This is a genomic window from Pseudomonas sp. FW305-3-2-15-E-TSA4 (genome assembly GCF_058787295.1).
Genome location: NZ_JBYSZP010000020.1, coordinates 1 through 101,234 on the forward strand (window position 1 = coordinate 1; position 101,234 = coordinate 101,234).

98 protein-coding genes, 1 tRNA gene, 1 other RNA gene and 2 pseudogenes are annotated in these 101,234 nt (G+C 57.9%); 43 read left to right on the forward strand and 59 right to left on the reverse strand.

Annotated features, from left to right (window positions below; genetic code table 11):
- Window positions 1–121: 121 nt before the first annotated feature.
- The 6 genes from AC3WMV_RS24160 to queA all read right to left on the reverse strand — a co-directional run bounded on the left by AC3WMV_RS24160 (window position 122) and on the right by queA (window position 6,225).
- Window positions 122–670, reverse strand: coding sequence for a glycine zipper 2TM domain-containing protein (locus AC3WMV_RS24160; protein WP_027612139.1), 549 nt, complete (start codon window positions 668–670; stop codon window positions 122–124).
- A gap of 121 nt (window positions 671–791) precedes the next feature.
- Window positions 792–1,706, reverse strand: a complete 915-nt coding sequence (gene secF / locus AC3WMV_RS24165) for a protein translocase subunit SecF (RefSeq protein WP_096795519.1) — start codon at window positions 1,704–1,706, stop codon at window positions 792–794.
- 9 nt (window positions 1,707–1,715) lie between these two features.
- A complete protein-coding gene (secD, locus tag AC3WMV_RS24170; RefSeq protein ID WP_103367340.1) occupies window positions 1,716–3,584 on the reverse strand; it encodes a protein translocase subunit SecD in 1,869 nt (622 codons plus the stop codon).
- A 64-nt stretch (window positions 3,585–3,648) separates the two neighbouring features.
- Window positions 3,649–3,987, reverse strand: a complete 339-nt coding sequence (yajC, locus tag AC3WMV_RS24175; RefSeq protein WP_003227923.1) for a preprotein translocase subunit YajC — start codon at window positions 3,985–3,987, stop codon at window positions 3,649–3,651.
- A 43-nt stretch (window positions 3,988–4,030) separates the two neighbouring features.
- On the reverse strand, window positions 4,031–5,146 hold the full coding sequence (gene tgt / locus AC3WMV_RS24180) for a tRNA guanosine(34) transglycosylase Tgt (protein ID WP_161794909.1): 1,116 nt from the start codon (window positions 5,144–5,146) through the stop codon (window positions 4,031–4,033).
- Window positions 5,147–5,160: 14 nt separating this feature from the next.
- The gene (queA, locus tag AC3WMV_RS24185; protein WP_095136886.1) at window positions 5,161–6,225 is read right to left on the reverse strand and encodes a tRNA preQ1(34) S-adenosylmethionine ribosyltransferase-isomerase QueA; all 1,065 of its coding nucleotides are present in this window, start codon (window positions 6,223–6,225) and stop codon (window positions 5,161–5,163) included.
- A 108-nt stretch (window positions 6,226–6,333) separates the two neighbouring features.
- Between queA and AC3WMV_RS24190 the strand changes: the two genes are divergently transcribed.
- The 4 genes from AC3WMV_RS24190 to AC3WMV_RS24205 all read left to right on the forward strand — a co-directional run bounded on the left by AC3WMV_RS24190 (window position 6,334) and on the right by AC3WMV_RS24205 (window position 10,075).
- Window positions 6,334–6,418: transfer RNA gene (locus tag AC3WMV_RS24190), tRNA-Leu, on the forward strand.
- Between the two features lie 164 nt (window positions 6,419–6,582).
- Window positions 6,583–7,824, forward strand: coding sequence for a tyrosine-type recombinase/integrase (locus AC3WMV_RS24195; protein ID WP_103367339.1), 1,242 nt, complete (start codon window positions 6,583–6,585; stop codon window positions 7,822–7,824).
- Between the two features lie 267 nt (window positions 7,825–8,091).
- Window positions 8,092–8,967 (forward strand): hypothetical protein, encoded by an 876-nt coding sequence (locus AC3WMV_RS24200; RefSeq protein ID WP_103367338.1) that lies wholly within the window; start codon window positions 8,092–8,094, stop codon window positions 8,965–8,967.
- A gap of 49 nt (window positions 8,968–9,016) precedes the next feature.
- Entirely contained in the window at window positions 9,017–10,075 is a 1,059-nt protein-coding gene (locus AC3WMV_RS24205) for a PD-(D/E)XK nuclease domain-containing protein (RefSeq protein WP_256584914.1), read from the forward strand.
- 114 nt (window positions 10,076–10,189) lie between these two features.
- Here the strand turns inward: AC3WMV_RS24205 and AC3WMV_RS24210 are convergent, their stop codons facing one another.
- Window positions 10,190–10,414, reverse strand: a complete 225-nt coding sequence (locus AC3WMV_RS24210) for a DUF2188 domain-containing protein (RefSeq protein WP_103367337.1) — start codon at window positions 10,412–10,414, stop codon at window positions 10,190–10,192.
- Window positions 10,415–10,758: 344 nt separating this feature from the next.
- Here AC3WMV_RS24210 and AC3WMV_RS24215 point away from each other — a divergent pair, with 344 nt between their 5' ends.
- The 7 genes from AC3WMV_RS24215 (at window position 10,759) to AC3WMV_RS24245 (ending at window position 16,490) form a co-directional block, all read left to right on the forward strand.
- A complete protein-coding gene (locus AC3WMV_RS24215) occupies window positions 10,759–11,007 on the forward strand; it encodes a helix-turn-helix domain-containing protein (RefSeq protein WP_103367336.1) in 249 nt (82 codons plus the stop codon).
- Window positions 11,004–11,273 carry a helix-turn-helix transcriptional regulator gene (locus AC3WMV_RS24220; protein ID WP_103367335.1) on the forward strand — a complete coding sequence of 90 codons (270 nt, stop codon included), beginning with the start codon at window positions 11,004–11,006 and terminating at the stop codon, window positions 11,271–11,273. Before AC3WMV_RS24215 ends, AC3WMV_RS24220 begins: the two co-directional genes overlap by 4 nt.
- Complete coding sequence (locus AC3WMV_RS24225; protein WP_103367334.1) at window positions 11,270–11,575, forward strand: hypothetical protein; 306 nt, start codon at window positions 11,270–11,272, stop codon at window positions 11,573–11,575. Before AC3WMV_RS24220 ends, AC3WMV_RS24225 begins: the two co-directional genes overlap by 4 nt.
- A gap of 530 nt (window positions 11,576–12,105) precedes the next feature.
- Window positions 12,106–12,387, forward strand: coding sequence for a hypothetical protein (locus tag AC3WMV_RS24230; protein ID WP_103367333.1), 282 nt, complete (start codon window positions 12,106–12,108; stop codon window positions 12,385–12,387).
- Window positions 12,384–12,656: a DUF3077 domain-containing protein gene (locus tag AC3WMV_RS24235; protein ID WP_103367332.1), complete on the forward strand. Its 273-nt coding sequence runs from the start codon at window positions 12,384–12,386 to the stop codon at window positions 12,654–12,656. The genes AC3WMV_RS24230 and AC3WMV_RS24235 overlap by 4 nt, the downstream gene beginning before the upstream one ends.
- Window positions 12,653–15,538 (forward strand): DUF927 domain-containing protein, encoded by a 2,886-nt coding sequence (locus AC3WMV_RS24240; RefSeq protein ID WP_103367331.1) that lies wholly within the window; start codon window positions 12,653–12,655, stop codon window positions 15,536–15,538. Before AC3WMV_RS24235 ends, AC3WMV_RS24240 begins: the two co-directional genes overlap by 4 nt.
- A 97-nt stretch (window positions 15,539–15,635) precedes the next feature.
- A complete protein-coding gene (locus tag AC3WMV_RS24245) occupies window positions 15,636–16,490 on the forward strand; it encodes a hypothetical protein (protein WP_103367330.1) in 855 nt (284 codons plus the stop codon).
- Window positions 16,491–16,777: 287 nt separating this feature from the next.
- Here AC3WMV_RS24245 and AC3WMV_RS24250 read toward each other — a convergent pair whose 3' ends face one another.
- Window positions 16,778–16,981 carry a hypothetical protein gene (locus AC3WMV_RS24250; protein ID WP_103367329.1) on the reverse strand — a complete coding sequence of 68 codons (204 nt, stop codon included), beginning with the start codon at window positions 16,979–16,981 and terminating at the stop codon, window positions 16,778–16,780.
- A gap of 102 nt (window positions 16,982–17,083) precedes the next feature.
- Window positions 17,084–17,353: a hypothetical protein gene (locus AC3WMV_RS24255; RefSeq protein ID WP_103367328.1), complete on the reverse strand. Its 270-nt coding sequence runs from the start codon at window positions 17,351–17,353 to the stop codon at window positions 17,084–17,086.
- A gap of 357 nt (window positions 17,354–17,710) precedes the next feature.
- Here AC3WMV_RS24255 and AC3WMV_RS24260 point away from each other — a divergent pair, with 357 nt between their 5' ends.
- Genes AC3WMV_RS24260 through AC3WMV_RS24275 form a run of 4 tightly spaced genes read left to right on the forward strand, consistent with a single transcriptional unit; the run spans window position 17,711 to window position 23,681 of the window.
- Window positions 17,711–18,772, forward strand: a complete 1,062-nt coding sequence (locus AC3WMV_RS24260; protein WP_103367327.1) for a ComEC/Rec2 family competence protein — start codon at window positions 17,711–17,713, stop codon at window positions 18,770–18,772.
- Window position 18,773: 1 nt separating this feature from the next.
- The gene (locus tag AC3WMV_RS24265; protein WP_146038484.1) at window positions 18,774–20,060 is read left to right on the forward strand and encodes an ABC-three component system protein; all 1,287 of its coding nucleotides are present in this window, start codon (window positions 18,774–18,776) and stop codon (window positions 20,058–20,060) included.
- Entirely contained in the window at window positions 20,041–20,562 is a 522-nt protein-coding gene (locus AC3WMV_RS24270; protein WP_146038483.1) for an ABC-three component system middle component 1, read from the forward strand. The genes AC3WMV_RS24265 and AC3WMV_RS24270 overlap by 20 nt, the downstream gene beginning before the upstream one ends.
- Window positions 20,559–23,681, forward strand: a complete 3,123-nt coding sequence (locus AC3WMV_RS24275; protein ID WP_178085653.1) for an AAA family ATPase — start codon at window positions 20,559–20,561, stop codon at window positions 23,679–23,681. The genes AC3WMV_RS24270 and AC3WMV_RS24275 overlap by 4 nt, the downstream gene beginning before the upstream one ends.
- Before the next feature lie 525 nt (window positions 23,682–24,206).
- Here AC3WMV_RS24275 and AC3WMV_RS24280 read toward each other — a convergent pair.
- From AC3WMV_RS24280 to AC3WMV_RS24295, 4 genes and pseudogenes are all read right to left on the reverse strand, one after another.
- A pseudogene (locus tag AC3WMV_RS24280) lies at window positions 24,207–24,564 on the reverse strand (DUF7079 family protein).
- A complete protein-coding gene (locus AC3WMV_RS24285) occupies window positions 24,549–24,992 on the reverse strand; it encodes a hypothetical protein (RefSeq protein ID WP_310650478.1) in 444 nt (147 codons plus the stop codon). The pseudogene AC3WMV_RS24280 and the gene AC3WMV_RS24285 overlap by 16 nt, the downstream one beginning before the upstream one ends.
- A gap of 266 nt (window positions 24,993–25,258) precedes the next feature.
- Window positions 25,259–25,852: a hypothetical protein gene (locus AC3WMV_RS24290; RefSeq protein WP_146038514.1), complete on the reverse strand. Its 594-nt coding sequence runs from the start codon at window positions 25,850–25,852 to the stop codon at window positions 25,259–25,261.
- A 757-nt stretch (window positions 25,853–26,609) separates the two neighbouring features.
- The gene (locus AC3WMV_RS24295) at window positions 26,610–26,870 is read right to left on the reverse strand and encodes a DUF6429 family protein (RefSeq protein WP_103369540.1); all 261 of its coding nucleotides are present in this window, start codon (window positions 26,868–26,870) and stop codon (window positions 26,610–26,612) included.
- Window positions 26,871–27,126: 256 nt separating this feature from the next.
- On the opposite strand from AC3WMV_RS24295, the gene AC3WMV_RS24300 reads away from it, so the two are divergent.
- Window positions 27,127–27,456: a hypothetical protein gene (locus AC3WMV_RS24300; RefSeq protein WP_103369541.1), complete on the forward strand. Its 330-nt coding sequence runs from the start codon at window positions 27,127–27,129 to the stop codon at window positions 27,454–27,456.
- A gap of 24 nt (window positions 27,457–27,480) precedes the next feature.
- On the opposite strand, the gene AC3WMV_RS24305 is transcribed toward AC3WMV_RS24300, so the two are convergent.
- Window positions 27,481–28,230, reverse strand: coding sequence for a hypothetical protein (locus AC3WMV_RS24305; RefSeq protein WP_103369542.1), 750 nt, complete (start codon window positions 28,228–28,230; stop codon window positions 27,481–27,483).
- A gap of 119 nt (window positions 28,231–28,349) precedes the next feature.
- Here AC3WMV_RS24305 and AC3WMV_RS24310 point away from each other — a divergent pair, with 119 nt between their 5' ends.
- The 4 genes from AC3WMV_RS24310 (at window position 28,350) to AC3WMV_RS24325 (ending at window position 31,974) form a co-directional block, all read left to right on the forward strand.
- Window positions 28,350–28,724 (forward strand): hypothetical protein, encoded by a 375-nt coding sequence (locus AC3WMV_RS24310; protein ID WP_103369543.1) that lies wholly within the window; start codon window positions 28,350–28,352, stop codon window positions 28,722–28,724.
- A 110-nt stretch (window positions 28,725–28,834) separates the two neighbouring features.
- Window positions 28,835–29,566, forward strand: coding sequence for a hypothetical protein (locus tag AC3WMV_RS24315; protein ID WP_103369544.1), 732 nt, complete (start codon window positions 28,835–28,837; stop codon window positions 29,564–29,566).
- Window positions 29,567–29,638: 72 nt separating this feature from the next.
- Window positions 29,639–31,558: an alkaline phosphatase D family protein gene (locus AC3WMV_RS24320; RefSeq protein WP_103369545.1), complete on the forward strand. Its 1,920-nt coding sequence runs from the start codon at window positions 29,639–29,641 to the stop codon at window positions 31,556–31,558.
- A gap of 32 nt (window positions 31,559–31,590) precedes the next feature.
- Window positions 31,591–31,974: a hypothetical protein gene (locus tag AC3WMV_RS24325; protein WP_097086172.1), complete on the forward strand. Its 384-nt coding sequence runs from the start codon at window positions 31,591–31,593 to the stop codon at window positions 31,972–31,974.
- Window positions 31,975–32,211: 237 nt separating this feature from the next.
- Here the strand turns inward: AC3WMV_RS24325 and AC3WMV_RS24330 are convergent, their stop codons facing one another.
- Window positions 32,212–33,384 (reverse strand): aspartate aminotransferase family protein, encoded by a 1,173-nt coding sequence (locus tag AC3WMV_RS24330; RefSeq protein WP_103369546.1) that lies wholly within the window; start codon window positions 33,382–33,384, stop codon window positions 32,212–32,214.
- Between the two features lie 102 nt (window positions 33,385–33,486).
- Here AC3WMV_RS24330 and AC3WMV_RS24335 point away from each other — a divergent pair, with 102 nt between their 5' ends.
- Together AC3WMV_RS24335 and AC3WMV_RS24340 are read left to right on the forward strand one after the other, a co-directional pair.
- On the forward strand, window positions 33,487–34,392 hold the full coding sequence (locus AC3WMV_RS24335; protein WP_097086174.1) for a LysR family transcriptional regulator: 906 nt from the start codon (window positions 33,487–33,489) through the stop codon (window positions 34,390–34,392).
- Window positions 34,393–34,445: 53 nt separating this feature from the next.
- On the forward strand, window positions 34,446–34,850 hold the full coding sequence (locus AC3WMV_RS24340; protein ID WP_103369547.1) for a GNAT family N-acetyltransferase: 405 nt from the start codon (window positions 34,446–34,448) through the stop codon (window positions 34,848–34,850).
- An 11-nt stretch (window positions 34,851–34,861) separates the two neighbouring features.
- On the opposite strand, the gene msrA is transcribed toward AC3WMV_RS24340, so the two are convergent.
- Genes msrA through msrB form a run of 3 tightly spaced genes read right to left on the reverse strand, consistent with a single transcriptional unit; the run spans window position 34,862 to window position 37,919 of the window.
- Window positions 34,862–35,566 carry a peptide-methionine (S)-S-oxide reductase MsrA gene (msrA, locus tag AC3WMV_RS24345; protein ID WP_097086177.1) on the reverse strand — a complete coding sequence of 235 codons (705 nt, stop codon included), beginning with the start codon at window positions 35,564–35,566 and terminating at the stop codon, window positions 34,862–34,864.
- A 15-nt stretch (window positions 35,567–35,581) separates the two neighbouring features.
- Entirely contained in the window at window positions 35,582–37,357 is a 1,776-nt protein-coding gene (locus AC3WMV_RS24350) for a cytochrome c biogenesis protein DipZ (protein ID WP_103369548.1), read from the reverse strand.
- Between the two features lie 43 nt (window positions 37,358–37,400).
- Window positions 37,401–37,919 carry a peptide-methionine (R)-S-oxide reductase MsrB gene (msrB, locus tag AC3WMV_RS24355; RefSeq protein WP_027612157.1) on the reverse strand — a complete coding sequence of 173 codons (519 nt, stop codon included), beginning with the start codon at window positions 37,917–37,919 and terminating at the stop codon, window positions 37,401–37,403.
- Window positions 37,920–38,070: 151 nt separating this feature from the next.
- Here msrB and AC3WMV_RS24360 point away from each other — a divergent pair, with 151 nt between their 5' ends.
- The 3 genes from AC3WMV_RS24360 (at window position 38,071) to AC3WMV_RS24370 (ending at window position 41,119) form a co-directional block, all read left to right on the forward strand.
- Window positions 38,071–38,781, forward strand: coding sequence for a response regulator transcription factor (locus tag AC3WMV_RS24360; protein ID WP_027612158.1), 711 nt, complete (start codon window positions 38,071–38,073; stop codon window positions 38,779–38,781).
- Window positions 38,778–40,298 carry a sensor histidine kinase gene (locus AC3WMV_RS24365; protein WP_103369549.1) on the forward strand — a complete coding sequence of 507 codons (1,521 nt, stop codon included), beginning with the start codon at window positions 38,778–38,780 and terminating at the stop codon, window positions 40,296–40,298. Before AC3WMV_RS24360 ends, AC3WMV_RS24365 begins: the two co-directional genes overlap by 4 nt.
- Window positions 40,299–40,417: 119 nt before the next feature.
- The gene (locus tag AC3WMV_RS24370) at window positions 40,418–41,119 is read left to right on the forward strand and encodes a hypothetical protein (protein ID WP_103369550.1); all 702 of its coding nucleotides are present in this window, start codon (window positions 40,418–40,420) and stop codon (window positions 41,117–41,119) included.
- Between the two features lie 67 nt (window positions 41,120–41,186).
- On the opposite strand, the gene AC3WMV_RS24375 is transcribed toward AC3WMV_RS24370, so the two are convergent.
- The 11 genes from AC3WMV_RS24375 to hmpA form a co-directional block, all read right to left on the reverse strand.
- Window positions 41,187–41,678 (reverse strand): RidA family protein, encoded by a 492-nt coding sequence (locus tag AC3WMV_RS24375; protein ID WP_103369556.1) that lies wholly within the window; start codon window positions 41,676–41,678, stop codon window positions 41,187–41,189.
- A gap of 198 nt (window positions 41,679–41,876) precedes the next feature.
- A complete protein-coding gene (locus AC3WMV_RS24380; RefSeq protein ID WP_047599259.1) occupies window positions 41,877–42,191 on the reverse strand; it encodes a helix-turn-helix domain-containing protein in 315 nt (104 codons plus the stop codon).
- Window positions 42,188–42,532 (reverse strand): toxin, encoded by a 345-nt coding sequence (locus AC3WMV_RS24385; RefSeq protein ID WP_103369551.1) that lies wholly within the window; start codon window positions 42,530–42,532, stop codon window positions 42,188–42,190. The genes AC3WMV_RS24380 and AC3WMV_RS24385 overlap by 4 nt, the downstream gene beginning before the upstream one ends.
- Before the next feature lie 126 nt (window positions 42,533–42,658).
- Window positions 42,659–43,546: a heme o synthase gene (cyoE, locus tag AC3WMV_RS24390; protein WP_003227980.1), complete on the reverse strand. Its 888-nt coding sequence runs from the start codon at window positions 43,544–43,546 to the stop codon at window positions 42,659–42,661.
- Between the two features lie 10 nt (window positions 43,547–43,556).
- Window positions 43,557–43,892, reverse strand: coding sequence for a cytochrome o ubiquinol oxidase subunit IV (gene cyoD, locus AC3WMV_RS24395; RefSeq protein ID WP_003227981.1), 336 nt, complete (start codon window positions 43,890–43,892; stop codon window positions 43,557–43,559).
- Window positions 43,892–44,515, reverse strand: coding sequence for a cytochrome o ubiquinol oxidase subunit III (gene cyoC / locus AC3WMV_RS24400; protein ID WP_003227982.1), 624 nt, complete (start codon window positions 44,513–44,515; stop codon window positions 43,892–43,894). The genes cyoD and cyoC overlap by 1 nt, the downstream gene beginning before the upstream one ends.
- Window positions 44,516–44,518: 3 nt before the next feature.
- Window positions 44,519–46,546 (reverse strand): cytochrome o ubiquinol oxidase subunit I, encoded by a 2,028-nt coding sequence (cyoB, locus tag AC3WMV_RS24405; protein ID WP_007968380.1) that lies wholly within the window; start codon window positions 46,544–46,546, stop codon window positions 44,519–44,521.
- 3 nt (window positions 46,547–46,549) lie between these two features.
- Window positions 46,550–47,491, reverse strand: a complete 942-nt coding sequence (gene cyoA, locus AC3WMV_RS24410) for a ubiquinol oxidase subunit II (protein ID WP_027612162.1) — start codon at window positions 47,489–47,491, stop codon at window positions 46,550–46,552.
- Between the two features lie 825 nt (window positions 47,492–48,316).
- Window positions 48,317–48,826 (reverse strand): disulfide bond formation protein B, encoded by a 510-nt coding sequence (locus AC3WMV_RS24415; RefSeq protein ID WP_025109264.1) that lies wholly within the window; start codon window positions 48,824–48,826, stop codon window positions 48,317–48,319.
- Window positions 48,827–48,851: 25 nt separating this feature from the next.
- Window positions 48,852–49,412, reverse strand: a complete 561-nt coding sequence (locus AC3WMV_RS24420; protein ID WP_097086185.1) for an ester cyclase — start codon at window positions 49,410–49,412, stop codon at window positions 48,852–48,854.
- Window positions 49,413–49,649: 237 nt separating this feature from the next.
- Window positions 49,650–50,831 (reverse strand): NO-inducible flavohemoprotein, encoded by a 1,182-nt coding sequence (hmpA, locus tag AC3WMV_RS24425; protein ID WP_103369552.1) that lies wholly within the window; start codon window positions 50,829–50,831, stop codon window positions 49,650–49,652.
- Between the two features lie 162 nt (window positions 50,832–50,993).
- Here hmpA and norR point away from each other — a divergent pair, with 162 nt between their 5' ends.
- The 5 genes from norR (at window position 50,994) to AC3WMV_RS24450 (ending at window position 55,510) form a co-directional block, all read left to right on the forward strand.
- Window positions 50,994–52,553: a nitric oxide reductase transcriptional regulator NorR gene (gene norR, locus AC3WMV_RS24430; protein WP_103369553.1), complete on the forward strand. Its 1,560-nt coding sequence runs from the start codon at window positions 50,994–50,996 to the stop codon at window positions 52,551–52,553.
- Window positions 52,554–52,860: 307 nt separating this feature from the next.
- A complete protein-coding gene (locus AC3WMV_RS24435) occupies window positions 52,861–53,763 on the forward strand; it encodes a chemotaxis protein CheV (protein WP_007968390.1) in 903 nt (300 codons plus the stop codon).
- A gap of 27 nt (window positions 53,764–53,790) precedes the next feature.
- A complete protein-coding gene (locus AC3WMV_RS24440; protein WP_103369554.1) occupies window positions 53,791–54,249 on the forward strand; it encodes a GNAT family N-acetyltransferase in 459 nt (152 codons plus the stop codon).
- A gap of 101 nt (window positions 54,250–54,350) precedes the next feature.
- Window positions 54,351–54,674 (forward strand): hypothetical protein, encoded by a 324-nt coding sequence (locus AC3WMV_RS24445; RefSeq protein ID WP_096795489.1) that lies wholly within the window; start codon window positions 54,351–54,353, stop codon window positions 54,672–54,674.
- A gap of 86 nt (window positions 54,675–54,760) precedes the next feature.
- Entirely contained in the window at window positions 54,761–55,510 is a 750-nt protein-coding gene (locus AC3WMV_RS24450) for a YkgJ family cysteine cluster protein (RefSeq protein ID WP_103369555.1), read from the forward strand.
- Between the two features lie 47 nt (window positions 55,511–55,557).
- Here AC3WMV_RS24450 and AC3WMV_RS24455 read toward each other — a convergent pair whose 3' ends face one another.
- The 4 genes and pseudogenes from AC3WMV_RS24455 to AC3WMV_RS24470 all read right to left on the reverse strand — a co-directional run bounded on the left by AC3WMV_RS24455 (window position 55,558) and on the right by AC3WMV_RS24470 (window position 58,209).
- Window positions 55,558–56,658 (reverse strand): methyl-accepting chemotaxis protein, encoded by a 1,101-nt coding sequence (locus AC3WMV_RS24455; RefSeq protein WP_409077689.1) that lies wholly within the window; start codon window positions 56,656–56,658, stop codon window positions 55,558–55,560.
- Between the two features lie 204 nt (window positions 56,659–56,862).
- Window positions 56,863–57,144, reverse strand: a pseudogene (locus AC3WMV_RS24460) (PAS domain-containing protein); the annotation flags it as partial.
- Window positions 57,145–57,293: 149 nt separating this feature from the next.
- The gene (locus tag AC3WMV_RS24465) at window positions 57,294–57,533 is read right to left on the reverse strand and encodes a hypothetical protein (RefSeq protein WP_041071739.1); all 240 of its coding nucleotides are present in this window, start codon (window positions 57,531–57,533) and stop codon (window positions 57,294–57,296) included.
- A gap of 313 nt (window positions 57,534–57,846) precedes the next feature.
- Window positions 57,847–58,209 (reverse strand): DUF6124 family protein, encoded by a 363-nt coding sequence (locus AC3WMV_RS24470; protein ID WP_103369286.1) that lies wholly within the window; start codon window positions 58,207–58,209, stop codon window positions 57,847–57,849.
- A gap of 971 nt (window positions 58,210–59,180) precedes the next feature.
- Between AC3WMV_RS24470 and AC3WMV_RS24475 the strand changes: the two genes are divergently transcribed.
- The 7 genes from AC3WMV_RS24475 to AC3WMV_RS24505 all read left to right on the forward strand — a co-directional run bounded on the left by AC3WMV_RS24475 (window position 59,181) and on the right by AC3WMV_RS24505 (window position 69,173).
- Entirely contained in the window at window positions 59,181–60,338 is a 1,158-nt protein-coding gene (locus AC3WMV_RS24475; protein ID WP_103369287.1) for an efflux RND transporter periplasmic adaptor subunit, read from the forward strand.
- Complete coding sequence (locus AC3WMV_RS24480; protein WP_103369288.1) at window positions 60,335–63,436, forward strand: multidrug efflux RND transporter permease subunit; 3,102 nt, start codon at window positions 60,335–60,337, stop codon at window positions 63,434–63,436. Before AC3WMV_RS24475 ends, AC3WMV_RS24480 begins: the two co-directional genes overlap by 4 nt.
- A gap of 9 nt (window positions 63,437–63,445) precedes the next feature.
- Window positions 63,446–64,123 carry a heavy metal response regulator transcription factor gene (locus AC3WMV_RS24485; RefSeq protein ID WP_007916978.1) on the forward strand — a complete coding sequence of 226 codons (678 nt, stop codon included), beginning with the start codon at window positions 63,446–63,448 and terminating at the stop codon, window positions 64,121–64,123.
- The gene (locus AC3WMV_RS24490; protein WP_103369289.1) at window positions 64,113–65,477 is read left to right on the forward strand and encodes a heavy metal sensor histidine kinase; all 1,365 of its coding nucleotides are present in this window, start codon (window positions 64,113–64,115) and stop codon (window positions 65,475–65,477) included. The genes AC3WMV_RS24485 and AC3WMV_RS24490 overlap by 11 nt, the downstream gene beginning before the upstream one ends.
- Window positions 65,478–65,766: 289 nt before the next feature.
- Window positions 65,767–65,988 (forward strand): hypothetical protein, encoded by a 222-nt coding sequence (locus AC3WMV_RS24495; protein WP_103369290.1) that lies wholly within the window; start codon window positions 65,767–65,769, stop codon window positions 65,986–65,988.
- Between the two features lie 197 nt (window positions 65,989–66,185).
- Window positions 66,186–67,502 (forward strand): OprD family porin, encoded by a 1,317-nt coding sequence (locus tag AC3WMV_RS24500; RefSeq protein WP_097086202.1) that lies wholly within the window; start codon window positions 66,186–66,188, stop codon window positions 67,500–67,502.
- A gap of 162 nt (window positions 67,503–67,664) precedes the next feature.
- Entirely contained in the window at window positions 67,665–69,173 is a 1,509-nt protein-coding gene (locus tag AC3WMV_RS24505; RefSeq protein WP_103369291.1) for a sensor domain-containing diguanylate cyclase, read from the forward strand.
- A 176-nt stretch (window positions 69,174–69,349) separates the two neighbouring features.
- On the opposite strand, the gene lpxC is transcribed toward AC3WMV_RS24505, so the two are convergent.
- The 18 genes from lpxC to rsmI all read right to left on the reverse strand — a co-directional run bounded on the left by lpxC (window position 69,350) and on the right by rsmI (window position 88,902).
- Window positions 69,350–70,261, reverse strand: a complete 912-nt coding sequence (gene lpxC, locus AC3WMV_RS24510) for a UDP-3-O-acyl-N-acetylglucosamine deacetylase (protein WP_007961638.1) — start codon at window positions 70,259–70,261, stop codon at window positions 69,350–69,352.
- 112 nt (window positions 70,262–70,373) lie between these two features.
- Window positions 70,374–71,570, reverse strand: a complete 1,197-nt coding sequence (gene ftsZ, locus AC3WMV_RS24515; RefSeq protein WP_007961637.1) for a cell division protein FtsZ — start codon at window positions 71,568–71,570, stop codon at window positions 70,374–70,376.
- A gap of 68 nt (window positions 71,571–71,638) precedes the next feature.
- Complete coding sequence (ftsA, locus tag AC3WMV_RS24520; protein ID WP_003228014.1) at window positions 71,639–72,898, reverse strand: cell division protein FtsA; 1,260 nt, start codon at window positions 72,896–72,898, stop codon at window positions 71,639–71,641.
- 15 nt (window positions 72,899–72,913) lie between these two features.
- Window positions 72,914–73,780: a cell division protein FtsQ/DivIB gene (locus AC3WMV_RS24525; protein WP_007961636.1), complete on the reverse strand. Its 867-nt coding sequence runs from the start codon at window positions 73,778–73,780 to the stop codon at window positions 72,914–72,916.
- Window positions 73,781–73,784: 4 nt separating this feature from the next.
- Window positions 73,785–74,759: a D-alanine--D-alanine ligase gene (locus AC3WMV_RS24530; RefSeq protein ID WP_027612179.1), complete on the reverse strand. Its 975-nt coding sequence runs from the start codon at window positions 74,757–74,759 to the stop codon at window positions 73,785–73,787.
- Window positions 74,756–76,216, reverse strand: coding sequence for a UDP-N-acetylmuramate--L-alanine ligase (gene murC / locus AC3WMV_RS24535; RefSeq protein ID WP_025109285.1), 1,461 nt, complete (start codon window positions 76,214–76,216; stop codon window positions 74,756–74,758). The genes AC3WMV_RS24530 and murC overlap by 4 nt, the downstream gene beginning before the upstream one ends.
- Window positions 76,209–77,279, reverse strand: coding sequence for an undecaprenyldiphospho-muramoylpentapeptide beta-N-acetylglucosaminyltransferase (murG, locus tag AC3WMV_RS24540; RefSeq protein ID WP_027612180.1), 1,071 nt, complete (start codon window positions 77,277–77,279; stop codon window positions 76,209–76,211). Before murG ends, murC begins: the two co-directional genes overlap by 8 nt.
- Window positions 77,269–78,486 (reverse strand): putative lipid II flippase FtsW, encoded by a 1,218-nt coding sequence (gene ftsW, locus AC3WMV_RS24545; protein WP_003228018.1) that lies wholly within the window; start codon window positions 78,484–78,486, stop codon window positions 77,269–77,271. Before ftsW ends, murG begins: the two co-directional genes overlap by 11 nt.
- A complete protein-coding gene (gene murD / locus AC3WMV_RS24550; protein WP_103369292.1) occupies window positions 78,483–79,829 on the reverse strand; it encodes a UDP-N-acetylmuramoyl-L-alanine--D-glutamate ligase in 1,347 nt (448 codons plus the stop codon). The genes ftsW and murD overlap by 4 nt, the downstream gene beginning before the upstream one ends.
- Window positions 79,830–79,834: 5 nt before the next feature.
- Window positions 79,835–80,917, reverse strand: a complete 1,083-nt coding sequence (gene mraY / locus AC3WMV_RS24555) for a phospho-N-acetylmuramoyl-pentapeptide-transferase (RefSeq protein WP_025109289.1) — start codon at window positions 80,915–80,917, stop codon at window positions 79,835–79,837.
- Window positions 80,917–82,284 (reverse strand): UDP-N-acetylmuramoyl-tripeptide--D-alanyl-D-alanine ligase, encoded by a 1,368-nt coding sequence (locus AC3WMV_RS24560; protein ID WP_103369293.1) that lies wholly within the window; start codon window positions 82,282–82,284, stop codon window positions 80,917–80,919. Before AC3WMV_RS24560 ends, mraY begins: the two co-directional genes overlap by 1 nt.
- A complete protein-coding gene (locus tag AC3WMV_RS24565) occupies window positions 82,277–83,740 on the reverse strand; it encodes a UDP-N-acetylmuramoyl-L-alanyl-D-glutamate--2,6-diaminopimelate ligase (protein ID WP_103369294.1) in 1,464 nt (487 codons plus the stop codon). Before AC3WMV_RS24565 ends, AC3WMV_RS24560 begins: the two co-directional genes overlap by 8 nt.
- A complete protein-coding gene (locus tag AC3WMV_RS24570) occupies window positions 83,740–85,479 on the reverse strand; it encodes a peptidoglycan D,D-transpeptidase FtsI family protein (protein ID WP_171061849.1) in 1,740 nt (579 codons plus the stop codon). The genes AC3WMV_RS24565 and AC3WMV_RS24570 overlap by 1 nt, the downstream gene beginning before the upstream one ends.
- Window positions 85,479–85,772, reverse strand: a complete 294-nt coding sequence (gene ftsL, locus AC3WMV_RS24575) for a cell division protein FtsL (RefSeq protein ID WP_007961627.1) — start codon at window positions 85,770–85,772, stop codon at window positions 85,479–85,481. The genes AC3WMV_RS24570 and ftsL overlap by 1 nt, the downstream gene beginning before the upstream one ends.
- Window positions 85,769–86,716, reverse strand: a complete 948-nt coding sequence (gene rsmH, locus AC3WMV_RS24580; protein WP_027612185.1) for a 16S rRNA (cytosine(1402)-N(4))-methyltransferase RsmH — start codon at window positions 86,714–86,716, stop codon at window positions 85,769–85,771. The genes ftsL and rsmH overlap by 4 nt, the downstream gene beginning before the upstream one ends.
- Entirely contained in the window at window positions 86,713–87,168 is a 456-nt protein-coding gene (gene mraZ / locus AC3WMV_RS24585; protein WP_003228026.1) for a division/cell wall cluster transcriptional repressor MraZ, read from the reverse strand. Before mraZ ends, rsmH begins: the two co-directional genes overlap by 4 nt.
- A 401-nt stretch (window positions 87,169–87,569) precedes the next feature.
- Window positions 87,570–87,923, reverse strand: an RNA gene (gene rnpB, locus AC3WMV_RS24590) — RNase P RNA component class A.
- Between the two features lie 73 nt (window positions 87,924–87,996).
- Window positions 87,997–88,902, reverse strand: coding sequence for a 16S rRNA (cytidine(1402)-2'-O)-methyltransferase (rsmI, locus tag AC3WMV_RS24595; RefSeq protein WP_103369295.1), 906 nt, complete (start codon window positions 88,900–88,902; stop codon window positions 87,997–87,999).
- A 177-nt stretch (window positions 88,903–89,079) separates the two neighbouring features.
- Between rsmI and AC3WMV_RS24600 the strand changes: the two genes are divergently transcribed.
- From AC3WMV_RS24600 to AC3WMV_RS24615, 4 genes are all read left to right on the forward strand, one after another.
- Window positions 89,080–90,891: a penicillin-binding protein activator gene (locus AC3WMV_RS24600; RefSeq protein WP_103369296.1), complete on the forward strand. Its 1,812-nt coding sequence runs from the start codon at window positions 89,080–89,082 to the stop codon at window positions 90,889–90,891.
- Window positions 90,891–91,253 (forward strand): YraN family protein, encoded by a 363-nt coding sequence (locus AC3WMV_RS24605; RefSeq protein ID WP_027612188.1) that lies wholly within the window; start codon window positions 90,891–90,893, stop codon window positions 91,251–91,253. The genes AC3WMV_RS24600 and AC3WMV_RS24605 overlap by 1 nt, the downstream gene beginning before the upstream one ends.
- Window positions 91,254–91,357: 104 nt before the next feature.
- Entirely contained in the window at window positions 91,358–91,951 is a 594-nt protein-coding gene (locus AC3WMV_RS24610) for a phosphoheptose isomerase (RefSeq protein ID WP_007961622.1), read from the forward strand.
- Window positions 91,948–92,526 (forward strand): BON domain-containing protein, encoded by a 579-nt coding sequence (locus tag AC3WMV_RS24615; RefSeq protein ID WP_007961621.1) that lies wholly within the window; start codon window positions 91,948–91,950, stop codon window positions 92,524–92,526. The genes AC3WMV_RS24610 and AC3WMV_RS24615 overlap by 4 nt, the downstream gene beginning before the upstream one ends.
- A gap of 51 nt (window positions 92,527–92,577) precedes the next feature.
- On the opposite strand, the gene AC3WMV_RS24620 is transcribed toward AC3WMV_RS24615, so the two are convergent.
- The 7 genes from AC3WMV_RS24620 to rplM all read right to left on the reverse strand — a co-directional run bounded on the left by AC3WMV_RS24620 (window position 92,578) and on the right by rplM (window position 97,464).
- Window positions 92,578–92,991 (reverse strand): ClpXP protease specificity-enhancing factor, encoded by a 414-nt coding sequence (locus tag AC3WMV_RS24620; protein ID WP_027612189.1) that lies wholly within the window; start codon window positions 92,989–92,991, stop codon window positions 92,578–92,580.
- Window positions 92,992–93,007: 16 nt separating this feature from the next.
- Window positions 93,008–93,625, reverse strand: coding sequence for a glutathione S-transferase N-terminal domain-containing protein (locus AC3WMV_RS24625; RefSeq protein WP_007961620.1), 618 nt, complete (start codon window positions 93,623–93,625; stop codon window positions 93,008–93,010).
- Between the two features lie 146 nt (window positions 93,626–93,771).
- Window positions 93,772–94,554, reverse strand: a complete 783-nt coding sequence (locus tag AC3WMV_RS24630) for a cytochrome c1 (protein WP_007917027.1) — start codon at window positions 94,552–94,554, stop codon at window positions 93,772–93,774.
- Window positions 94,554–95,765, reverse strand: coding sequence for a cytochrome b (locus AC3WMV_RS24635; RefSeq protein WP_096797145.1), 1,212 nt, complete (start codon window positions 95,763–95,765; stop codon window positions 94,554–94,556). Before AC3WMV_RS24635 ends, AC3WMV_RS24630 begins: the two co-directional genes overlap by 1 nt.
- The gene (gene petA, locus AC3WMV_RS24640; protein ID WP_003228055.1) at window positions 95,765–96,358 is read right to left on the reverse strand and encodes a ubiquinol-cytochrome c reductase iron-sulfur subunit; all 594 of its coding nucleotides are present in this window, start codon (window positions 96,356–96,358) and stop codon (window positions 95,765–95,767) included. Before petA ends, AC3WMV_RS24635 begins: the two co-directional genes overlap by 1 nt.
- A 270-nt stretch (window positions 96,359–96,628) precedes the next feature.
- Entirely contained in the window at window positions 96,629–97,021 is a 393-nt protein-coding gene (rpsI, locus tag AC3WMV_RS24645) for a 30S ribosomal protein S9 (protein WP_007961615.1), read from the reverse strand.
- A gap of 14 nt (window positions 97,022–97,035) precedes the next feature.
- Window positions 97,036–97,464, reverse strand: a complete 429-nt coding sequence (gene rplM / locus AC3WMV_RS24650) for a 50S ribosomal protein L13 (RefSeq protein WP_003228062.1) — start codon at window positions 97,462–97,464, stop codon at window positions 97,036–97,038.
- 244 nt (window positions 97,465–97,708) lie between these two features.
- Between rplM and AC3WMV_RS24655 the strand changes: the two genes are divergently transcribed.
- Window positions 97,709–98,749 (forward strand): NADP(H)-dependent aldo-keto reductase, encoded by a 1,041-nt coding sequence (locus tag AC3WMV_RS24655; RefSeq protein ID WP_097086220.1) that lies wholly within the window; start codon window positions 97,709–97,711, stop codon window positions 98,747–98,749.
- 100 nt (window positions 98,750–98,849) lie between these two features.
- Here the strand turns inward: AC3WMV_RS24655 and AC3WMV_RS24660 are convergent, their stop codons facing one another.
- Entirely contained in the window at window positions 98,850–99,986 is a 1,137-nt protein-coding gene (locus tag AC3WMV_RS24660) for an acyl-CoA dehydrogenase family protein (protein ID WP_103369297.1), read from the reverse strand.
- Window positions 99,987–100,236: 250 nt separating this feature from the next.
- Between AC3WMV_RS24660 and AC3WMV_RS24665 the strand changes: the two genes are divergently transcribed.
- A complete protein-coding gene (locus tag AC3WMV_RS24665) occupies window positions 100,237–101,133 on the forward strand; it encodes a GlxA family transcriptional regulator (RefSeq protein ID WP_171061848.1) in 897 nt (298 codons plus the stop codon).
- The last annotated feature ends 101 nt before the right edge of the window (window positions 101,134–101,234 follow it).

The window sequence follows — 101,234 nt, forward strand, 5'->3', positions numbered from 1 at the left end:
AATGTTGGCTGACGCGCCGCCTTCGCGAGCAAGCCCGCTCACACAGTGGATTCGAGTGGAGGCTTGAATCGCAGGCACAAAAAAGCACCCCGCAGGGTGCTTCTTGTTAAACAGTCGGTCCCTACTGAGCCGGCTGATTCTGCGACAGAATCAGCTTGCCTTCCTTGTCGACCGGAATCTGGTTGCCCGGATCGCGATCCATCCGCACTTTGCCTTCCTTGCCATCGAGCGAGTAACGCACGTCGTAACCGACGACCTTGTCACTGATGTCATTCACGGTGTTACAGCGAGTCTGAGTAGTGGTGTAGGTGTCGCGGTTCTGCATGCCTTCCTGCACCTTGTTACCGGCATAACCACCACCGACCGCGCCAGCGACCGTGGCAATCTTCTTGCCGGTACCGCCGCCGATCTGGTTACCCAGCAAACCACCCGCTACCGCACCAATCGCGGTACCGAGGATCTGGTGTTGATCCTTGACCGGCGCCTGGCGGGTTACAGCAACATCCTTGCACACTTCACGTGGAGTCTTGATCTGTGTTTTGACCGGTTCTACGGCCAGCACTTGCGCATACTCAGGGCCGCTTTTAACCAGGCTGTAGGTGGCAACAGCACCCCCGGCAGTCACACCGACAGCACCCAATACCGCACCAACCAGCAACGACTTGTTCACATGAACCTCCTGACCATCACATGCGGGACGCGCCCGCGCTTCTCCCAGCCTTGGAGCACAAAAAAAGGCGCGAGTTCAACTCGCGCCTTTTTCGGGCTGACAACCGGTGAAGCGATGGCCGTTATGGACGGTCGTCGACTTCCTTCTCGGTGTTGGCCGGAGGAATCAGATCCTCGGTGCTCAGGTTCAGCCAGATCAGCACCACGTTCGCGATATAGATCGACGAGTAGGTACCCGCCAGAACACCGATGAACAGGGCAATGGAGAAGCCGAACAGGTTGTCGCCACCGAAGAACAGCAGCGCAGCGATCGCCAGCAAGGTGGAGATCGACGTTGCCATGGTCCGCAGCAGGGTCTGGGTGGTCGAGATGTTGATGTTCTCGATCAACGAAGCCTTGCGCAGCACACGGAAGTTTTCACGAACCCGGTCGAACACGACGATGGTGTCGTTCAGCGAGTAACCGATAATCGCCAGTACCGCCGCCAGCACCGTCAGGTCGAAGGTGATCTGGAAGAACGACAGGATACCGACAGTCACGATCACGTCGTGAATCAGCGAAACGATGGCGCCGACCGCGAATTTCCACTGAAAGCGGAAAGCCAGGTAGATCAGGATGCCGCCGAGCGCCAGGAGCATGCCGAGGCCGCCCTGGTCGCGCAGTTCTTCACCGACCTGCGGGCCGACGAACTCGACACGCTTGACCGTCGCCGGGTTGTCGCCGCCGACTTTCTGCAGCGCGTCTGCTACCTGATGACCCAATTGCGGGTCTTCACCCGGCATGCGCACCAGCAGATCGGTGGTCGCACCGAAGTTCTGCACGATGGCTTCGTGGTAACCGGAAGTCGCCAGTTGCTCGCGCACTTTGGTGACGTCAGCCGGACGCTCGTAGGTCAGCTCGATGAGCGTACCGCCGGTGAAGTCCAGACCCCAGTTCATGCCCTTGTGGAAAACGCTGAACAAGGCCAGAACGGTGAGAAACACAGTGACGCCGAACGCAAAGTTGCGAACGCCCATGAAGTTGATTGTACGTAACATGGCAGCCCCTTAAATCCACAACTTCTTGAAGTCACGTCCGCCGAAGATCAAGTTGACCATTGCGCGGGTCACCATGATGGCCGTGAACATCGAGGTAAAGATCCCGAGGGACATGGTCACTGCGAAGCCCTTCACCGGGCCGGTGCCCATGGCGAAGAGGATGCCGCCGACCAGCAGAGTGGTCAGGTTGGCGTCGAGAATCGCGGTGAATGCCCGGCCGAAGCCTTCGTTGATTGCACGCTGCACGGTCATGCCGGCTGCGATCTCTTCACGGATCCGCGAGAAGATCAGCACGTTGGCGTCGACCGCCATACCCATGGTCAAGACGATACCGGCGATACCCGGCAGGGTCAGCGTTGCACCCAGCAGCGACATCAGCGCCAGCAGCAGCACCATGTTCACCGCCAGCGCGACCGTGGCGATCACACCGAAGAAGCGGTAGATGGCGATGATGAACAGCGAGACGAACAGCATGCCCCACAGCGATGCATCGATACCTTTGGTGATGTTGTCAGCACCCAGGCTCGGACCGATTGTGCGCTCTTCAGCGAAGTACATCGGCGCGGCCAGACCACCGGCACGCAGCAGCAGTGCCAGCTCGGACGATTCGCCCTGGCCGTTCAGGCCGGTGATACGGAACTGCGCACCCAGCGGCGACTGAATGGTCGCCAGGCTGATGATCTTCTTCTCTTCCTTGAAGGTCTGAACCGGCACGTCTTTCTCGACGCCGTCGACAACCTGCTTGGTGTAAGTGGTCACCGGACGTTGTTCGATGAAGATCACCGCCATGCTGCGACCGACGTTCGAACGGGTCGCGCGGCTCATCAGCTCGCCACCGTGACCGTCCAGACGGATGTTCACTTCTGGTGTGCCGTGCTCGCCGAAACCAGCCTTGGCGTCGGTTACCTGGTCACCGGTGATGATCAGGCCACGCTCGATCTGCGCAGGAGGACGCTTGCCTTCACGGAACTCGAAGGTTTCGGAAGTGGCTTTCGAAGCACCCGGCTCTGCAGCCAGACGGAACTCAAGGTTGGCCGTCTTGCCGAGAATACGCTTGGCTTCGGCAGTGTCCTGCACGCCCGGCAGCTCAACCACGATGCGGTTGGCGCCCTGACGCTGAACGATCGGTTCGGCAACACCCAGCTCGTTGACGCGGTTACGTACCGTGGTCAAGTTCTGCTTGATGGAGTATTCACGGATTTCCGCCAGCTTGGCCGGGGTCATCGCCAGACGCAGCACCGGTTGACCGTTGAGGTCGGCCGGAACAATGTCGAAATCGTTGAAGTTCTTGCGGATCAGCGCACGGGCCTGTTCGCGGGAGTCAGCATCGCTGAAGCCCAACTGAATGGCGCCGCCCAGTTGTGGCAGGCTGCGATAGCGCAGCTTCTCTTTGCGCAGCAGGCTCTTGACGTCGCCTTCGTAGACTTTCAGGCGGGCGTCGAGGGCTTTGTCCATGTCCACTTCCAGCAGGAAGTGCACACCACCGGACAAGTCCAGACCCAGCTTCATCGGGTGCGCGCCCAGGTTGCGCAGCCATTGCGGGGTGGTTTGTGCCAGGTTCAGTGCGACGACGTAGTCATCACCCAATGCCTTGCGCACAACGTCTTTGGCCGGCAGCTGGTCTTCAGCCTTGGCCAGACGGATCAGACCGCCCTTGCCGTTGGCGGCCAGCGAAGCTGCCTTGACGTTGATCCCGGACTCACGCAGCGCGGTGCTGACGCGATCCAGATCGGCCTGATTGACCTGCAGTGCCGTGCTGGCGCCGCTGATCTGAATGGCCGGGTCATCAGGGTATAGATTGGGAGCGGAATAAATCAGACCGACCGCCAGCACCGCCAGGATCAGAATGTATTTCCACAGAGGATATTTGTTCAGCATCACGCCGCCCGTTATGAACGCGGGGCGCCTTGCGCGCCCCGTCGATTGAGTAGAAGTTGGAACCTTAGATCGCTTTCAGCGTGCCTTTTGGCAGCGTGGCGGCGATGGCGCCCTTCTGGAACTTCATTTCCACGGTGTCGGAAACTTCCAGAACCACGAAGTCATCGGCCACTTTGGTGATCTTGCCGGCGATGCCGCCGGTGGTGACCACTTCGTCACCCTTCGCAAGGCTGCTCAGCAGGTTCTTCTGCTCTTTGGCGCGCTTGGCCTGTGGACGCCAGATCATCAGGTAGAAGATGACCAGGAAGCCGACCAGGAAAATCCACTCGAAGCCGCCGCCCATTGGGCCAGCAGCAGCCGGTGCAGCTGCGTCAGCCATGGCGTTAGAGATAAAAAAGCTCATTTAGCACTCCAGTTGCAAATGTTGAATCTTGGGGTCAGAAAACTCAGTCCAAAGGCGGAACGGGGAGCCCGCGTTTGGCGTAGAAGGCATCGACAAAGGCGGCCAATGTACCCTGTTGAATAGCCTCGCGCAAACCAGCCATCAGCACCTGATAATGGCGCAAGTTATGGATGGTATTGAGCATGCTGCCGAGCATTTCGCCGCACTTGTCCAGGTGATGCAGATAAGCGCGGGAGAAGTTCTGGCAGGTATAGCAATCGCAGGTCGGATCCAGCGGCGAATCATCATGGCGATGGAACGCGTTACGGATCTTCAGCACGCCTGTATCAATGAACAGATGCCCATTGCGGGCATTACGGGTTGGCATCACGCAATCGAACATGTCCACACCGCGGCGCACACCCTCAACCAGATCTTCCGGTTTGCCAACGCCCATAAGGTAACGAGGTTTGTCAGCCGGCATCATGCCCGGCAGATAATCCAGCACCTTGATCATCTCGTGCTTCGGCTCGCCCACCGACAGACCGCCAATGGCCAGGCCATCGAAGCCGATCTTGTCGAGGCCTTCCAGCGAGCGCATGCGCAGATCCTGGTGCATGCCGCCCTGAACGATACCGAACAGCGCCGCCGTGTTGTCGCCATGCGCGTTTTTCGAGCGCTGGGCCCAACGCAGCGACAGCTCCATGGATACGCGGGCGACGTCTTCGTCAGCCGGGTACGGCGTGCATTCGTCGAAGATCATCACGATGTCGGAACCCAGATCGCGCTGCACCTGCATCGATTCTTCCGGGCCCATGAACACTTTCGAGCCGTCGACCGGGGAGGCGAAGGTCACGCCCTCCTCCTTGATCTTGCGCATCGCGCCCAGGCTGAACACCTGGAAACCGCCGGAGTCGGTGAGGATCGGGCCTTTCCACTGCATGAAATCGTGCAGGTCGCCGTGCTCCTTGATCACCTCGGTGCCCGGGCGCAGCCACAGGTGGAAGGTGTTGCCCAGAATGATTTCCGCGCCAGTGGCGACGATGTCACGCGGCAACATGCCCTTGACCGTGCCGTAGGTGCCCACCGGCATGAACGCCGGGGTCTCGACGGTGCCACGCGGGAAGGTCAGCCGACCACGACGAGCCTTGCCATCGGTGGCAAGCAGTTCAAAGGACATGCGACATTCGCGACTCATTCTGTTTCCTCTGGGCCTGTGTGTTCAGGGGCAGTCGGGGCGGGATTACGGGTGATGAACATCGCATCACCGTAGCTGAAAAAGCGGTAGCCGTTGTCGACGGCAGCTTTATAAGCGGCCATGGTTTCGGGATAACCGGCGAACGCCGAAACCAGCATCAACAGCGTGGATTCCGGCAAATGGAAGTTGGTGACCAGGGCATCGACCACATGGAATGGCCGGCCCGGGTAGATAAAGATGTCGGTGTCGCCACTGAACGGCTTGAGCACGCCATCGCGCGCGGCACTTTCCAGCGAACGCACGCTGGTGGTGCCCACGGCAATCACCCGCCCGCCACGCTCACGGCACGCGGCAACGGCGTCGACCACATCCTGGCCGACTTCCAGCCACTCGCTGTGCATGTGGTGATCTTCGATCTTGTCGACGCGCACCGGCTGGAACGTCCCCGCACCGACGTGCAGCGTGACGAACGCGGTCTCGACGCCCTTGGCGGCAATCGCCTCCATCAGCGGCTGATCGAAATGCAGCCCCGCCGTCGGCGCCGCCACCGCACCGAGACGCTGGGCGTAAACGGTCTGATAACGCTCGCGATCCGAACCTTCGTCCGGACGGTCTATATAAGGAGGCAACGGCATGTGCCCGACGCGATCGAGCAGCGGCAGCACTTCTTCAGCAAAGCCCAGCTCGAACAGCGCATCGTGACGCGCGAGCATCTCGGCTTCGCCACCGCCGTCGATGAGGATCTTCGAACCCGGCTTCGGCGACTTGCTGGAACGCACATGGGCCAGCACGCGATGCGTATCGAGCACGCGTTCGATGAGGATTTCCAGCTTGCCGCCCGAGGCTTTCTGCCCGAACAACCGCGCCGGAATCACCCGGGTATTGTTGAATACCATCAAGTCGCCCGGGCGCAAATGCTCAAGCAAATCAGTGAATTGACGGTGTGCAAGGGCGCCGCTCGGCCCATCAAGGGTCAGCAGGCGACTACCGCGACGCTCGGCCAACGGGTGGCGGGCAATCAGCGAATCAGGAAGCTCGAAGGTAAAGTCAGCAACGCGCATGATGGGGTTCGTCTAGCAGGGCCGGAAAGTCTAGCGGAATTATCAAAAATTGACCATGAAACGTGATTGACCAACGGTAATCACCTCTCTATACTTCGCCGCCATTGAGCCCTGATGGCGGAATTGGTAGACGCGGCGGATTCAAAATCCGTTTTCGAAAGGAGTGGGAGTTCGAGTCTCCCTCGGGGCACCATACAGCAGTATCTGAGAGTCTCTACCAGCCTCTCAGACCCAGAGAAACCGGCCACTTGGCCGGTTTTTTTGTGCCTGCTTGTTTATCCCTGTCTCCCCTTATCCGTTGTATCCCTGTATCCCTGCTTGTATCCTGAGAAAAATACCGAACTTTGGGATACAAGGATGAAACGCGCAGACATCAAGCGCCGCCCTCTCGCCGATACCACGCTTGCTGGGCTGGAGGCTGAAACAAAGGAATATCGAGAACTCGATGGAAACGGCCTGTACTTTCGAGTCAAACCGGACGGGGGCAAGTCATGGCAACTCCGGTACAAGCGTCCTGCAGGTAACTGGGCATGGATGGGCCTCGGCGGCTATCCAGAAGTCAGCGGCTCACTCGCCCGCGAAAAAGCAGCAGATCTACGAAAGGTCGTCAGTAGTGGTGCCGACCCTCTTGAACAAAAGCGCTCAGCAAAAGCGGCCATTGATGCCGCTCGAACACGAACCTTCAGAGCGGCTGCGGAAGCCTGGCTGAAGGCAAAAGAGGAAAAAGGTCTCGCCCCCTCCACTCTCAATAAAATCCGCACCTACCTCGACAAAGACATTCTTCCAGCGCTTGGTGATAAACCTCTGGATGAAATAACCCGAACCGATTGTGCAAATCTCCAAGCGTCCCTCGAAGCTCGTGAGGCGCACAACGTAGCGGAGAAGTGTCGGACCTGGGTCAACCAAATCTTTGGTAGAGCAATCGGCTTAGGATTGACCGAGAACGATCCGGGCAGCCGTCTACGCGACATCGCAGCTCAAGCACCGAAGACTCAACAACACCCTCATTTGCTAGAGCCTGAACTCGGCGAATTTCTCACCGCGCTCAGGAATACCCCCAGCAGACTCACAGCTCGGACCGCAGCCTGGCTTTGTATATGGACAGCCTCAAGACCGGGAATGGTTCGACTGGCAGAGTGGAAAGAGTTTGATCTTGATAAGGCAATTTGGACGACACCGGCGTCGAAAATGAAGATGCGCCGAGACTTCGTTTGCCCCCTTCCACATCAAGCACTGATCGCATTGAAAGAGCTGCACTCTTTAACCGGACGTAGCCGTTGGCTGTTCCCTGGAGTCGGTGCGAAGAATCCGACCATCAGTGAAAACACTATCAATAAAGTATTCGCAACCATTGGCTACAAAGGGCGTCTTGTTGGGCACGGTACGCGGCATACAGCGAGCACATTGCTTCGTGAGCATGGATGGCCAAAGGAGCATGTCGAGGCGCAGTTAGCTCATAAAGAAGAGGGCATCTCGGGGGTATACAACAAGGCTCAATATCTCGAACAAAGGACTGCCATGATGCAGTGGTATGCGGATCACCTTGATAGCTTGCAGAAAGGGAACGTCGTGCTGGGCCAATTCGGACATGCGATTTGAGCATGCAACTCCTAATTACTCAAAAAGCGCGTGTTCCGTGTGTTCCATGTGTTCCAAAGATGCCGAGAGCCTTTAAATCCGTGGCCGGCGAGACTGGAACACAACCAGCGATAGGCTGGAACACGTTGTCGATGCTACACAAAAGGTGTTCCAGAATCGCAGACATTTTCTTGAGAAACACCATCTCCTCACTGGCGGTTTCCAAGCTTCGCCGGGCGCAGGTGCTCGCGTTTTCTCGGCCACGCAAACGGGGCGGGGGGATGAATGATGAGTAAAGAGTTTTACTTGAGCGCTCCCCTCAACATTGAAGGCTGGGAGGTTGTCGAGACGCTTGAGCGATTCACACTGTACGACGAATTTGCAGACCGCATTGATGATGCTCTCGAACTCATCCGACTGGGCCAGGAGCATTGGTTGAGTCATCAGACAAATGGAGAATGGTCGGTTGAATCCGTTCGAGTCCTGGCTAATGTAAGACCGCTCTCCTACAACATACGCCAACAATTTGAACGCTTCACGGACGACTTGCCCCGCTGCATTCGCTGGACGGTAGGGGAGTCGTCCAATTCGGCTATCACCGATAGCCAATACATTGCCGCGCTGGCGATTGATCGCGCTTGCCGTGTCATTGAGACGTTCGAGCGGTGGTTGAGCGGTTTCGATACGGATCTGTGCGCGGGGAACCTTGAGAATCTAGCCGCTTTGATTGCAGATGCATCGGACGACTTTGCAGAGTTTGTGGAGGAGGTACGCCACGAACAAGCTCATCTAGAAATCGAAGCACGAGAGACCGCGGCAGACTTGATGGGTACAGCCCGGCATTACATGACCTTGGCGAACGTCTACGCCTCTCCGCTTTTGAGCAGCGCAGATAAGATCCGGATTAGTGCAACTGCGCGCAAAGCAGGCAACAGCTCGGCAGCTATACGCCGTGAAGCCACGATAGATCGCAATGAAAGCATTTGCTCCCACGCTAAGCGGCTACTCAGTGATGGACGATCTGAAAGAGAGATCGTTGGCATTATTGTGGGCACTGACTCCGCGCTTAAAACGCCAGGGGGGGCCGCCAAGCTTTCCACAAAACAAGTTCGCAATATTCTAGTCGCTGGCGGAATACTTCGTGCGGACGAAGATAAGCGTTAAAATAAAACCTACTGCCTACTTCGCATAAAAATATTTAGGAGCAAGAGAGTTGTTTAATCGCTTTTTGATTTGGACGGGTATAGTGCGACCGGTAGAATCGTTCGCGGACATAGTCTTAAACAACAGAAGAGCGAGGAGTTTTGCAATCGCAACAAGCGCGCTTGCTCTGATCTCCATTGGGATCAATTATGCCATGTGGATTTTCCCCATATTTGAAGACCCAGACTTTGGAAACACAGCTGTAAGAAGCTATCTTTCTTCTGACTTCTACAAAACCGAGTCCAAAGATGCGGCAAGACAACTGGATCTTTACAACGAAGGAAAAATAAACGGGAGGGCAATCGACCTCAAATTTTTCTACCCTTTCCGAGGGGTAACACTAAAACACGAAATGACCTTGGTTCCCCGCGAAGAAAAAAGACCAGACGGAGGGAGCAAGTATAAATTTGAAAATTCTTTTAAAATCTCACTAAACCTACTTGATCTAATGCTTTTCATTCTGCTTCTCGGAGGACTGTTAGCAGTCGGCGTTTTTATGATATTAAATCGACCACCAAAGGCGTTAGTTGAACACGAAGAGTCTATTTTAAAAAATTTTTTCTCTATTGATGAATACAGCCCGCCGACTGTAGACCTAGAAGACACAGACTGTTTTACATTAGTGGAAAAAATCTGCGCACGCTTCCCTCTCGTAGTGAAACAATTGCAATCTCGTCACGGAGGGCGCGACGGCCTAGAAATTAACGATGAGTACGACACCCAGGATCTACTGCACGCACTTCTGCATATCCATTTTGACGATATCAGACATGAAGAATGGACGCCTAGTTATGCAGGCGGTGGATCTAGAGTAGACTTTTTGTTAAAAGATGAAAAAATCATTATTGAAGTCAAGAAGACTAGACCCACTCTGAAAGGCAAGGATGTAGGCGCGGAACTAATCGTCGATTCACAGCGATACAGAGTACATCAAGATTGTAAAAAACTTCTTTGTTTTGTATACGACCCTGAAGGATGGATTTCCAATCCCAGAGGCCTGGAAAATGATCTTAACAAAAAGGAAGAAAACTTCGAGCTAAAAGTATTAATCGTACCGAAAGGGCATTAGAGCCTAAACCGCATTAGTCAACTCGGAAGCGAGGCTAAATGGATACTTCAATTTGAATATAGCATTTAGCCTGCTCGCCCTACACTACAAAAACAGAAAACTGACTTAGTATAACTAACCCTTCGAGTTTTTCGGATCATCTTTGCGCTGATAGGTTCGCTCCTCTTGAAACTTTCCATCCTCTTTGTGAATTTTCACGGACCCCGTTTTATCAGACATGAACTCTTTTGTTTTTTCTATAATTTGTTGTTTGGTTTCGGCACTTTTTGACGGGCGCTTATTTCCCTCCTTGGTTAAATCCCACTTATCACCATTTTTTGTGATGTGATAATTGTCCATACAACCTCCATTCACTATTAGCCAAAGTTCAGTGAAAATCACACAATCCGAGAAGCAGATAAAACGCTAGTTGATGACTGCGCGATTGTCCAATCCCACCGCATTGGCTAAGTTATTTCTCTCGCTCATGGCCTATGGGTGGAGTCGGACGTTAAGTACGACGGCTCATGTCCACATAATTATTTTTTCCAGCGTTCACTAGTGGCGAGGGATCAACGGAAGGAACCGTCCGCGTCGGCTTTCCTGATCAGTTCGCATGTTTAAAGGGAAGTGAACCGCCGTTCATTTCCCTTTCTCCACTTAGCGTTAGCCCTGTAACTCTCCACGACTACAGGAAACGCTCAATGACTGCCACGACGCTTCAATCCTTCATCCCGCTTTCACCCTCCGCCACTGATTTACTCACCCCCGATCAAGTGGCAGCCACTCTGGGTCTTTCGCATCGCACGCTCGCCGCCTGGCGCAGTTCGCGCCGCAATCCGCTGCCGTATGTAAAAGTCGGAAGCCGCGTGCGTTATCGTCCTAAGGATGTGTCTGCATGGCTCGAAAGCCGCACGCATAGCGCTGCCGTAAGTGTGGGGAACGAGCAATGAAAACCTCTCGTCTCCACTCCTCTGCAAACGACTCCATACCAATCGACCCATCGCTGACGCTCATCCGCATCGCCGAGGTCATGGCCATCGTCGGTCTTGCACGCCCCACCATCTACAAGCTCATGAATGAGCCTGAAAGTGGTTTTCCTAAAACCGTAAAGCTCACCAACAGCAACGCCCGTGGCGCCCCGGTCGCCTGGGTTTTGTCCGAAGTTCAAGAGTGGGCACGCGGTCGCATTGATGCACGTGATGAGGTGGCCGCATGAGCCGGTCGATTGCCAATCAAGCCTTGATGCATCCTTTTTCAGTGCTGCGCTGCATCGGTTTCTCAGCCACCACGATGCAACGCCTTGAGCGCTATCGCAGCCGACACGACAAACAGGGACGCGTGATCAGTGTACTTAGCTGGGCCGACGGTACCTGGTGCGCCCTCGCACTCCACTGCGAAAACATCGGTGCGGTGATCGTCGACGAAGGCCAGCAAACGGAAGCCTACGAAGACGCCCGCTCCATGCTCAATGACGGCTTCCTGCCCCTGCTCAATCTGCGCTGGGAAGCCCACGCCTGAAACGAAAACGCCCCCGGCGGCAACCGGGGGCGTTTGAGGTCAATCTGTATGCCCGATCAATTTATGTCGCATCAAAAAAATGCGCAAGGCTTCGTGCCGGTTGCACTTGCAAAAACTCGGAGTTATCCTGCCGCAGTCGTTGCAAATTCAGCGACCGGGCGTAGGAACCCGAGAATTAGTAGGCGCATCAGCGCCCAGATCACAACTGCCGGCGTTTTTTTTCGCCCGCAGTATCGTGTTATGGCGGCTGTGTGTGGGCAGGCTTCGGCCTGGCCGGGTGCCTACTATCCCGGTATTCCTACCCCGCGCACAGCTGCCACCCAATCCCGTAGGAAGGACGGTGGCGGCTCCAGTCAGAAAGTAGGAGCCTCACCCATGCACGCCCTCATTCCGTCCAAAAATCGCGCCGCTGCACACCGTGCAATGGCTCTCGCCGCTCTACACGCCAACTCCAGTCTTGCTACACGTCTCGCTCGCTACAACGCACATATGGCCAAAGCTCGCGCTCTCGAAGCCTCAGGCGGTGCCCAATGAACAACGTCCTGAGTTTTGCTCTGCCCGAAGACATTCTCAGCGTCAGCCAGAACGTCGGAGCCGGCGTGCCGATTGACGCCATCGCCTGCGCAATTGAGCGCGCCGACTCGGTGCTGACATTGCTCGAAGACCACTTTGAAGGTGAGTCGCGCCTCTCCAACCGTGTTATCGCCGCCGTCATTTGGGATGTACGCGGCACCCTCGGTTTGATCAAAACCCTCGCTCTGCACGGTGATACCACTTCAGTTCCAGCGGAGCAGAAAGGCGGTGCGCTATGAACGCATTGACCACGATCGGCCGCACGGATTTTTCGCCTGCTAATGCCCGCGGCTTGAAGTTATTTCGCGTCAATGCAGGCATCCCCATCGAAGATGCTCTGGAGCTAGCCTCTCAGTTGCAAGACCACGTGAACCAGCTCAACCGCGATGCTGCCATGAGCGACCAAGGCGAGCAGTTTAGTTGGCCTGCTGTGTATCTAGGTGAAATGGCAAAAGCGCTGCTCGATGACGTGACTGACACCCTGTTCTCGCCGAGGGCCGACACATGAGCCAGCACCAGAGCAGCAAAACGAAACGTCCGAGCTTCGCCGACGTAAAAGCCGCCTCGCTGAAGGACATTGAACGTGTCCTCGCGCACTGGCTGCCCAACGGAAAGCGTGTGGACGGCGGCAAGGAATACACCGCTCCCAATCCGACCCGCAGCGACAAGCGCGCCGGTTCGCTCAAGGTCAATTTGAACAAAGGCACCTGGGCTGACTTCGCTACTGGAGACAAGGGCGGTGACCTGATTGATTTAGTGCGCTACTTGGACGGCGGTACCGATGTCGAGGCGTGCGCGAAGCTAACCCAACTGTTGAGCGTAAGCGTCGGCGCGGCGCAATTGGCTACGGCTCAAGGCAAAACCAAAGCTCCAACATGGAACGCCATACAGCCGATCCCGGCTGAAGCCATGAAGCGATGCCCGGTCCGCCATAGAGATCATGGCGCCCCCTCGAAAGTCTGGATCTACCGAGACGCGAGCGGTCACCCACTCATGGCGCTCTACCGCTTTGATCTCGCTGCAGATGAAGACGGTATGCCAAAGAAGGTCTTTGCTCCTCTGACTTGGTGCCAGCGCTCCAATGGCGAAACCACGCAATGGCGCTGGCAGGGATTACCTGACCCGCGTCCGCTCTTGCGCCTGGAAGAATTGGCACTGCGCGATGCCGCACCGGTCGTATTGTGCGAGGGCGAAAAAGCTGCCGACGCGGCAGGCGAACTGATGCCGGAGTACGTGGCAACGTGCTGGCCGAACGGGTCCAACTCTTGGCACAAGGCGGATCTGACACCGCTCAAGGGGCGCACGGTCGTGCTGTGGCCTGACAACGACAGCAGCGGCACCTCGTGCATGGAAGAAGTCGCCAAAAAGCTGCACGAAATCGGCGCCGAATCGGTCCGGTTCGTCGCGCTCAATGTGTTCAAACGCAAGCCCACTTTGAAGGACGATCAAGCAGCGTTTGCCAAAGGTGGCAAGTGGGACGACGGGGACGATGCCGCCGACGCACTGACTAAAGGTTGGACGGCAGCACACGTCGCCGAGCTGGAGAGCAGCGGTGAGCTTTTCGTCTCCCTCCCCCGCGAGCAATCCGACGAACCTGCAGAGCCAAAAGCAGCAGCCAAACAACCGGCAAAATCGAAAACCGATTTGCTGCCCGGTGGTTTTCGATTGGCCCCCGCAGGCGTGTTCTATACCGGCGATGACGGTGAGTCGCGGCCTGTGTGTTCCTCCTTGGAGATACTCGCCCGCACTCGCGATGACAAGGGTCACAACTGGGGTTTGCTGGTTGAATTCGATGATCCGGACGGCGCTAAAAAGCGCTGGAACATTCCTGCTCGCAACATGACCGGCGACTTCGGCAAAGACGTATTGGGGCCGCTGGTGGATATGGGACTGCGCTTGCCTGGAACGCGCTCCGGTCGCAATGCGCGCAACGATCTTCAAAGTTACCTGCAAGGGTTCGACAGCAACGAGCGGGCGCGTTTGGTCACTCGCCTTGGATGGCATGGGCCTGCATACCTGCTGCCTGATCAACAGATAGGTAACAGCCATGAGCACCTTTTCTTCTGTGATTCCGGGGCGCAGCTGCCACCTATCAGCGAGGCAGGGACGCTAGAGCAATGGCAGCAGCAAATCGGTGCACTGTGCGTTGGCAATCATCGCTTAGCGTTTGTCGTCAGCGTGGCCTTTGCCGGGCCGCTGCTGCACTTGTTAGGGCATGAATCAGGTGGCTTCCATCTGTATGGCGACAGCTCCGGCGGCAAGACGACTCACCTACAAGTTGCCGCATCGGTCTACGGCGGGCCGAGATTGGTCCGGTCATGGCGCTCTACCGACAACGCCTTGGAGTCGATTGCCGCCGCGCATTCGGACGGCGTCCTGGTACTCGACGAAATCGGTATGTGCGATCCGCGTATCGTCGGCGAAACGGTGTACATGCTCGGCAACGGTACGGGCAAAGCTCGCGCCAATGATCGAGGGCAAGCAGGACGTCAGGTGCAAGAGTGGCGTTTGCTGTTTCTCTCGACCGGCGAAAAGACACTTGCACAGCACATGGCCGACGCGAACAAGGAGCTAAAGGCGGGTATGGAAATCCGCATGCTCGCCGTGCCAGCAGATGCGAGCAAAGGGCTGGGCATGTTCGACGTGCTGAGCGGATTCGAAGACGCCGCCGCCCTGTCGGACGCGCTCAAAGCCCGCGTAGGCAAGTACTACGGTACGCCGCTTACCGCGTTCCTTTCGGCGCTGTGCAAGCCCGGTGAAATGCTGGGTTGGACAGCAATGCTGCGGCGCACGGTAGAGCGCTTCATTGCCAAGGCGCTTCCTGCATCGGCCAGCGGTCAGGCGCATCGAGCCGCTGCTCGCTTCGGTCTTGCCGCTGCTGCTGGTGAACTGGCGACGGCACTTGGTGTTACTGGCTGGCCGGAAGGTACTGCGACCACAGCGGCGCAGGTTTGCCTCAATGCTTGGCTCGAAGAGCGCGGCGGTGCCGGGAACATGGAAGGTGACGCCATTGTGAGTCGTTTGCAGCAAGTCATCGAGCGATTCGGTGAAAGCCGCTTCACCCGCTGGGACGGTCTCGCCGCCAAAACCGACGATCACGCACCACGGACCACCGACAGACTCGGCTTCCGGCGCACAGTTGAACACGGTATGGGCGACGGCGTTTACACGCTTGTCACCTATTACTTCCTGCCCACCGCGTGGAGGGCCGAAGTGTTCAAAGGCATGAGCCTCACCTTGGTCAACCGGGAACTGATCGAGCGCGGGATTCTGGAAGCCAGCGCGGAAGGTCGCGCTGCGCAATCGGTGCGGCTCCCTGGGCTCGCTAAAACGAGAGCGTACGTGGTGCACGCCAACGCCCTTCTCTCCTCTGAAACCGAAGCCGCGTGAAGTATTAGCGGATCGAGGAGAGCTGCCGGCCACTTCGGGTCTGGCCCGCCCGGAATCCAATCGAACGAATATCAAAATCTGAAATGGAAGACTTTCAATGAGCGACTACCAAAAGCAAATCAAGCAACACCAAATCGAGATGGAACAACTCGAAAAGCAACTACCGAAACTCGCTAAAGCGGCCAAGGAAGCCAAGAGTCTGTATGCCCATACGCGTCACAATCGAGCGCCATACCCACATGGCGTGATCAATGATCTCAGCAACGCGAAATCCGAAATAGCGCGCCATGCTTCCGAGATCAGACGGCTGCAAACGTTGGTCGATTGGGAAGACGGAATTCGATCTGCCGGTAGCAACATTAAAAAGGCACAGAAAGAAATCAGCCAGGTGCAAAACGATCTGCGAAAGCAGCAAGACAAACGCGCCAAGCTTTCGAGCAAACTCGAAAGACTTGAAGAAGAGAAACGTACTGAAATTGAAAAGGCTCGATATGTCGAAAAACAAGCGGCAGCGAGCTACTCCGTTGCGTTGAGCGATGGGGATGACGCGGAAGAACAACGTGCGGAAAAGGCGCTCAGACAAGCCTCAGAGGCGCTTGCAGAAGCAACCCGTGACAAGCGGGGCATTGCAACTGCAACGCAAGCTTTGAAAGATGAAGTGGAGAAGCTCGAAGCAACCATTGCAGAGAGTAACCAGACCTTGAAAGACCTTCGACACCAGCAGCTACGTGCAGCACGGTTCATGTGGGCAGACCGCCTAGACAAGGCAGCTCAAGACTTCGCAGCCATGGCAGCACACCTGCATGCGACGGAAAAGGCGATGGGGCGTTCGAGCTCTCTGACTGACCTCTACGTACCACTGCATGTACCGTTCGGACCGATGTCCATCAATGAAGATACGATCACTGCGAAGGCAGGTGCCATTTCCATAGAGCAACTGATCGCCGCTTGATTGCCCGCGTCGCGACTACCAGTCGTGACGCTCCTCCCACTAAACCGGAACATCGCTCGCGGAACACCAAACGTGTTCCGCGTATCTGGTGTTCCGGTTAATCGCATTTGGTGTTCCACCTCTTAAAGCCTTGTATTACTTGTCCTCTAGCGAATCTGGAACACATGGAACACGTGGAACACCAGATATCGAGAGGAACAGAGAAGTTCCTCCCTCATCCCCTCGCCCCTTGCCAAAGGCGAGGCCCTCAGCGGAGAAATACTCGCGGTTCCAAGGCGACTACGATTTCACTCGAAATCGAGATCCTCGGGTTTGATTCCTGGAAGAACCTCTCCTGAACCATCCTCGAGAACAATGCGAATGTGAGGGGAACCGCTCAACTCTTCGTACTTCGTGAGAATCGTCGCCTCCTTCAGAAATAGCCTACCGCCCTGCAGAGTTCTGCTCACGATTTGCACACGCAGACCCGGTTTGATGTCTTCGAATCTCATCTAAACTCCATCAGATCTTGGAGAGGGAACAGTGCAGAAAGGACGCCCAGTTACTCCGGAGCAAAGATCAGGCTCTCGGCTATGACGCCCTTAGGAATGGTGCTATTTGACCCGAGCGTCTGCAGGAAGCACGAAACCATGCATTTCCTCTTGAAGCACGAAGAGGATGTCGTTGTAGCTCATTCCACGGACTTGAGCAGGGGGCCAGCTAAATTTATGAATGAGGTAGAAATGAACGGCATCAATGCCGTCCAACGATTTATATTTTTCACGTTTTGCAAGCTTGTCTCCAAAAACCGCCAAGCCATAAGCCAGCCCACCCTCTGCTTTGTGCAACCCTTTCCAGATCTCGTACTTTTCTCTATCTGACATTTGAACCTCCTGGTTCGGATCCTTGTGGACGCAGCAGCCTATCAGCGCGCACTTCAGGCTTACAACCCGACCGCCTGACCAGATCTCATTGGGGAGAATTTTATGGGTCCTCCCTGGAGCCCCCTTCCTACACGGGTTATCAGACTCGCAGGTTTCCTCTAGCTGAAATATTTGAGGGAATGTCCGTCTTTTCAATAAAAGTGGTTACCTGACAAATTCACTCAACTTCATTTGCCGTATCTCCTGTTGGACCTAAACTCTATTCCTAAATGAATGTAGGAGCTGATGGACAAGCTTGCTAGGATGCCATCAAAAAGCCACATCATCGTTCTGTGATGAGAGCGATAAGGAAATCGAATGAGCAGCTCCATTAAGGTTTTACCGGCCAAGCACGGAGATTGCTTCCTCGTCTCAAGCGAACACGGGGGAAAACAATTCAATTTGCTAATTGACGGCGGGCCGTCATCTACTTTTTCGTCTGCAGCGGCTGGCGGGTCAGTGGGACCTTTAAAAAAAATCTTAGATGAGATAACTAAAAATAATGAGATCGTAGATCTTGCAATTCTCACCCACATTGATAGTGACCATATAGGCGGTTTTCTAAAAGCCTTTCAATCCAAAAAGCACTTACCAGAATTAACGGAAAAAGTCTGGTTTAACGCTTCTAGCGCAATAACGGACTTTTTCGGAACCCCGGAAATACAGGAAAATGCTATTAGATGTCGCTACGACGACGACCCAAATACGAGCGCAAAACAGGCTCAAACATTGGAGAGCTATCTAGCAAAACTTGGCATATGGGACCAAAGTATTATCATAGCTAAGAAAGAGCCATACCAAGAAGGTCCGTTTCAAATAACCGTATTATCTCCGACTCCTACAGAACTTAAAAACTTACTTTGTGTCTGGCCTATTGAAGAAAACCCTCCAGATACCGCAAGCACGCCCAGAGATCACGACCGAACAATCGACGAATTATATGATGACATTGGATTCACCGATGACACTGCAATTGCTAACGGCAGCTCAATTGCATTTATTTTGGAGTCGAAGGGAAGAAAGGTCTTATTCCTTGGAGATGCATTTGCCACAACAATTGTAAACAGTCTAAAAAACCTTGGTTATTGCAAAACAAACCAACTAGAAATAGAGCATACAAAAATTTCGCACCATGGGAGTAGAAACAACACTAACATAGAGCTACTAGAAATATTAAACTGCCGGTCATTCATTATCTCTACCAATGGTTCGATCCACCGCCACCCGGACAAGGCCGTTATCGCCAAGATACTTAAACATAACAGCATGAACGTCATTCATTATAATTACGCAAGCGCAGTCCAGACCATCTTGAGCGATGAAGAAAAAGAACAATATGGAAATAGACTGAAATTTATTACTGACGACTTGGCATTTTAATATGAATGTATATGAAAAAATCCTTTCACGAGCCGTTATAGTAAATCACGGAAGCGGCGTAATCGTTCAACCAATGACGTCAGAATACACTTACATTTTGACCGCCAAGCACAATTTGCCTACGGACAATGCAACGATTCGAGATCATTTGTGGCGGGAAATACCCAACGGACGTATTTTAAGACATCCCGATGCATCAGTGGACTGCGCGATAATTATACTTCCAAAACAAACGGAACTCTCATTTACTAGGTACAACGGCCCATCCGTTCCGCCAAGAACTGTCGCTGTAACTGTAGGGTTCCCAACGAACCGTAGAAATAAAAGCGATGTAGATGACCGATTTAAGCTTCAAGATGGAACGACCTCTCCGTCAATTCGCGGGAAGTGCGTCTTCACTTCTGAAGTACACTTAGACATTGACTCGGTCGAGGGGTTTTCAGGCGGCGGCTTGTACGTCCTATCCGCCGATGGGTTGGATGCACACCTATTGGGTGTGCAAGCAGCCATGGATGAGACTACAGAGCCTGGGAGATCAAAGTGTTTTGATCTAACATGGTTCGACAGTATGCTACAAAGCCATACACTCCCCCCTCTAGCGCCTAGTTTTCTTCAATGCTTCTCTCGACTCAATGAACAATCCTTCAACTTTAATGTATGGGAAGAAAAAAACGTTGAAGAGCTACGCATAGAACTTCACAAGCTCGCTTCGGAGCTAGTAGCCAGCGGTATACCTGCTCCTCACACAATACTGGAAAAGCACCATGCAGATCTGTTAGTTAACGGCGAGAGCGAACAGACTCTTTTCGATGAAGATCTATGGATCGCTTACATCGAATTTTTGATAATCTGCGCCATCATCGACAACACCAACCTCATAGACAACAATTATTTAGAGCATATAGAAAAAACTCGAAGATTCGTGTATCTGTCCAAAACCGACAACTGGCTCAGACATTATCGAGCAATATTGGAAACAGGAAAACGTTTGATCGGAAACATGGGCACGATAATAGTTGCGTCTCGAGGCAGCTCAAATGACGCTATCCCACCCAATAGTTTTTTGGAAGCAAATAATTTTGTGGACAACATCTGCCAACCTGTTGGGGACCAACTGGGTAGAATCGACTCAGGAATCGGTGGTGACAGTTCGGCATTACGAGTTGCCCATTTAGGCGGCCTCCACTCTACATGCGTTGTTCAAAAAGAAACTATCTATCGCTCACCACAAGCGGAACAGATCCTGCAGATATTCCGGAGAGAGTACAATGCAATTATCAAATGGTGAGATCGATCTCAGCTATCTTACTAACGAGTTTCAAGACGTATCATTTAGATCGTTCACATCTGAAGAAAAATCACTCATCACATGTTTCGCCTGCTGGTTCGACTCTCAAGAAAATCTTGTACAATATTGGGAGCCAATTCAGAACTTGTTGTCTTCTCACTTTAATTCTCAGTCCCCTTCTTCAAAGTGGAACGTTTACCTCGCTTTATTTTCACCAACGGCCTTAAGCAAACAACACAAATACAGCATCCAAAATGATAAGTTTTTTGCAAGAAAAATAGTATTCGATGACAAACCGGTAGACCCGAACTCAGAAGACGCTATCCAGTTACTAAGAAACGACCTACTCGGCTTGGATCTTAATCTTGTCAATAAATCAGAAAGCACAAAAGACGAATACAAATCCCAACTATCAAATTACATAACAACCAACCTACCAGAAAATAAATCACTGAGATCTTCTTTTATTAAATCACTAATTGACAACATGGAGTCAATATGAAGATCAGAAAGGTAGTTATCGAGGGATTCAGGGCATATCAAAAAAAGGAAGACGGCACATTTGATTTTTGTCACTCAGATGGTTCCCCGGCAGACTTCGTCACCATATTTGCTCCGAACGGTTTTGGTAAAAGTTCGTTTTATGATGCAGTAGAATGGGCTTTTACCAACAACGTCGAACGTTACATTCGACTACCACACCGTCTTTACAACGAAACAGCCGCGCGAGGAACCAAAGTTGCAAGTGAGCCTCAATATATTTTAAAAAATACTGAAATGCCGGCAGACTGGCCCACTTCAGTTAATGTTGACACTACATTAAAACCATTTCACAGATCCTTACCAACTATTCGAATTGACTCAAGAGACCTTCGATTCACTGAAGATCAAACAGAGGAAGACTCTTATCAGTTCAGAGAAATCTTTTTATCCCAAGATGCAATCGATAGTTTCCTTCGCGAAACCAAACCCGAGGATCGTTATAGCGACTTCATGGCAAGCTTTGGCAGTTCCTCAGAGCAAACACGCCATAAACTGCACCTAACAAAACAAGAAAACAACAATATTCTTGATACTCTTAACCAAGAGCTATCACTCTTACAAGAAAAATTGGAAGAGCCGATTGACTCACAAGTATTCACTTCATTTAATGAAATAGCCCACAAACTAAACGCGACTGGCGAAGAAATTCCAAGTGTAAGCGAAGATTTCTCTGCCATCACGGAACATGAAATTTTATCCCGCGCATTAACGAGGAAAAACTTTTTTACAAACCAATTCTTAGAGACAAGCGCATTAAAGCATTCGATCAACCAAAAAATCGGACTTCATGAGGACCTTATTCGGGCACAGCGTTCAAAAAAAACAGCCTCAGATGAAGTTGAAAAGTATACAAAATGGATTTCTAACGCTGATCGCTATCAACAACTTTATTCATCTGAGCAATCCGAACGTGCTCACCTAAATAAAACTTTACTCACGATAGAACACTTTTCTGGCCTCAAGAACGGCGCGCCTGCCTATATCAATCTCAAGGAACAGCTGAGAATAGCTAAGGAAAAATTTGAGGAGTTTAGCAAGCAGCTTGATGGTGTAAATCAATCACTAGCATTTGAAAATGATCGTAAAAGCAAACTAGATAAAAGCACCCTCCAAGTAAATGGAAAGTCTCTTGAACTAATTACTTTAAAATCGCAGTCACCCAGGCTCTATGCTGAAATAGCCTCAAATCAATTGCTACTTGAACAATTGGAAACTGGTCACACAGTTGCGGCCAGAGATACGGCGCTTACTGATAGCAGCATTGAACAGCTAAATGCTCAACTCGAAAAAGTGAGAGAAATCTTCATTGACCGACTCTTTTATGAGTCTGAAGACGCTCCGACCCTCAATATAAATCCAGAATTATTGACTCAACTCCAAAGTTTAGATCAACGAACGAACCTTCTCACAGAGCAAATCCAGGGGCTTTACATAAGCCAAGACCTTTTAAGACAGCATGCAAGCCAGATAGATAACTTGGTCTCACTCGGATTAGAGATAGTCAGAGAACACTCGCCTAGCGCCTGCCCATTGTGTAGTGCCCCATTTGGATCTGTAGGCGAGCTTACAGACTCAATCCAATCAAACTCTCATCTGTCTGAAACGGCAAAGAAAACCGAAGGTTTGATCATTGAGCTGGCATCCATGCAAGCCCTTGCGGAAGAAAGTATTGCCTCAACAATCCAATCTATAGAAACCGTCCGCGAGGAGGCCGTTTCTAAGATAATGAGTGCTCTTAACTTATTACACGCCCGCAAGACTAAATTAGATATAGATGCATCCGATATACTTCTCAAGATCTCCTCTACAAATGAACAACTTGACTCCCTACGCGCAAAAACCTTCCATCTACCGCCAAATCTTTTAGAAGAGAAAATAGCTAATGATCGGTTAATGTTAGAAAAAGAACTAGTAGAAACCAATAAAAATTTAGTGGCATGCTTGGTAGAGATTCATAATTTAGAAACGAAGGGCGGCGACATAGGTTCTGAAATATGGTCTCTAGCACAACAGATATCTGCGATCGAGCTAGACAGCGAGTACATTAAGCATCTTTCAGAGCCTATCAGTAATGATGGCAATATAGAAACTGTCACCAACGCATACAACTCCAAAATCGCAGAGCTAGAAATTCAAAAAGTAGCTTCAAACGCTTCTACAGCTCAGATTAATGCGCTGCTTAAAATTTTACACACTGAGATGCTCGCAGAGGGAAGCTGGCAACCTAGAGACACGCTACTAATGCTACTCAATCGAGCCCGCGAAGAGCTTGCAACATTTGAGTCTTATGTATTGGAATACTTCAATGATTTGAATAAAATTTTCGGCAAGACGCTAAATCAGGATGAAAATCTTATTGCAATTCTGCTCGACGAGATTGCAAAAATTGATGCATCAGAGAAAACAATCAACGAGAAAATTTTTCTATATACCGAGCTTGAAAGTCAGCTCAAAGCACTTACGCCCTATGTAGAACACCTAAAAACCACAAAACGACTAAATGAAGTATCCGAAGATCTTCAGAAACACCAAGAATTGGACAAAAAGCTTAGCTTCGAAATTTCTGAAGTTTCGAAACACTTAAAAAAACAAATACAGTCTTTCTTTTTCGCGGATCTTATAAACGGAATATATAAAAAAATTGCCCCCCATCCGTCATTTACGGACATAGATTTTGAGTGCGATTTCGGAATTGACACCAAGCCCCGACTGAATGTGGTCATAAAAAACAAAAACTCGAATCAAGTAATATCACCAAACCTATATTTTAGCGCAGCACAACTTAACATCCTCAGCCTGAGTATTTTTTTAGCGCGCGCTTTACATGCAGAGTTCAATGGCCAGCCGCTTGACGTGATACTTATCGATGACCCGATCCATTCAATGGACTCGATAAATATTCTGTCAACCATAGATCTTCTTCGCAGTATTTCCATTCGATTCGGCAAGCAGATAATAATTTCCACGCACGATGAAAACTTCTACGAATTACTAAAGAAAAAAATACCTTCAAATGAATTCTCTTCTAAGTTTCTGAAGCTTTCGACGTTTGGAGTAGTGGAAGCAGATTATGCTTAAAGGATTCTGCGGCTTCAATTTTATGAGAGAACAGCCCGGTTCGCTCTCAGCGTGTTACAAAATCCTTGATCCATGACCTTACGACGTTAAATGCTGCAAACAACCTTTGAACCAGTTGCGAATGAATGCTCTGATCAAGGCCTATGCACCTTCTCTTCACATAACCCACCTGAGCGTGATCAGTGTCGTCGAGCCCTTGGTTCTTGGATCTCAAACTGATGATCCCTCAGGTGGAACCACAGAGAATTGAGTCGCCTTTGGCGCCGACGATCGAAGAGCTAAGGTCCACATCGGATAAGTAGTGAAAATCTTGTATCCCAGCGTGTATCCCTAATCGTACAATCGATCCACAAGCATTGATTTATCTGACTTACGATGGTCTCCCTCGGGCACCAAAATTAAGAAAGGTCTTGCTTAGCAAGGCCTTTTTTTTCGTCTGTAAGAAAGTGAACGTGTGGCGCTGATCGCGCGCGCCCCGCACCTCCCCGCGATTTGTTTTTGATCAGATATCCGGTACGTGAACGCTCACAACCTGCGGGCAATTTCCTTCCAGATATAGCCGTAGTTGTATTTGAGCCAGAGAACCAGCGCTTTATCGAATTGCCTGCGAAACCAACTGCGCTCTCTCTCCGCCAGCCTTTCGTTGATCATGCTATTGAGCGATTCGGGGGTCGAAACCCGTCCAGACAGAGGGCACGGCAGCCGCAATATTGGTGAAACACACCGGTGCGACTTCTGAAAAAAGGATCTCGTACAGCACACCGGGATCGATGTTCTTTACCTGACTGGCTATGTAGTCGTAATCCACAGGGAAATCGTTGAACGGATCAGAGAGTGCGACCCTTACATTTATCAGTTCCGGCTCACTCAGAAAATGTCCCAATGCGAAAACTCCTCCAGTTCTTCATCCAGTGAGTCAGCGACCACTCCACCTGCGACGCCACCGGCAACCGATCCAACCAAAACAACAGCTTTTGCACAAATGGGAGCCCCTGGGCCACAGAGTGTGCTAACGCCCATACCCGCAAGAATACCGCCTACGGCACCACCGCCAACAATAATGCCTTGACGTGCCGCTTCTTTCGGTTTGTTTTCGGCATTGAGGATTTGATAAGTCGCGAGGGCCGCAGTCACCAGGACTCCGAGCTTCCCGATGATCAACATTTTCTGAGTGCCTTTCGTGAACTTCACATCGTCCCGACCGGCAGCTTCCAAAATGGTGTAGTGAACCTTTGACTGCTCTGCTGCAGTAAGGCTGTTGTAAGGTTTTTTGAAAAGTCGCTCCGAGTAGCGGCCAAAAAGAGACTGCAAAGTCCTGCCATCGGCTTTCTTCTTTTGTGAAGTGTTTCAGGGACAGACCACATGTTGAAAACGTGGTCTATCTCTGAGGGATCCAAGATGAATGAATGCTTGGGTTTGGCGATGGATGCCTTGGGCGGTGACGAGAAACCGCTGGGCGTGAGTTGCGAAAGTTTTCCGCCGAGTTCAGCGAGGCGCGTTCGCAGGAGCAGCTGGATCAGCCGCCCCTCGCGCTCAAGGGTTATTTGAAAGATATTCTTTAACGTCAGCCAGTACGATCAACCGCTTTTTTTGAGTCCCCCACCGACGTTGAAATCGACTGGTTGGCAAAAAAAAGGAAAAGATCGCGTTACCGCCGAGCCATTTAGTTCAATGTATTTTACTTGCAGAAAACAGTTCTCCTTCATATGAAGTCTGGTCCTGAGAACTTCGTTGATTTCAGGTGGAATAACGGATGGTATTACACTTCCGTTAAAAGCTTTCACCACATAGGCTTTTCCCGGATCTATCAACTTACCCTTCAAGTCGTCATCCAGAATATGCCATTCGCTCAACCCTTCTTCGCTTGTGGTTTTTATTTCGACTCCCGCAAGGCCTGCGGGTTTGGTTCCAACATTGGCGAGCATGAAAGTAGTGCTAATGGAATCACCCTTTAGAAACGACACTTTGATTTCCGCGACCTGAGATTCGAACAAACGCTTTACAGGTTCCGCTGCCCAAATTGAAATCACTGTTAACAAGAGGCTTGAAATGACCACGGGGCCAGCAACCCAGCGTCGCCAGCCCTGGAACGCACCACAATGGTGACACTTGGTTGCATCCTTATTTACAGTTTCTCTACACGCCACACACCGCTGTTTATCTGGGTTCACAAAACACCTTTAATTCATTCCTTTGTCCAACATGCTCGTCGCTGCCTGTCGATATATATGCCATCCTCACAGCGACCAACGGTTTCAGGGACAGACCTCATTTTGAAAACGTGGTCAGCCCCTTATTGACGCCCGGCGGCTTTCTGGCGACTGATTGCTTTCTGCAATTCTGCGGCTAACCTCCATCACTGCTAGCCATCGCGATTTCCGCCAGTGCGGCACACATGGTTAGAACTCTTCAGTCATTACCGATCCGACACACGGAAGCGAGGACTAGCAAATGGCATCATTTATCGTGAATAGAAACGTTCAAGCAAATGGCGACTACGAAGTGCACAACACGACGACTGGCTGTCAGTTCATGCCGCTGCCTGCCAATCAGGCATCACTGGGAAATCACCTATCGTGCACTGGTGCTGTAAGCGCCGCTCGAGTGGCAAACCCGACCCTACGGATTAATGGTTGTTACTATTGCTGCAATCCTTGCCACACCAGCTAGGTTTTCGACCACCGAAAGGGGATTTATGCCTATATCTGGGGCTGTGCAATCATAGGGCCAAGCATGCTGTATCCCTACGTGTCCCCGAACCGTGAATCTGGCTGTAGGCCACGGATTACATGGAAGATTCCACTCTCCCTCGGGCACCAAAATCAAGAAAGGTCTTGCTTAGCAAGGCTTTTTTTTCGTCTGTCGGAAAGTGGACGCGCAATGCAGAACGCTCACCACCGCGCGGGTAGCACGTGACATGGCACGGACTCAGGTATCGGAGTCGGTTGCAGACTCAATCTGAGCATTTCCCCCAAACAACCGCGCTGCTATCGCCCGCCCCCTCTCCAGCCCCTCCTCCGTCAACCAGACCGACTTGTTCCTGTTCACCGGATTACTAATGAAACCCTGTTCATGCAATCGGTTCATGATCTCGAAGTCGAACCCTTTCCAGGCATTTCCTTTATCGGAACTGAGTGCTGCCAACAGGGCAAGCACGGCGTCTTCCATCAGTTTGTCGTCGTATTCCATGGTCGTCACTCCATTCGTATCCAACAGTTAACGTCGAGTGTGTGAAGGCTCACCATAATACTCGCCGACCTCCGATGGAAATACCGCTCAATCCCGTGAAGGTTATTGATCGGCTTACGAGTGCCCAGCCTCGCCTTTGGGCTGCACTTGTTGATCTCACTCCGTATAATCACGCCCCTCTGAAAGTAGTCCACCGCATCGGTGGTTGCATCTACGCATTAACACTCACATTGACGGACGTCGCTAAGGCCCCCCCATGGAAACGTCACTGGAAACAGTCGCCCTTTTCTCCCTCAAGCTCGCTTACGAGGAAGAAGGCCTGAGCCCGATTCTGCGCGATGACATGGTCATGGGGGACTACCAAAAAGACGTGTTCGAATTGCTGGTGCGCCGGGGTGATGTCGAAACCATTCAGTTCAAGATGAACGAGTGCCTAGGCTTGGCGATGGATGCATTGGGCGGCGTCGAGAAACCGCTGGGGCGGGAGCTGCACAAGCTGTCAGCCGATTTCCGTCAGGCGCAGTCGCTGGAGCAGCTTGATCAGCCGCTCCTCGCGCTCAAGGGTTATCTGAAAGACATTCTCTGATCAGTTGCTTCACGCGCTGACCTTTCAGCGTCGAGCCTTCAAAACCCGAATATCCGTGGGAAATCCATCCGCCCCCACAATCTTCTTCCAGCCCACATACTGAAACTCGCCCCGCTCATCAATGTAATCGCCCTTCTCCACCGACCGGCCACCGACGATCGCCACGCGTTTTTCCTCGCCACAGCCGCCATCCGACGGGCGCACGGTATAGATCACGTACGGCTTCACATACTGCGTAGCGCGGAAGTGTTGGCCGCAGATTTCGTCGACGGTGATGAGCATGGTTTTCAGGCGGGCTTCGCCGTCCATGTCTTCGTGCAGTTTCAGGAAGGAGATCTCGCCGACGTCGCTGTAGCCGAGTGACCGGGCGCGTTTGTATTCGGGGGAGTTCTGGTGGGCGATGCGGCCTTGCTCGGCGGCCTGGTTCATTCTGGCGGCGAACTCGGCATTGCCTTGCGCAATGGTTGCCTCGGCTTGGCCGGCGACGTTTTCGCATTGCGCGAATTCGCGGGAGCCGAAGTATTGAGGCGTCAGGTTCGAGCGGCGCTGGTTCATGCTCCGCAGGCTGTTCTCCAGATCGCCGATCACCTCATAGGCGCTGGGTGCGCGACCGCTCTGGACGTCGGCGATTTTCTCCTGCATTCGCTGGCAGTTGGCGAGGTAATACTGCCAGCTGCTTTCCGGGGGCTCCTTCCACTCGGCGAATGCCGGGTTAATGACAGCGGCGCAGGTGATTGCACAAAGCGTGCGCAGAGCAGAAGCGGCTTTTGGCATGAGTAGTCCATTACGGGAATCAAGAAAGTGGCGCGACGCTACTATTTTGCTATCGTGCCGTCCACTGTCGGCAAAGTGCCGAGCGTTTGTACCGTGACGGGTTTCGAAGGATGGATACGATGGATGTTGTGTTTTTCTTTATCGCCTGGATAGGCATGTGGGTCTGGGTCGTCAGGCAGCGTGGTGCGTGGAATCTGCTACTCGCCAATGTGTTGGGCGCTGCCAGCGGCATGATTGTCGGCCTGGTGGTTTCGCAGCTTTGTGTCGGTCTGTTGGGCTCTAGCCGGCCACCGGTCCCAGGGGTCATGGGATCGCTTCTGGAAATGCTGGCGACTGCCGCGGCGCTGACCGGCGTATGGATGCTGGTGGCCCGTCGCTCGCAGGTCGAACACCCTGTCGCGCGTCAGCTACTGGCCGGCCTTTGCGGCGTTGTGGCCGGCATAACGGCGATCATGTTTTTTGTTCAGATCAATCCGCCCAATCTCGGCATGTGAATGTCTTCGTGGCGTCAGACCTCTATTTTGATATCTTGCCGTCCATCTTCAGCACTCACCGCCAGTGGGTGCTGTTTTGCAGGCTATTGAAGGGTTAAGGAAAGGATCGAATGGATTTTCTGAGTTTTCTGGCATTTATCGCCGCCTGGGGTTTGATGTGGCGCTGGGTGGTGAAAAACCGCGGCAGCTGGAATCTGTTTTACGGCAACATCGTTGGCGCGGCGGGTGGTTTTATCGTCGGCATGGTGGTGCTGTCGATCTTCCTGTCGTTGTTCCCGTCGGCGCATAAAGCCGAAAAGGCGCCAGTCGAAGACGTGATCGCACAGAACGATGTCACCACCAGTCTGTTGCCCGAAGCCGAGTCGGACTCGACGTCCGCGGTGCTGGAAAACGCGCCGGGCTTTGCCGTGATCGAGCCGGATAACCAACCTTCTCCGCCGGATTCCGCACTGCTGCCGAATTACGCCAGCCGGGCACCGAAATCGATATCGGAAAAAACCGTCCTGGATCAGAGCGACGCGCAGGGCCGTAAAGCGCTCACCGCGCTGCGCGACAAGCTTGGGCAAAATGCCGACAGCGATAAATCGATGCTCGCGTATGTCATGTGCGGCACGGTGGTCACCAGCACACTACGCTTCCCGGCGTCGGAGCGCTTCGCCGACAGTTCTGCCATTGTCACCAAGCGCTTCAAGGATCAGGTTTACACCCTCAGCAACAAGGTCACCGCGCGCAACATGAACGGTGATGACGTCACTTATCGCTTCGACTGCTCGGTGCAGGAGCAATCCGCGTCCGCCGAATGGCGACTGCTGGCGCTGAAGCTGCAGAAGGCTGACTCTTAAGCCTCGTTTAAGGGTTCAAGGCGCCGGCTGCGCTATCATCGCCAGCCTGTGCGTCTTGAGCTTTGCCCCTGAATGTCCCCGATACCTGCTGACCTGAATCCGCTGCCTCCCGTCTTGGCCGGCCCACTGCTGCGCCGGCTGGAAACCACGCGCGTGGTGCTGTGGGTGGTCGGTACGCGTCAACTGTCGCTGACGTTGCGCCTGCAAGGCGTAGGAGACATCCCTCTCGATGCCGGGAAATGCACGGTCATTCCTGTAGGCCGTCATGCGTTCGTTCATTTGATTGACGTTGTGCTCGACAGCGCCCTGCCCTGCGACACGCGCATCGACTATGACCTGCTGATCGACCGCCAGACGCCCATCGTCGAGTGGGCGCCGCATCTGCTGTACGGCAATGACCGCTGTCCGAATTTTGTCGTGCGCTCACGGATTGATCAGTTGCTGCATGGCTCCTGCCGCAAGCCACATCATCCGGCGGCAGACGGTCTGCTGTGCGTCGATCAACTGCTGTCCGGCGAAACCGATCCGCAACAACGCCCAGCGCTGCTGATGATGAGCGGCGACCAGGTTTACGCCGACGATGTGGCCGGCCCGATGCTGCGGGCGATTCATGCGTTGATCGAGCGCCTCGGTCTGTTCGACGAACACCTCGAAGGTGCCGTGGTCAGCGACAGCGCCAGACTCTACGAACATCCGGCCAGCTACTACCACCGCGCGGATCTGTTGCCGGCGCTAGAGAGCAACGAGACTTTGCGCGAGCGATTTTTCGGCGGTGCGCGCAAGCCGATTTTCACCAGCAGCAGCGCCGACAATCACTTGGTGACCTTCGCCGAAGTGATGGCGATGTACTTGCTGGTGTGGTCGCCGGTTGCCTGGGGGTTGATCAATCCTGCTGTTCCGTCACTGACGCCTGAACGCTTGAAGCGCTACACCCTGGAGCAAACCCGCATCGATGGCTTTAAGGCCGGTTTGGGCAACGTCGCCCGAGCCTTGGCGCACCTGCCGAGCCTGATGATTTTCGATGACCACGACATCACCGATGACTGGAATCTATCCGCGCAATGGGAGGAAACCGCCTACGGTCATCCATTCTCCAAACGCATCATCGGCAACGCCTTGATCGCGTACATGTTGTGCCAGGGCTGGGGCAATAATCCGGACGCGTTCAAGGATGTGCTGGAGAACACTCGCCGCCTGAGCGCCAGTGGTGACGATCAATATCTCGACAGCCCGGTGCAGGACGCGCTGATCGATGATTTGCTGCGCTTTCAGCATTGGCATTTCGTGCTGCCGAGCAGCCCGGCGCTGGTAGTGCTCGACACCCGCACCCGCCGCTGGCGCAGCGAGATGGCACTCAAGCAACCCTCCGGTTTACTGGACTGGGAAGCGCTGAGCGAACTGCAGCAGGAACTGCTTGATCATCCGTCAGCAATCATCGTTTCCCCCGCGCCGATCTTCGGCGTGAAGCTGATTGAAACCGTGCAGAAGGTTTTCAGCTGGTGCGGCTATCCGTTGCTGGTCGACGCCGAAAACTGGATGGCTCATCGCGGTGCGGCGCAGGTGATCCTGAACATTTTCCGACACACCCGCACACCCGGGAACTACGTGGTGCTGTCCGGCGACGTGCATTATTCCTTCGTCTACGAAGTGCTTATCCGACACCGCAAGGCCGGGCCACGCATCTGGCAGATCACCAGCAGCGGCATCAAAAACGAGTTCCCGAAAACCCTGCTGGAATGGTTTGACCGCCTCAACCGCTGGCTCTACTCGCCGCGCTCGCCGTTGAACTGGTTCACCAAACGCCGACGCATGCGCATCGTGCCCTATACGCCGGAACATGCCGAAGCGGGTGAGCGGCTGTGGAATTCGGCGGGGATCGGCCAGGTATTTTTCAATGCGCAGGGGCAGCCGAGCGAGATCATTCAGCACAATTCGAACGGGGCGCTGAAGACGCGGATGCTGGCGCCGGAGTTGGGGGATTATCCTGATTGATATGGTTTCCTTTTGCCCATAGTGAGATTGCAATGACGATACCTTCGCGATTACTTATCACCCGCGACAGCGTACATGCCGGCGATGATTGCGAGGCTCCCCATGCGCGCTGGATCAACCTGCAAGTGAGTGAAACCCTGGAGGATGCCCTGCGCCTACTACTCCACAATGGTTATCTGCCAAGCATTGCTGGTGGATGTGCGACCTGGATCGTACGCGGCCCTCAGGCCCTAGCTGTAGTTGCCCAACAATGGCGGGAGCCGCGTTTTCTGGTCGACGCCCAGTCGACACTGGTCAATTTGGAAGAGTTGAGATTTGTATATTGGTGCCAGGTAGATCCAGAGATTGTTTTCGACTGCCTGCTAACAGGCGCCGAACTTCCTGACAGATACAGCGGATTTAAGACGTCAAAGTAGTCGGAAGGGGATTACAGTTTTTAAGGAAACATCTCTGGAATCGCTGGTTCATACTCTGCCTCCCTTACACAGGAAGCAGAGCCATGCGAAAAAGAAAGCCAGACCCTTTAGAAATCGATACAACGACTTACCTTTTAAGCTCCCCGGCCAATGCTAGAAGGCTGCTGAGATCTATCGCAGAAATGCACAATGGAATTCGTGCAAATACGGACGCCTCTTCGTTCAATTTCGTGCCTCTCAGTCAGTTGAGACCGCCAGCCCCACACCTCTGACAATCATCCCCACCTCCCGCTCATCAATCGTCAGCGGCGGCAACAGCCGTATCGTCTTGCCACGCGTCACGTTGATCAGCAATCCATGATCCCGCGCCGCAATCAGCGTCAGATCGCGAATCGGCTGTTTCAACTCGATGCCGATCATCAAGCCCTGCCCGCGAATCGCCAACACATTGGGGTTGTCTGCCAGTTCGGCGCGCAGGCGGGTCAACAGGCGCTCACCCTGCACCCGGACATTTTCCAGCAAGCCCTGTTCTTCGATGATATCCAGCACCGTGCAACCGACCCGGCAGGCCAGCGGATTACCGCCGAACGTACTGCCATGGCTGCCGGGGGTGAACAGATCCGCCGCCCTGCCCCGCGCCAGACAGGCGCCGATCGGCACGCCATTGCCGAGCCCTTTGGCCAGGGTCATGACGTCCGGCACGATGCCTTCATGCTGGAACGCAAACCACTGGCCAGTGCGGCCGATACCGGTCTGGATTTCGTCGAGCATCAGCAGCCAGGCGCGCCGATTGCACACTTCCCGCAGAGCTTTGAGATAGCCGGGCGGCGCCAGTTGCACACCGCTTTCGCCCTGGATCGGCTCGACCAGAATCGCCACGATGCGCGCGCCATGTTTTTGCTGCAGCTGATCCAGCGCCGCCAGATCACCGAAAGGCACTTTGACGAAATCTCCCGGCAGATCATTGAAGCCCAGGCGCACCGCCGGGCCATCACTCGCCGACAACGTACCGAGCGTGCGGCCATGAAAAGCGTTGGCCATGACCACCACCAGCGGCTGTTCGATACCTTTGCTCCAGCCGTACAAGCGCGCAAGTTTCAGTGCGGTTTCGTTAGCCTCAGCACCCGAGTTATTGAAGAACGCGCGATCCATGCCCGACAGCTCAGTCAGCCGTTTGGCCAGTTGCTGCTGCCAGTCGATGCTGTACAGATTGGAGGTGTGCAGCAGCATTCCGGCCTGCTCACTGATGGCCGCGACGATCCGTGGATGCGAGTGCCCGACGTTGGTCACCGCAACCCCGGCGACGGCATCCAGGTATTCACGACCGGCCTGATCCCACAGGCGCGTGCCCAGGCCTCTGGTGAAGCTCAGGGCCAACGGTTGGTACGTGTTCATCAGGGCGGCGGTCATGACTTCAAACTCCAGTGAAGGTCGGTGTGTTTGCAGTATGGTTAGCCACCAGAACTGGATAAACTCGGTAAAACTTCAATCATTTAAAAGCAGAGCTTGATAATGGACCTGTTGCAGGCAATGAGCGTCTACGTGAAGGTTGTAGAAGCCGGGAGCATGACGGCAGCTGCGTTGCAGTGCGAAATGTCCACGACCATGGTCGGAAATCACCTCCGCGCACTGGAGCAACGGCTCGGCGTACAGTTGCTGCAGCGCACCACCCGCCGGCAGCGACTGACCGAGTTCGGTAGCGTTTACTACCAGCGCTGTCTGGATGTTTTGGGCTTGGTGGCCGACTCCGAACGCCTCGCCGAACAGGCCCTTGATGAACCACGTGGTCTGCTACGCATCACCGCGCCGCTGACTTTTGGCGTCGAACGCCTGGCCCCGGCGCTCAGCGAGTTTTCCCTGCAATACCCGCAGGTGAAAATGGATGTGGTGCTGACCAACCGCCGTCCGGACCTGCTGGAAAGTGGCCTCGACGTAGCGTTTCGGCTGGGGCATTTCGAGCAGTCGAACCTGATCGCCCGGCCGCTGATCGACTACACCCTGACCGTATGCGCCTCCCCGGCGTACGTCGCGCGACGCGGCATGCCGATCACCCCGGAAGACCTGCAGCAACACGACTGCCTGTCGTTCGCCTACCCTGCCGGCGATGACTGGCAATCGGTGGAAAAACGCTGGCGCCTCAGCGGCCCGGACGGCGAGATTCTGGTCGACGTCAGCGGCCCGATGCTGATGAACACCTCGGCCGGCCTGCATCAGGCAGCGCGCACTGGGATGGGCATCGTCATGCTGCCGGACGCGCTGGTGGAACAGGACCTTCGCGACGGCAAACTGGTGACGGTGATCCCCGATTACCAGCCCCCGAGCCGCCCTTTGCATCTGTTGTACGCGCCGGATCGTTATCGTTTGCCGAAGCTACGGCGCTTCGTCGAGTTCGCGATGAAAACCTGGGGCAGATCCTGACTCAATTGCTATCGACTACGCTCCGGTGATTGCCGACAAGGATGCTGCTATCGATGAGAAACGACCTTACCGTACGCGATCTGTTGCCCGACGAAGTGGAGCCAGTTCGGCTGTTTCTCGGCCTACATGGCTGGGGACACCGAACAGGCTCCGGCGACTACTTCGCCCAACTCATCGAAAACTCGCAACGCACTGCGGTCGCGCTGAGCGGCGAACAAATCATCGGTTTCGCACGAGGCATCACCGATGGTTTGTCCAACGGTTATCTGTCGATGGTGGTGGTCGATGACCAGCATCGGCGCGCCGGCGTCGGGCGCGCACTGGTCGAGCATGTCATGGGGGACAACCCCGAGATCACTTGGGTACTGCGCGCCGGGCGCGAAGGTGCGGAGGCGTTTTTTGCCAGTTTGGGGTTTGAAACATCGGTAATTGCCATGGAGCGCCCAAGGCTCAAGTAACACGTGAGAAATCAACTCCCGCTTTTCACCAACACCGGTTTCTCCTGATAACGCTGCGCAAACAACTGCTTCAACTGCGCCACCTTGGGCATGTCGTTGATCACGATGTACGGATAGCTTGGGTGTTCGGTGAGGAAATCCTGGTGATAGTCCTCCGCCGGGTAAAAGCCGTTGTAGGTTTCCAGTTGGGTGACGATCGGTTTGCTGTAGGCATGCGCCGCGTCGAGTTGGGCGATGTAGGCCTGGGCCACCCGTTGTTGATCGGCATTGACCGGGAACAGCGCCGAGCGATATTGCGTGCCGCTGTCCGGCCCTTGGCGGTTGAGTTCGGTCGGGTTGTGGGCCACCGAAAAGTAGATCTGCAGCAGGCTGCCGTAGCTGACTTGCGTCGGATCGAAGGTGACTTGCACTGACTCGGCATGACCGGTATCACCTTCACTGACCCGCTCATATTCCGCCGTGTTCGCCGTACCTCCGGCATAACCGGAGACGGCTTTCTGCACACCTCTGACGTGTTGGAAAACCCCTTGCACGCCCCAGAAACAACCACCGGCGAACACCGCGGTTTCACTGTGCGCCTGAGTGGTTTCGTCGAGGGCTGGCGGCGGGATGACCACCGCGTCCTCTGCACCGAAAGAGAACGCCGAGCACTGACCGATCACACCGGCCATGGCGACGCCGAGCAGTGCACGGCGCCAGTTGTTTTGAGCTTTCATGTTGCGCACTCCCGATCAGCCGAAGGTGAAGGCGTAAGCCGATACGCCCGGGTCAAGAAATTCGATGGTGAAGGTCCGGTCTTTCACCTCGTCGGTTTGCCGCACCAATTGGTACAAGCGCTGTTCGGTCACGCGGCCGCTGCCATCCGCGGCGACATCTACTCCGTGAGCATCGCCCGGCGCCTGACCGTCAATCGACACGTTGAAACGCACCGGTTTGCCATCTGCGCCCGGCCCCAGTACCAAATGCAGATCGCGGGCGTGGAAGCGATAGACGATGCGACTGGCCGGCGCACTGGCGGTGGCGCGCTCGGCGCCGACAGCCCACTGGCCGCCAAGGCTCCAGTCATTCAAAGTCAGGTTGGCCGGTGGGTTATAGGTCGCGACCTTGTCAGGCACCAGCCCGGTTTCCGGTACGAAATGTTCCGCACGCTGGTAGCCGACGTAGGTTTCCGGTGACAGCACCTGATTCATGTCCGGCGCCTGTTGCACGCCTTGGGCATCGGCGTTGATCAAGCCGTCGGCGACGGTTTTCGCCCCGGCCTCACGCAGCAACTGCTGTATGACCCGTTCCGATTCGGCGTAATCCCCTTCGCCAAAATGGTGGTAACGAATCCGTCCTTGAGCATCGGCAAAATAATGCGCCGGCCAGTATTCGTTGTTGAAAGCACGCCAGATTTTGTAGCCGTTATCGATGGCGACCGGATAGTTGATACCCAGCTCCTTCATGGCTTTAGTGACATTGCCGACATCGCGCTCGAAAGCGAATTCCGGGGCGTGCACGCCAATCACTACCAGGCCTTGATCGCGGTACTTTTCCGCCCAGGCTTTGACGTATGGCAAGGTGCGCAGGCAGTTGATGCAGGAGTAGGTCCAGAAATCCACCAGCACCACTTTGCCCTTCAATGCCTGGGCGTCCAGCGGTGGCGAATTGAGCCATTGCACGGCGCCATTGAGCGGCGGCAACTGGCCTTCAACCGGTAGTGTTCCAGGTGCCTTGTCGGCAACTTTCATCGCCCCGCCGGCAGCAGGAATCTGCGCCATCATGGTTCCGTTGCCCGTCGGCGATTTGCTGGACAGCTTGCCGACCAGCGCCTGTTCAATCCCGCCCGTGGAAGCCGTCGACAGCCGCGCCAACAGCCCGGTGTCGAGGCCCAGCGCAATCGCTGCGACACCCGCCAGCATCGCCGCCCCCAACCCGCGCCGGATCCACTCCCCCGTACCGATCGAGCGCTTCATCAACGCAAAGACCTTACTGCCCAGCAGCAGCGCCGCCGCCAGTGAAGTCGCGGCGCCCGCCGCGTAGGCGAGCAACAACAGCGTGGTGGCGATGCTTGCCCCTTGCAGCGCGGCTCCGGTCAGAATCAAACCGAGGATGGGCCCGGCGCACGGTGCCCAGAGCAGACCCGTGGCGACGCCAATCAGAAACGAGGCGCCGGGACGCGGCCGATTGTCCTGGCCCGCGGCTTCGGACAGCCGACTGCCGGCCGAGACCAGCGGTCGCGTCAGGCGCTCGGCGAGACGCGGCAGCAGCAGCGTCAGCCCGAACAGTGCAACGAACAGCAACGCGAGCCAGCGCCCGTACTGATTGACTTGCACCACCCAACCGCCGCCCACCGTCGCCAGTGTGGCGACGAGGGCGAAAGTCAGCGCCATCCCGGCCAAGAGCGGCAAGCCACTCTTGATAAACGGCTGCCCGGTGCGAGCGAAGACAAAAGGCAGAACAGGCAGGATGCACGGACTGACGATCGTCAGCACACCGCCCAGATAAGCGAGAACCAAGAGCCACATGGTGTCGTCCTGTAGAAAGTGAACATCGAAAAATGGCCATGGCTCATGCCGCCACGGGTTTGAACGTCATCGCCAGGCCATTCATGCAATAGCGCAGGCCGGTGGGTTTCGGGCCGTCGTCGAACACATGTCCCAAGTGCCCGCCGCAGCGTCGGCAGTGCACTTCATTGCGTGACATGCCGAACGATCGGTCCTGACGCGTGGCCACCGCATGTTCCAACGGTGCCCAGAAACTCGGCCAGCCCGTGCGGCTGTCGAACTTGGTCGCCGATGAAAACAGCGCCAGATCACAACCCGCGCAGGCAAATGTGCCGTTGCGATGCTCGTCGTTGAGCGGGCTGGTATAGGCCCGTTCGGTGCCTTCTTCGCGCAGGATGGCGTACTGCTCGTCCGAGAGCAGCGAGTGCCATTCACTGTCGCTGTGGCTCACCTCGAAAACCTCATCGGCATGGGCTTGCTCGATCAGTGCGGCGCCCGAGGAAAATTTTGGCAATACACCCGCCACCAGAGCTGCAACCCCCAGCCCGCCGCTCGCTACGAGAATCTGTCGCCGTGAAAACATGGCCGTCTCCAAAAATTCCAGGTGCCTGTCATGGAACACAGCCTAGGCTTGGGTTGATCGCCAAATCCTCACGGGAAGTTAACGAATTCGTGATAACTCGCCCCGAGGAAAACCCGCACAATGCGCTCACTGCGCCGAAGGATTGAGCTTGATGGAATTAACCAGACGCATCCTCGTGGTCGAGGATGACCAACACATCGCCGATTTGATTTGCCTGCACCTGCGCGATGAGCATTACGACGTCGTGCACTGTGCAGACGGCGACGAAGGCATGCGCCTGTTGCAACAGGGACAATGGGATGCACTGATCCTCGACCTGATGTTGCCGGGGGTCGACGGCCTGGAAATCTGCCGCCGCGCCCGGGCGATGGCGCGCTATACGCCGATCATCATCACCAGCGCCCGCTCCAGCGAATTGCACCGCATTCTGGGTCTGGAGCTGGGTGCCGACGATTACCTTGCCAAACCGTTTTCAATGCTGGAACTGGTGGCTCGGGTCAAAGCCTTGCTGCGCCGGGTCGACGCCATGGCGCGCAACCTGAAAATGGACGCCGGCAGCCTCAGTCTCGATGGTTTGAGCATCGACCCGATCACCCGCGACGTCGCCCTCAACGGTGCGCGTCTGGACCTCACTCCGCGAGAGTTCGACTTGCTGTATTTCTTCGCCCGACAGCCGGGCAAGGTGTTCTCACGCATGGACCTGCTGAACGCGGTGTGGGGCTACAGCCACGAGGGTTATGAACACACGGTGAACACGCACATCAATCGCCTGCGGGCGAAAATCGAAAGCGATCCGGCGCAACCGACACGCATCCTCACTGTGTGGGGTCGCGGCTATAAATTCGGCACGGAACAACCATGAGACTGAACCTGTCGCAGCGCCTGTCGCTGGTGTTCGCCGTTTTGCTGCTGGTGTGCTGCGGCACCTCGGCATGGCTGCAGGTGCGCTCCAGCAAGATGCATGAACTGGAAGTGGTGCAAGGCCTGTCGCGGGAACTGGCACAGCACATCGCCCATGACACGGTGCTGATGGACAGCCATGGCCTGATGCCCGGCGCCGTGCGCGAACTGTTCAGCAAGCTGATGCTGGTCAACCCGAGTGTCGAGGTGTACCTGCTCGACATCGAGGGGCGGATTGTCGGCAATGCGGCACCGGAAGGACATCTGCGCCGGGAGACGGTCGATCTGGCGCCGATCCGCCGGCTGCTCGATGACCAGCCGTTGCCTATTCTCGGCGATGACCCGCGCAGTGCCGACGGGCGCAAGGTCTTCAGTGCCGCGCCGTTACGGGTCAACGGCAAGCCCGCCGGTTATCTGTACGTGGTGTTGCTCAGTGAAGAACACGATCGCTTCGCTGAACGGGGCGCGACCAGTGCTGCACTCAATACGGCGTTGCTGTCGATCGGGCTGGTGGCGCTGTTGTGCCTGATCGCGGGTCTCACGGCGTTCAACCTGATCACCCGGCCACTGCGCCGATTGACCGAAACCGTCAGCCGGTTCGACATTGATGGCGCGCCGCAACCTCTGCCTGCACCTTCAGTGGCTGTGGATAAAAGCGCTGACCCGGATGAAATCGCCGTACTCGATGGCGCCTTCCGGCAGATGCAAAACCGACTGGGTGAACAGTGGCGCTCGTTGACCCGCCAGGATCAGGAGCGCCGCGAACTGGTGGCGAACATTTCTCACGACCTGCGCACACCGCTGGCCTCGTTGCACGGCTATCTGGAAACCCTGACGCTCAAGGACGCCACACTCACCGCCGAAGAACGCCGCCGGTATCTGGGCATCGCGCTGGATCAGAGCCGCAAGGTCGGCGGGTTGGCGCAATCGCTGCTGGAGCTGGTACGTCTGGAGCACGGTTTCGTGCAGCCGGTACTGGAGCGCTTCTCGCTGATCGATCTGCTGCAGGACATCTTCCAGAAATTCGAACTGGCCGCCGAAGCACGCCACGTCGAACTCAAGGCCAGCTTCGGTCCGAACCTGCCGACGGTGTGCGCCGACCTTGGGTTGATCGAACGGGTGCTGACCAACCTGGTGGATAACGCCTTGCGCTACACGCCTGCGGGCGGTGAAATCGAGCTGGATTTGAAATCCCAGGGCGCACTGGTGGAAGTCACGGTCAGCGACACCGGCCCCGGCATCGCTCCCGAGTTGCGCGAAGGTCTGTTCCTGCGTCCGTTCAATATTGGTGGGGCGCGACGTGACGGTGGACTGGGCCTGCGGATCGTCCACCGCATCCTGCAACTGCACGGGCGTGAGATTCAGTTGATCGATGTCGCCGGGCGCGGGGCGACTTTCCGCTTCACGCTGCCGACCGATCAGCAAACCGCTGAACAGTGGATGGTGCGCTCGATGAACCTGAACACGCCGGACAAATAATCCGCACCACCGGACTGTTGTTCCGTGACAACGCCGCCCCGCTCCCCTAAATTAACCGGCCTGAAAAAGACCTCGCGCTTTCTCGTTTCCACTCAAGTTAAAAAAGTAGTGAAATTTCAATGTCCGATTTCAACACCGCTGAATCCGTAGTCACCGAATCGTCCAAAGCGGAATACGAAAACTCCATCAATCTTTCACAACACCTTCCACAAGCCAAAATCATCAGCGAGATGGTGCTGGATGCTTTCCAGTCGACCCGCGAAAGCGACCAGATCCGCGAACTGCGCGCCGCGATCCGTCAGGCGCACGACAGCTTCGATGACGACAAGGCCTACGAGCTGATGGGCGAACTCAAGCGCCTCAAGGACGCCGAGGCCGCCGACCTCGCCGCCCTCGAAGACCTGAGCAGCAAGTTCTCGATCGGCCGCATCCTGTCCTGCTTCAAGGACGATCCGGCGTTCCAGGAAATCGTTTACGGCCTGGCGCTCAAAGTGCTGAATCAGACCCACCAGGCGATCAGCAACCCGAGCGGCGGCAAGGGCAAGGCTGCCAAGAAGAAAGAACTGGAAATCTTCACCATCAGCAAGGACGGCAGCAGCGTGACCCTGCCGCTGCGCACGCCGCGTTCGCGTCTGAACGTTGACCGTGAAGCGCTGGAGTTCCTCGGTTTCACCTTCGTCGGTGAAGGCGAAGAAGCCGAGTTGGAGGGCGAGACCTTCATCGACAACGCCGGCACCGAACACGCGATCAACCGCAAGAACATCATCACCGCCCTGCAACAGCAAACCGCGTTCGATGGTTACAGCATCGCCGCGCAGTAATCCCGGCGCCGACAAAAAAGCCCCGCTCTGAGATTCAGGCGGGGCTTTTTGTTGGGCGGCGCGGCGATCAGACTTCCGACTGCACCGCCGCGATCATGTCGACTTCAATCGCGGCGTTCTTCGGCAACTGATAGACACCGACCGTGGTGCGGGTGTGCCGGCCGGCATCGCCGAGCACATGGCTGAACACATCCGATGCACCGTTGGCCACTTCGCTCAGGTCTACGAAGTCCGGGGTCGACTTCACATACACCGTGACCCGCAACAACGCCCGGATCTTGTCCAGCGAACCCACCGCATCGACAATCAGCGCCAGGCAGCGCATGGCACTGATGCTCGCGGCGGCCTGGGCGTCCTTGAGGGTCAACTCCAACCCGACGCGACCGGGATACAGAATCCTGCCATTGACCCGCGGCACCATGCCGCTGATGTACAACTCATCGCGGTGGCGGATCAGCGGCGCGTAATTGCCGCCGGCGGTGTTCTCGCCATAGATGTCGTAGTTCAGCTCTTGTGCCAGGGCAATGAAGCGTTCGTCGCAGGTCATCCTCTCAGTCATTTCGCCCAGCCTTTTGATCAGTGCATGAAGAATCGCGGAGTGCAACAGTTGAGCGCCGAGGAAGTGGCATGGCGCTATCATTGAAGACTGGATCCAAATCTAGGTGGTTTGCGGCGATACCGCAACCTGTCGTTCTGGACGAAAAACCCCGCGACTCTATCGAATCGCGGGGCTTGATGACCTATATCAACGAACTATCTACACAGCGCCCAAGCGCTCAACCATATCAGGGAATTTCTCCACCAAGCGGATCAACAGTGCCGCCTGAGCATTGGGCTTGGACTTCTCCTGCTCCCAATTCCTCAATGTGCTCGGGCTGGTCCTGATTCGCTTGGCAAATACCGCTTGTGACATGTGCAATTTTTCACGCAGTGCAACGATCTCTTGTGCACCAACCTCGGGAACCGGTTTGTCCTCGACGACCGTATTGCGCAGCGTAATTTTACCTTCGCGATGGGCGGCCATCTCTTCAACGCCCTGCATCAATTCCGCAAACAGGTCGCGTTTTTTCATGAGGCACCTCTTTTTCTCAACTCTATCTCAATGGCTTTTTTGAGCGCCTTCTCTTGCTCGGCGGACAGATTCTCAAGCTCATCTTTGTCATAAATCGCAAACATCCAGAACTGGCGATCATTCATAAGCCAATAGTAGATGACCCGCAAGCCGCCTCGTCGGCCTTTGCCACGTCGTGCATCAGACCAGCGTACTTTTCGGAAGCCACCAGTCCGCGGTATTACGTCGCCCGTCGCTGGATTGCACTGCAGATAATTCTGCAACTCCCGATACTCATTGTCCGTCAGGTAACGACCAACGCTCGCGGTGAATATTGTGGTTTCAAAAAATACGGTTCGCATGGGCAAACTATAGGCAACTTGCCCATAGAGAGACTATCAACAAATTCGTCCTTTGATAAACATCCGATCAACAAAAAACCCCGCACATCTCTCAATGTGCGGGGTTTTTCGTGAAGCCATCCAGCCTTACGGCGCGTACGTCAGCAGCAGCTCGGCCGGCACCTTGAAGTCCAGGGACATCATGACGCTCAGGGCGGTGATGGTGAAGATCGAGAACACGAACAGCTTGCGTGCCCAGACCGTGTCATCCACCGCCTTGTAGCCGGTCCAGGCCATGTACAGCCAGTACATGCCCATGGCCGCGGCGACCGCGAGGTAGCTCATGCCGGCGTAACCGCTGAAGGTCAGCATCAAGGTCGCCACGAGGAACGCCAGGATGTAGAGCAGGATGTGCTTCTTGGCCACTTCGATTCCGCGCTTGACGGGCAGCACCGGAATCGATGCGGCCAGGTAGTCGTTGAAGCGGAAGATCGCGATGGCGTAGGAATGCGGCATCTGCCACAGGCTGAACATCACCAGCAGGGTCAGTGCGGCCATGTCGAAGCTGTTGGTTACGGCAACGTAACCGATCACTGGCGGCATGGCGCCCGACAGACTGCCCACCAGCGTGCCGTGAACCGACTTGCGCTTGAGGTACAGGCTGTAGAAGCCGACGTAGATGATGAAGCCGATTACCGCGAACAGGGCGGCCAACGGGTTGGCCACCTTGTACAACAAGGCAACGCCGAGAACACCCAGGATGGTCGCGTAGACCAGGGCCAGTTTCAGGGAGATCAAGCCCTGCACCAGCACCCGGTTCTTGGTGCGTTCCATCTTCAGGTCGATGTCGCGGTCGATGCAGTTGTTGAACACGCAACCGGAGGCCACAACCAGGGAAGTGCCGATCATGGCGGCCAGGAACACCGCCAGATCTACATGCCCTTTCGAGGCCAGGAAGAACCCGCCTGCCACAGAAAGCACGTTACCGAAAATGATCCCCGGTTTGGTGATTTGGATAAAGTGCTTGAGCGACATCGGGTCTACCTCACTTCGCCATCATGTACGTGTGGATGCTGAACATGATCCACAGCGACAGGCCAACCAGCAGCAGGATCACGATGGCCGTAAAGACAAACGCGATCACGTTGTTACGTTGTGCAATCGAACGGTCCAGGTGCAGGAAGTAGTACAGGTGAACAATCACCTGGATTACTGCGAACAGCAGGACGATTGCCAGCGTGGTCGACTTCGGCAAGGTCGGGAACATCACCAGGCCGAACGGGATGGCAGTCAGGATCACCGACAGGATGAAGCCGATGGCGTACGACTTTACGCTGCCGTGGCCAGCATCATGGCTGTCATGGGAGTGTGCATTAGCCATTACAGAGTCCCCATCAGGTAAACAACGGTGAATACGCAGATCCACACCACGTCCAGGAAGTGCCAGAACAGGCTCAGGCAGCTCAGACGGGTCTTGTTGGTCGCCGTCAGGCCGTGCTTGTTGACCTGGTACATCATGATGCCCATCCAGATCAGACCCGCGGACACGTGCAGACCGTGGGTACCGACCAGGGTGAAGAACGCCGACAGGAAGCCCGAACGGCTAGGACCGAAGCCCTCGGAGATCAGCAGGTGGAACTCGTTGATCTCCATGGCGATGAAGCCTGCGCCGAGCAGGAAGGTCATGAACAACCAGCCCAGAACCTGCTGCTTCTTGCCTTTGTACAACGCCAGCATGGCGAAGCCGTAGGTGATCGAACTGAACAACAGCAGAGCGGTTTCGCCCAGCACGTATGGCAGTTCGAAAATGTCGTGGCCCGACGGGCCACCGGCGACGTTGTTTACCAGTACTGCGTACACCGCGAAGATCGACGCAAACAGAATGCAGTCGGTCATCAGGTAGAGCCAGAAACCGTATACGGTCATCTCGCCCGAGTCGTGGTGATGGTCATCGTGCCCATGGTCACCATGGGCGTGTCCAACATTGGTCACTAAGTTCGACATGGTTTAAGCCTGTTCCAACGAGGTTACACGGGTGGCATTGGCCGGGATTTTCCCTGCCGCGACCAGACGCTTGTGCTGCTCGGCTTCGATGCGCTCGATCGTTTCAACCGGAACCATGTAGCCCTGGTCGTCACGTGCGGCGTGGATCACGAAGTAGATGACAGTGCCGGCCAGGCTGGCGATCGCCAACCACCAGATGTGCCAGATCATCGCGAAACCGAAGACGGTCAGCAGTGCGCCCATCACCACGCCAGTGGCGGTGTTGTTCGGCATGTGGATCGGCTCGTACTTGGCCGGAGCCTGGTACGCAGTACCGTTTTCCTTGGCTTCGGTGAACGGGTCGATGCAGTCAGCCTTAGGCAGCACAGCGAAGTTGTAGAACGGAGGTGGCGACGAGGTCGACCATTCCAGAGTGTGGGCATTCCACGGGTCACCGTGTTCGCACATGTTCTCTGGCTTGTTGCGGTCACGCACACTGACGTACAGCTGGATCAGTTGGCAGGCGATACCGACAGCGATCATCACCGCACCGAACATGGCAACGTACAGGTACGGTACCCACTCAGGGTTGGTGGTGGCGTTCAGACGACGGGTCATGCCCATGAAGCCCAGTGCATAGAGCGGCATGAACGCGACGAAGAAGCCCGAGATCCAGAACCAGAACGCTGCTTTACCCCAGCCTTCGTGCAGCTTGAAGCCGAACGCTTTCGGGAAGTAGAAGCCGAAACCTGCGATGTAGCCGAATACTGCGCCGCCGATGATCACGTTGTGGAAGTGCGCGATCACGAACAGGCTGTTGTGCAGAACGAAGTCAGCACCCGGGATGGCCAGCAGTACGCCGGTCATGCCGCCGATGGCGAAGGTCACCATGAAGCCCAGGGTCCACAGAACCTGGCTGGTGAAGCGCAGACGGCCCTGGTAGATGGTGAACAGCCAGTTGAACAGTTTCACACCCGTCGGGATGGAAATCAGCATCGTCGCCAGACCGAAGAAGGCGTTGACGCTGGCACCCGACCCCATGGTGAAGAAGTGGTGCAGCCAAACCATGAAGCCCAGTACCGAGATCGCGCCCGAAGCGTAGATCATCGAGTGGTGGCCGAACAGTTTCTTGCCGGTGAACGCCGAGATCACTTCCGAGAAGATGCCGAATGCCGGCAGGATCAGGATGTAAACCTCAGGGTGGCCCCAGGCCCAGAACAGGTTGACGTACATCATTGGATTGCCACCAAGTTCATTGGTGAAAATGTGGAAATCCATGTAACGGTCGAGGGTCAGCAGTGCCAGGGTAGCGGTCAGGATCGGGAACGAAGCCACGATCAGGACGTTAGCCCAGGTGCAGGTCCAGGTGAAGATCGGCATGTCCATCAGTTTCATGCCAGGGGTACGCATTTTCAGCACGGTGGCGAGGAAGTTGACCCCCGTCAGCGTCGTCCCTAACCCGGATAGCTGTAGCGCCCAGATGTAGTAGTCCATCCCCACGCCAGGGCTGTACTGCAGACCCGACAGCGGCGGATAGGCAACCCAACCAGTCTTGGCGAATTCGCCGACACCCAGCGACAGGTTGATCAGCACCACGCCGGACACCAGCAGCCAGAAGCTCAGGGAGTTCAGGAACGGGAAGGCAACGTCACGCGCGCCGATCTGCAGCGGCACTGCAAGGTTCATCAGGCCGGTGAAGAATGGCATCGCCATGAAGATGATCATGATCACACCGTGAGCGGTGAAGATCTGGTCATAGTGTTCAGGTGGCAGGTAGCCAGGCGAACCCTCGGTGGCCATGGCCAGCTGGGTACGCATCATGATGGCGTCGGCAAAGCCACGCAGCAGCATGACCATGGCAACGATGATGTACATCACACCGATTTTCTTGTGGTCGACCGACGTCAGCCACTCGGTCCACAAGTAGGTCCACTTCTTGAAGTAGGTGATTGCAGCGAACAACGCCAGACCACCGAGCGCGATCATCGAGATGGTGACCATCACGATCGGCTCGTGGAAAGGGATCGCTTCCCAACTTAATTTACCAAACATCGTTTACTCCTCTGCCCCGGCAGCTGAATGCGAATTCGAGTCCATGTCCGTTGCCGCCACTTCTTTCTCTTTCTTCTCGTGCTTCAGCGGCTTGCCCGGTTTCATGCCTTCGTACTTGTCGACGATGGTCTGGAACAGGTTCGGCGTGACCGAGGAGTAGAGCTCGACTGGATTGTTCTGGCTTGGCTTGGCAAGGGCTGCGTATTCAGCTTGTTCAAGCTGTTTAGGTGCCTTTTTGACTTCACTTACCCAGGCGTCGAAATCTTCCTGAGAAGTTGCGATCGCTTTGAATTTCATACCGGTGAAACCAGCGCCGCTGTAGTTGGCGGAGATACCGTCCATTTCAGCGTTGCGGTCAGCGATCAGGTGCAGCTTGGTGGTCATGCCCGCCATCGCGTAGATCTGGCCGCCCAGGCCCGGGATGAAGAACGAGTTCATCACGGCGTCGGAGGTGATCCGGAAGTTGACCGGAGTGTGCGCCGGGAACACGATCTTGTTGACCGTGGCAATGCCTTGTTCCGGGTAGATGAACAGCCACTTCCAGTCCAGCGCAACGACTTCGATGGTCACCGGCTTGACGTCGGATTCAATCGGACGGTACGGGTCCAGTTTGTGGGTCGAAATGTAGGTGATGTAACCCAGGGCGATGATGATCAGAACCGGGATGGTCCAGACCGCCACTTCGATTTTGGTCGAGTGCGACCATTTCGGGGTGTAGACGGCATCCTTGTTGGACGCGCGGTACTTCCAGGCGAACAGGAAGGTCATGACGATAACCGGCACAACGACCAACAGCATCAGCAGCGTGGCGGTGATGATCAGGTTGCGCTGTTCCAGGCCGACCTGGCCCGTTGGATTGAGCAGGGTCATGTTGCAGCCTCCCAGCAACAACGTGCCGAGCAGCGGCACTAGGCCTAGTAATCTGGGGTACCTGTTTTTACTCATCTCACGACCTCTAAAGCAGCTTGCGCAATGCAGTTGGGTTTTGATCGCCAACACTTCACCCTGCCAAGGGTTGGCATTTTCTTTGGATTGAATAAGGGCCGCCCGTCGCGCGTCAGACGCTCGACAAAACCATGGACAGCGGTCAGTTCTTATTCGAATTCGTGGTCAAAGGCCTTGTTACAGACCAATTCCATTTGGTGCGGAAAGTTGGAAGGCACCGACACCTGGGTGTCGCAAAAGCCTTTCGGCCCGCTCGACACCCGACTTCCTGTCCAGTTCCTTAATAAAGGCTGAACAGTGCCGGGAATTCAGTGCGGGCGATTGTAGATAGGTAGCGCCCTATACACCATGTCTTATCCCGAAATAATTTTTATCGCTCAGAGCAACAATCCATCACCGTTTTTGCAAAAGTTCCGCATGTTATCGAAATCGATTCTCAACAAAAACACCAAAAAATGTAGGCCTATACACCTCAGTTCAGACAGCTCCGAAGGGATTTTCCCGGCAGCGAATCGGCGCAAAGCCCGATATTCAAAGGCCTCTGGCCATCTGCCAGAGCCTGTTAAAACTGCCTGATCTGGCACCTGCGTGCAAAACCAGAAAAATGCCGAAACAGACCAATCCTTTTTTGTAACATTACGCCAATCCGGGTCGCCGAAACGCCCTGCGACAGGGCGCGTGTGACAACATGTCGCACATCTGCCGCACTCTCCATTGCCGTTCGTCACGGTGATTTCACAAACACTCTGAAATGCAAAACGCCCCGATCGGCTGATACGCAAATCGGGGCGTTTTCTGTATCGGCCAATCTGCCGAAGAGTTGATTCAGCGCAGTGCTTTTCGGTTACGCGAGGTCAGCAGCGGCACCAGAATCACCACCAGCACGAACGCCACCAGCGCCCATTGCGCCAGCGACAGACCGAGGATCGGCGGGTACGGCGTCGAGCAGAAACCATCGACCTGGAAGCCCAGCGGGAAGATCTTCGCCAGCGGCAGGTCATCGACAATCGGCTGCAACACATCGATGCCGCAGCTCACCGCCGGATAGAACTGGGTGTACACGTGATGCCCGGCAACACCGGCGCCGGCAATCGCGCAGATCACCACCAGCACTTCGAACACCGTGATGCTGCGGCGGGTGCGCATCGCCGCGCCGATAAACGCGAACAGCGCAATCAGCAGCAATGCATAACGCTGCAGGATGCACAGCGGGCATGGTGCCTCACCCAGCACGATCTGCATGTAAAGCGCGCCGCCGATCAGTGCCAGACAGATGATGCCCAGCAGCACCAGAAAGCGCCGCTCACGTCCCAGTCGAATCGTTTCCTCGCTCATCGCGTTTCCCTTGTATGTCCATGGTTCAGCTGGCTGGCGGCTGCGCTTGCAGTTGCGCCATCAGACTGATGTTGTCTTCGATATGCCAATTGGCCGCGATGCGACCGTTGTCGATCTGATAGATATCGGTTGCCCGGAAGTCTACACGCTGGCCCTGCCCTTTGAGAGCCTTGAACGTCCCACTGAAGTGTCCGCGAAAGTGCAGATGCACCACCACGCGGTCACCGGCAATGATCATTTGCTCGATCTCGCAGCTCAGGTCCGGCACCGCCGTACGAAAGAACTTCGATGCCAGCAACGGCCCGGTCGGCCCCTGCACCCGACCTTCAGGCGGGGTCTTGTCGACAAACTGCGGCGACAAGGCTGCCGTGGCCAGGGCCTCTTCTCCACTGTTCCAGAAACTGCCGTAACGCCGCGCCGCCAACTCCATTGCATCGCGCTGAGCCTTGGGCAGGCTCTGATCGACGACCAGGGTCTGTGGTGCGATCAACGCCGATTCGGCCGAAGCAAACGGACTGGCCAGCAAAGCAGCCGACAGGCCAAGCATTGCCAGGTTCAGACGAGAGGAGAAGATGATGTGCGACATGGGGGCGATCCTGATCAGTTAAACGAACGAGCGCCTATCATCAGCATCGGGGAATAAACGATAAACCGGTTAAGAAACGATTAACCTTTAAACACTTTTTAAGAATCAAAATTGCGTAACGGCCATCGCGAGCAGGCTCACTCCTACAAGAGATCTGCTTCGTACACCATTTTCATGTACGCCACCGCCCCTGTAGGAGTGAGCCTGCTCGCGATGAAGGCGACTCAGTCCTAAGGATTATTCCAAAGCAGCAGCCGGCCCGAAGAACTCATAACGGCTCTGCTGCTCCGGCACGCCCAACGCTTTCAAATGCCGCTTGATCGCGCCCATGAAGCCCTTCGGCCCGAGGAAATAAGCGTCTACATCGCGTTGCGCCGGCAGCCACTCACCCAGCTGTTCCTGACTGAGGATCCCGACCTTGTCCGCCGCCGGGCTCACGCCGTCGTCTTCGGCGTAGCAATAGAAGCGCTTGAGCTGCGGATGACGCGCCGCCAGCCCATCGATCCAGTCGCGGAACGCATGCACGCTGCCGTTGCGCGCGCAGTGGATAAAGTGCACCGGGCGCTCGGTTTGCAGCGCTGCTTCGAGCATCGCCAGAGTCGGAGTGATGCCGACCCCGCCACTGATCAGCACCAACGGCTTGTCGCTGGCAGTCAGGGTGAACTCGCCCGATGGCGGGAACAGCTGAATGCTCGCGCCGACGTGCAATTGGTCATGCAAGTGGTTGGACGCACGACCACCCGGTTCGCGTTTGACGCTGATGCGGTACTGACCTTTATTGGCCAGTGCCGACAGCGAGTAATTACGGCGGACTTCTTCGCCATCGAGAATCAGCTTCATGCCGATGTACTGTCCCGGCTCGGCGGCAAGGATCGGACCTTTGTCCGCCGGCTCGAAGTAGAACGAAATGATTTCCGCGCTCTCCTCGACCTTGTCCACCACGATGAACTCCCGCGCCCCGCGCCAGCCGCCGACTGCCTGTTCTTTCTGGTCGTAGATCGCGGCTTCAGCGCCGATCAGAATCTCGGCCAATTGCCCGTACGCCGCGCCCCACGCGCTCATCACTTCCGGAGTGGCGATCTCGTCGCCGAGCACTTCGGAGATGGCACGCAGCAGGCAGGTGCCGACAATCGGGTAGTGCTCCGGGAGGATTTGCAGGGCGACGTGCTTGTTGATGATCTTCGCCACCAGATCGCCCAACTGGTCGAGCTGATCGATGTGCCGGGCGTACATCAATACACCGTTGGCCAATGCACGTGGCTGGTCGCCACTGGCCTGATGCGCCTGGTTGAACAGTGGGCGCACCTCAGGGTATTCGGAGAGCATCATGCGGTAGAAGTGGGTGATCAGCGCTTCTCCGTCGCTTTCCAGCAGAGGCACAGTGGATTTGACGATGGCACGATCCTGGACGCTAAGCATAAGAATGACTCCTGAGCTTTTTGAGAATTACCTTAGGCTTATCAGTTTTCGTGCCAGATAAATTATCGTTATAAATCAATGGTTTATTTTTTACGTAGTCATTTAGACTCAAAGCGTTTTATAGTCATCGCGACTACATCGAGTCTCTTTGACTACAAGACCATGACCGCCAAATCCCTGCTCACCGCTCTACTGCCACTGGTCTCCGACCTGTCCCGCGAACTGCCCGAGGGCGAGCGCTATCGGCGCCTGCTCGAAGCCATGCGCGCCCTGCTGCCGTGCGATGCCGCCGCGTTGCTGCGCCTGGACGGCGAATGGCTGGTACCGCTGGCGGTGGATGGTTTGAGTACCGACACCCTCGGCCGGCGCTTCAAGGTCAGCGAACATCCCCGTTTCGAGATCCTGCTGGACGGCGCCGGGCCAACGCGGTTCGCCGCCGACAGCGACTTGCCCGATCCTTACGACGGCTTGGTCGATGGTCTGGGCGATCACCTTGAGGTACATGACTGTCTCGGCTGTCCGCTGTTCGTCGATGAAAAACTCTGGGGCCTGATCACCCTTGATGCGCTCGATCCGGAGCGTTTCGAGCCGATCGAACTCGACGCCTTGCAAGCGTTCGCCAGTCTCGCCTCGGCCACGGTCAACGCCGCCGAACGCATTGAGCGCCTGGCGCTGCGTGCCGAAGACGAACACCAACGCGCCGAGGTCTACCGCCAGGCGAGCGGCCAGCAGCAACGCGAAATGATCGGCCAAAGCAAAGCGCACAAACGGCTGGTGGAGGAAGTCAATCTGGTCGGCGGCAGCGACCTGACCGTGCTGATCACCGGCGAAACCGGGGTCGGCAAGGAGTTGGTCGCGCAAGCGATCCACGCCGCCTCACCGCGCGCCGACAAACCGATCATCAGTCTCAACTGCGCCGCTCTGCCCGATACGTTGGTCGAAAGCGAACTGTTCGGCCACGTGCGCGGCGCCTTTACCGGCGCCACCAGCGACCGCCGCGGCAAGTTCGAACTGGCCAATGGCGGCACGCTGTTTCTCGATGAAGTCGGCGAACTGTCGCTGACCGTACAGGCCAAGTTGCTGCGCGTGCTGCAAAGCGGCCAGTTGCAGCGGCTCGGCTCGGACAAGGAACATCAGGTCGATGTGCGCCTGATCGCCGCGACCAACCGTGATCTGGCCGAAGAAGTGCGCAGCGGCCGCTACCGCGCCGACTTCTATCACCGCTTGAGCGTGTACCCGCTGCGCGTCCCGGCGCTGCGCGATCGCGGCCGCGATGTGTTGCTGCTCAGCGGCTTCTTTCTGGAACAGAACCGCTCGCGCATGGGCCTTAACAGTCTGCGCTTGAGCAGCGATGCCCAGGACGCGTTGCTCGCCTACACCTGGCCGGGAAACGTGCGCGAACTGGAACACTTGATCGGCCGCAGCGCACTGAAGGCGCTGGGCAATTGCAAGGTGCGGCCGAAGATTCTCAGTTTGAGCGCGGCGGATCTGGATCTGCCGCGGGAGGTTGTGGATAACTCGCCCGCGCCTACTGCCAATATTTTAGCCGTGGCACCGTTGCTCAATGGCGACTTGCGCAGCGCCACTGAGGAGTATCAGCGCCGCTTGATCAGTGCGGCGCTGGAACGCAATCAGAATAACTGGGCGAGTGCGGCGCGGGAGCTGGGGCTGGATAGGGCGAATCTTGGGCGGATGGCCAAGCGATTGGGGATGAAGAGCTAAAAGCACACCCTCACCCTAGCCCTCTCCCGGAGGGAGAGGGGACTGATTGGGGGATATTCAAGAATTCCGCCGACGTGAGAGATCTGTACTGAATCCATAATCGACTCGGTCATTCAGGTCGATGTACAGCGCCAGACACCTCGTTCGGCCCCCTCTCCCTTCGGGAGAGGGCTGGGGTGAGGGGCTATGGATCTGCCGCCAGCCGATAACCGACCTAAAGCCCATCCCGTTAACGCCGATAACCCGGCATCAATAGTTTCTGGCGATTTGCACCCTCGCCCATCACCTTTTTCCACAGAAGGTTTATATGTCTTCCACCAAAGCCCGCGCAGATTCACTTTCGCTTCTGCTGTTTACCTTGCGCAGCGGCAAGCTGATGGCGATCAACCTGCTGAAAGTCAGTGAAATCATCCCCTGCCCGCCACTGACCAAAATGCCCGAGTCGCATCCGCACATCAAAGGCATCGCCACCCTGCGCGGCGCGTCGCTGTCGGTGATCGACCTCAGCCGTGCCATCGGCGAGCGACCACTGGAAGACCCGAACGGCGGCTGCCTGATCGTCACCGACGTCAGCCGTTCGAAGCAGGGTCTGCACGTGCAGGCGGTGAGCAAAATCGTCCATTGCCTGACCACCGACATCAAGCCGCCGCCGTTCGGCTCCGGTGGTTCGCGCGCCTACATCACTGGCGTGACCTCAGTCGACGGCACACTGGTACAAGTGCTCGACATAGAGAAAGTCATCCACAGCATCGCTCCGGCGCAGATCGAGATGGCCCCGACCGACCTGAGCATGGAAGACGCCGAAGTGTTAGGCAACGCGCGGATTCTGGTGGTCGATGACAGCCAGGTGGCGTTGCAGCAATCGGTGCACACCCTGCGCAACCTCGGCCTGCAATGTCACACCGCGCGCAGTGCCAAGGAAGCCATCGACTGCCTGCTGGATCTGCAAGGCACCGCGCAACAGATCAACCTGATCGTCTCCGACATCGAAATGTCCGAGATGGACGGCTACGCCTTCACCCGCACCCTGCGCGAGACGCCGGACTTCGCCCACCTCTACGTGCTGCTGCACACCTCGCTCGACAGCGCGATGAACAGCGAGAAAGCGCGTCTGGCCGGGGCCAACGCGGTGCTGACCAAGTTCTCCTCACCAGAACTGACCCAGCGCCTGATCGAAGCGGCAAAACACGTCGCCGCCAACGGTCACTGAGTCTTGGGCCAGACGTACTGCTTTTTGATGCGGCGCGACCTTCGTCAAGACGTGCCGCCGATCCATTGGCCAGATGGCATTGAGCTGAGCACTTATCGCCCGGAACTGGCGGCGGCCGTGCATCAGTTGATGCAACTCGGCTACCGTGAGGGCGGCGGTCGGGTGCCGGCACTGGAGGAATGGCAGCTGCGCTTCGAGCGCGATCCCGAATACGACCCGGCGCTGTGTTTCATTGCCAGCGATGCCGAAGGCGTGATCGGCGTGACGCAGTGCTGGACCAGCTCGTACATCAAGAACCTGGTGGTGCACCCACGTGCTCAGGGCCGAGGTTTGGGTCGGGCATTGCTGCTGAATGTATTCAAGGTGTTTCAGCAAAAGCGCGAAGGATTTGTCGATCTGAAGGTGCTGGAAGACAACCTGCGGGCGCAGCGTTTGTATGAGAGTGCCGGGATGATTGTGGTTCGCCGGGAACTTGTGCCGGACTGATCGACCGTCTTCGCGAGCAGGCTCGCGAAGAGGCCAGCACAGGCAACTTCCCTTCCCGGGCAGACTCCAACCTTGGCCACCCACGACCAAGGACGCCCACGATGAAAACCCTCACCCTAAGCCTGCTCTGCCTCACCGCCCTGGCCTCACAGGCCCACGCCTCCAGCCCCGACGCCTGGGCCGCTTACGATAAAACCGTGCTCGCCAGCTGCACCAAGGCCAGCGGCCTGAAAGACGCCAAACCCGTCGGCACACCCGCGCAATTCGATGACCGCGTCGGCTACACCGCCGTGCTGCTGCAAGGCCAATACCCGCAAAAACACATGAAAGGCCAGCAAGGCACTGAGCTGTGCCTGTACAGCAAAAAGTCGAAAACCGCGTTCGTCACCGAATGGGACTCGATCCGCCCGACCGTCAAGCCTTGAGGGCTGGCGCACAACTTGCTTCGATCAGCCTCAGCCTGGCGACTTTACGTCGCCGTATCACACTCTGATTGAAGATTGATCGTGCAATGAATACGACATTTTCCTGCGTCGGTTGCGGCAAATGCTGCACCGACCACCATGTGCCCCTGACCCTCGCCGAAGCCCGCATGTGGGCGGCGGATGGCGGTCAGGTGATCGTGCTGGTGGAGGCCTTTCTCGGCAACGGCCTGGGCCTGCCAACGCAGCAGCGTGAACACGCCGAACGGCGTTCGCTGGTGGTACGCAGCGGCACGACCGACGCCCACGTGGCAATCACCTTTGCCGCGTACAACGTCGGGCGCTGCCGGAATCTTGACGAAGAAAACCTGTGCCGCATTTACGAACGCCGACCGCTGGTGTGCAGGATTTATCCGGCGGAAATCAACCCGCACATCCCGCTCAATCCGGCGGCCAAGGATTGCCCTCCAGAGTCGTGGCAACAGGGGCCGCTGCTGATTGTCGGCGGGGAGCTGGTCGATCAGGAACTGGTGGCGTTGATCCAGCGTTCGCGTCAGGCCGATCGCGATGACATCCGCATCAAGGATGCAATCTGCGCGGCGCTGGGGATTCGCACCACGGCGCTCAAGGGCGATGGGTTTACCGCGTATTTGCCGCAGATGGACGCTTTTGCGGCCGTGATCGATCAGGTTTCAGCACAGCCGCTGAGTGAAGCGTCCAGCGAATGGCTGTTTCATTTGTCCGGGGATGATGTGGCCGGGCAGTTGGTGGCGGCCGGGGCGCAGGTAGTGACTGAGCCGGCGCAGACGTATGCGTTTATTTCGCTGCGGGCGGCTTGATCCGGAATTTTTGTCGGGGCGAATGGCCCCTTCGCGAGCAGGCAACCTCAATCCCTAACCCGCCGCCCCCAGAACTCCCGCGCCAACGACCGCAAATCCCCCGCCAGCCCCGCCACATCTTCAGAATTGCGCTGACTCTGCCGCCCCTCATCCACCGTCAATTCCGACGCCGTGCGAATGCTGACGATGTTGCGATTAATGTCCTCGCTCACCGCACTCTGCTGCTCCACCGCCGCGGCAATCTGCAGGCTCATCTCGGTGATCTGCTCGACCCGCTCACTAATCCCGTCCAGTGCCCGCGCCGCGCGCTGTGCCTGTTCGACGCTGTTCTCCACATGCTCGCTGCTCTGCTGCATCACCAGCACTGCATCGCGCGCGCCATTTTGCAGGCTGCTGATCATCCGCTGGATCTCGTTGGTCGACTGCTGCGTGCGTTGCGCCAACCCGCGCACCTCATCGGCCACCAATGCAAAACCGCGCCCGGCATCACCAGCGCGCGCCGCTTCGATCGCCGCGTTGAGCGCCAGCAGATTGGTCTGCTCGGCAATGCTGCGGATCACCTCCATCACTCCGGAAATCTCGCTGCTGTGACCTTCGAGCTGATGAATCACCTCGGTCGCCCGCCGCAACTCCTCGGCCAGACGCAACACCGCACTGCGACTCTCGCCGACCAGCAAATGCCCTTCGCGGGTTTCCGTGCCGGCCATGTCCGCCGCCACCGAGGCCTGCTGCGCATGGCTGGCAACTTGCGCGACGCTGGCGGCCATCTGATGAATCGCCGCCGCCACCTGATCGGTTTCCGCTTGCTGCGCCAACGAACTGCTGTGGCTGCTTTGCAAATGATCAACCAGTTGCGCCGCATGCCCGGCCAACTGTTGCGACGCATCGCCGATACGCCCGACCACCGCGCCGACCTGGGCTTCGAGCATCTGCAGGGCGAATTCAATCTGGCCGATTTCATCGCGGCGCCCGGTGTAAATGCTCTGACTCAACGGATTGTCCGCGACCTGCCGCGCCCGTTCGCTCAGCCGCTCCAGCGGCCGCAGGATCCAGCGCACGCCCAACGCGCAGAGACTGCTGCCGACAACAAATGCCAGCCCATCGATCCATGCCGACTCCGGACGCAACCAGGCCTCGATCCCCAACACCAGCCCCAGCAACGCACTGGCCAACACCGTGATCCTGCCACGCAGACCTAAAGTGGGCAGCGGCCGCCGTCCCTTCAACTCTCCACGCAACTGCGCGTACACCCGCTCCGCCGCCGCCACCTGCCGTGCATCCGGCCGGGTGCGTACCGACTGATACTCCACCGCTACGCCGTTCTGCGTAACCGGCGTGACATAGGCGCTGACCCAATAATGATCGCCATTCTTGCAACGATTCTTCACCAGCCCCATCCACGAGCGCCCGCCCTTCAGCGTCTGCCACATATGCGCAAACGCCAGCGCCGGCATGTCCGGATGGCGCAACAGGTTGTGTGGCTTGCCGAGCAATTCGTCGCGACTGTAGCCGCTGATCCTGATGAAATCGTCGTTGGCGTAAGTGATCGCGCTGGTCAGATCAGTGGTCGAAAGAATGTTCGCGTCCGGCGCCACATCGACGTTACGGCCGGTTACCGGGAGATTGATCTTCATGGAAAGCGCGCTCGTTTTATGGGAAGAGTCGGCAGGGCTGCTGACTCTAAGCGCACCAATTGGTCAAATATTGATCTGGCTCAGGATCTGAGCACTTAGCCATCACTGCGACCGAAAATCGCAGTCGATGGCTGAAGGCGGGATAAAACTCAGCGCTTGCCCATCGAGCGACGGGTGCCCGGCGGCGCCATGCCCGGGGTCTTGGTGTGGCCGTTCTTGGCGCCGTTCTTGTACCACGGCTGATTCGAACCCTTGGCCGCCGCCAGTTCACCCGGTTTGAACGGGAACTTGAAAGCCGGAATCTCGGGTTTGGTTTCGCTGGCGTCAGTCAGCTCGGCCGGGACATCGCTTACGGCGTCGTCAACCGGCGGTTGGGTCGGGGAAGTCATAAAAGCTCCGCAAAGCAAAAAAGTCGGGCCCGAACAGTGAGCCGCGAAGGCGCGCAGTATACCTGCGCGCCCGGACTCGGCACCTGAAGATTTGCAGCGTACGCCGAACGGTTCGGATGTAGATGATGGTGCAATGTTTCCCAAATTGGGAATGATCGGTCCCTTTTTGGGACCGGTTAACAACAATAGCCGGCAGAGGTGCGTCGCCCGCAAAGACGTCTTCGCGAGCAGGCTCGCTCCCACAGGTGGACTGTGTTTCAACCTGTGGGAGCGAGCCTGCTCGCGATGAACGATGACGCGGTGCTCGGACGGATCAAGTGCGTGGATCAACCCTATCCAGCGCCCGGTTCACCGCCAGTTCGGCGAGCATGACGATCTGCTGGATCGCCAGCGCCGTGCTGCGTTGCGGGCCGCCGAGTTCATTGGCGAAGTTACTGGCCATGGCACTGGCAGAAGCCAACGATTCGTAAGCGTGGGCGAGCAGGGTTTCGGTGTCGATGCCTGGGTTGACCAGAAACATGGTGCTTGGCTGTCGCGGCTGGACGGGTTGCGGACTGAGGTAGAAATCGAGCGCACGTTTGATGGCTTCGCGGTTTTGGGCGAGGTCTTCTGCGCGGATGGCTTCGGCGAGCGGGGTTGTGGTTTCGGGGGGTGGGTCTGGAATCAGTTTATCCATGGGTAGCTCCTACTTGTATTTTGGGAGCCAGCCTTTGTCGTTTCCACACGACAAAAGGTGGCAACTGTGCGCGGGGTGGAAAACCGATAAGTAGGCAACCGGCCAGACCGAAGTCTGCCCACGCACAGCCGCCGCGACGCAGTTTGCAGACGAAAAAAGACGTCGGCAACGATTACGGTGCTGGTGCATTGTTTCTACTTGAATCGGGTTTCCACACCCGATCGCTGAATTTGCAGCGACAACAAAAGACTAGAGACCGCGCTTCCGACGGACAACCTGAAAACCTTGTGGGAAGGTTCTGGTTATTTGGCACAGAATTAAACAGTTCAACGTAATCGGCTGACTGGACAGACCTCTTCGCGAGCAAGCCCGCTCCCACAGGTGGACCGAGTACACCTGCCAGAGATTGGTCGGCTACCAGGCCGCCATCGCTGGCAAGCCAGCTCCCACAAAAGAGCAAAAGCAAGATCAAAAGATCGCAGCCTACGGCAGCTCCTACAGGGAAGATAAGTACAACCCGCACGCGGCGCATGCCGCCCCACTCCAGGATGAGCGCAAGCTCGGCTGTCGCTCTTGATCTTGATCTTGATCCACGGGCGACATCGGAAGGCTGAGTGGAGGGATTGATCCGGGGGTGGGAGCGTAGCGACCGTTTGGCGAAGCCAAACACAGCGAGAGGAGGTGCAGCGAAGCAAACCGGAGGCGCTGCGCCCGGATCGATCCCGAAGCGAAGGGACCCCGAGCCCCAGCGAGCGGGCCGAACGCAGGAGCAAGCCTTTTTGGTTACTTTTTCGGCGTCTGGAAAAAGTGACTCGCCGTAAGGGCGAAACCGTAATCAGCCACACCCGCAGAAACGGATATACACCCCGGCGAAACTGACAGCGCTGACAGCCAGCCGTCACCCTACTGACCTGCAGACAGGTTTATAAAGACAACAACCCTGCCCAAACTCCGTCCGGCGCCCACCCCGCATGCGAATCAAAAAAAACCAAGCCCTGCTAGCCCTAGTGATCGCCCTGGCCGCCGCAGGCACATGGTGGGCACTGAAACCCGCCCCGACCAAACTGGCCACCCCAACCGCCATCCCGGTCCGCGTCGTCACCGTCAGCGAAAAAGACGTCCCCCGCTACACCACCGGCATCGGCTCCGTACTCTCATTACACAGCGTCGTAGTACGCCCACAAGTCGACGGCATCCTCACCAAAATCCTCGTCAAGGAAGGCCAACTCGTCAAAGCAGGCGACCTGCTCGCCACCATCGACGACCGCTCGATCCGCGCCAGCCTCGACCAGGCCCGCGCACAACTGGGCGAAAGCCAGGCGCAACTGCAAGTCGCCCTGGTCAACCTCAAACGCTACAAACTGCTCAGCGTCGACGACGGCGTCTCCAAACAGACCTACGACCAGCAACAAGCACTGGTCAACCAGTTGAAGGCCACCGCCCAAGGCAACCAGGCCGCAATCGACGCGGCGCAAGTACAACTTTCCTACACGCAGATCCGCTCCCCGGTCACCGGCCGCGTCGGTATTCGCACCGTCGACGAAGGCAACTTCCTGCGCATGACCGACACCGCCGGCCTGTTCACCGTGACCCAGATCGACCCGATCGCCGTGGAATTCTCCCTGCCGCAACAAATGCTGCCGACCCTGCAAGGCCTGATCAACGATCCGCAGCACGCACAGGTCAAGGCCTACATCGGCGCTGATACCGACGGCGAAACCGGCAACCTGCTCGGCGAAGGTCACCTGACCCTGATCGACAACCAGATCAACGCCAACACCGGCACCATCCGCGCCAAGGCTGAATTCGACAACGCCAGCCAGAAGCTCTGGCCGGGCCTGCTGGTGACGGTAAAAATTCAGACGGCACTGGATAAGAATGCGCTGGTGGTGCCGCCCACCGTCGTACAGCGCGGTCTCGATCAACACTTCGTCTATCGCGTGAATGGCGACAAGGTCGAAGCCGTACAAGTGCAGATGGTTTATCAGGGCAGCGGGCAGGACATCATCAAAGGCGTGAAGGCCGGTGACGTGCTGGTGACGGACGGCCAGTCGCGGCTCAAACCCGGCTCGACCGTGCAGGTCATGAGTGAACCGCCACAGGTAGTGCAAGCGGAGCCGAAACCATGAAGGCGCACAAAGGCGTCTCCACCTGGTGCATCGATCACCCGGTCGCGACGATTCTGTTGACCATCGCTTTGGTGCTGGTCGGCGTAATTGCCTTCCCGCGCCTGCCGATTGCCCCACTGCCGGAAGCGGAATTTCCGACAATTCAGGTCTCGGCGCAGTTGCCCGGCGCCAGCCCCGACACCATGGCTTCGTCCGTGGCCACGCCGTTGGAGGTGCAATTCAGCGCCATCCCCGGCATGACCCAGATGACCTCCAGCAGCGCGCTCGGCTCCAGCCTGCTGACCCTGCAATTCACCCTCGACAAGAGCATCGATACCGCCGCTCAGGAAGTCCAGGCCGCGATCAATACCGCCGCCGGCAAGCTGCCCAAGGACATGCCGACCCTGCCGACCTGGAAGAAGGTCAACCCGGCCGACAGCCCGGTGCTGATCTTAAGCGTCAGCTCGACGCAAATGCCCGGCACCGAACTCAGCGACCTGGTGGAAACCCTGCTCTCGCGTCAGATCAGTCAGATCGACGGCGTAGGACAAATCAACATCACCGGTCAGCAACGTCCGGCGATCCGCGTGCAAGCCTCGGCCGACAAACTGGCGGCCATCGGCCTGACCCTGGCCGACATTCGTCTGGCGATCCAGCAGACCAGCCTCAACCTCGCCAAAGGTGCGTTGTACGGCGAATCGAGCATCTCGACACTGTCGACCAACGACCAGTTGTTCAAACCCGAGGACTACAGCCAACTCATCGTTTCCTACAAGGACGGCGCCCCGGTTCACCTGCGGGATGTCGCCAAAGTCGTCAACGGTTCGGAAGATGCCTACGTGCAAGCCTGGGCCGGTGATCAACCCGGGGTGAACCTGGTGATCTCGCGCCAGCCCGGCGCGAACATCGTCGAAACCGTCGACCGCATTCAAGCCGCCCTGCCCGGCCTCGAAGCCATGCTCCCGGCCTCGGTGCAGGTGAAAACCCTGATCGACCGCACCCAGACCATCCGCGCCTCGCTGCATGAAGTCGAGATCACCCTGTTGATCGCGATCCTGCTGGTGGTGGCGGTGATGGCGCTGTTCCTGCGGCAGTTGTCGGCGACGATGATTGTGTCGGCGGTGCTCGGTGTATCGCTGACCGCCAGTTTCGCCCTGATGTACCTGCTGGGATTCAGCCTGAACAACCTGACGCTGGTGGCGATCGTCGTCGCGGTCGGGTTTGTCGTGGACGATGCGATTGTGGTGGTGGAGAACATCCACCGGCATCTGGAGGCCGGCGACAGCATGCGCGAAGCGGCGGTCAAAGGTGCCGGCGAGATCGGCTTCACCGTGGTTTCGATCAGTTTCTCGCTGGTGGCGGCGTTCATTCCTCTGCTGTTCATGGGCGGTGTGGTCGGGCGGCTGTTCAAGGAATTCGCCCTGACCGCGACCTCGACCATCTTGATTTCGGTGGTGGTGTCGCTGACCCTCGCGCCGACGCTGGCAGCGCTGTTCATGCGCAAACCGGTGCACCACGCCCACGACAAACCGGGCTTCAGCGAGCGCTTGCTGGCCTGGTACGAAAAAGGTCTGCGTCGCGCCCTCGCCCACCAGAAGTTGATGATTGGCGTATTCGGCCTGTCGCTGGGACTGGCGATTGCCGGTTACATCTTTATCCCCAAGGGTTTTTTCCCGGTGCAGGACACCGGTTTCGTCCTCGGCACCACCGAAGCCGCTGCGGATATTTCCTACGGCGACATGGTGAAAAAACACTTGGCGATGGCCGAAATCGTCGCCGCCGATCCGGCCGTTCAGGCGTTCTCGCACTCGGTGGGGGTGTCCGGCAGCAACCAGACCATCGCCAATGGGCGCTTCTGGATCGCCCTGAAAAAACGCGGTGACCGCGACGTCTCGGCCAGCCAGTTCATCGACCGCATTCGTCCACAACTGATGAAAGTCCCGGGCATCGTCCTGTACCTGCGCGCCGGCCAGGACATCAACCTCAGCTCCGGCCCGAGCCGCGCGCAGTATCAATACGTGCTCAAGAGCAACGACGGCGCGACCCTCGCCACATGGACGCAACGCCTCACGGAAAAACTGCGCAGCAACCCGGCGTTCCGCGATATTTCCAACGACCTGCAACTGGGCGGCAGCATCACCCACATCAGCATCGACCGTAGCGCTGCCGCACGTTTCGGCCTGACCGCCAGCGATGTCGATGAGGCGCTGTACGACGCCTTTGGCCAGCGGCAGATCAACGAATTCCAGACTCAAGTCAATCAGTACAACGTGATTCTGGAGCTGGACACCAAACAACGCGGCAAGGCCGAAAGCCTCAACTATTTCTACCTGCGCTCGCCGCTGAGTGGCGAGATGGTGCCGCTGTCGGCGCTGGCCAAATTCGATGCGCCGACCATCGGCCCGCTGTCGATTGCCCATGACGGCATGTTCCCGGCCGCCAACCTGTCGTTCAACCTGGCGCCCGGCGTGGCGTTGGGCGACGCGGTGATCCTGCTCAATCAGGCCAAGGCCGAGATTGGCATGCCCACCGCGATCAGCGGCAATTTCCAGGGCGCGGCGCAGGCGTTCCAGAGTTCGCTGGCCAGTCAGCCGTGGCTGATTCTCGCGGCGCTGGTGGCGGTGTACATCATTCTCGGCGTGCTCTACGAGAGTTTCGTGCATCCGCTGACGATCATCTCGACCCTGCCGGCGGCCGGTCTCGGGGCGGTGATCATGCTGTGGATCTGCGGTCAGGATTTTTCGATCATGGCGTTGATCGGGCTGGTGTTGCTGATCGGTATCGTCAAGAAGAACGGCATCCTGATGATCGACTTTGCCCTGGAAGCCCAGCGCAATCGCGGACTGGCGCCGCAGGATGCGATTTTCGAAGCGTGCCTGACGCGGTTCCGGCCGATCATCATGACCACCCTCGCCGCGCTGCTCGGCGCGTTGCCGCTGATGCTCGGTTACGGCACCGGCGCGGAACTGCGCCAGCCGCTGGGGATCGCGGTGGTGGGCGGCTTGCTGGTCAGCCAGATGCTGACGCTGTTTACCACGCCGGTCATATACTTGTGGCTTGAGCGGCTTTTCCACAGGCCCAAACCAATGCCCACGACGGCACTGGCGACCACAGACTGAGGCAGGGTCATGCGCGTTCTGATTATCGAAGACGAGGAAAAAACCGCGGACTATCTGCACCGCGGTCTGACGGAACAGGGTTACACCGTGGATCTGGCCCGCGACGGCGTCGAAGGCCTGCACCTGGCGCTGGAAAGCGACTACGCGGTGATCGTCCTCGACGTCATGCTGCCGGGCCTGGATGGCTTCGGCGTGCTGCGCGCATTGCGTGCACGCAAGCAGACCCCGGTGATCATGCTCACCGCCCGCGAGCGCGTCGAAGACCGGATCAAGGGTCTGCGTGACGGCGCCGACGATTACCTCGGCAAGCCGTTTTCCTTCCTTGAACTGGTAGCCCGCCTGCAAGCGCTGACCCGGCGCAGCGGTGGCCATGAACCAGTGCAAGTGAGCATCGCCGACCTGTGGATCGATCTGATCAGCCGCAAGGCCACCCGCGCCGGGACGCGGCTGGATCTGACGGCGAAAGAGTTCTCGCTGCTCAGTGTTCTGGCGCGCCGGCAAGGTGAAATCCTCTCGAAAACCGCGATTGCCGAGATGGTCTGGGACATCAATTTCGACAGCGACGCGAATGTCGTCGAAGTCGCGATCAAGCGTCTGCGAGCCAAGCTCGACGGGCCGTTCGACGAGAAACTGCTGCACACGATTCGTGGCATGGGTTATGTGCTGGAGAGCCGTGGTGTCCAGTAATTCGATTGCCCTGCGTTTGAGCGGGATGTTTACGCTGGTGGCGCTGCTGGTGTTTCTGTTGATCGGCGGCGCGCTGTATCAGCAGGTCGACAAGGGCCTTGGTCTGCTGCCGGAAGCCGAGCTGGATGCGCGTTACAGCGTACTGGAGTCGGCGCTCAATCGTTATGGCACGCCTGAGCATTGGGTGAAGATCAACGCCAAGCTCAAGCTGCTCGGCGAGGAAGACAAGCGCATTCGTTTCTGGGTGGTCAGCGGTGATCCCGGTTACGAGTACGGCGCGCCGGACGCGCAAATCCGCGCCTTCGCCAAACGCCCAACCGGCATGCATGACCTGCAGTTGCCCGAGCATCCTTATCCGCTGAAAGTGCTGCTGACCGAGTTACCCGCCAAGGATCAACGCCCGCCGCTGCGCTTCATGATCGGCATCGATACCGAGACTTTCCACGAGACTCAGCACAGCCTGCTGATCGCCTTGGTCAGCCTGGCCATTGTCGGCGTGCTGCTGGCCTCGGCGCTGGGTTATTGGGTGGCGCGGATCGGTCTCAAGCCGCTGATCAAACTGTCTCAGGAAGCCCAGCGCCTGGCACCGCCACTACGGGCCGGACGCCTGCGCATGTCGCCCTTGCCGCCGGAGCTGGAGCAGTTTGTCGACTCGTTCAACTCAACCCTGGAGCGGGTCGAACAGGCCTATTCGCGCCTGGAATCGTTCAACGCCGACGTCGCCCATGAACTGCGCTCGCCACTGACCAACCTGATCGGCCAGACCCAGGTCGCGCTGACCCGCGGGCGCTCCGCCGAGCATTACTTCGAAGTGCTGCAATCGAACCTCGAAGAGCTGGAACGCCTGCGTTCGATCATCAACGACATGCTGTTTCTGGCCAGCGCCGACCAGGGCAGCAAGGCCACCAAACTGACCGAGACTTCTTTGGCCGATGAAGTCGCGACCACGCTCGAGTACCTGGATTTCATCCTCGAAGACGCGCAAGTGCAGGTGCACGTCAGTGGCGATGCGCAGGTGCGGATCGAGATCGCGCATCTGCGTCGGGCGCTGATCAACCTGCTGAGCAACGCCGTGCAGCACACCGAGCCGGGCAAGGTGATCGAGGTGCGGATCGAGGTTGAAGACCATCAGGTCAGCATTGGTGTGGCCAACCCGGGATCGCCGATTGCCAGCGAGCACTTGCCGCGCTTGTTCGAGCGCTTTTATCGGGTGGATGCATCACGCAGCAACAGTGGCAATAACCATGGGTTGGGGCTGGCGATCGTCAAGGCGATTGCGCTGATGCATGGTGGGGATGTGTTTGTGCGCAGTGATCGGGGGATGAATACTTTCGGCATCCACCTCCCCGTTTAATTGCTGATTAAAGTCCCCTGTGGCGAGGGGATTCATCCCCGATGGGTTGCGAAGCGACCCCAAAATCCAGCGATCGCGATCTTCCTGACACAACCAGTACAAAGGATTGAGGGCTGCTTCGCAGCCCATCGGGGATGAATCCCCTCGCCACAGGGAATGGAGTCAACCCGCGGTTGATCTTTGCTTGTGCTGTAACAGTCATTTATGAAAATCACGCTGTTTCCCAACGCCCGGCAACCTTATCTTTGCCCGCACCAAACAGCACTTGCCAAGCAAGAAGGTTTTCAAGATGTCCAACAGTATGGGTATTGCCAGCGCTTTCGTTTTGTCCTCATTGATCCTGTCGCCGATGGCGATGGCTGAAGAATCGCAAGCGTTCGTAGCGCAGAATGCCGCTCGCGCTCACGCCTTCGAACAATCTCAGGCAGAAGTGATGGCCAAGTCGCAGGACGCCTCGCAAGCCCATCAAGCCGCCACTTCCCAGGCTCAAGCGGCCGAGAAAGACAGCTGAGTCGCGCACCGCGAAACATTTCCCTCGACGCGGTTGTTTGGCTCTTCCCGTTCAACCGTCGTCCTTCCAGGCCGCTGCCTTTCAGCGGCCTTTTTTCGTTGTGGTCTGAAAGCCGTTTGGTTCGTCTGTAAAAAACAAGAAACATCCCGCACCTCAAGACATTGAGGTGTCAGTTGACCCAAGGAGCTCCGTCGCAAGTGCGTTACCCAGTCAGTTTCACCCCGCTGTTCATTGCAATTGCCGCAACGATTGCCCCCGCCGCTCACGCCGACGAAGCCGCCAAACAAGGCTTCATCGAAGGCTCGAGCCTCAACCTCAACGCCCGCAACTACTACATGAATCGCAACCGTCTGCAGCAGACGGACGACAACATCGAGTGGGGCCAGGGTTTTCTCGGGATCTTCCAGTCGGGTTACACCGAAGGCACGGTCGGCTTCGGCATCGACGCCCACGCCATGCTCGGGCTGAAGCTCGACGGCGGTGGCGGTACCGATGGTTCGAGCATCCTGCCGATCAGCGATGGCAACGGCAAAGCGCCGGGCTCGTTCTCGACCGCGGGCGGCACGTTGAAGATGCGCGCCTTCGATACCGAGCTGAAGGCCGGTGACCTGTTCCTCACCAACCCGGTGATTGCCGGCGGTGATTCGCGCATGCTGCCGCAGACCTTTCGTGGCGTGAGTCTGACCAACCACAGCTTCGACGGCTGGATGTTCGAAGGTGGCCAGGCCAGTTTCACCAAGCCGTACAATCAGAGCGGTCGCCAGCGCATCGGCACGTCCTACGGCAAACTCGCCGAGGGCGACGAAAGCCGACACCTGAACTGGGCCGGCGTGTCCTGGAGCGGCGTCGAAGGCCTGACCAGCAATCTGTACGCCGCCGAGCTGAAGGACATCTGGAACCAGTACTACTACGACCTGGATTACACCTGGCAGTTGAACGATCTGGTCAGCCTCAACCCGGGCCTGCACTTCTATCACACGCAGGACACCGGCGACGCGCTGCTGGGTAACATCGACAACAACACCTACAGCCTGCATTTCACCGTCGGCATCGGCAACCACAGCGTCACCGCTGCGTACCAGCGCGTGAACGGCAACACGCCGTTCGACTACATCAGCCAGGGCGACAGCGTTTACCTCGACAACTCGCAACAGTACTCGGACTTCAACGGCCCGAACGAGCGCTCGTGGAAGCTCAAGTACGCCTATGACTTCGCCGGTCTCGGTGTGCCAGGCCTGACTTCGGCAGTTTCCTATTCGCGCGGCACCGTGGACTTGACCAAGGTCGATCCGGGCAGCAAAGGCTATGCCTCGTGGTACAGCGCTGACGGTCGCAACGCCAAGCACTGGGAACGCGACCTCGATCTGAAATACGTGGTGCAGAGCGGTCAGGCAAAAGACCTCGCGGTACGCCTGCAATGGGCGACCAACCGGGGTGGCAACGGTTACGGCGCGATTGATACGGACACCGATGAATACCGGGTGATTGTCGACTACCCGATCAACGTCTTCTAAGATCCCCTCTAGCTCAGTAACAACTGATCCTTTTTTTGAATGGAATAGATTTTGTGGCGAGGGGATTTATCCCCTCGCCACAGTAGATCTGTTTTAGTGTTATCCCCAGCAGTGTTTGTGCAACTACTCTTATAAGTCTTACCCCAACCGACAGCCCCCATCATGATCGCGAGCCGTACCCCACCTCTGGCGGGCAAGACCGGACGCCCCGAATTGCTGCTGATCTGCGGCAGTTCGCTGACCGTGATCGCGATTCTGTGCATCGTCACTTTTCTGCTGATTCGTGAGCACGCCAACGCTCAGGAATCGGCCACCCGCAGCGCCACCACCATCGCCCAGTTGATCGACGCCGACGTCCTGCGCACGGTCGAGCTGTACGACCTGACCTTGCAAGGCCTGATCGCCGCCGCTCAACGCGACGACCTGCGCGACGTCACCCCGCAGATCCGCCATCTGGCACTGTTCGACCGCTCGACCACCGCGCGCTTCAAGGGCGACATCCTGCTGCTCGACAAGCACGGCGATGTGGTCGCCGACTCATCACGCATCGAACCCAAACCGGGCAACTTCGCCGACCGCGATTATTTCCTCGCCCACGCCTTCAACCGCGATACCGGCATGTTCATCAGCCGCCCGTTCAAAACCCGCTGCGATTGCGACGAAGCCAATCAATGGCGCATCAGCTTCAGTCGGCGGATTTCCTCGGACACCGGCGAATTCGCCGGCGTGGCCGTGGCCTCGATGAAACTCGACTACTTCGATCAGTTGTTCAACAGCCTCGATATCGGCAAAGACAGCACGCTGAACATCATCAACAGCGACGGCGTGCTGCTGGCGCAGAAGCCTTATCTGCAAAGCGACTCCATCGGCAAGAGTTTCGGCAACCGGCCCAACGTGGTGCGGATTCTAGGCGACAAGGACGGCAGTGGCAGTTTCACCAGCACTTCGAGCATGGATCATCAGCAACGGCTCTACACCTATTCGCGGGTTGGCAATCTGCCGTTGACGGTGATGGTCGCGCTCTCCAGTGATGAGGTGTTCGGCACCTGGCGCCGCACCGCGCTGTTGATCAGCGGCGCCACCGGCGTGCTGTGCGCCGGGCTGCTGTGGCTGACCTGGCTGCTTGCCCGTGAGCTGCGTTTGCGCCAGCGCGCCGAACGTGAATTGGCACAACTGGCCGCCACCGATGCGCTGACCGGCGTGGCCAACCGGCGGATGCTCGATCAGTCGCTGCGCCACGAATGGTTCCGCGCCCAGCGTTCGGGCAAGCCGCTGTCGGTGATGATGATCGATGCCGACCACTTCAAGGCCTTCAACGACCGGCATGGGCACCAGGCCGGTGATCAGGCGCTGCGCGAACTGGCCAGGGTAATCACCGCGAACGTGCGACGACCGGGTGATCTGGTCGCCCGTTACGGTGGCGAAGAGTTCTCGGTGATACTCGCCGAAACCGATGGCCATGGTGCACAGCAGATTGCCGGGCATATTCGTCAGGCGGTCGAGCAGTTGCCGTTGGTCGACGGGGCCGAACGGCCGATGACGGTGAGTATTGGCATCTCGACGTGGACGGCGGCGAGCGAGATGACGCTGGAGCAGTTGTTGTTTGCAGCGGACAAGGCGCTGTATCAGGCCAAGGAAGGTGGGCGTAACCGGATAGTAGTGGCTGGCTGATTTTTGCGGCGATTGAACTGGCCTCTTCGCGAGCAAGCTCGCTCCCACAAGGGAACGCATTCCAAAATGTGGGAGCGGGCTTGCTCGCGAAGAGGCCTGAACAGGCAACATCAAATTCAAGGCATAAAAAAAGGCCATCCGAGGATGGCCTTCAAAAAACTAGAGAGGTTTTTTACTTACACTGCCGCAACCGGGCGCATGTAAGAGATTGGTGCGGTGCTGGCGTCTTCGAACGTCACGACTTCCCACGCATCTGTCTGCTCAATCAACTTGCGCAGCAGCTGGTTGTTCAGTGCATGACCGGACTTGAAGCCTTTGAACTCACCAATCAGGCTGTTACCCAGCAGGTACAGGTCGCCAATCGCATCGAGGATCTTGTGCTTCACGAATTCGTCTTCGTAGCGAAGGCCGTCTTCGTTCAGTACACCATCGGAATCCACCACGATCGCGTTTTCAACGCTGCCGCCGAGTGCGAGGTTGTGCTTGCGCAGGTACTCGATGTCACTCATGAAACCGAAAGTACGGGCGCGGCTGACTTCTTTTACGAACGAAGTGCTGGAAAAATCCACGCTTGCACTTTGGGTGCGGTCCCGGAAAACCGGGTGATCGAAGTCGATCTCGAAGCTCACCTTGAACCCTTCGAAAGGGACGAAAGTGGCGCGCTTGTCGCCATCTTCCACTGTCACTTCACGCAGGATGCGGATGAATTTCTTGGCGGCGTCCTGCTCTTCCAGGCCAGCCGATTGAATCAGGAATACGAACGGTCCAGCGCTGCCATCCATGATCGGGACTTCGGACGCGGAGAGCTCGACGTAGGCGTTATCGATGCCCAGGCCAGCCATGGCCGAGAGCAAGTGCTCTACCGTGTCCACTTTGACGTCGCCGTTGATCAGCGTCGTCGACATAGTGGTTTCACCGACGTTTTCCGCGCGGGCAGGGATCTGCACCACAGGGTCGAGGTCAGCGCGACAAAACACAATGCCAGTGTCGACAGGCGCAGGCTTGAGGGTCAGGTAGACCTTCTCCCCGGAATGCAGGCCTACACCTGTGGCACGGATAATATTTTTCAGTGTGCGTTGTTTAATCATGGCTTGGGCCGCTTCAGCGCAAATTGCGAACTGGTATCAACAAAGGCTGGCGATAATAGCAGACCGAGCCTTTGCTGAACACCAATCACCGTCATAGCCCTGATACATTCCATCAATCGGCCTGACGACGCAGGAATGCCGGGATGTCCAGGTAATCCAGATCGTCCTGCGGGTTCATCTTCGCGGCAGTCGCAGCACCGGCCTGAGCCTGGTTGCGCATGACGGTCGGACGGTCCAGGTCACGGTAGTTCACCGCCGGAGCTTCCTGACGCGCAGGAGCCGGTTGTTGAACCTGAGCGGCAGCCATGGAGGTGTGAACGGTGTTGTCGATGACCTTCACAGGCTTCTCGATTTTCGCGCCCAGACCGGTGGCAACCACGGTGACGTGCAGTTCGTCGCGCATGTCCGGATCGATAACGGTACCGACCTTGACCATTGCGTGCTCGGAAGCGAAGGCTTCGATGATGCTACCCACGTCGGAGTACTCACCCAGGGACAGGTCAGGACCGGCGGTGATGTTCACCAGGATGCCGCGTGCACCTTGCAGGTTCACGTCTTCCAGCAGCGGGTTGCGGATGGCCGCTTCGGTCGCTTCACGTGCACGGTTCGGACCGCTGGCGCAGCCAGTGCCCATCATCGCCATGCCCATTTCGCTCATCACGGTACGCACGTCGGCGAAGTCAACGTTGATCATGCCCGGACGCTTGATGATGTCGGAGATACCGCGAACGGCACCGGCCAGTACGTCGTCAGCCTTGGCGAAAGCCGACAAGAGGCTTGCGTCTTTACCGAGGATGGTCAGCAGCTTCTCGTTGGGGATAGTGATCAACGAGTCGACGCTTTCGGAAAGCATGCGGATGCCTTCGTCGGCGATCTGCATACGCTTGCGGCCTTCGAACGGGAACGGACGGGTCACGACCGCAACGGTCAGGATGCCCATTTCCTTGGCCACTTCGGCGATGATCGGCGCAGCACCGGTACCGGTACCGCCGCCCATGCCAGTGGTGATGAACACCATGTTGGTGCCCTGCAGGACTTCGGCAATGCGCTCACGGTCTTCGAGAGCGGCCTGACGACCTACTTCAGGGTTGGCGCCAGCGCCCAGACCTTTGGTCACGCCGGTGCCCAGTTGCAGGATGGTGCGCGCGCCGATGTTTTTCAGCGCTTGAGCATCAGTGTTGGCGCAGATGAATTCGACGCCTTCGATGTTGCTCTTGACCATGTGGTTGACAGCGTTGCCGCCGCCACCGCCAACACCGATAACTTTGATTACCGGGCTTGCGGGGATGTTGTCTACGAGTTCGAACATTTTCCCTCTCCTTACATTCTCTAGTTTTTTCGCCTACTGCATTTTTGTAGCGGTGTTGCGGTAAAGCTTTAGAAGTTGCCTTGAACCCACTTCTTCAATCGGTCCAGCAACGGCGCCTGTGGCTCATCGTTGCTGTAGCTGTCGCGGCTGCCGATGCCCGAGAACGAGATCCCGTCGGACTGCTTCTGCAGGCCGTACATCAACAAGCCCACGCCAGTGGAATAAATCGGGTTGCGCACCACGTCATCCAGACCCTTCACGCCATGCGGCACGCCCAGGCGCACCGGCATGTGGAAGATTTCTTCGGCCAGTTCGGTGGCACCTTCCATCTTCGACGTACCGCCGGTCAGGACGATGCCCGCCGGGATCAGGTCTTCGTAGCCGCTGCGACGCAGTTCGGCCTGGATCAGGGTGAACAGTTCGTCGTAACGCGGCTCGACCACTTCGGCCAGGGCCTGACGCGACAGTTCGCGCGGTGGACGGTCGCCAACGCTCGGCACCTTGATGGTTTCGCCGGCACCGGCCAGTTTGGCCAGGGCGCAGGCGTAGCGGATCTTGATCTCTTCGGCGTACTGGGTCGGGGTGCGCAACGCCATGGCGATGTCGTTGGTCACCTGATCACCGGCAATCGGGATCACCGCGGTGTGGCGGATCGCGCCTTCGGTGAAGATCGCGATGTCGGTGGTGCCGCCGCCGATGTCGACCAGGCACACGCCCAGTTCTTTTTCGTCGTCGGTCAGTACCGAGTAAGCCGAGGCCAGTTGCTCGAGAATGATGTCGTCGATTTCCAGACCGCAGCGACGCACGCATTTTTCAATGTTCTGGGCAGCATTGACGGCGCAGGTGACCACGTGAACCTTGGCTTCCAGACGGACGCCAGACATGCCCAGAGGCTCGCGGACGCCTTCCTGGTTATCGATCACGTAATCCTGCGGCAGGGTGTGCAGCACGCGCTGGTCAGCCGGGATCGCCACGGCCTGGGCGGCGTCGAGTACGCGCTCCAGGTCAGCCGAGCTCACTTCGCGATCACGAATCGCCACGATGCCGTGGGAGTTCAGGCTGCGGATGTGATTGCCGGCCACGCCGACGAAAGCCGAGTGAATGCGGCAGCCCGCCATCAGTTGGGCTTCTTCGATCGCGCGCTGGATCGATTGCACGGTGGACTCGATGTTCACCACCACACCCTTCTTCAGGCCGCGGGACGGGTGAGTACCGATACCGACGATTTCCAGCGTGCCGTCGTCCGCGACCTCGCCTACCAGCGCCACCACCTTGGAGGTGCCGATATCCAGACCGACGATCATTTTGCCGCTTTGCACGTTTGCCATGGGTCCTGCCTCTTCTTAATTCTTTGCGACAGCGGGTTGGGCTGTCGTCGGCGCTACTGGTTCCCGCCAGCCAACAGCGAGGCCGTTGGCGTAGCGCAGATCGATGCGCGCAATGTTCGTAATCTGGTCTTTAAGCGTCTTGTCATAGATGGCAATGAAGCGGCGCATCTTTTCCACCAGGTTGCCGCGTCCCAGCAGCAACTCGATGCCGGGGCCGGAGCTGCCGGCACCGGTGGTCAGGAACCAGCTGCCACGTTCACGCAGTTCCAGGCGCGCGATCGAGAAGCCCAGCGGCCGGAGCATCTGGCTCAGCACCTGATACTGCTGCATCACTTGCTGCTGGGCCCGTTGTGGGCCGAACAGCTGTGGCAGGTGTTCGTAGTTCGCCAACTCCTTTGGCGTGAAGGCCTGACCCTGGTTGTTGAGCAGCGACTCGTCGCCCCAACGGGCCACCGGCAGTTGCTCTTCGAGGCGGATCACCACCTGGTCCGGCCACACCCGGCGTACTTCGGCGTGGGCGATCCATGGCATCTGCTCAAGCTCGGTACGCATGCTGGCCAGATCAATGGTGAAGAAGCTCGACGCCACGTACGGGGCGATTCGCTGCTGCACCGCTTGCTGACTGATGTAGCTCAGGTCGCCCTGCACGGCGATCTTGGTGATCGGCCGGTCGGCGTACGGCAGCAAACGCTGCGCGCCTTCGTAGGTACCGAACCCGAGCGCCACCAGCAGCACCGGCCAGAACAGGCTTTTCAGAAAGCCGAAATTGGCTTTCGGCAGGCGCGCGGACATCGGCTCTTTGGCCACCATTCGGCTGGCACCCCGCGGCACCGGCTTGCGGCCGGGTGCGGGTGGCTGATGTCTGAGATGAGCGCCTTGCATGGTCTTAACCTCGCGCCTCTGTGTTACCGGAGCCTTCAACACTGGCGGCCAGAATGGCCAGAACCAGTTGCTGGAAGTCCAGACCGGCAGCACGGGCCGCCATCGGCACCAGACTGTGATCGGTCATGCCCGGTGCGGTGTTCACTTCCAGGAACCAGAACTGTCCGTCGGCGTCCTGCATCACGTCCGCCCTGCCCCAACCGGCAATACCCAGCGCCTCACAGGCCTTGGCCGTGAGATCCATGAGTTCCTGCTCCTTGGCGGCATCCAGCCCGCACGGAATGCGGTACTGGGTATCGTTGGCGATGTACTTGGCGTCGTAGTCGTAGAACGTGTGCGGTGTACCCAGGGCGATAGGAGGCAACACCTGGTCACGCAGGGTGGCTATGGTGAACTCCGGACCTTGAATCCATTGTTCAACCAAGACTTGCGAATCGTAGGTACTGGCCGCTTTCCATGCGTCGATCAACTCGGACGCAGAACTCACTTTGGCCATCCCGATACTTGAACCTTCATGCGCCGGTTTGACGATCAAAGGGAAGCCCAGTTCCGTCGCCGCGGAAATACAATCGGCTTCGCTGCACAGCACGGCGTGACGCGGCGTCGGAATCCCGAGGCTGTGCCAGACCTGCTTGGTGCGCAGTTTGTCCATCGCCAGTGCCGAAGCGAGGATGCCGCTGCCGGTGTAAGGAATACCGGCGCATTCGAGCAGGCCCTGCATCGAGCCGTCTTCACCGCCACGACCGTGGAGAATGATGAACGCGCGGTCGATCTTTTCATTCAGCAGACGCTGCAGAAAATCCTCGCCGACGTCGATCCCGAACGCGTCCACGCCAGCGCTTTGCAGCGCGTCGAGCACGGCGTTACCGGATTTCAGCGAAACCTCACGCTCGGCACTCATGCCACCGAACAGCACGGCGACACGGCCGAAATCTTTCGGCGCGATGGTGGAGAACAGGTTGGCGTAGGCAGCAGTCATTTCAACTTCCCCTCGACCGACGCAGCCACGGCGCCGGCGAACAATTCACTTTTCAACAGCTTCGGCGCGAGACCGCCGATATCCCCGGCGCCCTGGCACAGCAGGATGTCGCCGGCACGCAGCAGCGGTTTGACCAGCGGCGCGAGGTCGACACCGCGCTCGATGTAGATCGGATCGAGCTGACCGCGCTGACGGATGCTGTTGCACAACTTGCGGCTGTCCGCGCCCGGGATCGGCTCTTCGCCCGCCGGATAGACTTCCATCAGCAACAGCACGTTGGCATCGGCCAGTACATTGACGAAATCGTCGTACAGGTCACGGGTGCGGCTGTAACGGTGCGGCTGATAGACCATCACCAGACGGCGCTCCGGCCAGCCACCGCGCACGGCTTTGATCACGGCCGCGACTTCAGTCGGGTGGTGACCGTAGTCGTCGACCAGCATCACGTTGCCGCCGTCCACCGGCAGTTCGCCGTAGACCTGGAAGCGTCGGCCAACGCCCTGGAACCCGGACAGGCCCTGAACGATGGCTTCGTCGCTGACGCCTTCGTCGCTGGCGATGCAGATGGTCGCCAGTGAGTTGAGCACGTTGTGGTTGCCCGGCATGTTCACCGATACGTCCAGCGGCTCGCGATCCGGGCGCAGCACGGTGAAGAAAGTCTGCATGCCTTGCTGACGCACATTGATGGCGCGCACGTCGGCGTCTTCGCTGAAGCCGTAGGTCACGGTCGGACGTTTGACCAGCGGCAGGATTTCACGCACCACCGGATCGTCCAGGCACATCACCGCCAAACCGTAGAACGGCAGGTTGTGCAGGAACTCGACGAAGGTTTTCTTCAGCTTGTTGAAGTCACCGTCGTAGGTCGCCATGTGATCGGCGTCGATGTTGGTGACCACGGCCACCAGCGGTTGCAGGTGCAGGAAGCTCGCGTCGCTTTCGTCGGCTTCAGCAATCAGGTAGCGGCTGGTGCCGAGCTGGGCATTGGTGCCCGCGGCATTCAGACGGCCACCGATGACGAAGGTCGGGTCCAGACCACCAGCGGCGAACACCGAAGCGATCAGGCTAGTGGTGGTGGTTTTGCCATGAGTACCGGCGACGGCGATGCCGTGGCGATAGCGCATCAGCTCGGCGAGCATCTCGGCACGTGGCACCACCGGAATGCGGCGCTCAAGAGCGGTCGCCACTTCCGGGTTGGAAGTGTTGACAGCACTCGACACCACCAACACGTCAGCGGTAGCGGCGTTCTCGGCACGGTGACCGATATAGATGTGCGCACCGAACGATTCCAGACGCTCGGTCACCGGCGAAGCCTTCAGGTCGGAACCGGACACTTCATAGCCCAGGTTCAACAACACTTCGGCAATCCCGCACATGCCCACGCCGCCGATACCGACGAAGTGGATGCGACGGATGCGGCGCATTTCCGGTTGTGGCATGGCTTTCTGATTCTCAACCATGAGCCACCTCCAGGCAGGTATCGACCACGCTACGGGTGGCATCGGGTTTGGCCAGACGGCGGGCCGCTTGGGCCATTTCTTCGAGTCGTTGCGGTTGCATCAAGACCTCTGTCAGGCGCGCGGCAAGGTCCGCGGCACCAGTCGTTCTTTGCGGCATCACGAAGGCAGCGCCTTCACGGGCCAAATAATCGGCGTTGCGGGTCTGGTGATCGTCGATCGCGTGGGGCAAAGGCACCAGCATCGAGGGCAGACCAACGGCAGCCAGCTCACTGATGGTCAGCGCGCCGGCGCGGCACACCACCAGGTCAGCCCAGCCATAGGCCTGGGCCATGTCTTTGATGAACGGCTGCACCTGCGCATCCACGCCGGCGGCGCGGTAGCGCTCTGCAGTCACTTCATCGTGGTTTTTGCCGGCCTGATGAAACACTTCCGGACGCAAATCGGCAGGGACTTGCGCCAGGGCTTCAGGCAGCAACTTGTTCAACGGTTCTGCGCCCAGGCTTCCGCCGAGGATCAGCAAACGCGCTTTGCGCCCGGCCAGAGCCGGTCGCGATGTTTCGAGGAACAGCTCGCTGCGCACCGGGTTTCCGGTGGTACGGCGGGTGTCCGACAGAGTAAAGGTGTCGGGGAACGCTTCACACACCCGGGCGGCGAACGGCACCAGCAACCGATTGGCGGTGCCGGCCACGGCGTTCTGCTCGTGAACGATCACCGGCACACCGGCCAGTTTCGCGGCAATCCCGCCAGGCCCGGTCACATAACCACCGAAGCCGACCACGCAGACTGGACGCAACTTGCGAATCACCGCCCGCGCCTGCCACACCGACTTGAGCAACATGAACGGTGCCTTGAGCAGCGACAGCTTGCCCTTGCCACGCAACCCGGTGGCATTGATGCGGTGCAGTTCCAGACCTGCAGCCGGCACCAGTTCGTTTTCGATTCCGCGTGGCGTGCCGAGCCAGTGCACGGTGTAGCCGCGCGCCTGGAATTCGCGGGCACAGGACAGCGCCGGGAACACGTGGCCGCCGGTGCCGCCGGCCATGATCAATACGTTAGCGCCCATGATTCGGCTCCTCGGCGAAGTCGCTCTCATGGAACTCCATCTCTTCACTGCCCAAGTGGGTTCGACTCTCCCACTCGATCCTCAGCAACAAGCCGAGGCAGGCGCAGCAGATCACCAGGGAACTGCCGCCATAACTGAGGAACGGCAGGGTCAGGCCCTTGGTCGGCAGCAGACCGACGTTCACCCCGATGTTGATCAGGAACTGACCGATCCACAGGAACGACAGACCGTAAGCCACATAAGCGGCGAAGAACTGCTTGGCTTTTTCGGCCCACAGACCGATGTACATGCCGCGAATACACACGAAGACGAACAGCGCGACGGTGCACAGCGAACCCACCGCACCCAGCTCTTCGGCAAGTACGGAGAACACGAAGTCGGTGTGCGCTTCAGGCAGGTAGAACTGTTTCTGCACGCTGTTGCCCAGGCCAACGCCCAGCCACTCACCGCGACCGAAGGCAATCAACGCCTGCGACAACTGATAACCCGCGCCGAACTGGTCGGCCCACGGGTCGGCGAAGTTGGTCAAACGCGCCATCCGGTAAGGCTGCATCTGAATCAGCAAGACCACGGCCCCGACTGCCAGCACCACCATCAGCGAGAAGCGGAACAGCCCGACTCCGCCGAGGAACAGCATCGCCGCCGCAGCCCCCATCATTACCACGGTGGCACCGAAGTCCGGCTCCATCAGCAACAGACCCGCCATCGGCAGCAGCACGATGAACGGCTTGAAGAAGCCCATCCAGCTCTCGCGCACTTCTTTCTGCCGACGCACCAAATAACCGGCGAGGTAGATCACCACAAACACCTTGGCGATCTCGGACGGCTGAACGTTGAAGAAGCTGAAACCGATCCAGCGCATCGACCCGTTCACTTCACGGCCGATCCCCGGGACGATCACCATCACCAGCAGACCGAATGCGCCGATCAGCATCATCCAGCCCAGACGCTGCCAGGTGGCAATCGGAATCATCATGGTGATGATGCACGCGCCGAGGCCCAGTGCCACGTAGATCAGGTGGCGAATCATGTAATACAGCGCGCTGCCCGACTGCGCCGCCGCCACTTCAGTGGAGGCCGAGGCGATCATGATCAGGCCCAGGCCCAGCAGTGCCAGGCAACCGGCGAGCATCGGGAAGTCGAGGTCGATGCCACGGCCGGTGATGATCGGCGACGGGTACGGCTTGATGATATTGCGCAGGCTCATGCCAGATCCTCCACGGCGCGGACGAACTGGTGACCACGGTCTTCGTAATTCTTGAACATGTCGAAACTGGCGCAGGCCGGCGACAGCAGCACTACGTCACCCGGCTGGGCGACTGCGCGGCACTGCGCAACGGCGTCGACCAGCGAGGTCGCGCGAATCAGTGGCACGGCGTCACCGATGGCTGCGCCGATCTTGTCGGAGTCGCGGCCCATCAGGATCACGGCGCGGCAGTTGGCCGCCACCGGATCACGCAGGTCGTTGAACTCGGCGCCTTTGCCGTCGCCACCGGCGATCAGCACGACCTTGCCGTCGATATCCGCACCCAGGCCTTCGATGGCGGCCAGTGCGGCGCCGACGTTGGTGGCCTTGGAGTCGTTGTAGTAACCGACGCCGTCGAGATCACGCAGCCACTGGCAGCGGTGTTCGAGGCCGGTGAAGTTACGCAGGGCATCAAGCATGGCGTCGAACGGCAGGCCGACCGCATGCCCCAGTGCCAGTGCCGCGAGGGCATTGGCCTGGTTATGCGCGCCGCGCACTTTTAGTTCGCGCACTGGCATCAGGTTCTGGAATTCGAAGGCCAGGTATTTCTCGCCGTCTTCTTCGCGCAGGCCGAAGGCCTTGAAATCCGGTTTGTTCAGGCCGAAGGTCCAGCATGGCTGACCCTCGCCGATCAGCGGACGGCTGAGTGCGTCCTGACGATTGACCACGAACTGCTTCGCGCCACGGAAGATCCGGTGCTTGGCCAGGTGATACGCCGGCAGGCCGCTGTAGCGGTCCATGTGGTCTTCGCTGATGTTCAGCACGGTGGCCACTTCAGCGTTGAGCTGGTCGGTGGTTTCCAGCTGGAAGCTCGACAGTTCCATCACGTACAGCTCGACGTCATCGCTGAGCAATTCCAGCGCTGGCGTACCGAGGTTGCCGCCGACCGCGACGCGTTTGCCGGCCGCAGCCGCCATCTCGCCGACCAAAGTGGTGACGGTGCTTTTCGCGTTGGAACCGGTGATGGCCACGATCGGCGCCCGCGCGTTACGCGCGAACAGCTCGATATCGCCGGACATTTTCACGCCACGGGCGGCAGCGGCTTGCAGGGCCGGGGTCGCCAGCGCCAGGCCGGGGCTCACGTAGAGCTCGTCGGCGCGGCACAGGAATTCGACGTCCAGCTCGCCACAACGCACTTCCACGTGCGGATAGTCACGCTTGAGCGTGGCCAGTTCCGGTGGATTGTCCCGCGTATCGGCGACGGCAAACGACACGCCCCGGTTCGCCAGGAAGCGAACCAGGGACATGCCGCTCTTGCCGAGGCCGACAACGATGCGGAAGTGGTCAGAAGCGATCAGAGACACTCGTTCTACCTCAGCTTCAGGGTGGCAAGGCCGATCAGCACGAGAATCACGGTGATGATCCAGAAACGGACGATCACGCGTGGCTCGGGCCAGCCCTTGAGTTCAAAGTGGTGGTGAATCGGTGCCATGCGGAACACACGGCGCCCGGTCAGCTTGAAAGAGGCAACCTGGATAACCACCGACAGGGTTTCCATCACGAACACGCCGCCCATGATGAACAGGACGATTTCCTGACGGACGATCACTGCGATGGTGCCCAGTGCCGCGCCCAGTGCCAGAGCACCGACGTCGCCCATGAACACTTGCGCCGGATAGGTGTTGAACCAGAGGAATCCGAGGCCGGCACCGATCAGTGCGCCGCAGAACACGATCAGTTCGCCCGCGCCCGGCACGTAAGGGATCAGCAGGTATTCGGCGAATTTCACGTTACCCGACAGGTAGCAGAAAATTCCCAGACCGCCGCCGACCATCACGGTTGGCATGATCGCCAGACCGTCGAGGCCGTCGGTCAGGTTGACCGCGTTGCTCGAACCGACGATCACGAAGTAGGTCAGCACGATGAAGCCGGCGCCCAGCGGAATGCTGTAGTCCTTGAGCATCGGCAGGATCAGCGTGGTCTCCACCGGCGTGGTCGCGGTCATATAAAGGAAGATCGCTGCGCCCAGGCCAAAGACCGACTGCCAGAAATATTTCCAGCGGCTTGGCAAGCCACGGGAGTTCTTCTCGATCACTTTGCGGTAATCGTCGACCCAGCCAATGGCGCCGAACAGCAGCGTCACCAGCAGAACGACCCACACGTAGCGGTTGCTCAGGTCAGCCCACAGCAGGGTGCTGACACCGATGGAAGACAAAATCAGTGCGCCGCCCATGGTTGGCGTACCCGACTTGGACAGGTGCGATTGCGGGCCGTCATTACGAACGGACTGGCCGATCTGACGGTTCTGCAGGGTGCGGATCATCCACGGGCCATAGCACAGCGACAAAACCAGCGCGGTCAGCACACCGAGGATCCCGCGCAGGGTCAGGTACTGGAAGACCGCGAAGCCTTTGTAGAACTGTTGCAGATACTCCGCTAGCAGCAGCAGCATTAATGTTTCTCCAGACTGGACCCGCACAGAGCCGCAACGATGTTTTCCATCGCTGCACTGCGCGAACCCTTGATCAAAATGGTGGTGTTTGTGTCCTGCTCGGCGTCGAGGGCCTGGATCAGTTCGGCTTGCGTGCCGAAGTGATGCGCCTCTTTACCGAATGCGTTCACGGCGTGGACCATGTTCGGCCCGACCGCGTAAAGCGCGGAAACCTTGCCCCGGGCGTATTCGCCCACGTCGCGGTGCCCCTGCTCCGCCCAGTCGCCCAACTCGCCGATATCTCCGAGCACCAGGACGGTGCGGCCGGAAAAGCCGGCGAGTATATCAACGGCCGCGCACATGGAGGTGGGGTTTGCGTTGTAAGTGTCATCGATCACGCGCATGCCGTTCTTCGCCAGTTGCGCGACGGTGCGACCCTTGACCGGTTGTACTGCGCCAAGCCCGGTGGCAATGCCGAACAGCGACACGCCCAAGGCGTGAGCGGCAGCGGCGGCAGCCATGGCGTTGGCGACGTTATGGGTGCCGAGCAGGTTCAGTTGAACGTGCTCCACACCTTCAGGTGTATGCAGGTTGAAGGCCGGGCAGCCCCGGGCATCGGTGCTCAGGTCGCTGGCGTAGAAATCTGCCTGAGGATTGTTCAGGGAGAAGGTCAGCACCTTGCGTGCGCCGGCGCGGAGCTTCCAGATGCCATAGGCCTTGTCATCGAGGTTGAGTACGGCGACGCCATCCGCTGCCAGCCCGTCGATGATCTCGCCTTTGGCTTCGACGATTTTTTCCGGCCCGCCGAACTCGCCAACGTGGGCGGTGCCAGCGTTGTTGAGAATCGCCACGTGTGGCTTGGTCAGCCCGACGGTGTAGGCGATTTCGCCCAGACGCGAAGCGCCCAGTTCGATCACGGCGGCGGTGTGTTCCGGCGCCAGTTCAAGCAGGGTCAGCGGTGCGCCCAGATCATTGTTCAGATTGCCGCGCGTCGCCAGCACCGGACCGCGGGTACGCAAGATGCTCGCGAGCATTTCCTTGACCGTGGTCTTGCCGCTGGAGCCAGTGATGGCCGCGACTGGCTGGGTGAATGCGGCACGGTTCAACGCACCCAACTGGCCGAGGGCCTGGCGGGTGTCCTTGACCAGCAGTTGCGGCAAGGTGCTGTCGACGACTTCGCGCTCGACCAGTGCCGCCACCGCGCCCTTGCCGGCGACGTCGTTCAGATAGTCGTGACCATCGAAGCGCGGACCGGTCAGGGCAATAAACAGTTGGCCAGCGGTGATCGCACGGCTGTCGATGCTGACGCCATCAAAACTGGCGTCGCTGCTGATCAGACGGGCGTCGAGCACGTTGGTCAGTTCGCTCAATGTCAGGGCCTTAAGCATGGGCCACCTCCCACGCGGTGAGGGCATGATCGGCCTCGACCAGATCGGAGAAAGCGTGCCGCTCGCCGTTGATTTCCTGATAGTCCTCGTGACCTTTACCGGCCAGCACGATCACGTCATCCGCCGAAGCACCGGCGATCAGCTGGGCGATCGCCTGACCACGGCCGGCGACGAAGGTGACGTTATCCACAGCGCTGAAACCGGCGCGGATGTCGTCGAAAATCTGCGCCGGGTCTTCCGTGCGCGGGTTGTCATCGGTGACCAGTACGCGATCAGCCAGACGCTCGACTACTTCGGCCATCAGCGGACGCTTGCCGCGATCACGATCACCGCCACAGCCGAACAGGCACAGCAACTGGCCTTTGACGTGTGGGCGCAATGCGCTCAGAACTTTTTCCAGCGCATCTGGGGTGTGGGCGTAGTCGACCACCACCAGCGGCTGAGTGCCGCCACCCAGACGCTGCATGCGTCCGGCCGGGCCTTCGAGTTTCGGCAGCACCTTGAGAATTTCGTCGAGGGCGTAATCCAGACCGAGCAAGGCGCCGACTGCCGCCAGTACGTTGCTCAGGTTGAAACGACCGAGCAGCGTGCTGCGCAGGTGATGCTCGCCCTGCGGCGTGACCAGCGTGGCGCGTACGCCGTGATCATCGAACTGCGCTTCACGGCAGAACAGGTAGGCGCTGCTGTCGAGCAGGCTGTAAGTGATCAGGCGCGAATCGCGTTTATCGGCGGCCAGTTGCCGACCGAAATCGTCGTCGAGGTTGACCACGCGGCACTTCAGGTCATTCCAGGCGAACAGCTTGGCCTTGGCCTCGGCGTACGCCTCCATGGTGCCGTGATAATCCAGGTGATCGCGGGACAGGTTGGTCATCACCGCGACGTCGAACGCCAATGCGGTAACGCGGCCCTGATCCAGACCGTGTGACGAGACCTCCATGGCCACGGCTTTGGCCCCGGCCTTTTTCAGGTCGCCCAAGGTTGCTTGCACGGCAATCGGATTCGGCGTGGTGTGCAGGCCGCTTTCCAGCGCGCCATAGAACCCGGAACCCAGCGTACCGACGATGCCGCAATGCTGACCGAGCAGATCGAGTGCCTGCGCGACCAGTTGGGTCACGCTGGTTTTGCCGTTGGTGCCGGTGACGCCAATCAGGTTCAGGTGATGGCTCGGCTCGCCATAAAAGCGCCCGGCGATGTCGGACAACTGCGCCGCCAGGCCTTTGACCGGAATCAACGGCACTTCGGTGATCGGCAGCACGGTGGCGCCTTCCACTTCATAGGCAACCGCCGCCGCGCCGCGCTGCAAGGCATCGGCGATGTGCGCACGGCCATCGAACTTGCCGCCCGGCACGGCGAGGAACAGGTCACCCGCGCGTACGTTGCGGCTGTCCAGCGCCAACTCACGGATCAGCAGATCGTGGCCGGCGTGGGGGAATATCTTGTTCAGACTCAGAGACATCAGCCGCGCCCTCCATTGGCTTTCAGCGGAACGACCGGGGTAGCGTTGGCCTGTTGAGTGGTCGGCAGGTTGTCCGGGGTCACGTTCATCAGACGCAGGGTGCCGGACATCACACGACTGAACACCGGCGCCGACACCAGACCACCGAAGTAACCGGCCTTGGACGGTTCATCGATCACCACCACGATGGCGTAACGCGGATCGCTCATCGGGCCGAAACCGGCGAACAGCGAACGGTACGAGTTTTCGGCGTAGCCCTTGGTGCCCACCGACGTTTTACGTGCAGTACCCGACTTGCCGGCCACGTGATACGCCGGCACCTGCGCACGGAACACGCCGCGCGGTGCTTCGATCACTTGTTGCAGCATGCCTTGCATGGTTTTCGCGACCGCTTCCGGCAGTACCTGGGTGGTCTGCGGCGGCTTGTCGGTTTTGATCAGGGTCAGCGGTGCCAGACGACCGTTGTTGGCCAGCGCCGAGAACGCGTGCACCAGCTGGATCGCCGTCACGGAAATACCGTAGCCGTAAGACAGCGTCGCAGTTTCGGCCTTGCGCCATTCACGGTAATTCGGCAGGTTGCCGACGCGCTCGCCCGGGAAGCCGAGGCCGGTGTCCTGGCCGAGGCCGACTTTCTGTGCGAGGCGGAAAATGGTTTCGCCACCAATATCGAACGCAACCTTACTCATGCCGACGTTACTGGAATTGATCAGGATGCCGGTCAGGTCGAGTACCGGACCTTCGGTCTTCGACACGTCCTTGATGGTGTATTTGCCGATCTGCAGGGAGCCCGGGTACACCTCGACGGTGTCGCTCGGTTTCCAGCGGCCGGTTTCGATCGCGGCACTCATCGAGATCGCTTTCATGGTCGAACCCGGTTCGAACACGTCGATCATCGCGCGGTTACGCATCATCGCCGGCTGCAGGTTGCGACGGTTGTTCGGGTTGTAGGTCGGCTGGTTGACCATGGCGAGAATCTCGCCGGTCTTCACGTCCATGATCACCAGGCTGCCGGCCTTGGCGCCGTTCTCGATGATCGCGTTGCGCAGCTCGCGGTTGGCCAGGTATTGCAGACGCAGGTCAATCGACAACGCCAAGGGCTTGCCGGCCTTGGCGTTCTTGGTGACCTGGACATCCTTGATCAGCCGACCGCGCCGATCCTTGATGACCTGCCGCTTGCCCGGGACACCGGCCAGCCACTCGTCGTAGGCCAGCTCGACGCCTTCACGCCCGTGATCGTCAATGTCGGTAAAGCCGACCATGTGCGCGGTAACTTCACCGGCCGGATAGAAGCGGCGGAATTCTTCGATGCCGTAAACGCCCGGCACTTTCAGATCGAGCACAGCCTGGCCCTGCTCGGGGGTCAGCCCGCGCACCAGATAAATGAATTCTTTGTTGGCCTGGGCTTCGAGACGTTCGGCCAGGGCTTTCGGATCCTGCCCCAGCGCAGCGGCCAGCGCCGGCCACTTCTCTTTGGCGGTCTGCATTTCCTTGGCGTTGGCCCACAGGGTCGTCACCGGGGTGCTCACGGCCAACGGCTCGCCGTTACGGTCGGTGATCAGACCACGGTGAGCAGGAATCGGAATATGACGCAGGCTGCGCGCATCGCCCTGACCTTTGAGGAAGTCACGGTCAACCACTTGCAGGTCGATGATGCGCCAGCAGATCGCCGCAACCATCACGCCCAGCAGTGCCACCATCAGGCGGAAGCGCCACGGGAAGAGTGCCCCTTCGAGTTTCATCATGGCGCCACCATCTTCACGTCAGCCGCGCCAGGGATGTGCATTTTCAGTTGTTCGGTGGCCAGCACTTCGATGCGGCTGTGCGCAGTCCAGGTGCTTTGCTCGAGAATCAGGCGCCCCCACTCGGCCTGCGCCTTGTCGCGCACGCTGAGTTCGTTATAAAGATTGTTGAGCAACTGCCGGTTCCAGTGCGCGCTGTAAGACACGCCGATGGCCGACACGAGCACGCCGATAAACAGCAGCAGCATGATAAAGCTGCCGCCCGGCAGGGGCTTGGCGAAAAGCTTGCTCACCGCAACTTCTCCGCGACACGCATGACAGCGCTACGGGAACGTGGGTTGGCTTTGAGTTCGGCGTCGGAGGCCGTCTGCGCTTTGCCGTGGATTTTGATTTTCGGTTCGAACGCCACGTGGCGCACGGGCAGGTTGCGTGGCAGGTTGTCAGCTTCGCCTTTCACCAGCTTGCGCATGAACAGTTTGACGATGCGGTCTTCCAGCGAGTGGAAGCTGATGACCACCAGACGGCCACCGATCTCCAGAGCATCCAGTGCGGCTTCGAGGCCGGCTTCCAGATCGCCCAGTTCGTTGTTGACGTGAATGCGCAAACCCTGGAATGCACGGGTCGCCGGGTTCTTGCCCTTCTCCCACGCCGGGTTGGCGACTTTCAAGACTTCGGCCAGATCAGCGGTGCGCTCGAACGGCTTGATGTCGCGGCGCTCGGCCACGGCACGGGCCATGCGCCCGGAGAAACGTTCTTCGCCGTATTCCTTGAACACCCGGGCGATTTCTTCCACCGGCGCGGTGTTGACGAACTCGGCGGCGCTGATGCCACGGGACGGATCCATGCGCATGTCCAGCGGGCCGTCGTTAAGGAAACTGAAGCCGCGTTCGGCGTCGTCGAGCTGCGGCGAAGACACGCCGAGATCGAGCAGGATACCGCTGACCTTGCCGCTCAGACCTCGCTCGGCAACCACCGAACCCAGCTCGGCAAAGCTGCGCTGCACAACGACAAAGCGGCCGTCTTCGGCCGCTAGCGTTTGCCCGGTGGCAATCGCTTGTGGATCTTTGTCGAACCCGATGAGCCGACCGTCCGTCCCGAGCTGGCTGAGGATCAGCCGACTGTGCCCGCCGCGCCCGAACGTACCGTCCAGATAGCAGCCATCAGGACGTACGGCGAGAGCCTCGACGGCTTCGTCAAGCAGTACGGTGATGTGGTTAAAGCCGCTATCAATAGTCACAGGATCAAATCACGCAGTTCATCAGGCATGGCGCCCGGTTGTTGAATAGCAGCAAGGTCAGCGGCAGACACCGCGTTCCATGCATCCTCGTCCCACAATTGGAACTTGTTCAGTTGGCCCACCAGCATCGCTTTCTTATCAAGCTTGGCGTATTCGCGCAGACGCGGTGGAACCAGAAAACGACCACTGCCGTCGAGTTCGAGGTCGACGGCATTACCAATCAATAAACGCTGCAGGCGACGGTTCTCTTCGCGAAGCGAAGGGAGCGCGCGCAACTTGGTTTCAATGATTTCCCACTCGTCGAGCGGGTAGACACACAGGCACGGATCAACGGCATCAATGGTCACGATCAATTGGCCGGAACTACGCGAAACGAGCTCGTCACGGTACCGGCTCGGCATGGCGAGACGGCCCTTTGCATCGAGACTGATAGCGTTAGCTCCGCGAAACACGTCAGCGTTTCTCCAATTTTTATCGTTTTGAGCTCAAAAAACCCACTTCATGCCACTTTCCGCCACTTGCGCACACTATAGGAATGCGCCCACCACACCGTCAAGGCGCGGATCAAAGGAAAACCCTTACAGAACGGAGATTTAGGAGCTTAAAAGGAGGGGTAACGACAATTTGGCGGACACTTTTGACCAATAACTTGATGCAGCACTGAAAGCTGCGCTCGGAAGTTAAAGTAATTTGTTAAGAGTAAGATTTTTTCGGTATTACAAAAGCGCTTCTGCTGTTGATTGAAGCAAGGTGGGAAATGGCTATTACTGCATTTGCCGCTGCCGGACTTTAGCGCAGGCCTGCCGATAATAACCAGCCCTGATGCCATTGATTCAAGCAGGGAAAGAAAAAGGTGGAGAGTCGATCTGTAAGCCGGGTTCTGTCTTGAACAGTCATTCGTCTACGATGGCCATCACTGGACATCTTTAGCAACCTACCCGGTCCCAGCGCGGGCCACGCCTTGGGACCCTATTTGGTCTTGCTCCAAGTGGGGTTTACCTAGCCACGAACTGTTGCCAGACGTGCGGTGCGCTCTTACCGCACCTTTTCACCCTTACCGGCGCCGAAGCGCTTAGGCGGTTATTTTCTGTGGCACTTTCCGTAGGCTCACGCCTCCCAGGCATTACCTGGCACTTCGCCCTATGGAGCCCGGACTTTCCTCCCCCCCCTAATTTTCATAGAGGGCAGCGACTGTCCGATCGACTCTCCGCCGCGCAGGTTAACGGCAGAGCGCCCGAAGAACAAGCGCTAATAGCCGTGAAACCCGTCTGCGCGACGGGTTACCCGCCCTTCTGCTGTTCCAGTGCGACCTGATACAGCACGTTTTTGCGCTCGCCGGTGATTTGCGCGGCCAGAGCGGCGGCACGCTTGAGCGGCATCTCTTCGAGCAACAAATTGAGCACGCGCATCGCTTCGCTGCTGACGGCGTCTTCGGACTCCGGTGCAGACCAGCCGGCGACCAGCACCACACACTCGCCGCGCTGCTGGTTGCTGTCGGACTCGACAAACGCACGCAGCTCAGCCAGCGGCAACCCCTTAAGCGTCTCGAAAGTCTTGGTGATTTCCCGGGCCAGCAACGCCTGACGCTCGCCACCGAACACCGCTTCCATGTCCTGCAGGCATTCGAGAATACGATGCGGGGCCTCGTAGAAAATCAGCGTGCGCGACTCTTCCTTTACCGCTTCCAGGCGCGCCTTGCGCCCTACCGACTTGGCCGGCAGGAAGCCTTCGAAGATGAACCGGTCGGAGGGCAGGCCCGCCGCCGACAGCGCCGCGATCAAAGCACAGGCACCCGGCACCGGCACCACATTGATCCCCGCCGCCCGCGCCTGACGCACCAGATGGTAACCCGGATCGGAAATCAGTGGCGTCCCGGCATCGGAAATCAGCGCGACGTTATCGCCCGCCAGCAAACGGGTAATAAAGCGGCTACCTTCATCACGTTCGTTGTGTTCGTGGCATGCGGCCAACGGTGTAGAGATGCCGAAGTGCTGCATCAGCCGCGCCGAGTGCCGCGTGTCTTCAGCGGCGATCAGCGCCACTTCGCGGAGGATTTTCAGAGCCCGGGCGCTGATGTCGTCCAGGTTGCCGATGGGCGTCGCCACCACATAAAGCGAGCCAGCAGCGGAATTCAAAGGACCTGGAGCAGTCAAAGCGCACACCTCGTGTTCGGTAAAAGCCGGCATTGTAGCGCGTCACGAGGCTTGCGAACCGTATGCGCCGAGCGCGGTTTTGCACGCAGTTGTGCGCCGCCGCAACATTTACTCCAGCTAAATTGATTGATTCACGCCAGTAACATCGCGCCCCGGCCAGTGCTTGGGTACAATTCCACGCTAATTTGATCGAGTATCAGGAACACTTACATGATCGCTTGCCTGCGGCTGTTCACTGCCCTCTGCCTCGCTGCCCTGCTGGCGGCCTGCGCCAGCTCCCCTTCCTCCAGCCTTGGCGAACTTCCACGGACTCCGGATGCCAGCATCGAGCAACTGCTCGAACAGGCTACCCAGGCCAAGACGCCGGAAAAAGCCGCCCTGTTGCGCTTGAGTGCGGCAGACCTGGCTTATCGCCAGGGCAACACCGGCCAGTCCGCGCAGATCCTGCAACAAGTGCCGATGGAGCAGTTGAAGCCAGGCCAGCAGATCTTCGCCAGCACCCTGTCCGCTGAGCTGGCGATGACTCGCAATCAGCCGAAAGCCGCGCTGACGGCCCTGAGCCATCCGAGCCTGCAGCACCTGAGCGAAATGCCGGAAGATCAGCAAGTGCGCACCGGCACCGTGCATGCCCGCGCACTGGAAGCCGACGGCCAGACCCTGGCGGCCGCTCGCGAGCGCATCTTCATCGCGCCAATGCTCAAAGGCGAAGCCGCGAGCAAGAACCACGAAGCGATCTGGACCCTGATCGCCTCGCTGCCGACCGATCAGCTGCAACCCAACACCGCCGACGATCTCGGCGGCTGGATGGGTCTGGCCCTGGCCGTGAAAACCGCCGGCACTCTGGAACAGCAGCAAGCGGCGATCGATGCCTGGCGCGCACAAAACCCGAAACACCCGGCGGCGATCAACCTGCCGCTGCCCCTGACAAAACTCAAGGAACTGGCCAGCCAGCCCCTGAGCAAGATCGCCCTGCTGCTGCCGCAAGACGGCCCACTGGCCTCGGTCGGCAAGGCCCTGCGTGAAGGTTTCATGGCGGCGCACTATCAAGCGCAACAGGCCGGCCAGAAGCCGCCCGCCATCGAGTTCTACGACAGCTCCAAGCTGACCTCGATGGACGAGTTCTACCGCAAGGCTCAGGCTGACGGCGTGCAACTGGTGGTCGGCCCGCTGGAAAAACCGCTGGTCAAACAACTGAGCACCCGTCCGCAACTGCCGATCACCACCCTCGCATTGAACTACAGCGAAGGTGATCAAGGTCCGGCGCAACTGTTCCAGTTCGGCCTGGCGGCTGAAGACGAAGCCCGCGAAGTTTCGCGTCGTGCCCGCGCCGACGGCCTGCATCGTGCGGCGATCATGGTGCCGAAAGGCGAATGGGGCGACCGCGTACTGCGTGCGTTCAGCCAGGACTGGCAGGCCAATGGCGGCAGCATCGTCGCCACCGAACGTGTCGATCAGCCGGTGCAACTGGCCCAGCAGATCGCCGACATGTTCCAGCTGCGTCAGAGCGAAGCCCGCGCCAAGAGCCTGCAGAACGCCGCTGGCACCAACGTAGCCGCGCAGCCGTCGCGTCGTCAGGACATCGAGTTCATCTTCCTCGCAGCCACCCCGCAACAGGCGCAGCAGATCAAGCCGACCCTGAACTTCCAGTACGCGGGCGATGTTCCGGTGTACGCGACCTCCCACGTCTACAGCGCCAGCGGCGATGTGAACCAGTACAACGACATGAACGGTGTGCGCTTCTGCGAAACCCCGTGGTTGCTGGAAGCCAACGACCCGCTGCGCCAGCAAGTCACCGCGCAATGGCCACAAGCGGCCGGTAGCCTTGGCCGCCTGTACGCCATGGGCGTCGATGCCTACCGTCTGGCACCGCGCCTGGGTCAGTTGAAGGCGCTGCCGGACAGCCGCATCGAAGGTCAGTCGGGCAGCCTGGGCATGACCCAGACCCAACGCGTGGTGCGTCAGTTGCCATGGGCGCAGTTCGTCAACGGTCAGGTTCAACGCCTGCCGGACACCCCGCGCTGATGCCCGACGGCTCGCACCTACAGAGCGGCAAGGATGCCGAGCGCCAGGCGCTCGAGCATCTGCAACACCACGGTCTGCGCCTGCTGGCGCAGAACTGGTCATGCAAACGGGGCGAGCTTGATCTGGTCATGCTTGATGGCGATACAGTAGTATTCGTCGAAGTCCGCTACAGAAAAAACACTCAATGGGGTGGCGCGCTCGCTAGCATCGATGAGCGCAAACGGCAGAAACTGATTTTCGCCGCACAGTATTTTCTTCAGCGTGAGTCACGCTGGGCCGATTCCCCTTGCCGCTTCGACGTGGTGGCCATCGACAGGCACCCGGATCAGTTGAACTGGTTGCAGAATGCGTTCGATGGTTGATTCTCTGCACACCACCCCGGACACTTTCACCGACAATTTTTGCTCTTTGCTTTGCGGGCTGCACATTCACGTGCCGAACAGCCGCGCTACTTAAGGTCACACAGATGGACATGCAATCCCGAATTCGCCAGCTTTTCCAGGCCAGTATCGACACCAAGCAACAGGCGATGGACGTACTTGCACCGCACATCGAGCAAGCCAGCCAGATCATGGTCAACGCCCTGCTCAACGAAGGCAAAATGCTTTCGTGCGGCAACGGTGGCTCTGCCGGCGACGCCCAGCACTTCTCCTCGGAGCTGCTCAACCGCTTCGAGCGCGAACGCCCGAGCCTGCCAGCCATCGCCCTGACCACCGACAGCTCGACGATCACCTCGATCGCCAACGACTACAGCTACAACGAAGTGTTCTCCAAGCAGATCCGCGCACTGGGTCAACCAGGCGACGTATTGCTGGCGATTTCGACCAGCGGTAACTCGGCCAACATTATTCAAGCGATCCAGGCCGCACATGATCGTGAAATGATTGTCGTAGCATTGACTGGCCGCGATGGCGGCGGCATGGCTTCGCTGCTGCTGCCTGAAGATGTCGAGATTCGCGTACCGGCCCATGTCACTGCACGTATTCAGGAAGTCCATCTGCTGGCGATCCATTGCCTCTGCGATCTGATCGACAGCCAACTGTTCGGGAGTGAAGAATGACCCCTAATCGCCTTGGCCTTCTGGCCTTGACCCTGTGCCTCGGCATCAGCGGCTGCACCTCGGTGGTGAATGCCAGCCGTGAAGCGCCGATTGAAGACGACCGCGGCACCCGAACCTTCGGCAGCAAAATCGACGACTCGCTGATCGAGACCAAAGTCGGCGTCAACGTGGCCAAGGCCGACCCAGGCCTGGACAAGGACTCGCATATCGTCGTCACCAGCTTCAACGGCGTGGTGCTGCTCGCCGGCCAGACGCCGCGCGAAGACCTCAAGGCCAAGGCTGAACAGGCCGCCGCCAACGTCCAGCGCGTGAAGAAGGTGCACAACGAGCTGCAAGTGATTGCGCCGTCGAGCTTCCTCGCCCGCCAGAACGACGCCTGGCTGACCACCAAGATCAAGACCCAGATGCTGACCGATGCCAGCATTCCCGGCTCGCGCATCAAGGTCGTGACCGAGAACGGTATCGTCTATCTGCTGGGCCTGCTGACCAAGCAGGAAGCCCAACAGGCGACCAACCTGGTGCAGAGCGTTTCCGGTGTGCAGAAAATCGTGAAGCTGTTCGAATACATCGACTGATACGCGACGAGCAGATACAAAAAAGGCGATCCATCCGGATCGCCTTTTTTATTACTTCACCACTTTCAAGCTTGGCCGGCCGCTTGGTCGCGGCGGCTCGCTGCCCGGTGGCGGCAAGTCGTCATCCGGCTCGATATCGTCTTCGTCATCCATCGGCGACTCGAGATCGAACACCATGCCCTGCCCGTTCTCCCGGGCGTAGATGCCCAGAATCGCGCTGATTGGCACATACAGACTGTGCGGAACGCCACCGAAGCGACCCTCGAAGGTCACCACGTCGTTGTCCATGTGCAAGTGCCGCACGGCGCTGGGCGAAATGTTCAGGACAATTTGCCCGTCACTGGCGAAGCCCTGCGGCACCTGCACTGCCGGGTATTCGGAATTGACCAGCATGTGCGGGGTGCAATCGTTATCCACAATCCACTCGTAGAGCGCGCGGACCAGATAAGGTCGACTGGAGTTCATAGCGGCTCCTTAAGCCTTAGCGCATATCGCGTTCGACGCCAGACAGACTCGCCTGGAAAGCCTCACGCGCAAACTGGCGCTCCATATAATCAAGCAGCGGCTTGGCCGGCCGCGGCAGTTCAATACCCAGAATCGGCAAACGCCAGAGTATTGGCAATAGGCAGCAATCCACCAGACTTTGTTCCTCACTGAGGAAAAACGGCTTGTCGGCAAACAGCGGCGACACGCCCGTCAGGCTTTCACGCAATTCCTTACGCGCCACGACACGCGCGGCCTCCTTGGACTTGGGATCAAGAATCAGATCCACCAGACCACACCAGTCGCGCTGAATACGGTGAATCAGCAGACGACTGTTGGCACGCGCCACCGGATAAACCGGCATCAGTGGCGGATGCGGGTAACGCTCATCCAGATATTCCATCACCACGGTCGACTCCCACAACGCCAGGTCGCGATCGACCAGCGTCGGGAGACTGCCGTAAGGGTTCACCTCAATCAGTTTAGGCGGCTGGCGACCAGCTTCCACGTAAATGATTTCGGCGCTGACACCCTTCTCTGCAAGCACGATGCGCACTCGGTGGGAATAGTGGTCGGCGGGGTCGGAGTAACAGGCCAACCGATTGGTCACGCCCATGGCGATCCTCCTCGCTTGTTGAAATTATCGGAACCGGAAAAACGCGCGCGCCCAGAGGGCGCCTCCCGCGATGTCTGGCGAACCAGACCTTGCGTTATCGGAGGAACCCTTGGGCGCGCGCGATTAACAGCAATGCTTGAAGCGTATCAGTGCACGTCTTTCCAGTATTCACGCTTGAGCAGGTAGGCGAACACAAAGAAGAACGCCAGGTACAGCAAGACGTAAGTACCGATGCGCTGATGTTGCAGCTTAACCGGGTTAGCCGAGTAAGCCAGGAAGGTTACCAGATTCTTGACCTTCTCATCGAACTGCTCTTCGTTCAGAGCACCGGATTTCGGCACGATGGTCAACTGATCGCACGCTTCATGGGTCAGCGGCGTACCGGTCAGCGGATCGTATTGCTTCTTGCCGTCCTCGACGATCTGCACTTGCTTGCAGCCCACCACCTGGCGACCTTGCAGGCCGACCAGCACGTTAGGCATGCCGACGTTCGGGAAGACCTTGTTGTTCACGCCCCAAGGACGTGCCGGATCTTCGTAGAACGAGCGCAGGTAACCGTAGAGCCAGTCAGTGCCACGCACGCGAGCCACCAAAGTCAGGTCCGGCGGAGCAGCACCGAACCAGGTCTTGGCGTCCGCCGGCTGCATGCCGATGTTCATGTGGTCGCCGATCTTGGCGCCAGTGAATACCAGCTTCTCGAGCATCATTTCGTGGGGAATGCCGAGGTCATCGGCAACCCGCTCGTAACGCTGGAACTTGGCACTGTGGCAGCCCATGCAATAGTTGGCGAAGGTCCGCGCACCATCTTGCAGGGCAGCCTTGTCGGACACGTCGATATCGACTTTTTCCAGCTCCGGACCACCGTGTTCGGCGGCAAAAGACAGCACAGGCAGAGCAGCAAAAATCAGAGCAAAAAATAACTTTTTCATCAGCCAGTCACCCTTTCCGGAACCGGTTTGGTCTTCTCGAGCCTGGTGTAGAACGGCATCAGAATGAAGTAGGCGAAGTACAGGAAGGTGCAGATCTGCGACACCAGCGTGCGCTCCGGCGTCGGGGCCAGTACGCCCAGAATGCCGAGGATCACGAAGGAAATGCAGAACACCACCAGCCAGATTTTGCTCATCCAGCCCTTGTAACGCATCGATTTGACCGGGCTGCGATCCAGCCACGGCAGCACGAACAGCATGGCAATCGAGGCGCCCATGGCGATCACGCCCATGAGTTTGTCCGGGATCGCACGCAAGATCGCGTAGAACGGCGTGAAGTACCAGACCGGGGCAATATGCTCAGGCGTCTTGAACGGGTTGGCTTGCTCGAAGTTTGGTTTTTCGAGGAAGTAGCCGCCCATTTCCGGGAAGAAGAACACGATAAAGCAGAAGATGAACAGGAACACCACTACGCCGACGATGTCTTTCACGGTGTAGTACGGATGGAAGGCAATGCCATCCAGCGGGACACCGTTTTCGTCTTTGTGCTTCTTGATGTCGACGCCATCAGGGTTGTTCGAGCCGACTTCGTGCAGCGCCAGAATGTGCAGGACCACCAGACCAAGAATCACGATCGGCAGCGCCACGACGTGCAGGGCGAAGAAGCGGTTCAGGGTGATTCCGGAAATCAGGTAGTCACCACGAATCCACTGGGTCAGGTCGTTACCGATCACCGGAATCGCACCGAACAGCGAGATGATCACCTGGGCACCCCAGTAGGACATCTGACCCCAAGGCAGCAGATAACCCATGAAGGCCTCAGCCATCAGCGCCAGGTAGATCAGCATGCCGAATACCCAGACCAGTTCACGTGGTTTCTGGTACGAACCGTAGAGCAGGCCACGGAACATGTGCAGGTAGACCACGATGAAGAACGCCGAAGCGCCGGTGGAGTGCAGCAGACGCAGGATCGAGCCGTACTCGACATCGCGCATGATGTATTCGACGGAAGCGAAGGCCTCTTCTGCCGACGGCGTGTAGCTCATCGTCAGCCAGACACCGGTGACAATCTGATTGACCAGCACCAGCAGCGCCAGCGAGCCGAAGAAATAGAAGAAGTTGAAGTTTTTTGGTGCGTAATACTTGCTGAGATGGTCTTCCCACATTTTTGTCGCAGGGAAGCGCGCATCAACCCAATCCATGAACTTGCTCATCACGCTTTCTCCGTATCGACGCCAATGACAATCAGGTCATCGGTCTCATAGGAATGCGGGGGAACTGGCAGGTTCAAAGGCGCGGGTTGCGACTTGTAGACGCGGCCAGCCAGATCGTAGTGGGAGCCATGGCAAGGGCAGAAATAGCCACCGACCCAGTCTTTACCCAGATCTGCAGGCGCCACTTCGGGACGGAAGGTTGGTGAGCAACCCAGGTGCGTGCAGATCCCGATCAGCAGAAGAATTTCCGGCTTGATCGAACGCACTTCAGGGTCGACATAGGTGGGTTGCGTGGAGTTTTTGGAAGTCGGATCGGAGAGCTGGCCCTCGATCTTCTTGAGATTCCCCAGGATTTCCGCAGTACGGCGGACAATGAACACCGGCTGGCCGCGCCACTCGGCAATCATCTGCTGTCCTGGCTCGATCTTGCTGACATTCACTTTCACCGGTGCACCGGCGGCTTTCGCCTTGGCACTGGGAAACCATGACCCCACGAACGGGACCGCAGCCCCCACCGCTCCTGCAGCACCCACCACGGATGTGGCTGCTACCAAGAAGCGACGCCGGCCTGCATTCACGCCGTCATTGCTCATTCAGTCCTCTCCCATCAGCTTTGTGGCCTGTTAAATCAGGCATCTACTAAATAAATCAATGTTACTTATAAAAATTTTGCCGAGATGGTAATGAAAAGCCCCAATTCTGACAAGGGAATTACCCGGAGCTCATACCCTCAAGCCTTGCAGTATAGGGGGTCTACGAATGTGGCAAGTTGTCACAGCGCAATTCTTTTGATAAATCGCAGGCATAAAAAAACGCCCGGTTCCGTGAGGAATCGGGCGTTCTTTTTTGAACGTGGAAACGAATTAACGCTTCGAGTACTGCGGACGCTTACGCGCTTTACGCAGACCAACTTTCTTACGTTCAACTTCACGGGCGTCGCGAGTAACGAAGCCAGCTTTGCGCAGAGCGCTACGCAGGGTTTCGTCGTAGTCCATCAGAGCGCGAGTGATGCCGTGGCGGATTGCGCCAGCCTGACCACTTACACCACCACCGATGACAGTGACGTAGATGTCGAACTTCTCGACAGTCTCGGTCAGTTCCAGCGGTTGACGAACTACCATGCGGGCAGTTTCGCGGCCGAAGAACGAGTCCAGGGAGCGGTTGTTGATGGAGATGTTACCAGTACCCGGACGCAGGAAAACGCGTGCGGTTGCGGTCTTGCGACGGCCAGTGCCGTAATTTTGAGTCGCCGACATAATGAACTATTCCGTTAAATCTTCAGTTCTTGGGGCTGCTGAGCAGTATGAGGGTGTGCAGCGCCCGCATAGACTTTCAGCTTACGGTACATGTCACGACCCAGCGGGTTCTTAGGCAGCATGCCTTTAACCGCGGTCTCGATCACGCGCTCAGGGGCTTTGGCGATCAGCTTTTCAAAGTTGATCGACTTGATGCCGCCCGGGAAACCGGAGTGGGAGTAGTACATTTTGTCAGTGGTTTTAGCGCCGGTTACACGGATCTGCTCGGCGTTGATTACGACGATGTAGTCGCCGGTGTCAACGTGAGGAGTGTACTCAGGCTTGTGCTTGCCACGCAGACGGCTCGCGATTTCGGTGGCCAGACGACCCAGGGTCTGACCAGCAGCGTCGACGACAAACCAGTCGCGCTTTACTGTTTCCGGTTTAGCAGTAAAAGTTTTCATTCTTTATAGCCTCAGGGGCCGCCTGTAAATAAGACGGCGGATCTTACTGAATAGTGCGTACTTTGACAAGTCAAAGGCAGCCGGATACAGACGCTTTCGGGGGCTCGGGTCGGCGCGTCCGTTCAACGGCAAGATTCTTCGGCGGCGGCGCATCACTTCCACTGCAGAAAGAGGTCGGCAATTATGCAGATTGCGAAAAAATTTTCAACCTGCTTTTATGATTGTTTTGCCCAAGGAGCACCCGATGGACTATCGCCAGCTAGGCCGTACCGACCTGAACGTGAGTGCAATCTGCCTCGGCACCATGACCTGGGGCGAGCAAAACACTGAAACTGAAGCCTTCGCCCAGATCGAACGGGCCAAGGAAGCCGGGATCAATTTCATCGACACCGCCGAGATGTACCCGGTGCCGCCGAAAGCCGACACCTACGCCACCACCGAGCGCTACATCGGCAATTACTTCAAGCGTCGCGGCGACCGCGCCGACTGGATCCTAGCCAGCAAGATCGCCGGCCCCGGCAACACCATCGACTACATCCGCGACAAGAACCTGCGCCACAATCGCCAGCACATCACCGCCGCGGTGGATGCCAGCCTCGAGCGCCTGCAGACCGATTACATCGACCTTTATCAATTGCACTGGCCAGAGCGCAGCACCAACTTTTTCGGACAGCTGGGCTACAAGCACAAGATCGAGGCCAACCTGACGCCGCTCGAAGACACGCTCGAAGCGCTCGACGAACAGGTCAAGGCCGGCAAGATCCGCCATATCGGCCTGTCCAACGAAACCCCGTGGGGCACCATGCGTTTCCTCGCGCTGGCCGAAGCCCGTGGCTGGCCGCGTGCGGTGTCGATCCAGAACCCGTACAACCTGCTCAACCGCAGCTTCGAAATCGGTCTGGCGGAAATCGCCATCCGTGAACAGTGCGGCCTGCTCGCCTACTCGCCGCTGGCGTTCGGTTTCCTGTCCGGCAAGTACGAAGGTGGCGCTCGTCCACCGAAAGGTCGCCTGAGCCTCTACAGCCGCTTCAGCCGCTATTTCAACGCGCAATCGGAAGCTGCCTGCAGCCGCTATGTGGCATTGGCCCGTGAACACGGTCTGGATCCGGCGCAAATGGCACTGGCGTTCGTCACCCAGCAACCGTTCGTCACCAGCAACATCATTGGTGCGACGACGCTTGCGCAACTGGACAGCAACATTGCCAGTTTTGATCTGAAACTTTCCGATGAAGTGCTGGCGGGAATCGAGGCGATTCACAAGGATCACCCGAACCCGGCGCCTTGATCAATCCCTAAAAGCTTCGCGAGCAAGCCCGCTCCCACAGGTACGGTGATCCCTGTGGGAGCGAGCCTGCTCGCGAAGAGGCCCGTCAATGCAGCGAAGATCAAAGCGAGCGCGCAATGATCTCCTTCATGATTTCATTGGTGCCGGCATAGATGCGCTGCACGCGCGCATCCGCCCACGCCCGGGCCACCGGGTATTCCCACATGAAGCCGTAGCCGCCATGCAACTGCACGCACTCGTCGAGCACCTTGCATTGCAGGTCGGTGCCCCAGTATTTGGCCATCGCCGCTGTCGGAACGTCGAGCTTGCCCTGCACATGCAGCTCCAGGCACTTGTCGACAAATACTCGGCCGATCTGAATCTCGGTAGCCATTTCCGCCAGTTTGAAGCGGGTGTTCTGGAAGTCGGCAATCGCCTTGCCGAACGCTTTGCGATCACGGGTGTAATCCAGCGTCCACTTCAGCGCAGCTTCGGCTGAGGCCAAACCACCGATCGCCACCGTGAGACGTTCCTGCGGCAATTCCTGCATCAGGTAGGCAAACCCTGCCCCGGCCTGACCCAACAGGTTTTCCTTGGGAACACGCACGTCCTGGAAGAACAATTCCGACGTGTCCTGAGCCTTCATTCCGACCTTCTCCAGGCGTTTGCCCTTCTCGAAGCCCGGCGTATTCGCTTCCACCACAAACAGGCTGGTGCCCTTGGCGCCGGCCTTCGGATCAGTCTTGGCGACCACGATCACCAAATCAGCGAGGAAGCCGTTGGTGATGAAGGTCTTCGAGCCGTTGATCACGTACTCGTCGCCATCCAGCACCGCCGTGGTCTTGACCCCTTGCAGGTCGGAACCGGCACCCGGTTCGGTCATGGCAATCGCACTGACCATCTCGCCAGAGACCAGTTTCGGCAGGTATTTGTGCTTAAGCGCTTCGCTGCCGTAATGCAGGATGTACGGTGCGACGATGTCCGAATGCAGCGAAAAGCCGATACCGGTCAGACCCAAGCGACCGACCTCTTCGATCACCACCGCGCTGTACAGAAAGTCCGCGCCCAGGCCGCCGTATTCTTCCGGCAGGTGTGAGCAGAGCATCCCCGCCTCCCCGGCCTTGTTCCACAGCTTGCGGTCGATGTGGCCTTGTTTCTCCCATTGCGCATGGAACGGCACAGCCTCTTTTTCGAGGAAGGTTCGTACGCTGTCGCGGAACAATTCGTGCTCGGAGCTGAACAAGGTTCTGGGGATCATGCGGCACCTTTCATTCTTGTTGGAGGAATATGACCTTCAGAGACTAAGCCTCACCTCCGACACAGGACACTGGACACATCCGACAAAAAATAAGACGATCCAGCCGTCTGGTGACCACTTTCCCTTATAAAAACAAAACAAAAGTTGAATTATGTCCAAGCAAGTCTCCACGCCCTTGCGGCGCGTCAGCATCCTGGCAATCGACCGGGTTTTCGCATCCACTCTCATGCAGGCCAAGGATTTCTTCCATCTGGCCAGCCTGCGTTACGGCAAACAACTGGGCCACGGCCTGACACCGGCGTTTGAAACCCGCCTGGTCAGCCCCGACGGCAAACCGGTGAACAGCTTCAGTGACGTGATGATGCCAGTGGACGGCGGCCTGGAAAACGCCGACGTCATCATCCTCCCGGCGTTCTGGGACGACTTTGAAACCCTGTGCGGCCGTTATCCACAAATCCTGCCGTGGCTGCGCGAGCAGCATGCCCGCGGCGCCGTGCTCTGCGGCGAAGCCACCGGGGTATTCTGGCTGGCCGAGGCCGGACTGCTCAATGGCAAGGAAGCGACCACCTACTGGCGTTTCTTCAATGCCTTCGCCGAGCGCTTCCCCAAGGTGTACCTCAATCAGGACAAGCACCTGACCGACGCTGACAACCTGTATTGCGCCGGCGGCACCACTTCGGCCTGCGATCTCTATATCTACCTGATCGAACGCTTCTGCGGCGCCAACGTGGCGCAAGCCGTGGCCCGCGACATTCTGTATGAAGTGCAGCGCAGCTATTCGCCGGGACGTATCGGGTTCGGTGGGCAGAAGTTGCACCAGGACGTGATCATCCTGCAGATCCAGCACTGGCTCGAAGAGCATTTCGCCGACAAGTTCCGCTTCGAAGACGTGGCCCGCGAGCACGGCATGAGCATCCGCAACTTCATGCGCCGCTTCCAGACCGCCACCGGCGACAAACCGCTGCACTACCTGCAACGGTTGCGTATAGAGACCGCCAAGGGCTTGCTGTCCGGCAGCCGCAAGAGCATCAAGACCATCAGTTATGAGGTCGGCTACGACGATGCGAGCTTCTTTGCGCGGCTGTTCCGCCAGCACACCGAGTTGTCGCCGAATCAGTATCGGCAGCAGTTTCAGCAGGCTGCATAACCCTCCCAGAACAGCGCAGTACCCCTGTGGGAGATTCTATGTTGCTCAGCAACCCTAGAATCTCAAACTGATCGGTATTCGCCCTGATTCTTCATCAGGGT

Coding starts and splice junctions, on each gene's coding strand:
- AC3WMV_RS24660 (WP_103369297.1), bottom strand. CDS start 99,986: ATGATCCCCAGAACCTTGTTCAGCTCCGAGCACGAATTGTTCCGCGAC.
- AC3WMV_RS24295 (WP_103369540.1), bottom strand. CDS start 26,870: ATGGAATACGACGACAAACTGATGGAAGACGCCGTGCTTGCCCTGTTG.
- AC3WMV_RS24620 (WP_027612189.1), bottom strand. CDS start 92,991: ATGAACTCCAGTCGACCTTATCTGGTCCGCGCGCTCTACGAGTGGATT.
- AC3WMV_RS24325 (WP_097086172.1), top strand. CDS start 31,591: ATGACGATACCTTCGCGATTACTTATCACCCGCGACAGCGTACATGCC.
- AC3WMV_RS24235 (WP_103367332.1), top strand. CDS start 12,384: ATGAACGCATTGACCACGATCGGCCGCACGGATTTTTCGCCTGCTAAT.
- queA (WP_095136886.1), bottom strand. CDS start 6,225: ATGCGCGTTGCTGACTTTACCTTCGAGCTTCCTGATTCGCTGATTGCC.
- AC3WMV_RS24245 (WP_103367330.1), top strand. CDS start 15,636: ATGAGCGACTACCAAAAGCAAATCAAGCAACACCAAATCGAGATGGAA.
- AC3WMV_RS24250 (WP_103367329.1), bottom strand. CDS start 16,981: ATGAGATTCGAAGACATCAAACCGGGTCTGCGTGTGCAAATCGTGAGC.
- AC3WMV_RS24215 (WP_103367336.1), top strand. CDS start 10,759: ATGACTGCCACGACGCTTCAATCCTTCATCCCGCTTTCACCCTCCGCC.
- AC3WMV_RS24480 (WP_103369288.1), top strand. CDS start 60,335: ATGAAGGCGCACAAAGGCGTCTCCACCTGGTGCATCGATCACCCGGTC.
- AC3WMV_RS24635 (WP_096797145.1), bottom strand. CDS start 95,765: ATGAGCAAGTTCATGGATTGGGTTGATGCGCGCTTCCCTGCGACAAAA.
- petA (WP_003228055.1), bottom strand. CDS start 96,358: ATGAGCAATGACGGCGTGAATGCAGGCCGGCGTCGCTTCTTGGTAGCA.
- cyoC (WP_003227982.1), bottom strand. CDS start 44,515: ATGTCGAACTTAGTGACCAATGTTGGACACGCCCATGGTGACCATGGG.
- yajC (WP_003227923.1), bottom strand. CDS start 3,987: ATGAGCTTTTTTATCTCTAACGCCATGGCTGACGCAGCTGCACCGGCT.
- AC3WMV_RS24600 (WP_103369296.1), top strand. CDS start 89,080: ATGATCGCTTGCCTGCGGCTGTTCACTGCCCTCTGCCTCGCTGCCCTG.
- AC3WMV_RS24220 (WP_103367335.1), top strand. CDS start 11,004: ATGAAAACCTCTCGTCTCCACTCCTCTGCAAACGACTCCATACCAATC.
- cyoE (WP_003227980.1), bottom strand. CDS start 43,546: ATGTCGCTCAAGCACTTTATCCAAATCACCAAACCGGGGATCATTTTC.
- AC3WMV_RS24385 (WP_103369551.1), bottom strand. CDS start 42,532: ATGCGAACCGTATTTTTTGAAACCACAATATTCACCGCGAGCGTTGGT.
- AC3WMV_RS24625 (WP_007961620.1), bottom strand. CDS start 93,625: ATGGGCGTGACCAATCGGTTGGCCTGTTACTCCGACCCCGCCGACCAC.
- rplM (WP_003228062.1), bottom strand. CDS start 97,464: ATGAAAACTTTTACTGCTAAACCGGAAACAGTAAAGCGCGACTGGTTT.
- AC3WMV_RS24610 (WP_007961622.1), top strand. CDS start 91,358: ATGGACATGCAATCCCGAATTCGCCAGCTTTTCCAGGCCAGTATCGAC.
- AC3WMV_RS24300 (WP_103369541.1), top strand. CDS start 27,127: ATGGAAACGTCACTGGAAACAGTCGCCCTTTTCTCCCTCAAGCTCGCT.
- AC3WMV_RS24630 (WP_007917027.1), bottom strand. CDS start 94,554: ATGAAAAAGTTATTTTTTGCTCTGATTTTTGCTGCTCTGCCTGTGCTG.
- AC3WMV_RS24315 (WP_103369544.1), top strand. CDS start 28,835: ATGGATTTTCTGAGTTTTCTGGCATTTATCGCCGCCTGGGGTTTGATG.
- AC3WMV_RS24225 (WP_103367334.1), top strand. CDS start 11,270: ATGAGCCGGTCGATTGCCAATCAAGCCTTGATGCATCCTTTTTCAGTG.
- AC3WMV_RS24380 (WP_047599259.1), bottom strand. CDS start 42,191: ATGAAAAAACGCGACCTGTTTGCGGAATTGATGCAGGGCGTTGAAGAG.
- AC3WMV_RS24655 (WP_097086220.1), top strand. CDS start 97,709: ATGGACTATCGCCAGCTAGGCCGTACCGACCTGAACGTGAGTGCAATC.
- rpsI (WP_007961615.1), bottom strand. CDS start 97,021: ATGTCGGCGACTCAAAATTACGGCACTGGCCGTCGCAAGACCGCAACC.
- AC3WMV_RS24340 (WP_103369547.1), top strand. CDS start 34,446: ATGAGAAACGACCTTACCGTACGCGATCTGTTGCCCGACGAAGTGGAG.
- msrA (WP_097086177.1), bottom strand. CDS start 35,566: ATGAAAGCTCAAAACAACTGGCGCCGTGCACTGCTCGGCGTCGCCATG.
- AC3WMV_RS24530 (WP_027612179.1), bottom strand. CDS start 74,759: ATGACTGCTGCCTACGCCAACCTGTTCTCCACCATCGCGCCGAAAGAT.
- AC3WMV_RS24310 (WP_103369543.1), top strand. CDS start 28,350: ATGGATGTTGTGTTTTTCTTTATCGCCTGGATAGGCATGTGGGTCTGG.
- tgt (WP_161794909.1), bottom strand. CDS start 5,146: ATGTCCTTTGAACTGCTTGCCACCGATGGCAAGGCTCGTCGTGGTCGG.
- AC3WMV_RS24330 (WP_103369546.1), bottom strand. CDS start 33,384: ATGACCGCCGCCCTGATGAACACGTACCAACCGTTGGCCCTGAGCTTC.
- cyoD (WP_003227981.1), bottom strand. CDS start 43,892: ATGGCTAATGCACACTCCCATGACAGCCATGATGCTGGCCACGGCAGC.
- AC3WMV_RS24560 (WP_103369293.1), bottom strand. CDS start 82,284: ATGCTTAAGGCCCTGACATTGAGCGAACTGACCAACGTGCTCGACGCC.
- cyoB (WP_007968380.1), bottom strand. CDS start 46,546: ATGTTTGGTAAATTAAGTTGGGAAGCGATCCCTTTCCACGAGCCGATC.
- AC3WMV_RS24265 (WP_146038484.1), top strand. CDS start 18,774: ATGAATGTATATGAAAAAATCCTTTCACGAGCCGTTATAGTAAATCAC.
- AC3WMV_RS24370 (WP_103369550.1), top strand. CDS start 40,418: ATGTCCGATTTCAACACCGCTGAATCCGTAGTCACCGAATCGTCCAAA.
- msrB (WP_027612157.1), bottom strand. CDS start 37,919: ATGTTTTCACGGCGACAGATTCTCGTAGCGAGCGGCGGGCTGGGGGTT.
- AC3WMV_RS24470 (WP_103369286.1), bottom strand. CDS start 58,209: ATGGATAAACTGATTCCAGACCCACCCCCCGAAACCACAACCCCGCTC.
- ftsW (WP_003228018.1), bottom strand. CDS start 78,486: ATGAGCCTGCGCAATATCATCAAGCCGTACCCGTCGCCGATCATCACC.
- AC3WMV_RS24350 (WP_103369548.1), bottom strand. CDS start 37,357: ATGTGGCTCTTGGTTCTCGCTTATCTGGGCGGTGTGCTGACGATCGTC.
- ftsA (WP_003228014.1), bottom strand. CDS start 72,898: ATGGCAAACGTGCAAAGCGGCAAAATGATCGTCGGTCTGGATATCGGC.
- AC3WMV_RS24475 (WP_103369287.1), top strand. CDS start 59,181: ATGCGAATCAAAAAAAACCAAGCCCTGCTAGCCCTAGTGATCGCCCTG.
- AC3WMV_RS24565 (WP_103369294.1), bottom strand. CDS start 83,740: ATGTCTCTGAGTCTGAACAAGATATTCCCCCACGCCGGCCACGATCTG.
- murC (WP_025109285.1), bottom strand. CDS start 76,216: ATGGTTGAGAATCAGAAAGCCATGCCACAACCGGAAATGCGCCGCATC.
- AC3WMV_RS24445 (WP_096795489.1), top strand. CDS start 54,351: ATGAAAACCCTCACCCTAAGCCTGCTCTGCCTCACCGCCCTGGCCTCA.
- mraY (WP_025109289.1), bottom strand. CDS start 80,917: ATGCTGCTGCTGCTAGCGGAGTATCTGCAACAGTTCTACAAAGGCTTC.
- AC3WMV_RS24240 (WP_103367331.1), top strand. CDS start 12,653: ATGAGCCAGCACCAGAGCAGCAAAACGAAACGTCCGAGCTTCGCCGAC.
- AC3WMV_RS24615 (WP_007961621.1), top strand. CDS start 91,948: ATGACCCCTAATCGCCTTGGCCTTCTGGCCTTGACCCTGTGCCTCGGC.
- rsmI (WP_103369295.1), bottom strand. CDS start 88,902: ATGCCGGCTTTTACCGAACACGAGGTGTGCGCTTTGACTGCTCCAGGT.
- secD (WP_103367340.1), bottom strand. CDS start 3,584: ATGCTGAACAAATATCCTCTGTGGAAATACATTCTGATCCTGGCGGTG.
- cyoA (WP_027612162.1), bottom strand. CDS start 47,491: ATGAGTAAAAACAGGTACCCCAGATTACTAGGCCTAGTGCCGCTGCTC.
- AC3WMV_RS24275 (WP_178085653.1), top strand. CDS start 20,559: ATGAAGATCAGAAAGGTAGTTATCGAGGGATTCAGGGCATATCAAAAA.
- AC3WMV_RS24200 (WP_103367338.1), top strand. CDS start 8,092: ATGAGTAAAGAGTTTTACTTGAGCGCTCCCCTCAACATTGAAGGCTGG.
- AC3WMV_RS24415 (WP_025109264.1), bottom strand. CDS start 48,826: ATGAGCGAGGAAACGATTCGACTGGGACGTGAGCGGCGCTTTCTGGTG.
- secF (WP_096795519.1), bottom strand. CDS start 1,706: ATGTTACGTACAATCAACTTCATGGGCGTTCGCAACTTTGCGTTCGGC.
- AC3WMV_RS24360 (WP_027612158.1), top strand. CDS start 38,071: ATGGAATTAACCAGACGCATCCTCGTGGTCGAGGATGACCAACACATC.
- AC3WMV_RS24570 (WP_171061849.1), bottom strand. CDS start 85,479: ATGAAACTCGAAGGGGCACTCTTCCCGTGGCGCTTCCGCCTGATGGTG.
- AC3WMV_RS24440 (WP_103369554.1), top strand. CDS start 53,791: ATGCGGCGCGACCTTCGTCAAGACGTGCCGCCGATCCATTGGCCAGAT.
- AC3WMV_RS24495 (WP_103369290.1), top strand. CDS start 65,767: ATGTCCAACAGTATGGGTATTGCCAGCGCTTTCGTTTTGTCCTCATTG.
- AC3WMV_RS24505 (WP_103369291.1), top strand. CDS start 67,665: ATGATCGCGAGCCGTACCCCACCTCTGGCGGGCAAGACCGGACGCCCC.
- hmpA (WP_103369552.1), bottom strand. CDS start 50,831: ATGCTTAGCGTCCAGGATCGTGCCATCGTCAAATCCACTGTGCCTCTG.
- AC3WMV_RS24320 (WP_103369545.1), top strand. CDS start 29,639: ATGTCCCCGATACCTGCTGACCTGAATCCGCTGCCTCCCGTCTTGGCC.
- norR (WP_103369553.1), top strand. CDS start 50,994: ATGACCGCCAAATCCCTGCTCACCGCTCTACTGCCACTGGTCTCCGAC.
- AC3WMV_RS24260 (WP_103367327.1), top strand. CDS start 17,711: ATGAGCAGCTCCATTAAGGTTTTACCGGCCAAGCACGGAGATTGCTTC.
- AC3WMV_RS24270 (WP_146038483.1), top strand. CDS start 20,041: ATGCAATTATCAAATGGTGAGATCGATCTCAGCTATCTTACTAACGAG.
- AC3WMV_RS24525 (WP_007961636.1), bottom strand. CDS start 73,780: ATGCAAGGCGCTCATCTCAGACATCAGCCACCCGCACCCGGCCGCAAG.
- AC3WMV_RS24305 (WP_103369542.1), bottom strand. CDS start 28,230: ATGCCAAAAGCCGCTTCTGCTCTGCGCACGCTTTGTGCAATCACCTGC.
- AC3WMV_RS24375 (WP_103369556.1), bottom strand. CDS start 41,678: ATGACTGAGAGGATGACCTGCGACGAACGCTTCATTGCCCTGGCACAA.
- AC3WMV_RS24485 (WP_007916978.1), top strand. CDS start 63,446: ATGCGCGTTCTGATTATCGAAGACGAGGAAAAAACCGCGGACTATCTG.
- AC3WMV_RS24450 (WP_103369555.1), top strand. CDS start 54,761: ATGAATACGACATTTTCCTGCGTCGGTTGCGGCAAATGCTGCACCGAC.
- AC3WMV_RS24435 (WP_007968390.1), top strand. CDS start 52,861: ATGTCTTCCACCAAAGCCCGCGCAGATTCACTTTCGCTTCTGCTGTTT.
- AC3WMV_RS24420 (WP_097086185.1), bottom strand. CDS start 49,412: ATGTCGCACATCATCTTCTCCTCTCGTCTGAACCTGGCAATGCTTGGC.
- AC3WMV_RS24195 (WP_103367339.1), top strand. CDS start 6,583: ATGAAACGCGCAGACATCAAGCGCCGCCCTCTCGCCGATACCACGCTT.
- AC3WMV_RS24210 (WP_103367337.1), bottom strand. CDS start 10,414: ATGGACAATTATCACATCACAAAAAATGGTGATAAGTGGGATTTAACC.
- AC3WMV_RS24465 (WP_041071739.1), bottom strand. CDS start 57,533: ATGACTTCCCCGACCCAACCGCCGGTTGACGACGCCGTAAGCGATGTC.
- murG (WP_027612180.1), bottom strand. CDS start 77,279: ATGGGCGCTAACGTATTGATCATGGCCGGCGGCACCGGCGGCCACGTG.
- AC3WMV_RS24605 (WP_027612188.1), top strand. CDS start 90,891: ATGCCCGACGGCTCGCACCTACAGAGCGGCAAGGATGCCGAGCGCCAG.
- AC3WMV_RS24335 (WP_097086174.1), top strand. CDS start 33,487: ATGGACCTGTTGCAGGCAATGAGCGTCTACGTGAAGGTTGTAGAAGCC.
- AC3WMV_RS24365 (WP_103369549.1), top strand. CDS start 38,778: ATGAGACTGAACCTGTCGCAGCGCCTGTCGCTGGTGTTCGCCGTTTTG.
- AC3WMV_RS24230 (WP_103367333.1), top strand. CDS start 12,106: ATGAACAACGTCCTGAGTTTTGCTCTGCCCGAAGACATTCTCAGCGTC.
- lpxC (WP_007961638.1), bottom strand. CDS start 70,261: ATGATTAAACAACGCACACTGAAAAATATTATCCGTGCCACAGGTGTA.
- AC3WMV_RS24255 (WP_103367328.1), bottom strand. CDS start 17,353: ATGTCAGATAGAGAAAAGTACGAGATCTGGAAAGGGTTGCACAAAGCA.
- ftsZ (WP_007961637.1), bottom strand. CDS start 71,570: ATGTTCGAACTCGTAGACAACATCCCCGCAAGCCCGGTAATCAAAGTT.